99 protein-coding genes and 1 tRNA gene (1 of these 100 running past the window's edge) are annotated in these 115,343 nt (G+C 40.2%); 55 read left to right on the top strand and 45 right to left on the bottom strand.

The annotated features are described in order from the left end of the window. The 7 genes from aceF to C7Y70_RS06205 form a co-directional block, all read left to right on the top strand. Positions 1 to 403: the 3' end of a pyruvate dehydrogenase complex dihydrolipoyllysine-residue acetyltransferase gene (gene aceF, locus C7Y70_RS06235; RefSeq protein WP_135473783.1), read on the top strand. 1,502 nt of this gene lie to the left of the window's left edge; 403 of the gene's 1,905 nt are visible here — the last part of the coding sequence; its start codon lies off the left edge, out of view; it ends in the stop codon at positions 401 to 403. A gap of 199 nt (positions 404 to 602) precedes the next feature. Next, positions 603 to 2,030 (top strand): dihydrolipoyl dehydrogenase, encoded by a 1,428-nt coding sequence (lpdA, locus tag C7Y70_RS06230; RefSeq protein ID WP_099294698.1) that lies wholly within the window; start codon positions 603 to 605, stop codon positions 2,028 to 2,030. A 169-nt stretch (positions 2,031 to 2,199) separates the two neighbouring features. Continuing rightward, a complete protein-coding gene (locus tag C7Y70_RS06225; protein ID WP_135473782.1) occupies positions 2,200 to 2,889 on the top strand; it encodes a tRNA-uridine aminocarboxypropyltransferase in 690 nt (229 codons plus the stop codon). Positions 2,890 to 3,706: 817 nt separating this feature from the next. Next, the gene (locus tag C7Y70_RS06220) at positions 3,707 to 4,711 is read left to right on the top strand and encodes a Fe(3+) ABC transporter substrate-binding protein (protein ID WP_135473781.1); all 1,005 of its coding nucleotides are present in this window, start codon (positions 3,707 to 3,709) and stop codon (positions 4,709 to 4,711) included. Beyond that, positions 4,711 to 6,342, top strand: coding sequence for an iron ABC transporter permease (locus tag C7Y70_RS06215; RefSeq protein WP_135473780.1), 1,632 nt, complete (start codon positions 4,711 to 4,713; stop codon positions 6,340 to 6,342). The genes C7Y70_RS06220 and C7Y70_RS06215 overlap by 1 nt, the downstream gene beginning before the upstream one ends. After that, positions 6,343 to 7,386, top strand: coding sequence for an ABC transporter ATP-binding protein (locus C7Y70_RS06210; RefSeq protein ID WP_135473779.1), 1,044 nt, complete (start codon positions 6,343 to 6,345; stop codon positions 7,384 to 7,386). 46 nt (positions 7,387 to 7,432) lie between these two features. Beyond that, the gene (locus C7Y70_RS06205; protein WP_135473778.1) at positions 7,433 to 8,332 is read left to right on the top strand and encodes a Dyp-type peroxidase; all 900 of its coding nucleotides are present in this window, start codon (positions 7,433 to 7,435) and stop codon (positions 8,330 to 8,332) included. Positions 8,333 to 8,354: 22 nt separating this feature from the next. On the opposite strand, the gene argR is transcribed toward C7Y70_RS06205, so the two are convergent. After that, positions 8,355 to 8,822, bottom strand: a complete 468-nt coding sequence (gene argR, locus C7Y70_RS06200) for a transcriptional regulator ArgR (RefSeq protein ID WP_002957753.1) — start codon at positions 8,820 to 8,822, stop codon at positions 8,355 to 8,357. A gap of 250 nt (positions 8,823 to 9,072) precedes the next feature. On the opposite strand from argR, the gene mdh reads away from it, so the two are divergent. Next, positions 9,073 to 10,008: a malate dehydrogenase gene (mdh, locus tag C7Y70_RS06195; protein ID WP_099294685.1), complete on the top strand. Its 936-nt coding sequence runs from the start codon at positions 9,073 to 9,075 to the stop codon at positions 10,006 to 10,008. 85 nt (positions 10,009 to 10,093) lie between these two features. On the opposite strand, the gene ispB is transcribed toward mdh, so the two are convergent. Beyond that, a complete protein-coding gene (gene ispB / locus C7Y70_RS06190; RefSeq protein ID WP_135473777.1) occupies positions 10,094 to 11,065 on the bottom strand; it encodes an octaprenyl diphosphate synthase in 972 nt (323 codons plus the stop codon). A gap of 409 nt (positions 11,066 to 11,474) precedes the next feature. On the opposite strand from ispB, the gene rplU reads away from it, so the two are divergent. From rplU to C7Y70_RS06165, 5 genes are all read left to right on the top strand, one after another. Continuing rightward, positions 11,475 to 11,786: a 50S ribosomal protein L21 gene (rplU, locus tag C7Y70_RS06185; RefSeq protein WP_004587921.1), complete on the top strand. Its 312-nt coding sequence runs from the start codon at positions 11,475 to 11,477 to the stop codon at positions 11,784 to 11,786. 16 nt (positions 11,787 to 11,802) lie between these two features. Further along, a complete protein-coding gene (gene rpmA / locus C7Y70_RS06180; protein ID WP_058561666.1) occupies positions 11,803 to 12,060 on the top strand; it encodes a 50S ribosomal protein L27 in 258 nt (85 codons plus the stop codon). A 154-nt stretch (positions 12,061 to 12,214) separates the two neighbouring features. After that, on the top strand, positions 12,215 to 13,369 hold the full coding sequence (gene cgtA / locus C7Y70_RS06175) for an Obg family GTPase CgtA (RefSeq protein ID WP_099294680.1): 1,155 nt from the start codon (positions 12,215 to 12,217) through the stop codon (positions 13,367 to 13,369). Positions 13,370 to 13,439: 70 nt separating this feature from the next. Continuing rightward, positions 13,440 to 13,931: a type 3 dihydrofolate reductase gene (folA, locus tag C7Y70_RS06170; RefSeq protein WP_180270387.1), complete on the top strand. Its 492-nt coding sequence runs from the start codon at positions 13,440 to 13,442 to the stop codon at positions 13,929 to 13,931. A gap of 79 nt (positions 13,932 to 14,010) precedes the next feature. Continuing rightward, entirely contained in the window at positions 14,011 to 14,388 is a 378-nt protein-coding gene (locus C7Y70_RS06165) for a DUF3718 domain-containing protein (protein WP_135473776.1), read from the top strand. Between the two features lie 719 nt (positions 14,389 to 15,107). Here the strand turns inward: C7Y70_RS06165 and C7Y70_RS06160 are convergent. The 7 genes from C7Y70_RS06160 to lptD all read right to left on the bottom strand — a co-directional run bounded on the left by C7Y70_RS06160 (position 15,108) and on the right by lptD (position 23,811). Beyond that, positions 15,108 to 17,123: a methyl-accepting chemotaxis protein gene (locus C7Y70_RS06160; protein WP_099294669.1), complete on the bottom strand. Its 2,016-nt coding sequence runs from the start codon at positions 17,121 to 17,123 to the stop codon at positions 15,108 to 15,110. A 131-nt stretch (positions 17,124 to 17,254) separates the two neighbouring features. Next, positions 17,255 to 18,070: a symmetrical bis(5'-nucleosyl)-tetraphosphatase gene (locus C7Y70_RS06155; protein WP_135473775.1), complete on the bottom strand. Its 816-nt coding sequence runs from the start codon at positions 18,068 to 18,070 to the stop codon at positions 17,255 to 17,257. A gap of 5 nt (positions 18,071 to 18,075) precedes the next feature. Then, positions 18,076 to 18,465 carry a Co2+/Mg2+ efflux protein ApaG gene (gene apaG, locus C7Y70_RS06150; RefSeq protein WP_099294662.1) on the bottom strand — a complete coding sequence of 130 codons (390 nt, stop codon included), beginning with the start codon at positions 18,463 to 18,465 and terminating at the stop codon, positions 18,076 to 18,078. Continuing rightward, the gene (rsmA, locus tag C7Y70_RS06145; protein WP_099294660.1) at positions 18,449 to 19,255 is read right to left on the bottom strand and encodes a 16S rRNA (adenine(1518)-N(6)/adenine(1519)-N(6))-dimethyltransferase RsmA; all 807 of its coding nucleotides are present in this window, start codon (positions 19,253 to 19,255) and stop codon (positions 18,449 to 18,451) included. Before rsmA ends, apaG begins: the two co-directional genes overlap by 17 nt. Continuing rightward, positions 19,252 to 20,244, bottom strand: a complete 993-nt coding sequence (gene pdxA, locus C7Y70_RS06140; RefSeq protein WP_135473774.1) for a 4-hydroxythreonine-4-phosphate dehydrogenase PdxA — start codon at positions 20,242 to 20,244, stop codon at positions 19,252 to 19,254. Before pdxA ends, rsmA begins: the two co-directional genes overlap by 4 nt. Before the next feature lie 3 nt (positions 20,245 to 20,247). After that, a complete protein-coding gene (gene surA, locus C7Y70_RS06135; protein ID WP_305396047.1) occupies positions 20,248 to 21,555 on the bottom strand; it encodes a peptidylprolyl isomerase SurA in 1,308 nt (435 codons plus the stop codon). 12 nt (positions 21,556 to 21,567) lie between these two features. Then, on the bottom strand, positions 21,568 to 23,811 hold the full coding sequence (lptD, locus tag C7Y70_RS06130) for an LPS assembly protein LptD (protein ID WP_135473773.1): 2,244 nt from the start codon (positions 23,809 to 23,811) through the stop codon (positions 21,568 to 21,570). A 103-nt stretch (positions 23,812 to 23,914) separates the two neighbouring features. Here lptD and C7Y70_RS06125 point away from each other — a divergent pair, with 103 nt between their 5' ends. The 3 genes from C7Y70_RS06125 to djlA are packed head-to-tail and all read left to right on the top strand — an operon-like array spanning position 23,915 to position 26,457. Next, a complete protein-coding gene (locus C7Y70_RS06125; protein WP_135473772.1) occupies positions 23,915 to 24,919 on the top strand; it encodes a phosphotransferase in 1,005 nt (334 codons plus the stop codon). Position 24,920: 1 nt separating this feature from the next. Then, a complete protein-coding gene (gene murU, locus C7Y70_RS06120) occupies positions 24,921 to 25,592 on the top strand; it encodes an N-acetylmuramate alpha-1-phosphate uridylyltransferase MurU (RefSeq protein WP_135473771.1) in 672 nt (223 codons plus the stop codon). After that, on the top strand, positions 25,582 to 26,457 hold the full coding sequence (djlA, locus tag C7Y70_RS06115; protein WP_135473770.1) for a co-chaperone DjlA: 876 nt from the start codon (positions 25,582 to 25,584) through the stop codon (positions 26,455 to 26,457). Before murU ends, djlA begins: the two co-directional genes overlap by 11 nt. Here the strand turns inward: djlA and C7Y70_RS06110 are convergent. The 3 genes from C7Y70_RS06110 to rapA form a co-directional block, all read right to left on the bottom strand. After that, positions 26,440 to 27,402, bottom strand: a complete 963-nt coding sequence (locus C7Y70_RS06110; RefSeq protein WP_135473769.1) for a DUF3530 family protein — start codon at positions 27,400 to 27,402, stop codon at positions 26,440 to 26,442. The genes djlA and C7Y70_RS06110 overlap by 18 nt on opposite strands. Positions 27,403 to 27,478: 76 nt before the next feature. After that, positions 27,479 to 28,132 carry a bifunctional tRNA pseudouridine(32) synthase/23S rRNA pseudouridine(746) synthase RluA gene (gene rluA, locus C7Y70_RS06105; RefSeq protein ID WP_135473768.1) on the bottom strand — a complete coding sequence of 218 codons (654 nt, stop codon included), beginning with the start codon at positions 28,130 to 28,132 and terminating at the stop codon, positions 27,479 to 27,481. A gap of 415 nt (positions 28,133 to 28,547) precedes the next feature. After that, positions 28,548 to 31,442, bottom strand: a complete 2,895-nt coding sequence (gene rapA / locus C7Y70_RS06100) for an RNA polymerase-associated protein RapA (RefSeq protein ID WP_135473767.1) — start codon at positions 31,440 to 31,442, stop codon at positions 28,548 to 28,550. 296 nt (positions 31,443 to 31,738) lie between these two features. Between rapA and C7Y70_RS06095 the strand changes: the two genes are divergently transcribed. From C7Y70_RS06095 to C7Y70_RS06085, 3 genes are all read left to right on the top strand, one after another. Beyond that, on the top strand, positions 31,739 to 33,136 hold the full coding sequence (locus C7Y70_RS06095) for a PhoH family protein (protein ID WP_099294633.1): 1,398 nt from the start codon (positions 31,739 to 31,741) through the stop codon (positions 33,134 to 33,136). Between the two features lie 65 nt (positions 33,137 to 33,201). Beyond that, positions 33,202 to 36,966, top strand: a complete 3,765-nt coding sequence (locus C7Y70_RS06090; protein WP_135473766.1) for a response regulator — start codon at positions 33,202 to 33,204, stop codon at positions 36,964 to 36,966. A gap of 1 nt (position 36,967) precedes the next feature. Further along, on the top strand, positions 36,968 to 37,903 hold the full coding sequence (locus tag C7Y70_RS06085; RefSeq protein ID WP_099294629.1) for a diguanylate cyclase: 936 nt from the start codon (positions 36,968 to 36,970) through the stop codon (positions 37,901 to 37,903). A 12-nt stretch (positions 37,904 to 37,915) separates the two neighbouring features. On the opposite strand, the gene C7Y70_RS06080 is transcribed toward C7Y70_RS06085, so the two are convergent. Continuing rightward, the gene (locus C7Y70_RS06080) at positions 37,916 to 38,299 is read right to left on the bottom strand and encodes a DUF3192 domain-containing protein (RefSeq protein ID WP_099294627.1); all 384 of its coding nucleotides are present in this window, start codon (positions 38,297 to 38,299) and stop codon (positions 37,916 to 37,918) included. Positions 38,300 to 38,464: 165 nt separating this feature from the next. Further along, positions 38,465 to 39,409 carry a D-2-hydroxyacid dehydrogenase gene (locus tag C7Y70_RS06075; RefSeq protein WP_099294625.1) on the bottom strand — a complete coding sequence of 315 codons (945 nt, stop codon included), beginning with the start codon at positions 39,407 to 39,409 and terminating at the stop codon, positions 38,465 to 38,467. 361 nt (positions 39,410 to 39,770) lie between these two features. Here C7Y70_RS06075 and zntR point away from each other — a divergent pair, with 361 nt between their 5' ends. The 4 genes from zntR (at position 39,771) to C7Y70_RS06055 (ending at position 42,956) form a co-directional block, all read left to right on the top strand. Beyond that, positions 39,771 to 40,181, top strand: coding sequence for a Zn(2+)-responsive transcriptional regulator (zntR, locus tag C7Y70_RS06070; protein ID WP_180270389.1), 411 nt, complete (start codon positions 39,771 to 39,773; stop codon positions 40,179 to 40,181). Then, positions 40,168 to 41,322, top strand: a complete 1,155-nt coding sequence (locus tag C7Y70_RS06065; protein WP_099294621.1) for an SO_0444 family Cu/Zn efflux transporter — start codon at positions 40,168 to 40,170, stop codon at positions 41,320 to 41,322. Before zntR ends, C7Y70_RS06065 begins: the two co-directional genes overlap by 14 nt. 161 nt (positions 41,323 to 41,483) lie before the next feature. Then, positions 41,484 to 42,617 (top strand): 1-acyl-sn-glycerol-3-phosphate acyltransferase, encoded by a 1,134-nt coding sequence (locus C7Y70_RS06060; RefSeq protein ID WP_135473765.1) that lies wholly within the window; start codon positions 41,484 to 41,486, stop codon positions 42,615 to 42,617. Positions 42,618 to 42,713: 96 nt separating this feature from the next. Further along, positions 42,714 to 42,956 carry a DUF1289 domain-containing protein gene (locus C7Y70_RS06055; protein WP_099294617.1) on the top strand — a complete coding sequence of 81 codons (243 nt, stop codon included), beginning with the start codon at positions 42,714 to 42,716 and terminating at the stop codon, positions 42,954 to 42,956. On the opposite strand, the gene C7Y70_RS06050 is transcribed toward C7Y70_RS06055, so the two are convergent. Further along, entirely contained in the window at positions 42,953 to 43,648 is a 696-nt protein-coding gene (locus C7Y70_RS06050) for a transporter substrate-binding domain-containing protein (RefSeq protein WP_245321377.1), read from the bottom strand. The genes C7Y70_RS06055 and C7Y70_RS06050 overlap by 4 nt on opposite strands. Positions 43,649 to 43,963: 315 nt before the next feature. On the opposite strand from C7Y70_RS06050, the gene C7Y70_RS06045 reads away from it, so the two are divergent. From C7Y70_RS06045 to C7Y70_RS06035, 3 genes are read left to right on the top strand one after another with little or no spacing between them, the layout of a single operon-like run. Further along, positions 43,964 to 44,167 carry a DUF3283 family protein gene (locus C7Y70_RS06045; protein WP_099294615.1) on the top strand — a complete coding sequence of 68 codons (204 nt, stop codon included), beginning with the start codon at positions 43,964 to 43,966 and terminating at the stop codon, positions 44,165 to 44,167. A 2-nt stretch (positions 44,168 to 44,169) separates the two neighbouring features. Further along, on the top strand, positions 44,170 to 44,598 hold the full coding sequence (locus C7Y70_RS06040; protein WP_135473764.1) for a GNAT family N-acetyltransferase: 429 nt from the start codon (positions 44,170 to 44,172) through the stop codon (positions 44,596 to 44,598). A 57-nt stretch (positions 44,599 to 44,655) separates the two neighbouring features. Continuing rightward, a complete protein-coding gene (locus C7Y70_RS06035; RefSeq protein WP_245321391.1) occupies positions 44,656 to 49,110 on the top strand; it encodes an EAL domain-containing protein in 4,455 nt (1,484 codons plus the stop codon). 77 nt (positions 49,111 to 49,187) lie between these two features. On the opposite strand, the gene C7Y70_RS06030 is transcribed toward C7Y70_RS06035, so the two are convergent. Together C7Y70_RS06030 and C7Y70_RS06025 are read right to left on the bottom strand one after the other, a co-directional pair. Then, positions 49,188 to 50,135, bottom strand: coding sequence for an ion transporter (locus tag C7Y70_RS06030; RefSeq protein WP_135473762.1), 948 nt, complete (start codon positions 50,133 to 50,135; stop codon positions 49,188 to 49,190). A gap of 26 nt (positions 50,136 to 50,161) precedes the next feature. Beyond that, a complete protein-coding gene (locus C7Y70_RS06025) occupies positions 50,162 to 52,840 on the bottom strand; it encodes a bifunctional acetate--CoA ligase family protein/GNAT family N-acetyltransferase (protein ID WP_135473761.1) in 2,679 nt (892 codons plus the stop codon). 116 nt (positions 52,841 to 52,956) lie between these two features. On the opposite strand from C7Y70_RS06025, the gene C7Y70_RS06020 reads away from it, so the two are divergent. Beyond that, complete coding sequence (locus C7Y70_RS06020) at positions 52,957 to 53,673, top strand: SIMPL domain-containing protein (protein WP_135473760.1); 717 nt, start codon at positions 52,957 to 52,959, stop codon at positions 53,671 to 53,673. On the opposite strand, the gene C7Y70_RS06015 is transcribed toward C7Y70_RS06020, so the two are convergent. The 9 genes from C7Y70_RS06015 to C7Y70_RS05975 all read right to left on the bottom strand — a co-directional run bounded on the left by C7Y70_RS06015 (position 53,658) and on the right by C7Y70_RS05975 (position 62,476). Further along, on the bottom strand, positions 53,658 to 54,914 hold the full coding sequence (locus C7Y70_RS06015) for an oligosaccharide flippase family protein (RefSeq protein WP_167850795.1): 1,257 nt from the start codon (positions 54,912 to 54,914) through the stop codon (positions 53,658 to 53,660). The genes C7Y70_RS06020 and C7Y70_RS06015 overlap by 16 nt on opposite strands. 14 nt (positions 54,915 to 54,928) lie before the next feature. Then, positions 54,929 to 55,624, bottom strand: coding sequence for a hypothetical protein (locus C7Y70_RS06010; protein WP_135473758.1), 696 nt, complete (start codon positions 55,622 to 55,624; stop codon positions 54,929 to 54,931). A 325-nt stretch (positions 55,625 to 55,949) separates the two neighbouring features. Then, a complete protein-coding gene (locus tag C7Y70_RS06005; protein ID WP_135473757.1) occupies positions 55,950 to 57,782 on the bottom strand; it encodes a DUF885 domain-containing protein in 1,833 nt (610 codons plus the stop codon). Between the two features lie 82 nt (positions 57,783 to 57,864). Further along, entirely contained in the window at positions 57,865 to 59,001 is a 1,137-nt protein-coding gene (hemW, locus tag C7Y70_RS06000; protein WP_135473756.1) for a radical SAM family heme chaperone HemW, read from the bottom strand. Continuing rightward, the gene (locus tag C7Y70_RS05995) at positions 58,998 to 59,597 is read right to left on the bottom strand and encodes an XTP/dITP diphosphatase (protein WP_135473755.1); all 600 of its coding nucleotides are present in this window, start codon (positions 59,595 to 59,597) and stop codon (positions 58,998 to 59,000) included. The genes hemW and C7Y70_RS05995 overlap by 4 nt, the downstream gene beginning before the upstream one ends. A gap of 3 nt (positions 59,598 to 59,600) precedes the next feature. Continuing rightward, entirely contained in the window at positions 59,601 to 60,044 is a 444-nt protein-coding gene (locus tag C7Y70_RS05990; RefSeq protein WP_135473754.1) for a DUF4426 domain-containing protein, read from the bottom strand. Positions 60,045 to 60,093: 49 nt separating this feature from the next. Then, complete coding sequence (locus tag C7Y70_RS05985; RefSeq protein WP_099296265.1) at positions 60,094 to 60,627, bottom strand: YggT family protein; 534 nt, start codon at positions 60,625 to 60,627, stop codon at positions 60,094 to 60,096. A gap of 298 nt (positions 60,628 to 60,925) precedes the next feature. Next, complete coding sequence (gene proC, locus C7Y70_RS05980) at positions 60,926 to 61,747, bottom strand: pyrroline-5-carboxylate reductase (protein WP_135473753.1); 822 nt, start codon at positions 61,745 to 61,747, stop codon at positions 60,926 to 60,928. 15 nt (positions 61,748 to 61,762) lie between these two features. Then, entirely contained in the window at positions 61,763 to 62,476 is a 714-nt protein-coding gene (locus C7Y70_RS05975; protein WP_135473752.1) for a YggS family pyridoxal phosphate-dependent enzyme, read from the bottom strand. A 2-nt stretch (positions 62,477 to 62,478) separates the two neighbouring features. On the opposite strand from C7Y70_RS05975, the gene C7Y70_RS05970 reads away from it, so the two are divergent. From C7Y70_RS05970 to C7Y70_RS05960, 3 genes are read left to right on the top strand one after another with little or no spacing between them, the layout of a single operon-like run. Next, the gene (locus C7Y70_RS05970; protein WP_099296268.1) at positions 62,479 to 63,519 is read left to right on the top strand and encodes a type IV pilus twitching motility protein PilT; all 1,041 of its coding nucleotides are present in this window, start codon (positions 62,479 to 62,481) and stop codon (positions 63,517 to 63,519) included. Between the two features lie 27 nt (positions 63,520 to 63,546). Next, entirely contained in the window at positions 63,547 to 64,674 is a 1,128-nt protein-coding gene (locus C7Y70_RS05965; protein ID WP_099296269.1) for a PilT/PilU family type 4a pilus ATPase, read from the top strand. A gap of 4 nt (positions 64,675 to 64,678) precedes the next feature. Beyond that, a complete protein-coding gene (locus C7Y70_RS05960; RefSeq protein ID WP_237114022.1) occupies positions 64,679 to 65,590 on the top strand; it encodes a hypothetical protein in 912 nt (303 codons plus the stop codon). Here the strand turns inward: C7Y70_RS05960 and ruvX are convergent. From ruvX to C7Y70_RS05930, 6 genes are all read right to left on the bottom strand, one after another. After that, a complete protein-coding gene (ruvX, locus tag C7Y70_RS05955; protein WP_099296270.1) occupies positions 65,553 to 65,999 on the bottom strand; it encodes a Holliday junction resolvase RuvX in 447 nt (148 codons plus the stop codon). The two genes, C7Y70_RS05960 and ruvX, sit on opposite strands and share 38 nt — an antisense overlap. A gap of 35 nt (positions 66,000 to 66,034) precedes the next feature. Then, positions 66,035 to 66,592, bottom strand: a complete 558-nt coding sequence (locus tag C7Y70_RS05950) for a YqgE/AlgH family protein (protein ID WP_099296271.1) — start codon at positions 66,590 to 66,592, stop codon at positions 66,035 to 66,037. 234 nt (positions 66,593 to 66,826) lie between these two features. Next, positions 66,827 to 67,780, bottom strand: a complete 954-nt coding sequence (gene gshB / locus C7Y70_RS05945; RefSeq protein WP_135473751.1) for a glutathione synthase — start codon at positions 67,778 to 67,780, stop codon at positions 66,827 to 66,829. Between the two features lie 53 nt (positions 67,781 to 67,833). Further along, complete coding sequence (gene rsmE, locus C7Y70_RS05940; RefSeq protein WP_135473750.1) at positions 67,834 to 68,568, bottom strand: 16S rRNA (uracil(1498)-N(3))-methyltransferase; 735 nt, start codon at positions 68,566 to 68,568, stop codon at positions 67,834 to 67,836. 83 nt (positions 68,569 to 68,651) lie between these two features. Continuing rightward, entirely contained in the window at positions 68,652 to 69,116 is a 465-nt protein-coding gene (locus tag C7Y70_RS05935; RefSeq protein ID WP_135473749.1) for a hypothetical protein, read from the bottom strand. A gap of 30 nt (positions 69,117 to 69,146) precedes the next feature. Next, complete coding sequence (locus C7Y70_RS05930; RefSeq protein WP_135473748.1) at positions 69,147 to 70,040, bottom strand: hypothetical protein; 894 nt, start codon at positions 70,038 to 70,040, stop codon at positions 69,147 to 69,149. A 71-nt stretch (positions 70,041 to 70,111) separates the two neighbouring features. On the opposite strand from C7Y70_RS05930, the gene glnE reads away from it, so the two are divergent. After that, positions 70,112 to 72,910: a bifunctional [glutamate--ammonia ligase]-adenylyl-L-tyrosine phosphorylase/[glutamate--ammonia-ligase] adenylyltransferase gene (gene glnE, locus C7Y70_RS05925; RefSeq protein WP_135473747.1), complete on the top strand. Its 2,799-nt coding sequence runs from the start codon at positions 70,112 to 70,114 to the stop codon at positions 72,908 to 72,910. 12 nt (positions 72,911 to 72,922) lie between these two features. Here the strand turns inward: glnE and C7Y70_RS05920 are convergent, their stop codons facing one another. The 3 genes from C7Y70_RS05920 to tolC all read right to left on the bottom strand — a co-directional run bounded on the left by C7Y70_RS05920 (position 72,923) and on the right by tolC (position 75,923). Continuing rightward, positions 72,923 to 73,495, bottom strand: a complete 573-nt coding sequence (locus C7Y70_RS05920) for a TcpQ domain-containing protein (RefSeq protein ID WP_099296277.1) — start codon at positions 73,493 to 73,495, stop codon at positions 72,923 to 72,925. A 59-nt stretch (positions 73,496 to 73,554) separates the two neighbouring features. After that, positions 73,555 to 74,481 (bottom strand): LpxL/LpxP family Kdo(2)-lipid IV(A) lauroyl/palmitoleoyl acyltransferase, encoded by a 927-nt coding sequence (lpxL, locus tag C7Y70_RS05915; protein WP_135473746.1) that lies wholly within the window; start codon positions 74,479 to 74,481, stop codon positions 73,555 to 73,557. Between the two features lie 101 nt (positions 74,482 to 74,582). Beyond that, positions 74,583 to 75,923: an outer membrane channel protein TolC gene (tolC, locus tag C7Y70_RS05910; RefSeq protein ID WP_099296279.1), complete on the bottom strand. Its 1,341-nt coding sequence runs from the start codon at positions 75,921 to 75,923 to the stop codon at positions 74,583 to 74,585. Between the two features lie 156 nt (positions 75,924 to 76,079). Here tolC and C7Y70_RS05905 point away from each other — a divergent pair, with 156 nt between their 5' ends. The 12 genes from C7Y70_RS05905 (at position 76,080) to C7Y70_RS05850 (ending at position 89,339) form a co-directional block, all read left to right on the top strand. Continuing rightward, entirely contained in the window at positions 76,080 to 76,706 is a 627-nt protein-coding gene (locus tag C7Y70_RS05905; protein WP_135473745.1) for an NUDIX domain-containing protein, read from the top strand. 33 nt (positions 76,707 to 76,739) lie between these two features. Beyond that, positions 76,740 to 77,198 (top strand): DUF1249 domain-containing protein, encoded by a 459-nt coding sequence (locus tag C7Y70_RS05900; RefSeq protein ID WP_135473744.1) that lies wholly within the window; start codon positions 76,740 to 76,742, stop codon positions 77,196 to 77,198. Beyond that, positions 77,185 to 77,976 (top strand): metallophosphoesterase, encoded by a 792-nt coding sequence (locus tag C7Y70_RS05895; protein ID WP_135473743.1) that lies wholly within the window; start codon positions 77,185 to 77,187, stop codon positions 77,974 to 77,976. The genes C7Y70_RS05900 and C7Y70_RS05895 overlap by 14 nt, the downstream gene beginning before the upstream one ends. Further along, entirely contained in the window at positions 77,961 to 78,521 is a 561-nt protein-coding gene (locus C7Y70_RS05890; protein ID WP_135473742.1) for a YqiA/YcfP family alpha/beta fold hydrolase, read from the top strand. The genes C7Y70_RS05895 and C7Y70_RS05890 overlap by 16 nt, the downstream gene beginning before the upstream one ends. A 32-nt stretch (positions 78,522 to 78,553) precedes the next feature. Then, positions 78,554 to 80,443, top strand: coding sequence for a DNA topoisomerase IV subunit B (gene parE, locus C7Y70_RS05885; protein ID WP_099296284.1), 1,890 nt, complete (start codon positions 78,554 to 78,556; stop codon positions 80,441 to 80,443). Positions 80,444 to 80,458: 15 nt separating this feature from the next. After that, positions 80,459 to 82,384, top strand: a complete 1,926-nt coding sequence (locus tag C7Y70_RS05880) for a tetratricopeptide repeat-containing diguanylate cyclase (RefSeq protein ID WP_135473741.1) — start codon at positions 80,459 to 80,461, stop codon at positions 82,382 to 82,384. Beyond that, a complete protein-coding gene (locus tag C7Y70_RS05875) occupies positions 82,377 to 83,471 on the top strand; it encodes a PQQ-dependent sugar dehydrogenase (protein WP_135473740.1) in 1,095 nt (364 codons plus the stop codon). The genes C7Y70_RS05880 and C7Y70_RS05875 overlap by 8 nt, the downstream gene beginning before the upstream one ends. Before the next feature lie 10 nt (positions 83,472 to 83,481). Then, entirely contained in the window at positions 83,482 to 85,776 is a 2,295-nt protein-coding gene (gene parC / locus C7Y70_RS05870) for a DNA topoisomerase IV subunit A (protein ID WP_135473739.1), read from the top strand. A gap of 197 nt (positions 85,777 to 85,973) precedes the next feature. Beyond that, on the top strand, positions 85,974 to 86,765 hold the full coding sequence (locus C7Y70_RS05865) for a hypothetical protein (protein ID WP_135473738.1): 792 nt from the start codon (positions 85,974 to 85,976) through the stop codon (positions 86,763 to 86,765). 98 nt (positions 86,766 to 86,863) lie between these two features. Next, a complete protein-coding gene (locus C7Y70_RS05860) occupies positions 86,864 to 87,577 on the top strand; it encodes a 1-acylglycerol-3-phosphate O-acyltransferase (RefSeq protein ID WP_180270439.1) in 714 nt (237 codons plus the stop codon). Then, the gene (gene rraB / locus C7Y70_RS05855) at positions 87,577 to 87,912 is read left to right on the top strand and encodes a ribonuclease E inhibitor RraB (protein WP_099296289.1); all 336 of its coding nucleotides are present in this window, start codon (positions 87,577 to 87,579) and stop codon (positions 87,910 to 87,912) included. The genes C7Y70_RS05860 and rraB overlap by 1 nt, the downstream gene beginning before the upstream one ends. A gap of 203 nt (positions 87,913 to 88,115) precedes the next feature. Further along, complete coding sequence (locus C7Y70_RS05850) at positions 88,116 to 89,339, top strand: HD-GYP domain-containing protein (RefSeq protein WP_135473737.1); 1,224 nt, start codon at positions 88,116 to 88,118, stop codon at positions 89,337 to 89,339. On the opposite strand, the gene C7Y70_RS05845 is transcribed toward C7Y70_RS05850, so the two are convergent. After that, the gene (locus C7Y70_RS05845) at positions 89,299 to 89,622 is read right to left on the bottom strand and encodes a hypothetical protein (protein ID WP_135473736.1); all 324 of its coding nucleotides are present in this window, start codon (positions 89,620 to 89,622) and stop codon (positions 89,299 to 89,301) included. The two genes, C7Y70_RS05850 and C7Y70_RS05845, sit on opposite strands and share 41 nt — an antisense overlap. Before the next feature lie 305 nt (positions 89,623 to 89,927). Between C7Y70_RS05845 and C7Y70_RS05840 the strand changes: the two genes are divergently transcribed. Beyond that, positions 89,928 to 91,196, top strand: coding sequence for an outer membrane protein transport protein (locus C7Y70_RS05840; RefSeq protein WP_135473735.1), 1,269 nt, complete (start codon positions 89,928 to 89,930; stop codon positions 91,194 to 91,196). Between the two features lie 30 nt (positions 91,197 to 91,226). Here C7Y70_RS05840 and C7Y70_RS05835 read toward each other — a convergent pair whose 3' ends face one another. The 4 genes from C7Y70_RS05835 to pepA form a co-directional block, all read right to left on the bottom strand. Continuing rightward, positions 91,227 to 91,670 (bottom strand): hypothetical protein, encoded by a 444-nt coding sequence (locus C7Y70_RS05835; RefSeq protein ID WP_135473734.1) that lies wholly within the window; start codon positions 91,668 to 91,670, stop codon positions 91,227 to 91,229. 121 nt (positions 91,671 to 91,791) lie between these two features. Then, a complete protein-coding gene (locus C7Y70_RS05830; protein WP_135473733.1) occupies positions 91,792 to 94,647 on the bottom strand; it encodes a valine--tRNA ligase in 2,856 nt (951 codons plus the stop codon). A 54-nt stretch (positions 94,648 to 94,701) separates the two neighbouring features. Beyond that, positions 94,702 to 95,148, bottom strand: a complete 447-nt coding sequence (locus C7Y70_RS05825; RefSeq protein WP_099296364.1) for a DNA polymerase III subunit chi — start codon at positions 95,146 to 95,148, stop codon at positions 94,702 to 94,704. Positions 95,149 to 95,321: 173 nt separating this feature from the next. Beyond that, positions 95,322 to 96,833, bottom strand: coding sequence for a leucyl aminopeptidase (pepA, locus tag C7Y70_RS05820; protein ID WP_135473732.1), 1,512 nt, complete (start codon positions 96,831 to 96,833; stop codon positions 95,322 to 95,324). Positions 96,834 to 97,248: 415 nt separating this feature from the next. Between pepA and lptF the strand changes: the two genes are divergently transcribed. Then, positions 97,249 to 98,361 carry an LPS export ABC transporter permease LptF gene (gene lptF, locus C7Y70_RS05815; RefSeq protein WP_099296296.1) on the top strand — a complete coding sequence of 371 codons (1,113 nt, stop codon included), beginning with the start codon at positions 97,249 to 97,251 and terminating at the stop codon, positions 98,359 to 98,361. Next, positions 98,358 to 99,425, top strand: a complete 1,068-nt coding sequence (lptG, locus tag C7Y70_RS05810) for an LPS export ABC transporter permease LptG (RefSeq protein WP_099296297.1) — start codon at positions 98,358 to 98,360, stop codon at positions 99,423 to 99,425. Before lptF ends, lptG begins: the two co-directional genes overlap by 4 nt. A gap of 37 nt (positions 99,426 to 99,462) precedes the next feature. Here lptG and C7Y70_RS05805 read toward each other — a convergent pair whose 3' ends face one another. Further along, the gene (locus C7Y70_RS05805; protein ID WP_135473731.1) at positions 99,463 to 99,957 is read right to left on the bottom strand and encodes an RDD family protein; all 495 of its coding nucleotides are present in this window, start codon (positions 99,955 to 99,957) and stop codon (positions 99,463 to 99,465) included. A 251-nt stretch (positions 99,958 to 100,208) separates the two neighbouring features. Here C7Y70_RS05805 and C7Y70_RS05800 point away from each other — a divergent pair. From C7Y70_RS05800 to C7Y70_RS05770, 7 genes are all read left to right on the top strand, one after another. Continuing rightward, positions 100,209 to 100,293: transfer RNA gene (locus tag C7Y70_RS05800), tRNA-Leu, on the top strand. Between the two features lie 584 nt (positions 100,294 to 100,877). After that, the gene (locus C7Y70_RS05795) at positions 100,878 to 102,815 is read left to right on the top strand and encodes a BspA family leucine-rich repeat surface protein (protein ID WP_135473730.1); all 1,938 of its coding nucleotides are present in this window, start codon (positions 100,878 to 100,880) and stop codon (positions 102,813 to 102,815) included. A gap of 196 nt (positions 102,816 to 103,011) precedes the next feature. Continuing rightward, positions 103,012 to 103,485 carry a GNAT family N-acetyltransferase gene (locus C7Y70_RS05790; protein ID WP_135473729.1) on the top strand — a complete coding sequence of 158 codons (474 nt, stop codon included), beginning with the start codon at positions 103,012 to 103,014 and terminating at the stop codon, positions 103,483 to 103,485. A gap of 296 nt (positions 103,486 to 103,781) precedes the next feature. Beyond that, complete coding sequence (locus C7Y70_RS05785) at positions 103,782 to 104,777, top strand: fatty acid desaturase (RefSeq protein WP_135473728.1); 996 nt, start codon at positions 103,782 to 103,784, stop codon at positions 104,775 to 104,777. A 69-nt stretch (positions 104,778 to 104,846) separates the two neighbouring features. Continuing rightward, on the top strand, positions 104,847 to 105,227 hold the full coding sequence (locus C7Y70_RS05780; protein ID WP_135473727.1) for a VOC family protein: 381 nt from the start codon (positions 104,847 to 104,849) through the stop codon (positions 105,225 to 105,227). Between the two features lie 49 nt (positions 105,228 to 105,276). Then, positions 105,277 to 105,528 (top strand): TIGR03643 family protein, encoded by a 252-nt coding sequence (locus C7Y70_RS05775; RefSeq protein WP_099296304.1) that lies wholly within the window; start codon positions 105,277 to 105,279, stop codon positions 105,526 to 105,528. A 541-nt stretch (positions 105,529 to 106,069) separates the two neighbouring features. Beyond that, on the top strand, positions 106,070 to 107,209 hold the full coding sequence (locus C7Y70_RS05770) for a Na/Pi symporter (RefSeq protein WP_135473726.1): 1,140 nt from the start codon (positions 106,070 to 106,072) through the stop codon (positions 107,207 to 107,209). A gap of 59 nt (positions 107,210 to 107,268) precedes the next feature. Here C7Y70_RS05770 and C7Y70_RS05765 read toward each other — a convergent pair whose 3' ends face one another. The 4 genes from C7Y70_RS05765 to C7Y70_RS05750 all read right to left on the bottom strand — a co-directional run bounded on the left by C7Y70_RS05765 (position 107,269) and on the right by C7Y70_RS05750 (position 113,368). Beyond that, positions 107,269 to 108,486 carry an MFS transporter gene (locus C7Y70_RS05765; RefSeq protein WP_135473725.1) on the bottom strand — a complete coding sequence of 406 codons (1,218 nt, stop codon included), beginning with the start codon at positions 108,484 to 108,486 and terminating at the stop codon, positions 107,269 to 107,271. A gap of 263 nt (positions 108,487 to 108,749) precedes the next feature. After that, positions 108,750 to 110,804 (bottom strand): TonB-dependent receptor, encoded by a 2,055-nt coding sequence (locus C7Y70_RS05760; RefSeq protein WP_135473724.1) that lies wholly within the window; start codon positions 110,802 to 110,804, stop codon positions 108,750 to 108,752. A gap of 65 nt (positions 110,805 to 110,869) precedes the next feature. Next, a complete protein-coding gene (gene rhlP, locus C7Y70_RS05755) occupies positions 110,870 to 111,724 on the bottom strand; it encodes a rhombotarget lipoprotein (protein WP_135473723.1) in 855 nt (284 codons plus the stop codon). 66 nt (positions 111,725 to 111,790) lie between these two features. Further along, the gene (locus C7Y70_RS05750; protein WP_135473722.1) at positions 111,791 to 113,368 is read right to left on the bottom strand and encodes an ATP-binding cassette domain-containing protein; all 1,578 of its coding nucleotides are present in this window, start codon (positions 113,366 to 113,368) and stop codon (positions 111,791 to 111,793) included. Positions 113,369 to 113,833: 465 nt separating this feature from the next. Between C7Y70_RS05750 and C7Y70_RS05745 the strand changes: the two genes are divergently transcribed. Together C7Y70_RS05745 and C7Y70_RS05740 are read left to right on the top strand one after the other, a co-directional pair. Next, positions 113,834 to 114,154 carry a hypothetical protein gene (locus tag C7Y70_RS05745; protein ID WP_135473721.1) on the top strand — a complete coding sequence of 107 codons (321 nt, stop codon included), beginning with the start codon at positions 113,834 to 113,836 and terminating at the stop codon, positions 114,152 to 114,154. A 25-nt stretch (positions 114,155 to 114,179) separates the two neighbouring features. Next, positions 114,180 to 115,277, top strand: a complete 1,098-nt coding sequence (locus tag C7Y70_RS05740) for an endonuclease/exonuclease/phosphatase family protein (RefSeq protein ID WP_135473720.1) — start codon at positions 114,180 to 114,182, stop codon at positions 115,275 to 115,277. Positions 115,278 to 115,343 lie beyond the last annotated feature (66 nt).

Here is a 115,343-nt window from a genome sequence, read left to right as displayed (position 1 = left end):
TGTAGCGGTTGATACGCCAAATGGTTTAGTTGTTCCAGTATTTAAAGATGTTGATAAGAAAGGCATCATTGAATTATCACGCGAGCTGATGGATATCTCGGTTAAAGCGCGTGAAGGTAAGCTTACCTCTTCTGATATGCAAGGTGGTTGTTTTACTATTTCAAGCTTAGGTGGTATTGGCGGTACGGCGTTTACGCCAATCGTTAACGCACCAGAGGTTGCTATTTTAGGTGTTTCTAAATCTGAAATGAAACCAAAATGGAATGGTAAAGAATTTGAGCCTAAATTAATGGTTCCACTTTCAATGTCATACGACCATAGAGTGATTGACGGTGCACTAGCGGCACGCTTTACTGTGACCCTTGCAAGTTACATGAGCGATATTCGCCAACTAGTGATGTAATGCAGTAACTGATGCATCTAGTTAAATAAATAGAATCAAATCCCAGCCAGTTGTTTTTTGCTGGGATTTTTACCATTTGCAATGATACACTATTGGTATATTTGCATAAATTTTTGATCTGCTCTGGCTTTCTGCCCATGCAGAAACATGGCAGTTAAACTTTAGGGCAGTGTCCCGTTCAAACAATTAAGGTAATAGCATGAGCAATGAATTAAAAACTCAAGTTGTTGTACTAGGCGGTGGTCCTGGTGGTTATTCTGCGGCTTTCCGTGCTGCTGACTTGGGCTTAGAAGTAACATTAGTAGAATCTCGCGATACATTAGGCGGTGTATGTCTAAATGTTGGTTGTATCCCTTCAAAAGCATTATTACACGTAGCTAAAGTAATTGATGATGCTGCTGAAATGTCATCTCATGGTGTTACTTTTGGCGCACCACAAATTGACTTAGACAAAGTTCGCTCTTGGAAAGACTCTGTTATTGGTCAGTTAACTGGCGGCCTTGACGGCATGGCTAAGATGCGCAAAGTTAAAGTGGTTTACGGTTATGGTAAATTCACTGGCAGCAACACAATCGCAGTTGAAGGTGCTGATGGTGCAACAACGATTACGTTCGACAACGCTATTATTGCAGCCGGTTCACAACCAGTAAACTTACCTTTCATCCCTGAAGATGACCGTGTAATTGATTCAACTGGCGCACTAGAGCTTAAAGATGTACCTGAAAAACTACTTGTACTAGGTGGTGGTATCATCGGTCTTGAGATGGGTACTGTGTACCGTGCACTAGGTTCAAACATTGATGTTGTTGAGTTTGCTGACCAGCTTGTTCCTGCTGCTGATAAAGACATCATCAAAATTTACCAACGCTACGTTAAAGACAAGTTCAATGTAATGCTTTCTACCAAAGTAACTGGCGTTGAAGCAAAAGATGACGGTTTATATGTAACGTTTGAAGGCAAAAATGCACCAGCAGAGCCTGTACGTTACGACAAAGTACTTGTTGCTGTTGGTCGTACACCAAATGGTAAATTACTTGATGCAGATAAAGCGGGCGTTAACGTTGATGAGCGTGGCTTCATTAATGTTGATAAGCAACTTAAAACTAATGTTGATAACATTTTTGCAATTGGTGACATTGTTGGTCAACCTATGCTTGCGCATAAGGCTGTTCATGAAGGTCATGTTGCTGCAGAAGTTATTTCTGGTCAAAAACATTACTTTGATCCTAAGTGCATTCCTTCAATTGCCTATACTGACCCAGAAATCGCATGGGTAGGTGTTACTGAAAAAGAAGCTAAAGAGCAAGGTTTAAGCATCGAGACAGCTGTATTCCCATGGGCTGCTTCAGGTCGTGCAATTGCATCTGCTCGTACTGAAGGTTCAACTAAGCTTATCTTTGATAAAGACAGTGGCCGCGTAATCGGTGGTGCTATGATCGGTATCAATGCAGGCGAAATGCTTGGTGAAATCGGCCTAGCTGTTGAAATGGGCGCTGATGGTGAAGATTTAGCACTGACTATTCACGCTCACCCAACATTGAACGAGTCAATCGGCCTTGCTGCTGAAATCTTTGAAGGTTCAATTACTGACCTACCAAACAAAAAAGCAGTAAAAAAGAAGAAGTAAACTCTTTTAGTTAACTGTTTAAAAACCCAGGCCTCGGCTTGGGTTTTTTGTTTTTATAGCCGTCAGCCGTCAGCCGTCAGCCGTCAGTTTNNGATAGCTGATAGCTGATATCTATTCCCGCTTTTTTTAGCTACAATATGCGCCGAACATTTTTTAGGTATTAAATCACGTGACTAACCGCTCTTCTAATTCAGTACTTGCCTTACGAGCACAGCAAATTAGTGAATCTCGACGTGAGTTCAATGCTCGCGGCGGTAAAATGGACCGCTGTGAACAATGCTTAATTGCAAAACATTACTGTATTTGTGACGGAACAGAGCAAGCACAATGTGATGCCGCAGTATGTATGCTGATGTACCATAATGAGAGCTTTAAACCTTCTAATACAGGGCGTTTAATAGCTGAAATAGTGCCTGACAACTACGCCTTTCGTTGGGACAGAACAGAACCTGATGAAAAGTTATTAACGTTATTGAACGACCCACAATATCAGCCTATAGTGATTTTCCCTGCCTCTGATGTTGAAAATACCTCTCGCGTAATTACACAAGTGCAAGCGCAGCCAAATAAACGTCCTTTGTTTATCTTTTTAGATGGCACGTGGCGTGAAGCAAAAAAAATGATCCGTAAAAGTCCTTACCTTGATGACTTGCCAGTGCTATCAATCAGCGCTGAAAAACTCTCTGATTACCGCTTGCGTGTTGCACCGCATGATCACCAGTTAGGAACAGCTGAAGTGGCAATAATGGTGTTGGCATTAGCTGGTGAGAATGACGCGGCGACTAAGCTTGAAAAACACTTTATGAAGTTCCGTGACGCGTATTTATTAGGTAAAAGAAATAAGGGGCGGCCGCAGTAAAACTTGTATCGATAATGATAAAAGGTAGGCTTTTTGAGTAGTGAATTTTAGACAAAAGAAAAGCGCGTACTATCTCTAGTCGCGCTTGCGGAATCTTCTAATTTTCTGCATCCTGCAATTGAACTTAATCAACTCCTAAACTTTACTAATCCATGTTATTGCGCTGTTACTTATTCGTTCTGCACAATTTAGGCTATCCGGGCCTATATCCAATTGTATCCATACTCCATTTTGGTAATCTCTATTACCCGTCCTTTACGCATCGTCCTGACGCTATCCTTTAACTAAACAGTTCCCTTGCGTTGCCTTTAAGGCCTGTCCATGTTTCCGCTTTTTTTACATCCTGTATAACAACTCTCCTTAGAGCCCTGTTGTTAGTCCATTTCGCATCATCATGATGCTGTCCTTTTATACCAATCCCTTGTGTTACTCTTCCTGAGTCTGTCCGTGTATCCTAGTTCTCCAACTAAACCTTTAGTAACGATCGTTGAGTAATCATTCCTTGTTGCAAACTCACCAAAGCTGCCTGCTTAACCGATGAAGTAAGTATAGAGAGTTTATGCAAACAAAATAGGCTAAAAACAACATTAAAAACCTTGTTGCTTGTATTGAAATTTATTTTAATTAATATTAATCAGTCGTTTAGGTTTTTTTTAAGTCGTAATTCGTCATCTTTATACTCAATAGCTGTCAACAACGTAAGAGATATCTCACAACCAACTTCTGTATATGCCCTCAAGCTAGATTTTAGGTGCACTTTAAGTGGGGAAAAGGTATTATTGATTGATAATAATTACTATTTGTGCGAGCACGATTTATGAAAAAAACATTAGCAGTTTTGATTGGACTTACAGTAGCAGCTCCTGCTTTGGCTGATGATGCTGTAAACATTTATTCTTTTCGTCAGCCATTTCTGATCCAACCTATTCTGGATGATTTTACTAAGCAGACGGGCATTGAAACCAATGTCGTTTTCGCTAAAAAAGGGCTTATTGAACGAGTTAAGCGCGAAGGTAAACACAGTCGAGCAGATCTAGTTTTAACGTCCAATTTTAGTGACTTAGTTCAGTTAGATGAACTTAATTTAACACAAACAATTAACAGTGAAACGGTTAATGAAAATGTGCCTGCAAAGTTTCGTGATAATGAAGGCCAGTGGATTGCATTAACAAAGCGGGTGCGAAATGTTTATTCTTCTAAAGAACGAGTGGGGCAGTTGGCTGATTTAAGTTATGAAGATTTAGCCTTACCACAATATAAAGGAAAGCTGTGTACTCGTTCAGGTAAGCATCCATACAACTTAGGCCTTGTTGCTTCTATGATCGCGCATCATGGCGAAGCGCAAACAAAGCAATGGCTTGAAGGTGTTAAAGCGAATTTAGCCCGCAAGCCCCAAGGTAATGATCGTGCACAAGTGAAAGCTGTAAAAGAAGGATTATGTGACTTAGCTTTGGGCAATAGTTATTACTTTGGCAAGATGATTCAAGATCCAGCTCAAAAAACATGGGCTGATGCTGTAAATATAAACTTCCCAAATCAAGATAATCGCGGCTCACATATTAATGTATCTGGTGTGGTAATGACCAAATACGCTAAAAATCCAGAAAATGCCTTGAAACTCATTGAGTTTATGACCGACAATAAGGCGCAAAATATGTATGCCTCGGTCAATATGGAATATCCAGTTAAACCAGGTGTGGAATTATCAAGTTTAGTGGCATCTTGGGGTAACTTTAAGGAAGACAGTTTACCGCTGGATGAAATTAGCAAATATCGTCCGTTAGCGCTTAAGTTGATTGATGAGGTGAAGTTCGACCTTTAATGAGTTTAAAATTTTCACTGTCTCGATGGCAGTTATTTGCGTGGGTTATCGGTATAGTTCTGGTAACTCCGCTATGCTTTCTTTTATTTGAATCGCTGCAAGGCGATTCCGATGTTTTTAGCCACCTTTGGGATACCGTGTTGTGGGATTACGTACGCAATACTTTATTGCTGATCCTGGGTGTCTGTATTGTTAGTAGCGCAATCGCATTACCGCTTGGTTGGATCACCGCTTATTGTGACTTTCCCGGTAGAAAACAATTTGAGTGGGCGTTAATGCTGCCCCTTGCTATGCCAACCTATATAATTGCCTATGTATATACCGATTTATTTGATTATGCAGGGCCGATTCAAGTCTCGCTTCGAGATTGGTTTGGTTGGCAATCCCCGAATGATTATTGGTTCTTTGATATCCGAACGTTGCCCGGCGCGATTATTATGATTGCACTTGTGCTATACCCATATCTCTATTTAATTTTTAAAACCGCGTTGCGTGAGCAATCATTTAAGTTAGTACAAGCTAGCCAAATTATGGGGTTGTCACCGTTAAAAAGCTTTTACCGTGTCAGTATGCCGTTAGCACGAGGTGCTATCGTTGCAGGACTGGCGTTAATTAGTATGGAAACAATGGCTGACTTTGCCACTGTTAATTACTTTGCGGTGAGTACACTTACAACGGCTGTGTACGATACATGGCTTGGCTATTACTCCTTAACAGCGGCTGCTAAAATATCCGGTATTATGTTATTAATGCTATTTTTAGCGTTAATGTTAGAGCGCTTCAGTCGCCGTGAGCAAGCTGTTTATGAACGCCAATCAGGTGTTAATAGTGAAACACTGTATAGTCTAAAAGGGTTTTACGCTTGGCTAGCGACACTGTTTTGTTGTGCCGTGTTATTTTTTGCCTTTATATTACCTGTAGCTGTGCTGCTCAATTATGCTTTTGCGTATGCTGATCAAGCATGGAATGATGCGTTTTTCTTATATGCTTGGCAAAGTTTTAAAGTGGCTGCAATAGTGTGTGTTATCACTATTGTATTAAGTTTGCTGGTTGTGTTTTATCAACGCATTGCTAAACATCAATATCCATTGCTCCCAGGCCGCTTAGCCAGTACGGGCTACGCTTTACCCGGCACAGTTTTAGCTATTGCAGTGCTATTACCTTTAACACTGCTTGATGATCGTCTTAATGTTTGGCTGGAGCCATTTGGGGTTTCCCCTGGTTTACTACTAAGCGGTACTTTATTTGCGATAACCTTTGCATATGTTGTACGATTTTATGCCATAGCACATGGGGCTATCGAAGCGAGTTTTATGCGTATTAGTCCTTCGTTAGATATGGCGAGCCAATCAATGGGAAAAAGCCAAGGACAAACGTTAAGAAAGGTGCACATTCCTCTGCTGCGCCGTGGTATTCTAACCGCTGGTTTGCTGGTATTTATCGAGTGTATGAAAGAGCTCCCAGCAGCATTGTTACTCCGGCCTTTTAATTTTGAAACCCTCGCAACGCATGTGTTTCAATATGTCAGTGACGAGCAGTTAGAGCTTGCATCAATTTCAGCGCTTTCGATTGTTTTAGTGGGGCTTATCCCGCTGTATTTTGTTAATCGCTCAATGGAGCAACATAGTTAGATGAGTAGTTTAGTTTTAGAAAATTTATCGTACCAATATAACGGTACTTCAGTGATTAAACACTTAAACTTAACTGTTGCAAAGGATGAGATTGTTTGCCTGCTTGGTGCTAGTGGCTGTGGTAAAACGACCACACTAAAAGCGATTGCAGGTATTATTGAAGCGAAGCAGGGAAAAGTATTTATTGACTCAAAGTTAGTGTCGGATGAGCAATCATTTTTAGCACCAGAGCATCGCAATATTGGCATGATGTTTCAAGATTATGCGTTATTTCCGCATTTAACCGTTGCTGATAATATCGCATTTGGCTTAACGAACATGAGCAAAATACAAAAAAAAGAACGTGTGACTGAAATGCTAGAACTAGTTCATTTAGCTGGGTGTGCAACACGTTTTCCTCACCAACTATCTGGTGGGCAGCAGCAGCGCGTAGCCATTGCTAGGGCACTCGCTTACAAGCCTAGTTTACTGTTACTCGATGAGCCATTTTCCAATATCGATACGCAGGTACGCTTTGAGTTAATCGCAGATATTCGCCGCATTATAAAAAATCAGCAAGTCTCTGCAGTATTTGTAACTCATTCAAAAGAAGAGGCGTTTGCATTTTCAGATAGCTTGGCCATCATGCACGAAGGTAAAATTGCGCAACAGGGCCCGCCAGAGCAGCTTTTTAGTATGCCAAACTCAAAGGTAGTTGCGGAGTTTCTTGGTCAGGGCATATACTTAGATGCGAAAGCAATTTCAGCTACAGAGTATTCAACCTGTTATGGGCAGGTTAAATCCTTGCAAGCACATAACCATAAACTGGATGAAGGGCAACTATATATTCGCCCACATCATTTAGTTTTATCTGCTGTCTCACAATCTGATAGCCATTCAGTGACCATACTAAGTCAGCGCTTCATTGGCTCTTCAAATGTATTTAAGGTGGCATTATGTGGTCAAGAGATAGAAGTTGCTGCCGAGCTAAGCCAGCCATTTAATGTAAATGAGCAGGTAACAATAAAAATAAAACCACACACGGTAAATTTTTTCGCTGATTAGTTATTAAAGTGTAATGCTGTGTACAACCGAGAGTTAAGGAACCACCATGGCGCAAGCGCAATCAGGGATTTGTGCTGAAGCAAACTTACACGGTTTGCATTTATTTTTTAATGTATTTGATGGTCATGACGAGTCACTACGTAAAAAGCTAAAGCGTGTTAGCATTATTCAAGATGAGTTTTCAGATCAGTTTTCAGAGTCAATGCTCTCAAGCTTTGTAGCTGTAGGCGCGCAATACTGGCCCCACATACTCCCTGAGTTTATTCCTAGTCAATTACAAAGCTTCCCTAATATTACTCACAATGATCATGTTATGGCAGCGCAGCCATTTGATCTGTTTGTTCAGATCCGCTCAGACAGAGAGGATGTAAATCACTTATTTGCGTTACAGATTCTAAAGTTATTTTCACCCGATGTTGAGTTAGTTGAGCAAGTTCGTAATTTTAGATTTTTAGATGGCCGTGATTTTAATGGTTTTATACTCGGTGGTGACACACCCCATGGAAGGCAAAAGCGGGCCACTGCATTAGTTGATAAAACAAATCACTTTGAAGATCAGGGAAGCTACATACATGTGCAACGATATAAGCATGATTTAACTGTTTGGCAGCATTTATCATTACATGAACAAGAGCAAATAATGGGGCGGACCCGCCTCGATAATACGCCATTGAACCCAGAGGTTCAAACTAGCCATGCTGTACGAACAGAGCTCAAAGATGAACAAGGGCATCCATTATTGCTTAATCAAAGTATGCCATATGGGGATGTTTACGAGCAGGGAGTGTTAGCAATACACTGTGCTGCAAAGGGAAGTGTATTTGAGAAAGTGCTGCAAAGTCGTTTGGGGCAAGGGGAATGTTATGACCACTGGCTTGATTTTACCCAAGCGGACATGGGATCCGCATTTTTTGCCCCATCGATTAATTTTTTAAAGCAGTTATAACTTAACCTGAAGTTTGGGTTAGTTATACAGTATCAAATAAGATTCGCACGCGTTCCAATGTTACGTCAATTTCAGATATTTTGGCTGGTGCTATAAAGATGGTGTCGTCACCTGCAATCGTTCCTAACACGCCATCAGCTTTACCTAATGAGTCTAATAAGCGGGCAATTAATTGCGCAGCACCTGGGCTTGTACGAATGATAATCATCATTTCATTATGCATGATATCAATGACTAATTGACGAAGTGGACTTTTTGCTGTCGGCACGCCCATCTCAGCTGGTAAGCAATAAACCATCTCTTGTTTAGCGTTACGAGTTCGTACGGCGCCAAATTTACTTAACATGCGTGACACTTTACTTTGGCTTATGTTATCAAAACCTTGGTCTTTTAATGCGTCAACAATTTCACCTTGGGACCCAAAATTTTCTTCTTTTAAAAGTGATTTAAAAGCTTTAACTAGCGCTTCTTGTTTATCTTGTGGTTGCATGTTGTTGTCTGCTTTGTTATTTGATGCTCTAAATTCTACACAAAAATGCATACTTATGCAGTAGTTGTTTTTATTACTGAATAAAAGGCATAAATAGCTGCTTGAGATTGATTTATTATCCCTTGCTCAAGTTATTTACAACTATGGTCGAAATTATATGCAAAATAAGCAGGATAAATTTGTCTTTAGGCGTTAATTTCTTTATCTTAGTGCCACAAATATTTTCTACCTTAAATTACGGAGAATTCCAATGAAAGTTGCTGTATTAGGTGCTGCAGGCGGTATCGGTCAAGCGTTGTCTTTATTACTAAAAACAGGTTTACCAGCAGGTTCTGAGTTATCACTTTATGATGTTGCCCCAGTTGTTCCTGGTGTTGCTGTTGACCTTTCTCACATCCCGACTGATGTTAAAGTAGCTGGTTTTGGTGCTGATGCGCTAGACCAAGCATTAACTGGTTGTGACATTGTACTTATTCCAGCTGGTATGCCACGTAAGCCAGGTATGGACCGTGCTGATTTATTCAACGTAAATGCTGGTATCATTAAAACATTAGCCGAAGGCATTGTTGCTAACTGTCCTAAAGCATTAGTAGGCATTATCACTAACCCAGTAAATGGTACAGTGCCAATTGTTGCTGAAGTATTCAAAAAAGCGGGTACTTACGATGCTAACCGTGTTTTCGGTATTACAACACTTGACGTAATTCGTTCAGAAGCATTCATTGCTGAGCTTAAAGGTGTTGATGTTGCTTCAGTTAAAGTACCTGTTATTGGTGGTCACTCAGGCACAACAATTCTTCCATTACTTTCTCAAGTTGAAGGTGTTACTTTCACTGATGAAGAAGTTGCGGCACTGACTCCACGTATCCAAAATGCGGGTACTGAAGTAGTAAATGCTAAAGCGGGTGGTGGCTCAGCTACATTATCAATGGGTGCAGCAGCAGCACGTTTTTGTATGTCTTTAGTAAAAGGCCTACAAGGTGAAGACGTGGTAGATTATGCATACGTAGCTGTTGAAGATGGTGATGCAGAATACTTTGCTCACCCAGTACGTTTAGGTAAAAATGGCGTAGAAGAAATCCTTTCTTACGGTGAGCTAAGTGCGTTTGAGCAACAAGCTAAAAACGACATGTTAGACACACTGAAAAAAGACATTCAAGAAGGTGTTGATTTCATCAACGCATAATCTTGCCATTATCGCCAAGCAGTTGGCGATAATAAAAAAGCCTGCAATTGCAGGCTTTTTTATGCTCGAAATCAAATCGTTAATTTTAGTGACTACGATCAACAGCAATACGGGCTAGGCTAACTAAGGCTTCTTTGTAAGGCGAATCAGCTAACACAGATAAACAAGAAATGGCTTTATCTGCTTCTTCGTCTGCTTTATTCATTGTAAACTCAAGCGCATTTGTTTCACGCAGAGCGCATAGAATTGCTTCTAAGTGATCCATTCCGTTACTGTGCTCTATAGCGTCGCGGATTAACTGAACCTGCTCAGCATTACCCTGTTGCATTGCATAAATTAAAGGCAGGGTAGGTTTACCTTCTGCGAGATCATCCCCAATATTTTTGCCTAACTGTTCGGCATCGGCATTGTAATCAAGTACATCATCTACTAATTGAAATGCGGTGCCTAAATGCATGCCATAAAGGTTAAGTGCTTTTAGCGTGGCTTCGTCTTGTTCAGTAATAACTGCTGCAAGTCCGGTCGCTGCTTCAAATAGCTTCGCTGTTTTTGAGTAGATAACCTGCATATAGCTGTCTTCAGTCGTGTCAGGGTCATTGCAGTTCATTAACTGTAGGACTTCGCCTTCAGCAATGACATTTGTTGCATCAGCAAGTATTTGCATTACTTGCATTTTGCCAATACCAACCATGAGTTGAAAAGAACGAGTGTAGATAAAGTCACCAACAAGAACACTTGCAGCATTACCAAATTCAGCATTTGCTGTTGGTGTACCACGGCGTAAGTTAGATTCATCAACAACGTCATCATGAAGCAAGGTTGCGGTATGAATAAACTCCACAATCGTTGCCAGCGTAATATGATCACACCCTTTATAGCCAAGTGCTTTAGCGGCTAAAATAGCCAACATAGGGCGAACTCGCTTGCCACCGCTATTAACTATATATAAGCCAAGTTGATTGACTAATGCCACATCAGAGCGCATTTGTGCGTGAATAAGTTGATTGACGTCATTCATATCGTTTTCGATTAACGCCTGGATAGCTTTTATATCCATTGATCTCCGAGCCAATTTTAATGGGTATACGGTGCTGATTGTACAACAAAAAACGCGCTTGCTCGATATTTTGTGACAATTCGCTGAAAAAATAGGTTTAAAATACTAAATTTAGCCTTTATTACACAAGATAACTTAAAAGTGGTGATAATTTGCGTGGTTGTTTTTTGCTCATTAGGTGATATTTAGTTGCTGTAATTTATTTGTCATCATGTACAAAAAAGCACTTGGCATAATGCTAATTTAATATAAAATAGGTGAAAATATTGAATTGCTCTCAAAGCAGCTATTTTTTATTCATTTAATTAAAAAACGGGCTTGCTAGTTTTTGCACATTAGCGTAAACTTCGCGCCCTATTGAAGAATATTTTAGTTGCGTCGATTTGAGGGCGCACAGACGGAGTTAATTATGTACGCGGTTTTCCAAAGTGGTGGTAAACAGCACCGTGTGACTGAAGGTCAAACAATTCGTCTTGAGAAATTAGACGTTGAGACTGGTGCAGCAGTTGAATTTGATTCAGTACTTTTAGTTGCTGATGGTGAGAAAATCGAGATCGGTGTACCGTTCGTAAACGGTGGTAAAGTAACAGCTGAGGTTGTTTCACATGGTCGCGGTGAGAAAATTAAGGTTGTTAAATTTAGACGCCGTAAGCATTCTCGTAAGCAAATGGGCCATCGTCAATGGTTCACAGAAGTTAAAATCACTGGCATTAGCGCTTAATTAGAGGTACTTAGAAATGGCACATAAAAAAGCAGCTGGTAGTACTCGTAACGGTCGCGATTCAGAAAGCAAACGCCTAGGTGTTAAGCGTTTTGGTGGCGAATCAGTTCTAGCGGGTAGCATCATTGTACGTCAACGTGGAACTCGTTTTCACGCTGGCTCAAACGTAGGTATCGGTAAAGACCACACTATCTTCGCAAAAGCAGATGGTAAAGTTCAGTTTGAACAAAAAGGTCCTTTAAACCGTAAATACGTAAGCATCGTATCTGAGTAATCAGAGCCGGTTCTTAAAAAACCCCGCCTTTGCGGGGTTTTTTGTTTTAAGCTCATCAAACTATATACCCAAGTGTTTTTATGCAGAGTGTGCTCAATAGGCCACTTAGGTATATAATAGAGTTATTAACAAGCCAATCCTAAAGTGAGTAATCATGAAGTTTGTAGATGAAGTAGAAATTCGCGCAGAAGCTGGTGACGGTGGCAGCGGTATCGTGTCTTTCCGTCGTGAAAAATATGTGCCGGACGGTGGTCCTGATGGCGGCGATGGCGGTGACGGTGGCAGTGTTTATCTACAAGCAGATGAAAACTTAAATACCTTAATTGATTACCAGTTCGAGCGCTTTCATCGTGCTGAGCGTGGTACGAATGGTCAAAGCCGTAATTGTACTGGTAAAAAAGGTGAAGATCTTTATATCAAAGTGCCTGTGGGCACGCGTGTAACTGATGTTGATACACAAGAGTCATTAGGCGACCTTACTCAAGATGGTCAGCGTTTAGTGGTTGCTAAAGGTGGTTTTCATGGCTTAGGAAACGCACGTTTTAAATCAAGTACTAACCGTGCACCGCGCCAAAAAACGTTAGGCACGCCAGGTGAAGTGCGCATGCTTAAGCTTGAGCTAATGCTATTAGCTGATGTGGGCTTGCTAGGGTTACCAAATGCAGGTAAGTCTACTTTTATCCGCAGTGTATCTGCTGCAAAGCCGAAAGTTGCTGATTACCCGTTTACAACACTTATCCCGAATTTAGGGGTTGTTAGACCTGATGCAAATAAGTCTTTTGTAATTGCTGATATACCGGGTCTAATAGAAGGTGCTTCAGACGGAGCTGGTTTAGGAATTCGATTCTTAAAACACCTTGAACGTTGCCGTGTGTTATTACACATTATTGATATTATGCCTGTAGATGGCTCGAGCCCAGTTGAGAATGCGTTTGCTATTATCAATGAGTTGCATCAGTACAGCCCGAAGCTTGCTGAAAAGCCACGTTGGTTAGTATTTAATAAGATTGATCTACTCCCAGAAGATGAAGCACACGCATTGTGTGAGCAAATTGCAGAAGAGTTGGGTGAAGAGACAAATATCTACCGTATTTCTGCAGTTAATAAGCAAAATACACAAACGCTTTGTCATGAGATCATGGCACTGCTTGATAGCATGCCAAAAGAGAAGTTTGTTCCAATCGAAGATGAAGAGGTTGAGTTTAAGTGGGATACGTACCACAAAGATGCAACCAAAAATACCGATGACGATGATTGGGAAGATTGGGATGAAGACGATTACGATGTAGAAGTTGTCTACGAGCGTTAATACATAATAAATTTTAAAAGGAGCTTACGCTCCTTTTTTCTTGGATAGTAAAAAAGCATTAGGTGGTTTTGTGAAAATTTCAATGATTGCAGCAATGGCTAATAATCGTGTTATTGGTAATGACAATAAAATGCCATGGCATTTACCTGCTGACTTACAGCACTTTAAACGTGTGACGATGAGTAAGCCGGTGATCATGGGGCGAAAAACATTCGAGTCAATTGGGCGCCCACTTCCTGGAAGGCAAAATATCATCATTAGCCGTAATGAAGCGTATAGTGCACCTGGTATTGAGGTAGTGACATCACCAGATGAGGCATTAGCATTAGTTACAAATACTGATGAGGTTATGATTATTGGTGGTGGAAATATTTACCAGCAATTTTTAGAGAAAGCGACTACACTTTATTTAACGTTTATTGAGCTGGATGTAGCTGGCGACACTCAATTTCCCGATTATGAAAAAGTAGCCAATTGGCAGGTTGTTGAAGAGCAAGTAAACGCACCCGATGATAAGAATTTACATCAGTATAAATTCGTAACTTTAGATAAAGTTGAGTAACATTATTGCGATTAATCTTATAGATTGGTACAATATTAAGCAATCGATATAGGTAAAAAGTATTACTTAAGGGTCTTTCATGGTTAAATTATCAACATTACTAGTTGTTACTGCGGTGGTTTCTGGGTCTTTTGCTTTTAGTGCACCAGCTAAAGCCAATGATCAGTTAGCTGTGTCTATTTGTGAGTATATAGCTGCAGATGATAAAAATCGCCTTCGTAGCAAGTTAAAAAGCTCTCGTGTGAAAATTCGTAACGTATACGATGCAATCCAATGTAATGGAAATAACTTAGTACGTCATGCAATTGCGAGCAATGCAGTTGATGCTGGTGAGTTTGTTGTAAAGAACCTTTCTAAAAGCTCTTTAGCAGATGGCGCGGATATAGCGTGGGCTGAATCTAATGGCCATGGCGGTTCAGCGCTCATCGCAGCAATTAAAGACCGTGCTGGCTTATAATAACCTTATAGGTTACTAGTAAAAACCGCGTTTATCGCGGTTTTTTTGTGTCTATTACTTATATACTTTAATCTATTTATATAACTTTGAGTGAAATCTTTTAAGGATCTAGCCCATTGATTACATGCTGGCTAGTTAGTAGGTCATGAGTACTATTCTTTTTCTGCATCTATATTTTAATCTAACGTTACGCTAAAGTGGGATATGTATAGAGTAAGGGAAGGCTATAAATGCTTAATCGATTAAAGGGATGTGCTACCAAGGGGCTGTGGCAGTCATTAGCAATTTTAATTGTAATGTTTACTGCTGGGCCAGAGGTAGTAATTAGTATGGAGCTAATGGCCTTAGTAGAGATAATGGGTGCTTCCAGTTTTGTATTAATGTATTTTTCGGGGCTAAGATTAGCATGTAAAAACACGGCTAACAGACTCAGCAAGTTTGAATGCTACTCTCTCTTCTTTATTCCAAGCTTTGCGAACCTAAAGCAAATGCCTGGGCTTTTATACCACACCATTCCACACCGGCTTTGCGCCATCAGTTTTTTAACCTTAATAACAGCTGTAGTGTTACTTAGCTATTTTCAACTATTTTATGCTGTGTAAATTAGTTATTAAAAAACCGCATTTGATTTCTCAAATGCGGCTTTTAACAATTTTATTTAACGAGGGTCTGTTGATCTTTGCAAATTTAACCTTGCAAGGTTAACAAACCCGAGTAAATTACACTTTAAATTCATCAACAGATAAACGTAGCTCTTCAGCTAGTTTAGCAACTTCTGAACTTGATATATTAGTTTGATTTGCACCCTCAGCGGTTTGTTCTGCAATAGCAACAATCGATTCAAGTCGCTCACTAATTTCTTGAGATACTTGTTGTTGCTCCTGTGCTGCTGTTGAAATCTCTTCACTGACATCATGGGCTTGTGCCACTGCTGCAGTAATTGAGTCTAGGGCTGTATTTGCTAAATCAGATTGCTCAACACATGACTCAGCTTGTTGCTTGCCTTTTGACATTGCAGAAACAGCAGCCTCAGCACCGCTTTGTAACGACTCAATCATAGCTTGAATCTCTTGAGTCGACTCTTGTGTCTTGCTAGCAAGAGAGCGTACCTCATCAGCTACAACGGCAAAGCCACGACCTTGCTCACCTGCACGAGCAGCCTCTATAGCAGCATTAAGTGCGAGTAAGTTGGTTTGATCAGCAATCCCACGTATAACATCAAGAATACTACCAATTGATGCACTGTCTTGGTGAAGCTTATTAATAACTTGCGAAGCATCGTCTACCTCGCGTGCAAGCTGTTCGATTGTTGCTTTGTTTTGGCTTGAAATACCTTTGACGCGGTCAGCTTCTTTATCTGCATTTTTTATTTCTTTAAGTGCTTGTTGAGCACTGCTGCTTACAGTTTGAGATGTACTACTCATTTCGGTAGTTGCAGTTGCAGCCTGTTCAACCTGCGCTTGTTGATTACGAATTGCTTGGCTAGATTCGCCAGTAATCGCTGATGTTTCTTCTGAAGCTGCTGCAAGCTGAGTTGAACGCGAAATAATACCTCTGATCAAGCTTCTCAAGCTGTCAATAAGCGTGTTACAGCTGCGAGATAGTTCACCAAACTCATCCTGTGCTGAATCGTCAAGGCGTTGCGTCATATCGCCGCTCGCTACAATATCAAGTACACGGTTAACTTCCGCCAATGGTTTGGTGATTCGGCTAACCGTAATATACGCAACAATGATAGCAAGTAGGGTGGCGCTTATCATACCTACCCATGTCCATAAATTTGCTGAGGTTACATCACTACTAACGCCTTTTTGCAATTCAAAAGCAACGTTACTCGCTTGACTCACTAATTCATTAAGTTGTTTAAGCGCCTTCGTTGTTGCTGTTTCAGCATCTGCCAGCTCCGATTTAGTCAGTGCTATTGTATCAATTAAGCGTTTTTTGTTAGCCGATAAGCTGTTATTACCTTTTACATTATCTTTAATTGATACAAAGTAATTATTTAAATCATCAAACAGGTCTGGGTCATTTGCTTCAACCGCAGGCTTTAGTAGGTTAATACTTCTTTCTATTTCTTCAAGGAAGTAAATTTGTTCATTTTTTACTATATCAAGCGTATTTTGTGTTTTTACCGTGAGCATATCCGTGCTGGTTGTTACTAAAGATAAAAAGTTGTTCTCAAGCATATTTGCAGCTTGATATGCACGAGAGTCACTTTCTTCAAGGCCATCAATATCAATGATATCTAGCACAACAGAGTTGGCATCCTCAGCCGCTAGTTCAATAGTTTCCAACTGCATTTTCAGCTCTTTATTAAGCCTTAGTTCAGATGCTTTATCGTTTAATAAGCTCTCGACTGATGCGATAAACCCATTGTAGGTTAACTCTACATCACGACTGCTTTGACTTAGTTGAGCATTGTTAGCAACCACTTGCTTGAGTTGAGACTGAGAACGGTCGAATCGTACTTTACGCTCTTGTAGCGATTTTTTTATTGGTTCCAACTCTGCGGTAGATGTAGTGTAAAAACTAGCCTGTGCAGCCTTACTCATAAGGATGAACTCAACCTGGAGCTCTGAGCTTTCTTCTAAAGCAGGCAAAGATAACTGGTTGACCTGTTGCGCAGAGTTATTAATGTTTGCAATTCTGAACAGAGAGTTCCCACCAATTAAGAGAAGCAATAAGGTGATACAGATAAATCCACCCCAGATGCGTTGGCTAACAGTTAAGTTCATATGAATTTCCATAAAAGAGTAATGATTAGACTTTATCGGCTTAATTGCAGATAAGTTAAGTAATTAAATTTAATTACTTTTAACATTTATTATACTAAATCTAACAGAGAATGGCTTTTTTTTCAGTTAATTTAGATGAATTGATTAGAATTAACACTAAAGGATTGTTTATTTTTAAGTTCCATTAGTGTCATTTCCCCACCCCAGACACAGCCTGTGTCTAGTGCATGTAAATTTGGTAAGGGGGTTTTCCCTTCAAGTGCGGCCCAATGACCAAAAACAATATCACAATTCAATGATTGAAAACGTGGATGAGAAAACCAGGGGACTATTGTGTTTTTGTCATCAATTGCGCCTTTGGATTTTAATTCTAACTGCCCATCTAGGGTTAAAAAGCGCATTCGTGTAAAGTAGTTAACAATAAAACGAAACCGTTCAATGTCTGTTAGTTGTTTACTCATGTGTGGCGGGTGCTGTGCGTACATCCCCATTAAAAAAGAGTTTACTTCATCGCTTTGGTAGCATTGTGTGGCAAACTGAGCATGTTTAAGTGCTTTAGATATTGACCAGTCGGGGTTTAAACCAGCATGAGAAATGAACGTTTTGTATTTTTTTAACCATATCGCGAGTGGTTGCTGGCGTAAAAAATGAATATAGTGAGAAAGTTTCGGTGAGCTAAAAACAGCATCTAGGTTATCTTTAGGGTTAATAGACTTGCCTAATAAGTAACATGCAATCATATGTAAATCATGATTACCTAATGTAATTGTCACGCTGTCTTGGTTTTTGTAAAGATACTCTAGGCAGGCAAGGGATTTTGGGCCCCTTGCTACAATATCGCCGACCAAGTATAGATGATCTTTAGCTGGGTTAAAGTTTACCAACGTTAACAAAGCTTGAAATTCATCATAGCAGCCTTGTAGATCGCCTATAGCATAGTCAGCCATATAGCTCAGTGCAGAATATTAGGTTGGGCTAATCTAAACACATTGATTGGCGCATCAAATTCAGTGCCGAACTCATTCTTTAATGTGTAATAACCTTGCATGGTCCCGACAGGGGTTTCAATGACAGCACCACTGGTGTATTTGTAGCTTTCACCAGGAGCTATAGTTGGTTTTTCGCCAACTACACCTTCACCTTGGACTTCTATTTCTTTGCCGTTGGCGTCAGTTATCAACCAATAGCGGCTTACTAATTTTGCACTGCATAAACTATGGTTTTTAATGGTTACCGAGTAGGCAAAAACGTATTTATCAAGCTCAGGTTGAGATTGTCCTTCGACATAAAAAGTTTCAACTGTCACTTTTATGGGTGACCCCAAATTACTGCTTGTTGTCATAAATCCAGTTAGCTATATCAATAAATTGTTGTAATGAAAGGTTTTCAGCGCGAAGAGTGATATCAATGCCAATACTTGTCAGCTCATCGGCAGTTAATAAATTACCCAAGCTATTACGAAGCGTTTTTCGGCGTTGGTTAAACGCTTCCAAGCATACAGTATTGAGTATTTTTACACTTTTAGCTGTGCGTTGTTCTGGTTTTTTCGGGATGAGACGAATTACTGCAGAGTCAACTTTTGGTGCAGGCTTAAAGCACTCAGGTGGCACCTCAACAACTGGCATTGCATTACAGTAATATTGTGTCATAACACTTAGACGACCAAACGTTTTACTGCCAGGGCCTGCAACCATGCGTTTTACGACTTCTTTTTGAAGCATAAAGTGCATATGTTCAACGTTGTCTGCAAATTCAAATAAATGAAACAGCAATGGTGTTGAAATATTGTAAGGCAGGTTGCCAAAGACTTTTAATTTTTTGTCGTCACGAACCAAGCTTGAAAAATCAAACTTCATCGCATCACCTTGATGCACGGTTAATTTAGGGCCCAAAAAAGGGTGCTCTGTTAAACGTTGTGCAAGGTCTTTATCGAGTTCTACAACAGTTAAGTGACCACTTAACTCGCTGACAGGTTCAGTGATAGCGCCCAAACCAGGGCCGATTTCAACAAGGTTGTCTTCAGGTTTCGGATCGATTGCAGTAACTATTTTATCGATGATTGATTCATCAAATAAAAAGTTTTGCCCAAAACGTTTACGGGCGCGGTGACCTAAGTGTACTTTATCTGTCATTGATTCTGTGCTTTTTCATGGGCGAGCTTAATTGCTTCGCGGATCGCTAATTCAAAACTACCAACATCAGCATCACCTGTACCAGCTAAATCTAGCGCTGTACCGTGATCAACTGACGTGCGAATAAAAGGTAAACCTAAAGTAATATTCACTGACTTACCAAATCCTTTGTATTTTAGCACAGGTAAGCCTTGATCGTGATACATTGCAAGCACGGCATCTGCTTGTGATAAATATTTATCTTGAAACAGTGTATCAGCAGGAAGAGGACCTATTAGGTTCATACCTTGGTTATTTAACAACTGTAGAGTCGGCGTGATTGTTTCAATCTCTTCGCGGCCTAAATGACCATCTTCACCTGCATGCGGGTTTAACCCACAGACTAAAATTCGTGGCTTTTCGATACCAAACTTTGTTGTTAGGTCGTGGTGCAAGATACCTGCAACTTTAGATAACCGTTCGACAGTGATAGCGCGTGACACATAAGCAAGGGGAATGTGCGTGGTGACTAAAGCAACACGCAGGCCTTCTGTAGCCAACATCATGACAACATCAGGGGTATTTGATTGCTGAGCAAAATACTCAGTATGGCCGCTAAATGAGATACCAGCTTTGTTAATAATACCTTTATGTACAGGGCCAGTTACAACAGCATCAAATGTCCCATCCATATTTTTTTCTGATGCTATACGCAAAGTATCAAGCACGTATTGGCCATTTAGATCATCAAGCACACCTAGCTGAACTTCAGATCCTAAATCGACTTGGTGTAAAAATACACTGCCGGCAGGGGCGAGTGATGCAGGTGCTGATTCATCAAAGGGAATTAGATTAATGGTTAACCCAAGTTGTTTCGCTCTCTGTTTCAGCATGTGACCATCAGCAATCACTACAAGCTGAGCTGGCCAATCATGTTGAGCTAGCTTAAGTAATAAATCAGGGCCGATCCCGGCGGGTTCGCCGGGGGTAATCGCAATACGTAAAGTCATTGGTTAGTCTTCAATTGGGAAAATATCAACATGGGCTTGTTCGCGCATTTCTTGCTGCCAGTTAAAGCTTTCTTCTTTAAATTTACGGTTAAATAACATGCCGTGAGCACGGTTGCGCTTAGCAAGTTCTGTCTTATCAGCTACGCGCTTATCTAGCAGCTGCACTATATGCCAACCAAATGTAGTTCTAAATGGGTCACTAATTTCATTTTGATCAAGTGAAAGTAATGTATCTCTAAAAGCAGGAACGTATGTTGTTGGATCTGTCCAATCGTACTCACCGCCTTTAAGTGCAGAGCCTGGATCTTCAGAGTACTCTTTAGCTAACTCACCAAAGTCGGCCGTACCTTCACGTAATTCTTTGGCAAAACCATTAAGCATTGAGCGCGCTTTCTCTTCACTTAAAATAATTGATGGTTTGATTAATATATGACGTGAGCGAACTTCTGTTGTTTCAACAACCTGACGTCCACGGATATCTTGAACTTTAACAATGTGAAAACCTGCACCGGAGCGAAGAGGCCCAATGATTGCGTCTTTTTTAGTGCCTTTAACTGCTTCTGCAAACAAAGATGGCATTTCATTGATACTCATCCAACCTAGCTGGCCGCCTTCAAGCGCCTTTGAACCGCTTGATGAAGAGATAGCAATACGCTTAAATTCTTTACCGTCTTGTAAGAACTCAATGACTTTATCTGCACGTGTTTTTGCGCTGCTGATTTCATCGGCAGTAGCATTGTTTGGAATATCAATTAAGATATGACCAATATCAAACTCTTCAGTATTTTGACCTTGGCTTTCCATTATTTTTAATAAGTTATCTACTTCTTGTGGGCTTATGTAGATACGACGATCTACATTTGCACGCATTACTTGTTGTGTCGTAATCTCTTTGCGTATCTCTTCTCGATACGATTGAAAGCTTTCGCCTGATTCTTCAATCGTGCGGCGCAAATCAGCAATAGAACCACCTTGCTCTTTTGCCATGCCAACTAATGTTTGATCAAGTTGACTATCTGAAATTTCAAGGCCCATACGCTCAGCAAGTTGCATCATAAGCGTTTGGTTAACTAAGCGCTCCATCGCTTGAATACGTAATGTTTCATCTGATGGAAGTTGCTGGCCTTGCTCTTTAGCCTGCATTTTTACTCGGTTAACAATAGTGTCTACTTCACTTTGTAAAATGACACCTTGATTAACAATGCCGACTACTTTGTCAATTTCTACAGGTGCTGCGATAACGTTCTGGCATAAACCAAAACCTAATAATGCTGATGCTAATAATTTTTTTAAATTCATACTTTTTCTAATACTCTGCTAATACTAGTTATTAAGAAAATACGGTCTACGATAGCCAAAAATACCTTGTTGTAATAATTTTTGTGCATCATAACGGCTTTTACTACCTAATCCTTTCAAGACAATATTAAATCCAATGCTTGAGTCAAATGTAGCTTGTTCTTGGCCTATCGACTGATTTAAATCAGTTTCGATTTGGCGACGGGCTGTGAGTTGAAAAGCCCAACAGCACGATTCATATTGCAATCCACTGAATATCTCAATGCTACGTCCGGTATCAAGGTCGCGGTGGTAGCTATTCACAAATTGCCATTGTTCACTAATTGGGAAGCTAGTAAATAGGCCAACTTGTTCGATTGTATTGCCTGAGACATCATTTGCATAGCGATGGTTCAATTGGACTAACTGATTATTATCGCCTTTGTAGTCTAAAGTTACATTAGACTGAATAATTTGCTTACCATCGGCGTCATATTGAACCCCACCTGATAAATACCAACGTCGGTGCCAATGTACCATGGTTTGTGCTGCAAACAAGGCATTATAGTTAGTATTAGGGTTAATCCCTTGCGCCGAAGGTTTGGCTGAATCATTCAAATAAAATATTTGGCCGGCGCTGAAGTTGAATAACTCTTCATTACTCTCACTAAACAACCGAGTGGTTGCACCGAGCGTAAATTGATTGGCAGATGCAATACGGTCTACGCTCGAAAAACGTTTATCACGAAATAAACCAAAAAAGTCATCTTGGAGTTTTGTTGTATCGTACAGGCCGATATCGGATTGATCTTTATCTGGCGTGTACAGATATTGCATCTGGGGTTCAAGAGTTTGAATCCCATTCTTAACGAGAGAGGTGTCACGCTCAAAATTTAACTGACTATACAAGCGCACCTTAGGTAATGTTCTCGATACTGAATCGGCATAGTCACTGCCCGCTAAGTCACCTTCTTGCTTATAATTGGTGTGTAATAAACTAAATTCAGATAAGAATGACCATGCGTATTCTTGATAACCATAGCTCGCCTTTGGTTCTAGGTGAAGCCGGGTGGCTTTATCAATAACTGCATCACTATTTGTGAAATGACTGATTTCGCCATCAAGCGTAAATTCAACGCTACTTAATTTATATGGTTCTGTTTGCGAAAAGCCAATTTGTGGCCACGCAGCATAGGAATCAGAATGGTTACCTAGCACTTCAAAGTTTTGCACTTTTATATCTGTGCGCCAACGCTCGCCTAAATAAGATAAAGACCCTGTACGATATAGTTGAGTGTCAGTACGCGTTGCATAATCTGAACCTAAATCAGTCAAATAGTTATCATCGCTGACGTTTGTTATATCAATATTGGCGCGCCATTTGTCACCAAAATAGCTTTGTTGTTGCCAATGAAATAAGAAACGCTCTTTTAGTTGTGGCTCCGAATCGTCCTTTTGTAAAAACTCCAGCCCTAACAAGCCGTTACTATTTTCAGTTAAGTAACGGAATTCATTGATAAGCTGAACCCCTTTTTTAGACATGTAACGTGGTGTAATTGTGGCATCAAAATTAGGGGCTATATTCCAATAATAAGGGGTTATGGTTTCAACACCGTAGCGGTCTGAACTGGAAATATTAGGAGTTAACAACCCTGATTTACGGCGATCATCAATTGGGAAAGTAAAGTAGGGTAGATAAAGTACAGGCGTATCCATTATACGCAACACCATATCATGTGTTTCCCCCCAGCCACTTTCACTGGATAATAAAATCTCTTCGGCTTGAATTGCCCATAAAGGAGTGTCGTTTGGGCAGGTAGTAAAGCTTGCATTCAGTAAGTTTAAGCCAGACTGATTAATAGTTAGCTTCTCAGCGCCACCGTGACCTTGTTGCTCTGTTAATTTGTAATCAGCACCAAGCAAACTAATCTCTGAGTTGTTTAAATCGGCATTGAGCCCTGCACTATTAACTTCACTAATTGCATCGCGATAGATAATCGGTCCCGTAGCATTTAGTAAGCCACGTTGTTTGTCAATTAATGCACTTTGTGCGGACAAACTCATATTAAGGGTGTTAATATCAACGTCGCCAGTAAATTCAGCGCTTTGTGTACCAAGCAGCTCTATATCATCTGAACGGATATCGACCATGCCAAGGTCAAGGCCAATAAGCGGTTGCCAAGCACTGGTTTGCATTGAATTGCCACAAAAGTTGTGTGTCAGTTCAGTTTCGGCAAGCGATGGTGCGCTCAGTACGCTTAGCATCATAATGCCCCAGGTTTTGCTCATTTAATAACCTTAATATGGTGTCTTTGAATACAGGACTGACATAATAAAGGAAATTAATGGCAAATACAGTATTTGACTTAGTGAAAAATAGATATCGTGTCCAATGAATCGTTATAAATGTTTACAACAATTTCTAAACTTGCACTTCAATAATGAACCTTACACGCTTTCGTTGATTACAGGAGATGCGAGTTTTCGCCGTTATTATCGTGTAAGTTGCGAAGCTAAAAACTACATAGTAATGGACTCGGATCCTCAAGTCGTTAACAACACACCGTATGTTGAACTAAATCACGCGTTTTCAAAACATGGTTTTATACTTCCCAAAATAATAAATTTAGATGCTCAGCAAGGTTTTTTTATCTTAAATGATTTGGGCAATATACACCTAGCAGATTTACTCCAAGACACTGAGCGAAAAGCGTATTACCAGCAACTGATTAGCTTAAGTTCAGAGTGGGCAAAAGTGCCTGCTACCGAACACATGAAAGACTATGATGCTGAATTTATCCAATTTGAACTAAATATATTTATCGAGTGGTTAGTTGAAGGGGTTTTACAGCAGCCACTCGATGAACGGGTAAAAACACTGTGGCAAACCAGCTGCGCTGTGCTTGTTGATAGTTTTTTGATGCAGCCCAAAGTGACAGTGCATCGTGATTTTCACAGCAGGAATATTATGCGCAGTGATAACCAATGGGCGATTATTGATTACCAAGATGCTGTCACAGGACCGGTATGTTATGACCTAGTGTCATTATTGCGTGATTGCTACTTTAAGTTACCAGAAGATGAGTTAGACAGTTTACTAAACTACGCTTTTACTGAATTTTCTAAACAAGGGTTAATCGAAACACATGATTATGCTCAATTTACTCGCTGGTTTGACTTAACTGGTATTCAGCGCCACCTTAAGGCCGCGGGAATATTTTGCCGTCTTAATCTGCGAGATGGAAAGTCTGGATACGTAAAAAATATCTTACCAACTCTCAATTATGTTGTAGAAATAGCTAAAAAATATAACGAGCTAAATGAATTAGGTCATTGGGTTGAGTTTGATGTCATACCAGCTATGACACATGCTATAAACGAACATCTAGGTGATTAATATGAAAGCACTAATATTAGCCGCAGGTCGTGGGCAACGAATGATGCCATTGACCGCGTCAATGCCTAAACCTATGTTAAAAGTAATGGATAAACCGTTAATTGAACATCACATTGAACGCTTAAAAACAGCGGGTATTACAGAAATAGTTATTAACCTTGCATGGCAAGGTAATAAGATCAAAGAGTACTTTGCAGATGGCCAAGCATTGGGTGTTCAAATTCATTATAGTCAAGAGCCCGAACAAGGCCTTGAAACTGCCGGTGGTATTATTCGTGCGTTACCACTTTTAGGTGATGACTTTATTGTTATTAATGGTGATGTATTTACCGATTATGATGTGAGTGCATTAAAATCACTACATTTAGATAATGGCGAAGGCCATATCGTGCTTGTTGAAAATCCAGCACATAACCCAAATGGTGACTTCACGTTGCGTCACCTTGGGCCACAAAGTCAAAAATATACGTTTTCTGGTATTAGTCGGTTTAAAGCATCTTTTTTCCAAGGCATACCGGATGGCGTATTACCGCTGGGGCCTTTATTACGCGAGCGCTTAGCAACGGCTGATGTGTCAACAGAGCTTTATATAGGGACGTGGAACGATATCGGTACGCCTGAACGACTATCACAATTAAATGAAACGCTAAAAGGAGTACCGCATGTGGGGTAAAATCTTAGGTGCCTGTTTTGGTTTTATGTTTGGGCGCATTATTGGCTTGTTCATTGGCCTGTATTTAGGCCATATGTTTGATAAAAGCTTGAAGCAAAACTTTGACAAAGCAGGTGGCTTTTCAAGTTTATTTAATGGTGATGATGATATTGATCAGCGCCAAGCATTATTTTTTACCAGCTGTTTTGCGGTAATGGGGCATATTGCAAAATCAAATGGCCGTGTGAGTGAAACTCATATACGCGCTGCTAGTTTGTTTATGGATGAGATGGGGTTAACGGGTGAAAACCGTAAAGAAGCCCAAGATGCTTTTAAAGCAGGTAAAGAAGCCGATTTTTCTCTAAAAGAAACGGTGTACGATTTTAAAGAGCGGTTTGCTCGTCGTCATGATTTAATCCAGTTATTTTTAGAAATTCAGATTCAGATGGCCTTTTCTGATGGCGTGCTAGCGGCTCAAGAAAAAGAGCTGCTACAATTGGTGAGTAAGCAACTAGGTATATCAAAAACGCATTTTTCTTTTGTATTAAAACGCTATCAGGCTGAGTTCAATTTTCGCCAGCAACAACAACGCTTTAATCAACAACAGCAACGCCAGCAAGGCCATAGTAGCAGTTACCGTGAAGGCTCAGGTCACCATGTACCACCGAACAACAATGGTATGAATCGCACACAGGCATTGGCATTATTAGGGCTGAATAATGAAGCTAGTGCACGCGATATAAAAGTGGCATACAGAAAACTGATGGCTCAGCATCACCCTGATAAACTAGTGTCGCAAGGTTTACCTAAGCACATGATGGAGTTAGCAGTTAAAAAAAGCCAAGATATTCAATCTGCTTACGAGTTTTTAAAAAAGGCGGCGTAAAAAGCCGTCTATTTCCTTAGTCAAACGCGCGTGTTGTTCAGGTTCTGAACTAAGACCAAATAACTCCCTCTGACGATAGTCATACTTGCTGTGGCGCTTAACCCAGCGCTTTCTGTCAGTTATGCTCATCAATAAATCAGGATTATCATTGCTATAAAAAACATCTAAAAGAGGTGGGCTGATAGTTGATACAAGGGTATTTAACTGTTGGTTACGCTCATTATTTGGCAAGTAGCTACTTAAGCTGATAAATGCCTCTAAATCATCATTAGGGAAGCTGGCATAGTGCTCTAACAGCACTCCAGCACTGGCACCTTGAGCAATCAGAACAATTTTACTTCCATCATTAAGCGCTGTTTGATAAAGCACTTCAAAACGAGCAATTAAGTTTTCTTTATAGTCATCAATCACATCATCACTGACATACTCAATCGCATCAACATGTTTTACTGTGTCTTCTGCGCTTTCACTAGCTTGGTCAGCTGGTGAATTTGTTTCATTCGTATTTTCGTTTTGTTGGCTATCTGCTGTTGCAGTGTCAGTACTCTCAGTTTGGCTGGCTTTTTTACTTGCTTGCCAATCAATATCGGGCACTGTCATTGCTAGTGTTGTATAACCTAAGTCATTTAGGTGAGTACGTAAAAAGTTTATACCCGCGTTGTTGGTGGGTAAATTTTGCCAATCAGGAATAATTAAAACCACCGCACGTTGCTCAGCGCTCATGTACTCACGGTGCAAACTAATAAATTCAGTCTCACCGGCTTTTAATGGCCTCACCTCGCTTTTGGGCATTAACCGCGATAAGTCACTACTAACAATACTTGACCAAGAAGTGGGGGCAATGTGTTCTGCTGCACTGATAGAGTGACTTATAATGCAAATGCTTACCGCGCAAGTAATTACACCCGCACGAAGAAATTGCAAAAGAGAAGTTGCTGAACACATATATCATCATGGCCTATTAAAACAGATAAATACATATCGGCAATAAGGCGCAAAAGTTTAACGGATTTTAAGTCGTCTAAAAGTCTGGCTGTGCTTCAAAGGTCATTAGCTGTTCAGTAATAGGGTGAGTAAGCTGCAACATTTGTGCATGTAACTGCAACCGCGGAGCTGCTACTAATGCATCAGGATGAGCATAAAGGCGATCACCTAAAATAGGGTGGTCTAATGACAACATATGGACTCTTAGCTGATGAGAGCGCCCAGTAATGGGGGTAAGTTCAACTCGTGTAGCGAACTCTTCATATTCAAGTACGTTGAAATGAGTTAGAGAAGGTTTGCCGTTTTCGTGATCAACCATTTGTTTTGGGCGATTAGGCCAATCACAAATAAGCGGTAAATCAACAGAGCCTGTTGTTTGCGCTACTTTACCAAAAACCCGTGCAATATAGCGCTTTGCGGTTTGACGCTCTTGAAACTGCATACTCAAATGACGGTGTGCAGCTTTATTCATGGCTAAGCAAAGTATCCCTGAGGTTGCCATGTCTAATCGATGGACAATTTTAGCCGTAGGAAATACGCGGTTCACACGAGATATTAAACAATCTGCGTGTTTTGGATCTTTGCCGGGAACGGTTAATAATTCACTGGGCTTATTTACAATCAGTAAATCGTCATCTTGATATAAAATAGTCAAATACGGATCGAGCGGGGGATTGTAATTAATTAACACGGTTAGCCTCAGCAATTGGTAAGGGGTTATTTTAAAGAAGTCACTGGCATTACACAATCACCAAACTTCATTCCTTATTTGCTGTATTTTATGTTGAGCGATAATAAAGAAATATTAAGGATTTTGATGTTACAGCCAATACAGAGTGAGCCGTGCCCACGTTGCGGTTTAGAGGTGAATGTTCGCCAATCCTATTGCCATCACTGCAAAGACGTCTCTAACTTAGAATCTGTGTTTTTAAGAAAAAATTATAAAAGACAAATTTATAAACAAAATAGAAGGTTAAGGCGAATATTTATGATATTGACACTGCTAATTGGGGCAATCGTTGTTTGGCTATTTATAGGATAAAAAGCGCGGTGTTATACCGCGCTTTTTGAAGTGGTTTAATAATATCTAACTAACGGCTACACCCCTAGTGTGATACCACAATCAAGCGAATCGCATCGAGTTTTAGCTGGGCTTTTTCAATATGCGTGGTTAATTCACTGCGTTGCTTATCGTAAAAGGTCAGTTCTTCTTCACGAATATTTGGGTTGATTTGCTTCAGGGCTGCTAAGCGGGCTTGCTCTTGTGCTAATGATTGTTGCATTTGCTCAAGGGCTTCGGTGCGAATAACTTCTAATTTAGCTTGCGCCATTTCTTGAGCTGACTTAATCATTGGGTGAATTGCGCTTTGCAGTGCACCCGCGAGTTTGCTGGCTGTTTGACGACCCACCGCTGAAAGTTGCTGATTAAAGCCATCAAAACCAACATTATCACCTAAGTTATTACTCGCTTTATCAAGCAAGATGCGGATCGGTGTAGGAGGTAAGAAGCGGCCAATCTGTAAAGATTTAGGCGCCATGGCTTCACCCACAAAAATAAGCTCAACAAAGAAAGTACCTGCAGGTAGTTTTTTGTTTTTCAACAGTGCCACAGAGGCGGTACCAAAGTCATCATCGCAAATCATGTCGAGCGTGCCTTGAACCATTGGATGATCCCAGCTGATAAAGTGCACGTCTTCTTGTGAAAGTGCGGTGTCACGGTCAAAAGTAACGGTGATGCCATCATCTTTTAAGCTTGGGAACGATGGGTTTAGCATGTGCTCCGTAGGCTTCAAAATAATGGTGTTTTCGCCTTTATCTTCTTGGCTTACGCCGAACGTATCGAATACGTTGATCATGTAACTTGGTAATTCAAACTGATTATCAAGCTTTTCAATATCAGTGACTAATGAATCCGCTGCGCCTTGACCTGATGAATGAAGCTCTAATAAACGGTCACGACCGCTTTCCATTTGCTTACGCAACGTCGTATTTTGGCTGGCCACTTGCTCAAGAAGTGGGTCTAACTCGTCTTCATCGCAGTTATGGGCGGCAATAAATTCAAGCAAGTCTTCGCTAAATTCTTTATACAGCAATTGCCCTGTGGTCGAGGTTGTTTCAAATGCGTCTAGGCCTTCGTTGTACCAACGAAGCAATACTTCTTGTGCTGTGTTTTCAAAGTATGGCACATGAATGTTCACATCTTGCGTTTGACCAATACGATCTAAACGACCGATACGCTGCTCTAATAAATCAGGGTTAAGTGGTAAATCAAATAACACTAAATGATGTGCAAACTGGAAGTTACGTCCTTCTGAACCAATTTCAGAGCAAAGTAGAATTTGAGCGTTATCGTACTCATCGGCAAAGAATGCCGCTGCGCGGTCACGTTCTATAATCGACATACCTTCGTGGAATACCGAGGCTTTAATCGCTTCACGCTCACGCAGGATTTGTTCAAGGCTAATCGCGGTTTCTGCTTTTGCACAAATGAGTAGTACTTTTTCGTGCTTAAGTGTTTTAAGTGTGTCAATTAACCAATCTACACGCGGGTCAAATGCACCCCAGCTAGCACTTTCGCCTTCGAACTCTTGGAATATTTTCTCAGGGAATAAAGCGCGTTGTGCACTTAATTCAGCACTTTGAATACCGCTCATATTACCCAGTACTGAGATAGCCGTTTTGTACTGCTTAGGCATTGTCATCGGGTAGGCGTGTAATTTTCGGCTAGGGTAACCATCAATACCGCTGCGGCTGTTTCTAAATAAAATACGGCCTGTGCCATGGCGATCCAGTAGCATAGATAAAATTTCTTTGCGGGCTGCGTCATCACCACTTTGAGCTTGCTCTAACACCGAGGTGATATCGGTTTCTTTTAGCAATTCAATAAGGGTTGCTTTGGCGCTATCGTCAAGTGCTTGGTGTTGCAGCAACTGGTTAGCGGCCTCTGCAACATGCTTATAATTACTTTCTTCTTCAACAAATGCATCGTAATCATAAAAACGGTCTGGGTCGAGTAATTGTAAGCGAGCAAAGTGGCTACGATGCCCCAGTTGATCTGGTGTAGCGGTTAATAAAATCAGCCCTGGAATATCTTGGCTTAGTTCAGCCATGCGTTGGTATTCAGTACTTGGTTTGCCATTGTTAATACTTAAATGGTGAGCTTCATCAACAATCAGTAGATCCCAATCAGCTAATGTTGCTTGCTCAAACCAGCGCTTTTTCTTGGTGATGAATTCAAGGCTAGTAAGTACTAACTGTTCTGTTTCAAATACATTTGGCGAGTCGGCAAAGGCTTCATCACAACGTTCTTCATCAAAAATAGAAAAATGTAAGTTAAAACGGCGTAGCATTTCAACAAGCCATTGATGCTGCAAGTTTTCAGGCACCACAATTAAAACACGGCTAGCGCGGCCACTGATAATTTGCTGGTGTAATATCATACCTGCTTCAATGGTTTTACCTAGGCCGACTTCATCAGAAAGTAATACGCGAGGGGCAAAGCGTTTACCCACTTCTTGAGCAATGTATAACTGATGAGGAATAAGGCTTGCACGTTGACCAATTAAACCTTTAATAGGCGATTGCTGGCGTTCAAACTGATGTTGCCACGTTTGGTAACGTAATGTGTAACGATCAAAACGGTCTACTTGACCGGCAAAAAGGCGGTCTTGTGGTTTATTAAACTTGATAAAGTGATCAAGAAAGGTTTCTTTTAATTGTGCTTGTTCACCGTTATCAACTCGGGTGCCGTGATAACACAGTAGTTCACCTTGAACTTCAATAGATTCGACTTCAAGTTCCCATTCTTCAACGCTTTTGATTACATCGCCAGGATTAAATGCCACGCGAGTAACCGGCGCTTCTGTCATCGAATAAACGCGGTTTTCGCCACTGGCGGGAAATAATATGCTGACCTGACGGCCTTCAAGGGCAACGACTGTGCCTAATCCTAAATCTGACTCTGTATCACTGATCCAACGCTGACCTAAGGAAAAATTCATGTATGTCTCGTCTATGAAGAAAAAGGCGGCTATGTTACCTGTTACCTAACACCACTGCAAGGCGCTAACTAGCTCACTTTTAATTAATTTTATAACTGTGAATTATTCTTGTATCAGTGATTACTGAGAAGACTAATTCAAAACAAAAAAAGGTTTGTCATAAAACAGACTTTTATGACATCTAAGCTAAACTTAGAATATACCTTAGCAATTAAGTTTTACAGGGCGAAGAGTCAGCCCGTTAAACCTGATTAGTTGGGTATAGCATAAAAATCATAAAACGTAAGGAAAGTGCTATGGAAAAAGCTTCGAACCTTGATAGTAAAATGTATGTGCTAGATACCAACGTACTACTTCACGAACCTCTCGCCTATTTATCTTTTCAAGAGCATGATGTTGTTATTCCTATGACGGTATTGGAAGAACTAGATCACATCAAAGATCGCAAGCATGATGTTAGCCGTGATGCGCGGGTTGCGATTCGCGGACTCGATGACGTGTTAAGAGATGCAACACCAGAGCAAATGCTAAAAGGGGTTGCACTGCCAACGAACAAAAAAGCTAAGGTGTCTTCCTCTGGTACCTTGATTATTGTTAATGATCACCTCTTTGCGGATTCAATCTCAGGATTACCCGGCAACGAAAACGACCACCGCATAATTAATTGTGCCGTTCACCTACAAAAACAGCACAGTGATGCCAAAGTTGTGCTTGTGACCAAAGACATAAATATGCGCTTAAAAGCAAAAGGCGCGGGTCTAAAGTTTGTTGAAGATTACCGAACTGATCAACTTATTGATGATATAGAGTTATTAAGCACTGGCTATAAAAAAGTTGAAGGCGATTTTTGGCAACATGTGGGTGAATGTGAAACACAGCAACAAGGTCGAGATACGTTTCATAAAGTCGCTAAAAGCTTAATACCTGACGTATTTTGTAATGAATACTTGCTGGATGACAGTGGTCATTTTGCTGCGCGTGTTAAATCTTATGATGATGACAATATCATGCTCAAAGACATGGGAGTCGAGCGTTTAATGCATCAATCAGCCTGGGGGGTTAAGCCTAAAAATATATACCAAGGCATGGCGTTGGATGCATTATTAGATCCCAATATTGAACTCGTTATATTAACCGGTCCTGCGGGGTGTGGTAAAACCTTACTCGCGCTTGCCAGTGCCCTTGAGATGATTATCGAAAAAGGCATTTACGATAAAGTTATTGTGACTCGTAATACGCCTGAGATAGCAGAATCTATAGGCTTTTTACCAGGCACCGAAGAAGAAAAAATGGCGCCGTGGCTTGCTGCAATAACAGATACTTTAGAGGTGTTACATAAAGGGGACGAAAACCCAGTATCAAGTCGTAATTACATTATGGAAAAAGCAAATGTGCAGTTTAAATCAGTCAACTTCATGCGTGGGCGAAGCATTCAAAACGCAGTGGTGATCCTTGATGAAAGCCAAAACTTAACAGCATCACAGCTCAAAACCATCATTACTCGCTGTGGTGAAGGTACCAAGCTTATTTGTTCAGGTAACCTTGCGCAAATAGACAGCAATTATTTAACCCCTGTAACATCGGGTTTAACCTATATTGTGGAGCGTTTTAAAGACTTTGAAGGCAGTGCAACGGTGAACTTAAATGGGGTCGTGCGCAGTCGTCTTGCATCATTTGCAGAAGAGAATTTATAACTTGCGTCCGAGTGCTTGGCTCGATAGTCTAGAAAAGACTATTGGGCCATACAACGGATTTTAGGTTGGACTTTTTACCCTTAAAACATTATTACCGCTCACTTGCCGTTGCTTTGGTTGTACCTTTACTTGTTGCCTTTCTTCTTTGCCTGCACCTTTATAACATCAAATTTGACCGAGCAATCGCACAGCGCCAAGCTGAATTTAATAATTTATCCGCTCAATTGGCGTATCGAATGGATGCAGCCGCAAATTTGGTGTCCACCTTGTTAGCACAATACGAGCAACCGCTTTTTTATCGGTTTGATCGTCAATGGCTAAATGATGTTAATCAATTTAATGACTACTACTACCGCAAAATACCCGAACAAGGTGGAGAAATTGTTGGACAAGGACGTTTTTCATCAAGTCCACGCGCTATAGCCCAGTGGCAACAAGTTACTGCACTTGGGCCTGCATTTAATACCACTTTGTCACTTATTCAGTCGTTATCGGCGGTCGCATATGTTAATGAGCAAGGTTTTGCTTATGTGAAGCGACGTAACGATAACGGGAGTTTTTTCCTTACACAGATACTGGATAACCAATTTAGACCTCAGTTTAGAGATAATATGCTCGCATCCAGCAAAATTATTCAACTAGATGATAAAGCATACTTTGCTTTGGGGCAGCGACGAAGCTCGAATAGCAATGATTATGTTATTTTAATTTATGATTTGCAGGCGGTATCTGCTTGGTTAGATAAAATCTCTTCGGATAGAGGGGAGTATATTTTTCTCACAGAGTCACGCCACGTTATTGCCAGTTCTACACAGACAATACAATCAACACAACTTCTTGAACGTTATTGGTCTGAGGTTTTATTGACCGGTAGCGCTTTACAAGAGCAAAGTAATGACAGTCAATTACTTCTTTTTCAACAACCACATACGCAACCAGTCACTTTAGGCTTTTATGAATCAAATGATCAATTAACAGCGCCTATTCGATATGAAGTATTGATTGAATTTGTTTTTCTTAGTTTATTTTTAGTGTCTATGTTCAGTGCTGTTTTTTGGTTAAGTCAACGTATATTTGTTAAACCCATTACCCATTTGATGGCGTATCTTGAGCACAATGAAACGCAAAGCTCTGAGCCGTCACATTATCAAATACCTAAAAATTGGCAGCCTTGGTTTAGCAGGATAAAAAAAGTATTCAATAAGAACGTGCAGTTGGTAGATTCATTGCAGCAAGCAAATACCGAGTTAGATTCGCAAGTAAAAATAAAAACGCGAGAACTTGCAAGAAGTTATGAAGCAAAAGAGCGTCACCTTGCTTTATTAAACACCATGTTAAACAGTGTGCCAGATCTAATTTACTTTAAGAATATTGATGGCTCATTTTTGGGTTGTAATCGCGCGTACGAAAAATACATTGGTGTTGAACAAGGGCAATTGGTTGGCCTACAACTTTGTGATATTAGCGATGACAGTGGAAAAATTAGCGAATTAGAGCAAGAGGTCCTTAATAATAAAAGTCGTGCAGAGCAGCGTGTTGAAAACGATAGTCATGTTTATCAACTGACCATATCGCCTTTTTATAATGAGCAAAATCAATTATTAGGTTCGATGGCAATTGGTCGAGATATTACTGCGCAAGAATATGCGCTCAACGCCTTAAAAAGCTCTGAGTCAAAATTTAGAAGTGCTATAGAATACGCCGCTAATGGCGTGGTATTACTTTCTTTAGAGTACACAATTCTTCAGTTAAATAGGGCCGCTAGAAAGTTATTTAATATTGATAAAAATGACTCTAAGCTACTTTTTAGTACGCTCTTTGCCAAGTCGCAGTGGCAACAAATAAACGCAACGCTAGCGCGCTTGCTGACAGAAAAACAGAAAGTTTATCACCTCACTCTTGAACAAGAAGCAAAGCAGAGGTGGTGGCAGTTAAGTATTTCGTTAGTGTGGGATGCGCAGCTAGCACCCTACTATTATACTATTCATATTCAAGATATTAGCGCACTGACACAAGCTAAACAGGATGCAGAGCGCGCGACTCAAGCGAAAAGTCGATTTATTGCAAATTTGAGCCATGAAATACGCACGCCATTAAATGCTGTTACGGGCTTAATTGATATGGTGATGCAACAAGGCTTATCTGTACAACAGGTGCAGCATGCGAATCAGGCTAAAGATGCAGCGCAGAACTTATTGGTTATGCTTAATCGTATGTTGGACTTTGCCCGAGTGGAAAGTAATCAAGCACAGTTGCAGCTAAAACCATTTAACTTAGTAGAATTAGTGGATAGTTGTGAAAGTCTGCTGTTAGGTTTATGCCAAAATACACCGATAGCAGTTAATGTAGAGGTTGACCCCGCAATTGCTACCGAGTTGGTGGGGGATTATATTCTTTTACAACATGTACTTGGTAACTTAATAACGAATGCAGCTAAATTTACACATCAAGGGTCTATTACGTTAAAAATAGATAAAGTTGAAGAGCAAGGAGGCTTACAGACTCTTGCTTTTAACGTAATAGATACCGGCGTTGGAATTGATGATGCGGATCAAAAGCGGTTGTTTGATGCGTTTACACAGGGAGATGAATCGTTAACCCGCCAGCACCAAGGTGTAGGTCTGGGACTGGCTATCGTTAAACATGAGCTTGCCCTCATGGGCGCTCAGATAGTGGTTAATAGTAGTAAAAACAATGGCAGTGAATTTTCTTTTAACGTTACTTTTAATAGCCTTGAAAATAACCAAGCAAGTAAGATTGATTGGTGTAATGCTTTAGTTATAGCTGATGCTGAAAAAAACAATGAGTTTAGTCAAGCCTGTAAACTATTATCATCAGGTATTCAGTTCAAAACGTTAACTCAAGTTAAGGCGAGCAGTGCAGTTTTAGATTACGAATACATCATTATTAATGATTATGATTTAGCGCATTTATTAGCAATCCCATCCATTAAAGTGCAATTAAAAACATCGAAAACCCTTATTTATTCAATAAAAAACAACCAGCAGATAACCACCGCAGAGGATGAGTCAATTTGCATTATCAGTATAAAGCGCTCAGCCTTTATCCAGCGATTGGCCTCTCAACATGTTTTAACTAAAAGCAAATCAGTTGAGCACGCCTCGCAAATAGAGCTTAGTGGTCTACTTGTTCTCGCTGTCGATGATAATCCGCTTAATCTCGATATTATTAGCAATATACTTTCTCAAGCAGGAATTAACGTATTACTTGCTACTAGTGCTAAAGAGGGGATTGAACTGGTTACAAAAGTAAAACCAGATCTGATCCTAATGGACGTACAAATGCCAGAGTTAGATGGTTTACAAGCAACACAGATTTTACGACAAAACTATACCTCACAGCAGTTACCTATTTTTGCGTTAACCGCTCATTGTGAAGCGGAGGATGAAGCCCGAGCAATTGCGGCTGGTATGAATAAGCATTTGACCAAACCTATAGTTGCCAATACGTTACTAGAGGCTATAAGTGCTGTAAAGATTGGCAAGCCAGCATTTTTTGACGTGTCTTTTGCGCTATCTCAATTTGCTGGCGATAGCGAATTGTTACAAGTTATGTTGAATAAATTAGCTGATTTATGTGAAAGTCATTTAGCAAACTTAGACAGTGAAAGGCCACCGGCAGACATAGAAAAAATTGTACATAATATTAAAGGTGTTACTGGAAATTTAGGCTTTGTTCGGTTATCTAAATTGGCACAGCGGTTAGAAATCACACTGAGAAAAACGTCAGAAGTTGACTATAATCTTTATAATGAGCTTATAATAGAGCTACAACAGGTCTATGCGTTTATTCAAGTAAGGAATATATAACATGTTGAAAAAAGCGAAAATACTCATCGTTGATGATGCTCCGCTTAATCGGTTAATATTAGAAAGAACGCTGGCCAATGAATACGACGTATTTTCTCAAGAGAATGGTGAAAAGGCGCTTAACTTTTTAAAATCCAATACTGTTGATCTGATTATACTTGATATTGTCATGCCGGGTTTAAATGGGTATGAAGTGTTGGGTCGATTAAAAGAAGATCAAGCCACGCAAGCTATTCCTGTTATTTTTATTTCTGCTAATACCAGTCATGATGATGAAGCAAAAGGGTTTGAGTTAGGTGCGATGGACTACATAACAAAACCTTTTAGTACCGTTGTTGTGAAAGCCAGAGTAAAGAACCAATTGTTGATTAAGCAAAAAAACGATTTGTTAGAAATGCTGGTTGCTATTGATGGCTTAACGGAGATCCCAAATAGGCGGTTTTTAGACGAAACACTTAGCAGTGAGTGGCGTCGCAGTGTCAGAAATCATACACCATTGTCAGTTATTATAGCCGACATAGATCACTTTAAACGTTATAACGACCACTATGGACATAGGGCTGGTGATGAATGCCTTAAAAAAGTGGCGCAAACATTAGCCAACCAGTGCCAACGTGGTGGGGAGTTTGTTGCACGCTACGGCGGAGAAGAATTTGCTGCTGTTTTGCCTGGTGTTAATAAAGAACAAGCTTTAGCATTTGCTAATAAACTTCGTGATGCTATTAAATTGCTTAACATTGCTCACAACGAGTCGCTTAACGCTGATCACGTCACTATAAGCTTAGGGGTTGCAACAACACAGATTGAAAATCCTCAAGCCGACACATTATTAGTAAAAAATATTGAAAAACAACTTCTTGAGGAAGCCGATTCAGGTTTGTATGAAGCAAAAAATTGCGGGAGAGATAAAATCATCGCCCGCAGTTTTGTCCGTTAATTGAGAGTGAACTTAGTTATGACTTAATGATTTATATAGTGTATCGCCTACACCGATTAGTTTGTCATTTTTAAACACCAAAGGGGTGCACTCATCTTTAGTCATTTTTCCATCAGAATGAATACTGTGTGTAGCATAGAATAACACTTGGTACACATCGTCATCTTTTTTTAATAGCTCGGTAAAGTTCGGTGTTTTAAGGCGGTTTAGCACCATTTGGTAGCTGCTATCGAGTGCTAAGTTAGCGATAGTTTCACGATTGTTTTTATGGTGTTTTTCCCAGCTGCTCGATGAATCACCAGCCCAGTGGGTTTCGGCTTCGCCGTCTGATACAGCGATAACACAACCTGTAAGAAATGGAGCGCTCAAAGCGGCAATTAACATTAACTTTTTCATTTTTAAAATCCTGAGTTTAACTACGTTTTTCTTTAATTTGATTAGTTATAGCAAATAATCGGCCAACTTTAAAATTCCTTTAAAATTAATATCTTAAAATTTAAAGGAATGATGGGTGAGTATTCACACTATTCACTTTGGTATAAAAAGCTAAAGTTTGGTCAATTAGACTAGCCTGTTTCTATGTTTATCTTCGCGGTATGCGTTAATGTTTAAACAGATTTCATTCACTAGGCGGATAATAGACTCCTTGCTCGCCCAAGCAATGTGCGGGGTAAGAATCAGGTTATCTTTTTTGTAATTTGCTAATGGGTTAGTTGACTGTGCAGGCTCATTAGTTAATACATCAAAACCAGCTCCTGCTATTACATTGTTATCAAGCGCCTCACAAAGCTGTGCCTCGTTTACAATACCGCCTCGAGCTGTATTTATTAAGAGTGCATTAGGCTTCATCATCATTAGCTCTTCAGTACCAATTAGGTTGAGAGTGTCATCATTCAAAGGGCAATGAATACTAATAATGTCAGCCGATTTGATTGCTTGGTAAAATTCGACTCTTCCTTCTCGTGGTGAGCGATTCTTACGTTCACTCACAATTACATTGGCGCCAAACGCTTTGGCAACGTTTGCAACACCTTCACCTAAAGCACCATGACCAATGATTGCCAGCGTTTTACCTGCAATTTCATTGATGTTGTAATCAAGCCTGCAAAACATTTGGCTTTTTTGCCACAGTCCTTGTTTACAGTCAGCGGAATAGCGATGTGTTTGTCCTAGTAAGTTGGTGATGAGCGTGAATGTATGTTGTATGACTGAGGGGGTAGAATAACCAGCCACGTTTGTCACAGCGATCCCTAGCTCTTTTGCTGCGATGAGATCTATATTATTAGTGCCAGTTGCTGCTACGCAAATTAATTTTAGATCAGGCAACATACGCATTGATTCACGATTCAATTTTACTTTATTGGTGATTAATACATTTGCGCCAGCGCTGTGTTGTAAAACTTGCTCGGGTGTTGTTAAAGGATGATGAGTGAAATTCCCAAGTGATTCAAAAGGCGTTAGAGGAGTTTGTGCCAGTGTGGCTGAGTCAAGTAATGTTATATTCATATATTTTCCTTTTAATCAATTTAAATGCTTGACCTTAGTGTGTACTCTAAGGTTTATAGTATACCCAATCCACCTCAAGATGCAGAATTCAGCGTTTCACAGGGGCTTAATATCAAGGCGTTACTTTGCAACAATGGCAACCCCTTTTAAAAAGTAATAACGATGAGAGTAAGCGCCTGTGAAACGCCCAGCGGGTTGGTTTAAAAGCGATTTATACTGCGTTATTGATTTTACCAGTAGAACCACTATTACTTGCAATCAATGCCTTGCCTAAATCGCTTTTAATTCCAACTGAAACTCGCATCTTGAGGTGGTTTGGGTATATATCTAGCCAGCCCACTACTTATTTGTGGAGACAATGATGAAAATAGGCGAATTTGCAAGTCAGCTTGGTATAAGTACAGATACGTTAAGGTACTATGAAAAACATAAGTTGTTAATGCCTGCTAGGCGAACCAGTACAGGCTATCGAGTCTATTCTCATTCGCAGCTGAGGCAAATGAGATTTATATTAAGGGCTAAAAATGTTGGCTTTAGTTTGGCTGAAATAAAAGAGTTATTGCAAATAAAGTTTCACAAGCAGCAACATTCGTGTAGCGAAGTGAAAGAGTTAACGGTGCAAAAACGTGATTTAGTTGCTGCACGGATTGAGGAACTTAATCGTTTTCATCAATCGTTGACAATATTGGCTGAGACGTGTTGCGGGGGAGAAGAGCCTGCAGATAATTGCTCAATCTTATCGACTTTGGAGGATTTAGATGGACTTAATTAATAATTTTTGGCAACTATTTCTTTTGTCAGCGCCTTGGCTCATGTTGGGGTTATTTATCGCTGGCGTATTAAATGTTTACTTACCGGCTAATTTTTTAAATAAACACCTTGGTAAAGAAGGCTTTTGGACCACAGTAAAAGCTGCCTTAATAGGTGCGCCTATGCCTTTATGTTCGTGTGGAGTGATACCTGCCGCTATTGGGTTGCGTCGAGCTGGTGGGTCAAAAAGTGCGACCACTGCATTTTTAGTGTCTACGCCTGAAACTGGCGTTGACTCAGTATCCGTATCGTATGTGCTATTGGGTCCATTTATGGCAATTATACGGCCTATAGCGGCTATCACGAGTGCTATTGTTGCGGGGGTTTTAGTTGGGCGTGATGCTACAAGAAGTAATAATACAGTTGGTAACGTCAGTGTAGAGCCAAATTCACAAGCAAGTTGCTGTGCAAGCAAGAATAAGCCTAAACCTAAACCAGAAAGTACATCTTGTTGTTCATCAGCACCACCGCCTTCAGCGAAACCTAAGCAGTCTAGTTGTTGTTCAAGTAAACAAGTTACCAAGACAACACAATGGCAGAAAATTCAGCAAGCTATAAAGTTTAGTTGTAATAAACTACTGTCAGACACAATGACATGGTTAATGATTGGGTTGTTTTTTGCCGCTTTAGTACAAACGTTTGTTCCCGAGTCGTTTTTAACTCAATGGGGAAGTGGGCTTTTAGCCATGCTCATCGTGATCTTAATTAGTATTCCTATGTATATCTGTGCAACAGCTTCTACGCCGATAGCAGCAGGTTTATTGCTTAGTGGGGTTGCACCAGGTGCAGTATTGGTTTTTATGTTAGCAGGACCTGCAACCAATGTGGCGACCTTGGGAGTGGTAGCAAGTGAGCTTGGTAAACGAGCTGTGGCTGCGTATCTAATTGGGGTAATCGGTGTTGCAATCGCTTTTGGTTTCTTAACCGACTACCTAGTGGCACAGTATGGTTTTGTGGTAAGCCCTATGTTAGGACATGAGCATGAAATTTTGCCTTATTGGTTTAGCTTGGTTTGTGGCCTGATCTTAATGGTGTTAATGTTACGTTTGATGGTAAAAGCAACGATATCCAGATTCACAGCAACTGGTAAGAGGATTGCTTAATTATTTGTTCTAAATATACTTTTATGGATAACTTATCGAGCAACTTCTCGTGTGGCATATTGAGTTGGTTCGCATTTTCGTTAGCCTGAGTTATAATCCAGATCTGATTTAAACTGTGCGTATTTTTACGCGCAGTTTTTTTAATTTTATATGATGCAGTAATGAGTGAATTAGTGGACAAGTACGCCGATATTAGACCTTATAATGACGATGAAGTAGCTGCTTCAGTAGAGCGCTTAATTAATGATAATGCATTTTTAGATGTGTTAGCTAAATACAACCTACCGCGATTTTTATCTACGATTCCATTAGTTGCTCGCTTTTTAGTAAAACGTCAATTACAAAAAAAGTGGGGAGATGTAAGGTCTGTAGAGCAAGTTCAGCAAGAAGTTGCTTATTACTTAGAAATGTTGGTAAAGCGCACAACGTCTGAAGTAACTTTTTCAGGTTTAGATCAACTTGATCCTAATCAATCCTATCTGTTTATATCGAACCATCGAGACATTGTGCTCGATCCTGCGTTAGTGAATTGGGGGCTTTTTAGTCACAACATGAAAACGGTTCGCATTGCTATCGGTGATAATTTATTACAAATACCTTATATCACAGAGCTAATGCGACTCAATAAAAGCTTTATAGTTAAACGCTCTGCAAAAGCCCCCAAAGAAATGCTTAAGGCACTCTCTCAGCTTTCAGCCTATATTTATGACTCGTTGAATGAAGGCCACTCTATTTGGATTGCTCAAAAAGAAGGGCGTGCAAAAGATGGGTTTGATCAAACAGATCCTGCTTTATTGAAAATGCTACAGCTGCAAGGGCGAAAGCAAAAGAAAGAGTTTGCAGAATATATACGCGAGTTAAAAATAGTTCCTGTATCTATTTCGTACCAATATGAGCCCTGTGCAATCGCCAAAGCGAAAGAGCTCTACCATAAACAGCATCATGGTAAGTATGTAAAATCGGCTGGTGAAGATATTGCAAGTATTGTAGAAGGGTTTAGTACTGCAAAAGGACATGTACATTTAGCCTTTGGACAACCTGTAACACAAGAGTGTGATTCGCCAGAGCAATTAGCTAAAACTATCGATAAACAAATTGTCGATTCATTCTTTTTACACCCAGGCAATTACATCGCTGGTGGGTGCAAGCAAGCCGTGATAGATAAACAAGATGTGCAAGCGTTTGAACAACGTCTGGCGCGTGTTCCTGAAGAACTAAGATCGCTTGTATCAGCTATGTACGCAAAACCTTTTCATCGAAAAACTGAAATTAATAATGATGAGCTCTGCAAATAAATAAATTACTTAAGAAAGGCCGCATTTAAGCGGCTTTTTTTTTGGTTGAAAAACGGGCTATACTGAACTTAGTATTGAATTAATAGTGTATTGCGAATGCAACAAATTGAAATATTTGAAATTCCCAGCCCTTGCAAAGGAATATGTGAGGTCAATAACAGGGGATATTGTAAGGGATGTTATCGCAGCCGAGATGAGCGCTTTTCTTGGAACTCATTCTCCAATACACAAAAAAAGAAAGTGATAGAGTTATGCCAGCAACGTTATAAACGTTATTTACAAAAGCAACGGGCTAGCACTGAAACGACAAAATCTGAACAAAAGGGGTTTGATTTTTAGTGGCTTAGGTGCTTTTTTCTTAACTGGCTGACCGTACCATCTTGTTCAAGCAATATTAGTTGCTGTTCTAGTAAAGGGATTAGATTTTTATGTTGCTTATGCAAAAAGTGAAAACTATAAATAGGCATTAATGCTTCGGTTGAAAACCTTGATAAGTCAAATCTAGGGTGTTTACTGTTTAAAAGAAAATCCAACAGCAGCACACCTTCAACCTTCTTTTGAGCTAATAAATTAAGCTGTGCAGTGACACTTTTTACTCTGATAACTTCGCCAATATATGGGTTGTTATCTAAATAGCTTTTTGCTGCAGGATAACCCGCTTGTATTGCAATGTTTTTTAGTTGCTCAAAGCTGCATTCATCGCAATTTTTTAACAGGATCAAATTGAATTCAAATAACGGGAAATTAACTAAATTTAAGTTTTTATATTGATGAGAAATTGAGCTGATTCGGCCTAGCTGTCCATCCAGAATTCCGTTATTTGCAGCAGCTAAAGCGCTCTGATGGTTAAAGTCGATTATCTGAAGTTCATAACCGAGATTGCCATAAGCGATAGACATTAATTCAATAACATAGCGTGCTTGAGGGGTGTCCGCTGGGCGATTAAATTGTAATGCGCGAACAGCTGCTGAACTTACTGCAGTGAAAAGCATGCAGCACGCAATTATTGCAGTAATATAAAACTTTAACAATATGTTTCCAATATGGGGCGAAAAATCGACATTAATTTACGTTTAAATTAACGTAAGTGCAAGGTTGATAGTGACTCTTTCTACTTATTTATTATAGTTTGATACACCCAAACCACCTCAAGATGCAGAATCCAGCGTTTCACAGGGGGTTGGTTTAAAAGTGATTTATACTGCGTTATTGATTTTAGCAATAGAACCACTATTGTTACAATCAATGCCTTGTCTAAATCGCTTTTAATTCCAACGACGCTCGTATCTTGGGGTGGCTTGGGTATATACTTAAGGCCAATAAAGGTTTTAATGTAGTGGACAATCATGGCATATAATTTGTGTTCTTTACCTCGTGAACAAAAGTATCAAATTCAACTCGATTATGAGGCCTCCTTTTGGGCGTACCAAATTAAAAGAGGTAAGAAGACTCGTGAGAATGTTTATTCAACTATAAACAGTCGACCTAATGCCGAGCAGGCATTTTTAAAACAAAAGTTCGAACAATATTTAGCATTAATGCATAACTAACAATGCCAAGATTTGAGCGATTAACTTCGATAAAAACCCCTCTTGTAAATAAATTTTATGCTCAACATAACGCAAGAGGGCGAGCAAACAGGCAGGATGCGGTTTGGGTTGCTTATGATGGTTTTGACATTATAGCAGCATGTCGTATGCAAAATCGCGGCGGCTATTTATTTTTATCCACTGTATTGGTTGCACCACACTGGCGTAAACAAGGTGTCGCATCTGCGTTAATAAAGCAGGCAACCTTTGCACAACAAGGTGTTGTGTATACATTTGCTTATGAAAATTTAATTCATTTCTATCAGTCAATTGGCTTTAACTTTGTGTTAACATTACCTGCGTCATTAAAGGTTCTTTTCAAGGCGTATGAGCAACGCAATATTGTCCCTTTGCAGTGCTCAATAGATGAAAATTTAGAATATGTGAGTTAGTGAATGGGTAACTGGTTAAAAGTATGTCTCTTTACAGTGTTCGCTATTGGCGTTGGAATGGCCTTTGATGTGGGCGCTAAAGTAAAACGTTTATCGCCGAGTGAAGGGTTATCACAAAGCTACGTAAGCAAAATGCTGATAGACAATAATGGATACCTTTGGCTGGCGACAGAAGGGGGATTGAATCGATATGATGGCTACCAAGTTATTCATATTGCGGGCCCTAATGGTGAGCTGGACGAAGTCATTATTGATCGTATTTACCAAGACCCTGACGGCTATATTTGGATTGCCTCTTTATTAGCTGGATTATTTCGTTATGATCCAGTCACCGATAGTTATCAGCAGTTTTTATCAAAGCCTGTCAGTGAGGAGCAGTTTTTAAGCCAATCCGTTTTCAGTATGCTCGCCACCGATGATAAATCGTTATGGATAGGGCGTGGTTGGGACTTTGCCCGATTAGACTTAGCAACAAGCAAGATTGAAACGATATTTGAACTGCCTGAACGAACTCGCAGTACCGTCATTCGTGATTTATTTCATTACCAAGATTATATTTTCATCGCAACAAGTGATGGTGCCTACGTTTACAAAATCAGTACAGGTCAATACCGTTCTTTGGAGCACCTAAGTGCCGAGCCTGATCATATTTATCAAAATTACGTTAAGTCATTTGCTTTAGCTGAGAATAATAAACTGTTAGTAGGAGCTGTTCGCGGTTTATATGAAGTAGATATTAGTGACTTACCAGGCATGTTTGAGCGCCCAGACACCCCGTTTAAAAATAGAACATTATTGCCAAACCTGAATATTTGGAAAATCATTAGCCACCAAGGTATGTATGATCTAGGCACAGATAAAGGGCTATTTAAATATAATGCAAAGACCGGTGAACTTGAAAAGAATAACCGTATTCAACAAAGTAATTACGCCTTATCCGACACCAGTATCATTGATATTGTAAAAAATGAAAACGGCTCCATGTGGGTAGCAACCAAAAGTGATGGTGCCTTTTACTTGCCATTTGATAGCTATACCTTTGAAAACTTAGACGCCAGCAAAATCAAAGGTGATGGATTGTCGCACCCATCCATTTGGGGCATTGCTGAGTATGGCGAGCGTGTTTGGTTGGCTACCCATAACGGTTTGACTGCTGTAGATTTAACGACGATGCAAAGTGAGGTGTTTTTAAAAGATTATCAAGTCGATTTATTTACAACTGAATTTAGCGTTTACAAAATAAAAGCGCACAAAGATAAGCTCTGGTTACACACTAACCGCGGAGTCTTCAGTTTTGACCCCAATAGTTATGAAATTTTACCTGCCAAAACAAACGATCCCAGCCAACAACACTTGATCCAAGGTTGGGTGCATGGGACAGTACTTATGCCCAATGGTGAGTTGTTTTATGTACACCCTGAACACGGGGTATTTATGTACAATGTGGAGAGTCAGCTTATTACACCTTTAAAAGGTGAGTTTGAGAATTTTGAACCATTTTTAGCGTATGGCTTTTTACCACCACTATCTACCAAGCCAGACTCTCCTTTATTTTATAATGCAGGCGTTTTGTACCATGTAGACCCTCAAACGTACGCGCTTTCAAAAATATATACGGTTCCCGAGCAGCATGAAAATGTAGCTGTTAATGTGATGTCCTATATTGTTGATAAAAATAATGTACTGTGGATTTCGCTTTCAAACTTTGGTTTGATAGCCCTTGATGCTAGTAATTACAAGCTTTTATACACAATTGATTTAGATAAAAACCAATTGGGTACTTTGTTGTACGATATGGTGCTTGATGAATCAGGTATGATTTGGATGAGTAGCCATAAAGGTATATGGCGTTTGAACCCTGAGAATAAACACTTTCAACAGTTTACAGCGTCTGAAGGGGTCGTTTCTACCGAATTTAATAGTGGCGCATTTACCCGATTAAAAACGGGGCAAATTGTATATGGCACTTTAAAAGGCATCACATATTTTTTTCCTGACGACAATAGTCCAAAACATGGCTTAATTGATCGTGTTAATGTGACTAGTATTGACATTATGTCACGTGAATTATCTGTCGATTTAAAGCAGCCCATTAAAAAGGTTACGTTAGAGCACGATGACATAGGATTAGAAATTGCGTTTTCTGCTATGGCGTTTAATTATCAAGAACGAATTGTGTATGAATACCAACTCTCAGATGGGCAAAAGTCTTATACCCGTAACAACAACCGCGTATTGTTTCCAAAATTAAACCCCGGTAATTACCAACTAAAAATTTGGGCTAAAGACCCATTAACAGGTGATTTTACTCGCCCCGCCACATTAGATATTGAAGTTAAATACCCATTATGGCGGTCGCCACTGTTTATGGCTCTCTATGCTATTTCTTTTTTCGCGATTATTGCAGGCTGGGTGATGCGTAGAAATCGTATTCAGCATATATTGATGGCCGCTCATAGGGAAAGCCAAGAAAGTGAGGCTAGGTTAAAACTAGCACTAGAGGGAAGCCACTCAGGCGTATGGGATTGGCAATCATCGAACCCCACTATCTATCAACCGAGATTGAAAAACGAACTAGGCTATGAGTTTGACACAGTTAATTTAGATGAGTATTTAGCTAAAATTCACCCACAAGATAAACAAAAATTTAGGTTAGAGTGGCTAGAGTTCTTATCAACTGAAAAAGGCTACTTCAACTGCACGTATCGGCTTCGTCACAAGGCTGGAAACTGGCGCTGGTATAAAGATTTTGGCAAAGTAGTGGCGTGGCAAAGTGGTACTCCTGAGAAGGTGGCTGGTACTTATACCAATATGACAAGAGAACTTGTTTTTGAAGAGCATGCGCGCTTATTTGGTGCTGCGTTTGAGCAAACCCGCGATTGGGTATTTATTTTAGATAAGAACCTGCGCATTTTAGCAACGAATCAAGCATTACAAAGTGCCTTCGATTTTCCTACTGATTTTAACTCTAGCCGAAGTTTACATTTAGGTATGAGCCGTTCAGAGCGAATGAACTACATACGGATAATGAAAGATCAACACGTCGGTGAGCATTACAGTGCTGAGGATACGGTAAGGTTAGCAAGTGGCGAGTTACGTCATGTATTAATTAAAATAAGCGCAGTGGCGGGTAATGATAATCGCATTGAGAGTTATGTTGTGATCTTAACCGACATACATGCCCAAAAGCTGGCCGAAAATGAATTGTTCTTGTTAGCAAACTATGACGGCCTTACTGGATTACCTAATAAAACACTTTTTAATGACCGCGTAGAGCATGCTCTTGAGCAAGCTCAATCACACCAAAGAAAAGTTGCCGTTCTTAATGTTAATATTAAGAGATTTAAGCATTTTAATGACTCTTTAGGCCATGAGGCAGCAGACACTATAATTAAATTAGTGGCGCAACGCATTAAGTCGAGATTGCGCAATAATGACAGTATAGCCCGCTTCAATGGTGATGAATTTATGCTCTTAGTCGAAGATATAGAGCATGTTGAAGAAGTGGTTTTGTTATGCGCTAAGATTATGAATAGCGTCAACGATGGTATATTAATTAACGAGCAAGTTGTGAATGTTAGCTTAAGTATTGGTGTTGCTATCTACCCAGATGATGCTAACTGTAGTAAAAGTTTACTTAAAGCCAGTGATGTTGCACTTTATCATGCAAAAAAAAGCGCGGAAGGAAGCTACCAATTTTATAAGCAGGAGATGAATGTACATGTTCAAAGAGCATTACATTTAGAATCACAATTAAATAAAGCCTATAAAGAGCACGAGTTTTGCAATCATTATCAGCCTATCGTAAATGCTAACAAGCAGCAGGTTGAAGGGTTAGAGGTACTATTGCGTTGGCCTGATAATGAGGTGTATGAAACGCAAGAATTTGCGCTGGTGGCTGAAAGCATAGGCTTGATAACGAAGATTATGTTACAAACATTATCTCGGGCACTTATTGAATTAAAACAATGGCAGTTGATTAACCCAGATTTATACGTATCGATTAATTTATCCGCACTCGACTTTGAATATAAAGGACTTGTGGATGAGATTAACGCAGCCCTAAAAAGCGCAAATATTAAGCCTGATACCGTAGTGTTTGAAATAACAGAGTCGGTATTAATGGATGACTCAGAAGATGCGTTAAAGAGCATGCTTAAATTAAAAGACATCGGGTGTCGTTTATATATGGATGATTTTGGCACTGGGTATGCGTCACTCACTTATCTAAAACGCTTTCCCATTGATGTGCTAAAAATCGACCGTAGTTTCGTGACAGACATTGGAATAGATAACGGCGATGAGGCGATTATTGAATCTACCATGGCATTGGCAAAAAGCTTAGGTAAGCAATGTGTTGCTGAAGGGGTAGAGACAAAACAGCAGTTAGACTTTTTACGTGCACTTGGCTGTAATATGTTCCAAGGCTACCTGTTTAGTAAACCTATTCCAGGTGATGATGTTGCAGCATTACTGAATAAAGACTGGGGCGGTATATTAGATAAAAGCTAAATCTACTATTTGAAAAACACTCACAGCACTTTTATTCACTTGCTGACTTTTGTGTACATATTATGCGTTCATTAGGGTCAATCTTGTCTTGCGCCACATTGACGACAATATAAGTGTTGGTTTCGCACATTGAGTTGTTCTTTTATGACTTTATTAGCCTCTTGTTTACTCAACCCCAGTTTAATGCGTAGGGTTTCTAAGTATTCAAGTTGCTCATCGTCGAGCTTACCGTCATGAAGGTTCTCGTGCACAGCATCACTAAAATCTAAACGGCGCTTTCGTAATTGCTCAGAAAAGCTAGAGGCAAGTAACCCTGTTGGAATAGCGACCATGCCCATGCTTACTAAAGTGATCATGCCACCAAAAAAGCGACCCAAAGGAGTGACTGGAACAACATCACCGTAGCCTACCGTTGTTAACGTGGCCATTGCCCACCACATCGCTGCTGGTATTGAACCAAATTTATCAGGCTGAATGTCGTGCTCTATCAGGTATATTCCACATGATGCTAAAATAAGCACCACCGACATGATAAAAAATGCAGCTAAAAGCGAGCTGCTTTCATCACGAAATGATTGCAAGAGTAGCTGCATAGCACGCGAATAACGGGTGAGCTTAAAAACACGTAGCAGTCTGAGCACTCTTAAAAAACGTAAATCAAAGGTGATAAACATCATTAAAAGAGAGGGGAGGATTGCTACGAGATCAATTAAGGCTAAAGGAGAGAGTAAATATTTTAAACGGCGTTGGAAATTACCACATTCTAGAGTTTTGTACTGAGCACGCTCGACGCATGACCAAAGGCGAAGTAAATACTCGATAGCAAAAATACTCACAGAGATTAGCTCAAGTAGTAAAAACTCATGTTTATATTGTTGAGCCAAACTGTCAACGGATTCAAGTACAATGGCAATTACATTAATCATAATTAGCGATATGAGAAATATATCAATGTAATGCCCCGCCTTACGGTATGCCCCATTACCTTCAAAAAATAGCGCTGTGCGTTTACGTAAAGTAGTCAAATTAAGTTCCGTGTGTATCTATTTAGTTACTGCTGTGTATTTAATTCAAGTACCATATTGATACTACCTTCTTCAAAATCACGACTGATTTTAAAGCCAAGCTTACGAGCAAGCTCTATCATACCGGTATTTTCAGGCAGCGTGATTCCTTCAATAACTTGCACTCCTTGGCTCTTGCAATGCTCAATTGCGGCTTGCATTAACATACCGCCTAGCCCTAACCCTTGGCAGTTTGAGCGCACGACAATCGCAAATTCGGCTCTAATTTTATCAGGATCCATTAATACTCGCGATACACCTAAAGTCAGGTTTTGGCCTGCTTGTTCTTGTGTGATGATAAAAGCCATTTCACGGTCATAATCAATTTGTGTCATTTTTGCTAGTTGATCATGGTTAAACTGTGGCAATTCACCAAAAAAGCGTTTGTAACGATCTTCTTTGCTTAGGGATTGATCAAATGCCTGATGTGCTTGCTCATCTTCTGGTTTTATAGGGCGTAGCACTGCCTTTGTATCGTTTTTTAACGTGACATTTTTAACCAGCTCAATTGGGTAAGGGCGGATAGATAAGCGCTTACGATTCGATTGTACTTGGTAGTGGCTCAGTGTAATGGTGGCATCAAGTACCAAAAACTGTCCATTACTCGCTAAAATAGGGTTTAACTCAACCGAAGTAATATCGGGCTGGTCAATGACCAGTTGTGATATTCGCGTAAGTAAAGCACACAGGCGGTACTTATCAACTTTTTCAGGCAAAATACGATCTTTCAGTACGCCTTTATCATGTGCGGCAGCAATTAAGTATTTTGCTAAATTCATGTTCAATGGTGGCAGCGCAACAGCAGCCTGAGCAAACTCAAGCCCTGTGCCGGCTTCTCCAAGGAGTATAACAGGGCCAAAATTAGGTTCAGTTTTTACCGCAATACGTAGTTCATTAGCACCCGCACGTGGTGCCATTTTTTGCAATGAATAGCCTTCAATAATAGCATCAGGGTAAGTGTTTTTAATTCGCAATAACATAGCAAAAGCGGTCTGTTCAACTTCTTGTGCATCATTAAGGTTTAGTACTACTCCCCCGACTTCTGATTTAGAAGGAATGCTTGGACTGATCAGCTTTAAGGCAACCGGAAAGCCTAAATCGATAGCCTGTTCTTTTGCTTCTGTTGGCGTGTAAGCGACTTCAGTTTGAATGCACTCAATACCATAGTGAGCAAGGATTTGGCTTGATTGATGGGTAGATAAGTAACTTTGTTGGTCGGCTAAAAATTGATGCACTAACTCTTTCGCAGCGCTTTTATTTATTTTCGCATTGTCGGTATTTGACTCCGGGGTTTGCGTTAGGTGCTTTTGATTTCGTCGGTAAATAACAAGGTGCATATATGCCCTTACCGCGCCTTCAGGGGTTCGGTATGTGGGAATTGCGTGAGTGCTACACAGTTTTCTAGCTGGGTAAGCAGCATCTTCGCCCATAAAGTTGGTGATAACATAGGGCCGTGCCATTTTAGGTAATGTATTTAAGGTTTGTGCGATAATTTGTGCGTATTCTTCGCTTGGGGCAATCGCCGAAGGAGTATGAATAATTAAAAGGTTTTTAACTTCTTTTGCGTGCAATAAAATTTCAAGTGCTTGCTTATAGCGGGCGGGAGAAGAGTCGCCAAAAATATCAACAGGGTTAGAGGTCATATCTGATTGCGGAATGACTTTATTAAGTGCTGCGCGAGTTTCTTCGCTTAGCTGAGTAAGCTTCCCTGAGCTTTGTAATAAGCTATCAACCGCCATTACTCCAGGCCCGCCGCCATTTGTTAAAATGGTGAGTTGTTCTATTTGTAGTAGTTTAGGGTGCATTGCAAGCGTTTGAGTTGCTGCAAAAAGCTCTGTTAAATCACTTACCCTTAACATACCAGCCCGTTGAAATAACGCATCATAAACGGCGTCTGAGCTTTGTTTTCCACCAGTATGAATTTCAGCAGCGAGTGCGCCAGCGGCCGTTTTACCTGTTTTAATTGCAATGACTGGTTTACTAAATGCAGCTGCACGCGCAGCTGAAATAAAGCTTCTGATATTCTCTATGTTATCTATGTACAGTAATATCGCTTTGGTTTTTGCGTCTCGACCCAGAAAGTCCAATAGCTCAGCAAAGTCGATATCTAAACAGTCTCCCACAGATACAAAGTACGAAAAACCAATCTCTTTATTTTTTGCCCAATCTAAAATTGTTGAACAAACAGCTGCAGATTGGGAAATGAAGGCAATTTTACCCGGTGAAGTGACCGTGTGGGAAAAGCTCGCATTAAGGCCTATGTGTGGAATAAGCAATCCTAAACAATTGGGTCCAAGCAGTGATACATTGGCTGCTTTAGCCGCAGTTTTCAGCGACTCTTTTTGTTCTATACTCATTCCTGCTGCAATGACTACGGCGTTTTTGCAACCGAACTCACCCAGCTCAACTATAATGTCTGTTACTGTGTGTTTGTTGGTACAAATAACTGCCAGATCAGGCACCATGGGTAATTTAGTGATAGAGGGGTAGGCCAATACACCATGCACGGCTTTGTGTGTCGGGCTGACAGGCATTATGGGACCTTTAAACCCACCCTGGAGCAAATTACGCATCACTATAAAGCCTGCACGGGATGCATTATTTGATGCCCCAATCACGGCGACTGAGGTAGGGTTAAAAAATTGGCTAATGCGCTTAACACTCATGGCTTTTCCTTTGCTGTAAAGTGGCGGTTAAGGTTAATCACATAAACTCTAGCATTTAAATTTTAATGAAACACGTTTTAGTGCTATTTTTCGCGATCTATATCAAGGAGTTATAAATGATTAAAACACAAAGCACTCATGTTGCCATTGCAGCCGTTGCATTTGTAATTGGTCTTCTAGGGTTAGGGGTTATTTTAAAAAGTGCGGCAATCGATGTAAAAAGCATGGAGCGTACAGTCACGGTTAAAGGCCTTGCAGAGATGGAGGTTGAGGCTGATACAGTGATATGGCCATTACAATTTAGTGATGCGGATAACGACCTTGAAAAGCTAGTTGAGCGAATTGAACAAAAAAATGATGCCGTTATCGCATTTTTAAAATTACATGGTTTTGATGACAACGAAATAAGTCGTGGGGCTCAATCTATTGTAGATAAACAAGCGCGGGAATATGGCGTTGAAAACCAACAGTTTAGATACATAGCCCGTGCCAATATTACAGTTTATTCATCGCAGCCCTCAAAAGTACAAAATGCTTTAGCAAAAGTAAGCCAATTAGCCAAGCAGGGCATTGCCATAGTTCAAGATAGTTACGAAACCCGTATTGAGTATTTGTTTACGGGGCTTAATGATGTAAAACCTGCGATGGTGCAAGAAGCAACAGAAAAAGCGCGTGAGGTGGCAATCAAGTTTGCTAAAGATTCACAATCTCAGCTGGGTAAAATAAAAACAGCACGTCAGGGGCAGTTTAGTATTTCGAACAGAGATTCAAATACGCCACAACTTAAAAAAGTGCGTGTCGTGACGAGTGTAGAATACTACTTGTCAGATTGAATATTGTTACCGAGTAAAAGGGCAACAGGCGTATTCATTTTAAACAGCACTAAGCTGATTCTACTTAGTGCGCCTAATGCAAAACCGATACTAAATGCAACAGCAACACCGGTAATACCGTAATCGTTTTTAAGCCAGCTCGCCAAGAGCAGTGTGATACTGGTTGCTGCTAATAAAATATATAGGTTATGCAGAGGATTACCCCTGAGCTTTATAATATTACTTGCCAATACTCTGGCGGGTAATAGCAATTGACCAATGAGTAAAATAATTAATAAATGATGGCCTTCTTCAAGCTGCTTTTCACCGTACAAATAAAGTAGAGGGTGAGCCAGCAGTAATAAGAAAATTATTGCAATAGTATTTACTCGCCATAATAACCTCATAAGTTCAACTATCTGCTGATCGTTAGCTTGTTCACTAAGTAAAATAGGTTTTAAGTATTGGCTTGCTGCATTGGCAAGAATGGTTAATAAGCCTACGATCACAATTGCAGGAAAAAATACGCTCACTCCAGTGGCACCAAACCAATGATGCACTAAAAGCACGTCTAATTTTGCTACTATTACAGTGCCAGCCCCACTTGCAAGCATAATTAGCGAGTATTTACACCAGCTTTTAGTTTTATAGCTTGCAGGTGTAGCTAAAAGAAGCGGTTTTATTAACCAGTATTGATAAACAACAACACAGAGTAAAGCGGCAACAAGTAGTTGGCATATCACTTCAAGTGACAGTTCTTTAAAAAATAATACAACAAGTAAACAATAAGCCGTAGTGAGCAATTCAAACAGGCATTGCTGAGTTAACAACCCAATTTTAGTTTTATTTAAGGCAATTAAAAATGCTGCTTGGCTTTGCATTACAGCACCAATTGGAACAATTAATAATAAATAGAATACATGCTCTTTGGCACTTTGATGGGGTGATATATGCGTAAAAACAGTCACTACGCAGGCAACAAATAATACGCCGAATAAGCATGATGCAGCTAGGTAAGTATGTTTTAAACCTTGAAGTAAATCATGTTGCTGATTTTTAAAAAGAGGGTGGCTCAAACGCATTAAAGATGATGAAAACCCCATGCTTGCTGGTAGTAGTAAAATTTCACATAAGGCCAGCAATGCCGCAAAAGTACCAAATTGTTCTGTTGATATTAATCGCGCTAAAAATAAAGTCAGTATAATGCGGCTAAAATGATTCAGAGCAGTAAAGGCACTCAACGAGAAGAAATGTTTATACATTACACTGTTAGCCATTAAGCGTGTTGTTGTAAGTAGTTTTCAATTTTTTCTGTCTTACAACGCAGGTAAGCGCTTGCCAATAGTACTGTGTACTCATTAAGGCTTTGACTTTTTAGAGTGTTTTTTAGCATGATCAGCGCCTTTAAAAATGCAGCCGTATTGATGTCTTCATGCTGTTTAAACTGCGCTTCCATTAGCGCGAGCAGTGCGGAAAATTCGTGCTTAGGTAAACTGGCTTGTTCAACATTGCACGTGATGTAACATGCAACAGGCGTTAATCCTGCATTATTTGCTTGTGTAAGTGCGAGTAAGAGGCTTTCATTGCTTTCAAATAACAATAATGAACGAACATAATTAAAGGGAAGTTTATTAGTTGCACAGTGGCTAAATAATGTGTGAATCACATTGTTTTTTTGCTCATTTTGCAGCGCAAAGCCATTGTTAAATTTAAGCCCCGGGGTGAAGAAACTTAATAAATCAGTGCTTTTAAATTCACTAATCAAATCTTTAGGAAATGGATGCTCTGTAAGTATTCGGGTCGCTACATTTTGCAAATAGCTGTACTTAACATCCATCCGTTGTGCACTTTGGTATAAATGTACCAGTTGCATGCTCTGTTGCTGTGACGATAATGTAGGGAAGTCATCCACAACAGCTTGTAGCTGGTGGTGCTGTAACTGGTGTGTTAGTTGTTTTATACATGTATCCATTGGTATTCCCTCATTATCGTTTATTCTATCCTAGCTGAAACCATTTACAGGTCAAGCTGTTAACTAACCTGAATTCTGGTTAAGAGATATACTAATGTATTGATATTAAATCACAAATATATTCATTAGTCTCCAGCCGGAAACTTTTAGCGATAACAAGGCGAATTTGCGCGTCAATAGCTGGTCTATTGCAAGTAAATTCAACGCAGTTAATGTTGAAAGTAGCCGCTGGAGATAGATTTATTATCCAAAGTACAGGTTAGCGGGGTTTACAAACAGCAAAAAGGCCGCAATTGCGGCCTTTAATATACGTATACAGGTGTTGTTAAGCAGCTAATTTACTTGCAACCCATTGGTCAACAAATGTTTCTAGTACGTTTAATGGTACTGCACCATTTTTTAGTACAACGTCATGGAATTCACGAATATCAAACTTGTCACCAAGTTTCACTTTCGCAGCTTCACGTAGCTCTAAAATCTTAAGCATACCTACTTTGTAGGCCGTTGCTTGTGAAGGCATTACAACGTGACGTTCAACCATTTTTACGCCATCTGAGGTCGCGTTTGGTGTGTTATTCACGTAATAGTCGATACCTTGTTGGCGAGTCCACTTCATTTCGTGGATACCGGTATCTACAACTAATCGACATGCACGCCATAGTTCCATAGCAAGACGGCCGAAATCTGAATATGGGTCTTCATACAGGCCCATTTCTTTTGGTACTAATTCAGAGTATAAACCCCAGCCTTCAATGTACGCTGTGTAGCCACCGAATTTACGGAATTTAGGCACACCCTCTAGCTCTTGTGAAATAGCTATTTGCATGTGATGGCCAGGCATACCTTCATGATAAGCAAGTGCTTCCATTTGGTACGTTGGCATTGCTTCCATATCATAGAGGTTTGCGTAGTAGATACCAGGGCGTGAACCATCTGGTGCAGGTTGCTGATAGAATGCTTTACCTGCAGCTTTTTCACGGAATGCTTCAACTGCTTTTACTTTTAAATCAGCTTTTGGCTTAACAATGAAAAGCTCGTCTAAACGCGTCTTCATGTTATCTATCATTGCCGTTGCTTCATCAAGGTAGCGTTGCTTACCTTCAGCTGTATTCGGGTAATAAAATTGTTTGTCAGTTTTCATAAACTGCATAAACGCTTTTAAATCACCTTTAAAACCGACTTTGTCTTTGATTTCACGCATTTCATCATGAATACGAGACACTTCAGCTAGGCCTATAGTGTGGATTTCTTTTGCTGTTAGGTCAGTCGTTGTTGTACGTGCTAATGCGTTGTTGTAGAACGCTTCACCATCAGGGAATTTCCATGCACCATCGCGGTCGTCAGCACGTTTTTCAAGCTGCGCTAAGTAATTAATAAGCTTAGAGTAAGATGGCTTTATAGCTGACTTAAGTGCTGCTTCAGCATCGCTGATCAGGCTATCTTTCTCTGCTTGATCGATTTCTAGTGCGTCTACTTTACGCTTAAAGTCAGCAAGTAACGTCGAATCTTCGCCTTTTTCAAATGGCGCGCCAACAATGATATTTTTGCTTGAGTCAATCACATGTGGAAACACAAACTTAGGCGCAATAATGCCTTTGTCAGCGCGTGTTTCTAAATCTTTAATTAACTGATCGATAACGGTTGTTACGCCGTTCAGGCGCGAGATATACGCTTTAGCATCTGATAAGTCAGACACTTGATGCTGGTTTATCATAAACGCAGGGATCATCGAGTGAACACCAAACATTTGGTTCACTGGGTAATTATGGTAGCGCCACTTAAAATCAGCGATGCTGTTTTCAAGGTCTTGTTTTTTAAGGTCGTAGCTTACTTTCGTATTTTCATCGAGTAGGTCACGGTTAATCGCATTTAATGCTACTAAGTCGTCTTTAGTTTGCTGAAGATCTTTAAGTGCTTTTTCTTCGCTGCCATCATCCCATTTATCGTAATCTTTTTTGATACCCATGTAGGTTTGATAAATAGGACTGCTCATCACATCACGGTTAAATGTATCTTCAAAAAACGCATTGGCTTTGTCAATTTCGCTTTGAACAGGTTGCACTTGAACTGTTTGAGTGCTTTTTTGCTCAGTCATTTGCTGGCAGCCACCTAGCAGTGCAATACTCACTGCGGCAGCGATAAAGGTAAGTTTACGCATGTTTTCCCTTTTGTTGTTAGAAACCAATAAAGGTTATAAATTAATTATTATTAGTATGAGGCGACAAGCTCTACGCTCGCCACTACACAAACAATTCTAGCAGGTCATTTAAAAAACGGTGACCTTTTTGGCTTATTTGCCAGTGGTTGTCCATATCAATAAGTAAGCCCTTATTTATCGCTTTGTTCAAGGCTTGCGACTGACTTTGTAGCGATAAATTTGTAAGTGCATGTAAATCACTTTTAGGGCAGGCTTCGAAAAGTCTAAAACGATTCATAAAGTATTCAAAAGGTAAGTCGTCTTTTTCAACCGTCCACTGCTTAAATAAATAAGGTTTTGCCAAGTCCATGTAGCCACGTGGATGTTTTACTTTCATCGTACGTGTGATTTTCCCTGAGGCTGTATCAGTAACTTTACCATGTGCGCCGCAGCCTATTCCTAAATAGTCGCCAAAGCGCCAATAATTCAAGTTATGTTGGCATTGATAACCCGGTTTTGCATAGCCTGAAATTTCATATTGTTGGTAACCTGCATCAGCTAGTAAAGCTTGGCCCTGCTCTTGGATATCCCACAATGTGTCGTCAGGTGGAAGAGTGGGGGGTTTTGAAGCAAATTGGGTATTGGCTTCAATAGTCAATTGATACCATGATATGTGGGGAGGATTTAATGCAATGACTTTTTTTAAGTCGCTAAGCGCATCGTCTAAGGATTGTCCTGGAAGGCCATGCATAAGGTCGAGGTTAAAACTATTTAAACCAGCTTCATGGGCTTGCTGTGCAGCATAAACGGCTTCATCAGCACCATGAATTCGACCCAGCGCTTTGAGCTTGTCGTTTTGCATGCTTTGCACACCAATCGAGATACGATTAATTCCTGCCGCGACGTATTCTTTAAAGCGGCCTGTTTCAACGGTACCCGGGTTTGCTTCTAAGGTGATTTCACAGTTGTCTGCTAAACCAATTAACGAGTCAACAGCATTTAATAAGCTCACATACGCGTTACCCGTTAGTAAGCTGGGTGTGCCACCGCCGATAAAGATAGAATGAATTTTACGCCCCTGCACTAAATGCAAATCGGTCTTCAGATCGTCAATTAAATGCTGAACATATTCTGTTTCAGGAATATCACCTTTTTGGCCATGGCTATTAAAGTCACAATATGGGCACTTTTGCACGCACCAAGGTACGTGCACGTATAAACTTAAAGGGGGTAATTTCACAGGCCGCCTTTAAGTTTAAGCTCTGATAATAGAGAGTTTAATGCTTGGCCACGGTGACTGATGGCATTTTTTTGCTCTTTGGTTAGTTGTGCGCTGGTACAATCAAGTTCAAAGACATAAAAAATGGGGTCGTAGCCAAAGCCACCTTGACCATCTTGGGCTTGTGTTATTTGACCTTCCCAACTTGCACTGCAAATAAGAGGTGTAGGGTCATCGCTATGGCGCATTAGTACCAATACACACCAAAAGCGAGCGCTACGAATAGGGTTATCACCTAACTCAATTAAAAGCTTGTCGATATTGTCTTGGTCAGTGGCATCGTCCCCGGCGAAGCGAGCAGAATATACGCCCGGAGCACCGTTTAGTGCATCTACTTCTAAACCTGAATCATCAGCAATAGCGGGTAATCCGGTTACTTTTGCTGCATGACGGGCTTTAATTATGGCATTTTCAACAAACGTCGTGCCGGTTTCTGGCACGCTAGAAACGTTAAAGTCACTTTGCGGGACTACGTTAATATCGAGTGGGCTGAGCATCTGTGCTAGTTCTTTAACCTTTCCTTGGTTACCTGTGGCTAAAACTAAGGTTTTTGTCATGATTTAATCTACATAAAATTTTTGTTGAAACTGTAACTTTTGAAATTGATTGTTCTGTTTTATCTCGATATCGAAACGTAAAATCTCTTCATTAGTAAACTTCACTTGGGCAAGGTAGTAAATAGACTCGCCTTCAATCACTTCTTTAAACGTGAGGGTTTGTTTATTGCCAAGTAAGTTTTTAGCTGTACCACTAAGAATAGCGGTTTGTGCGGTTTTATCGGCATTGTTTTTTAAAATCGAAATATTAACAATACCTTTGTAGTCACTGCGCTCTAAGCCGTACGCTTTCGCTATTTGCGGTTGGATAAATGTTGAAGGAAATGCAATGTAATGCACTTGCCAAGGCCCAAGTTCTTTATATTGGCCACCTTGTTGCTGCTCACTATGCGCACTAAACGTGATACCTGCGAATGCAAAAAATAAAATACTAACTAGCTTTTTCATATTTAACCTTTAAAAAAAGAGGCCTAATGGCCTCAATCATGAAAATGTTTTAACCAATTAAATCCATAAAGAGGATTTGACCAAATTGCAGAGCAATTATGAGTACAACTATCGATAGGTCAAAGCCACCCAATGGCGGTATTATTCTACGGATTGGTTTCAACATTGGCTCAGTTAACTGATGGAAAACAGCCTCGATAGGGTTGTAACCTTGGCTTACCCAGCTTAATAAAGCACGAATAATTAGGACCCAAAACATCAGGTTAAGTGCTTCTTTTATTACCGTTACAAAAGCTGATACGAAAACCGTTTGTGCAGCCCAGCCACCATAAAACAAAAGCATTAAGGTTGAAATTTTTGCCACCGCAACAATAAATGCCAACAACAGCGAGGCTAAGTCTAAGCCACCAAAACCGGGAATAATTTTGCGTAGTGGGTTAACAGCAAATGAGGTTGCTTTAACAACAAACTGACTCAATGGATTGTAAAAGTCAGCTTTGGCTGTTTGGAGCCAAAAGCGAAGCAGCACCACCATCAAAAACAGATCAAATACAATCCCGACTAAAAATTGCATGGCATTCATAATTTACCTCGAAAAATGAGCGTTATCGCTTAGGGTCAGTTGACCTTCACGGATTAAAATTTGTTCAAGCTAAGGGCGGTTCAATCGCGGCGCCAAGTTTGTAACTTAGTGGACTAAGTAAAAACCGAGCTACAAAGAGTAAATCGCCCCGAGGCAGAACCTTTCGGGCAGCGTCTGTTTGGCATTAATACTGCGTTTCATCTATTTATGATGAACAACCACACAACATAGGCGCGGCCTTATCTAAATACCAAATAAACTGGTGTAAATTCAACCTAAAAAAGTCAATAGGTCCTGGTTAAAGTTCTTGTTCCATTTGTTCTGCGCGAGCAATACAAGCATCCATTGCATCTGCAACGGTACCTGTTAGACCTTGCTCTTTTAAGTGCTCAACAGCAGCATGCGTTGTGCCACCTTTCGAAGTAACATTGGCACGCAGTTGCGAAATACTGATATCAGGCTGCGATAAAGCCATTTCTGCGGCACCTAATGCGGTTTGTTGCACTAAACGGCGCGCGTCGTCATCACTAAAGCCTAAGGCTTTTGCTTTTTCTTCGATGGCTTCCATGAATAAAAAGAAGTAAGCAGGCGATGAACCGGTTACGGCAATGATATTGTTTATTTCAGACTCTTGATCAACCCAAACCGCAATACCTGTGCACTCAAAGACCTGTTGTACAAAGTCATGTTCGTCAGCTGTTTCATCTGCGCCGAACAAACCAGATACACCACGACCAAGTAAAGAAGGGGTGTTAGGCATACAGCGGACCATTTTCACTTTTTGGCCAAGCATTTCACGTAATCGATTAACTGTTAAGCCTGCTGCAACAGAGATAAACAGTTTATCACTAAAGTCCACACCCGAATCTTGGAAAGATTGGCATAAGTCGCCCATCATTTGTGGCTTAACGGATAACACAATTACATCGGCATCACGCAGTGCTGCGTTGTTGTCGGCGGTGGTTTTAACCCCGAAGTCTGCTGCTACCTTAGCGAGTTTTTCTTGGTTTCTGTTTGTCGCAATGATATTCGATGCTGCAAACCCATTTTTAACCATGCCACCAATAATGGCATAGCTCATATTACCTGTGCCTATGAACGCAATTGTTTTATCTGTCATACTTTAGTTATCACCTTAGCTTCGTTGGCCAAAAATATCCGTGCCGATCCGTACCATGGTCGAGCCTGCAGCAATTGCTGCTTCTACATCACCACTCATACCCATCGACAAGGTGTCTATTTGAGGATATAAGGCCTTAAGTCTATCAAAGCAAGTCGCTAATTGCTCAAAATATTGTGTTTGTTGCTGTAAATCGTCAGTTTTTGCGGGGATAGCCATGATTCCACGTAACGTTAAATTTGCGCAATCATCAACATATTCTGCTAAATCCATAAGCTCGTCAGGGTGACAGCCCGATTTAGCTGGTTCTAAACTTATATTTACTTGAATTAATACGTTCAGTGGTGGTCTATTTTCTGGGCGTTGATCATTTAAGCGTTTAGCAATTTTTTCACGCTCAATGCTTTGCACCCAATCAAAATGTTTAGCGACCAACGCTGTTTTATTCGATTGAATAGGGCCGATGAAATGCCAAGTTATATCGCTATATTCTTCAAGTTGAATGGCTTTATCAACGGCTTCTTGAACATAAGATTCACCAAATTCTCTGTGCCCTTGCTGATAAGCGGCTAAAATGTATTCAGCAGGTTTTGTTTTTGATACCGCAAGTAAGCTGATATCGTGTTCATTACGGTGGCTTTTTTTTGCCGCATTTACAATTCTTGCATAGGCGGCGTTAAGTCGTTCTGGTATTGTAACCATATAATTATCAGTTGGTTGTGGAGTCATAAATGGATATTACCGAATTATTGGCCTTTAGTGTTCAACATAAAGCATCGGATCTGCACTTATCATCAGGTGTTGCCCCTATGATCCGTGTCGATGGCGATGTGCGTCGTATAAACATTCCAGCACTGGAAGATAAAGATGTAAACAGCTTAGTTTACGACATTATGAATGATAATCAACGAAAGGATTACGAACAAAACCTGGAAGTTGATTTCTCTTTTGAGGTGCCTAATTTAGCGCGTTTTCGTGTTAATGCTTTTAATTCTAACCGCGGGCCTGCTGCTGTATTTCGTACCATCCCAAGTGAAGTACTGACATTAGACGACTTGGGTGCCCCTGATATATTTAAAACGATTTCAGATAACCCTCGAGGTTTGGTGCTTGTCACGGGACCAACGGGCTCGGGTAAATCAACGACTCTGGCAGCTATGGTCGATTATATTAATCAAAATAAGCACCACCACATCTTAACGATTGAAGATCCAATTGAATTTGTCCACGACAATAAACTATCCCTGATCAACCAACGTGAAGTTCATCGCGATACACACAGTTTCTCCAATGCACTGAGAAGTTCGTTACGTGAAGACCCTGATGTTATTTTGGTAGGGGAATTACGTGACTTAGAAACCATTCGTCTGGCAATGACTGCAGCTGAAACCGGTCACTTAGTGTTTGGTACTTTGCATACTACTTCTGCGCCAAAAACCATTGACCGTATTATCGATGTGTTCCCAGGTGAAGAAAAAGACATGGTGAGATCCATGCTTTCTGAATCATTAAGAGCTGTTATATCACAAACCTTACTTAAAAAAGTGGGGGGAGGGCGAGTTGCAGCACACGAGATTATGATAGGCGTACCAGCAATAAGAAACTTAATCCGAGAGGATAAAATTGCACAAATGTATTCATCAATCCAAACAGGGTCATCTCATGGTATGCAAACCATGGATCAATGTTTAATCAATCTTGTCAATCATGGTGTTGTTTCCAACGCTGAAGCACGCGCTAAAGCGCAAGATAAAGCTAACTTTGGCGGTTAACCCTTTGCCCATGCAATAAGGAAAAGTATGTCTCACTCTCTAAATTACTTTTTACAGTTGATGATAGATAAGGAAGGGTCTGATTTATTTGTATCAAGCCAACTACCTGTCAGTGCTAAAATAAATGGTGAGTTGATCGCCTTAGGTGATGATAAACTTACTGATGAGGAGTCGCTCGCGTTTGTTGAATCAGCGATGAGCGAAAAACAAAAAGCAGAGTTTCATAACTCGAAAGAGTGTAATTTTGCCATTGCGACGGATGAAGGCCGATTTAGGGTTTCAGCTTTTTGGCAGCGCGATCGTGCAGGCATGGTCATTCGCCGTATCGTAACCCAAATACCGGACGTGAACGACCTAGGGCTGCCTTCAACATTGACTGATGTGATCATGGCTAAGCGGGGGTTGGTACTCTTTGTTGGTGGAACTGGAACAGGTAAATCAACGTCACTAGCTGCGCTACTCGGTTATCGTAATCGCAATCAGCGGGGACATATTCTAACAATAGAAGATCCGATCGAATTTGTGCATGAGCACCGTAAGAGTATTATTACTCAACGTGAGGTCGGTCTTGATACAGATAGCTTTGAATCTGCTTTAAAAAGCTCATTACGCCAAGCTCCTGACGTTATTTTAATCGGTGAAATTCGCTCACAAGAGACTATGGAATATGCACTTAGTTTTGCGGAGACAGGCCACCTTTGTGTAGCAACGCTGCATGCAAATAACGCCAACCAAGCTATTGACCGCATTATGCACTTGGTACCAAAAGAAAAACACGACAAACTCAAATATGATCTATCATTAAATTTAAGAGCAATTATTGCACAGCAATTGATACCAACCTCTGATGGCAATGGCCGTGTTGCTGCCATTGAAGTTTTGCTTAATTCTCCGATTGTAGGTGAGCTAATTAAAAAAGGAGATATTGGCGGAATTAAAGAAGCCATGGCAAAAGCCAAAGATATGGGCATGCAAACGTTCGATCAGGCTTTGTTTGAGCTTTATAAGCAACAACGTATTAATTACGCAGATGCGCTTCATCACGCTGATTCACCAAACGACTTACGTTTGATGATTAAACTTAGAAACAATGAACAGCAAGGAGCTGGCTTTTTACAAGGTGTAACCATTGATGGCTTAGACAACAAAGGTTAGCCGTATGCAGTTTGGCAAAAAATGGTTTTGTACTTTCTTTTTATTTTATTGCGTGTGCACGCCATTTTTTGTTGCCTCCCAGTCTGAACCCATTGCTATTTACCTTCGAGATGATGTTTATAATGACTATAAGCGTTTTTTAGGTGGTAAAGAGCCCATCCAAGTTAAAGATTTTAATACTAAGTTTATCCGTCGTGATGTGGTCGATATGATTATCGCCCAACAAGCGTTACACTTAGGTGGATTTACAAAAACCTTTGATTACCAAGTTGGAAAAATAAACTTTCGCAATACCCGCCTATTGGAAAAAGGAGATCTGTTAATCAGCTTTGATAGCTATTGGTATGAAGATACTAAGGCTTTTAATGGTGAAGTGTTTATCAGTGATCCGGTGATCCGTAAAGGGGAGTATTTTGCTGGTATTTTTGCCTCGCCTGACAACAAAGCTGTCTTTAATATAAAAAATCTGTCTGATTTTAATACTCTCACGAGTGTATCAACACCTCGCTGGCGAACCGATTGGCATACACTGTCGCAATTACCTCTTAAAGAGTTGATTAGGGAAGATGAGTGGTTAAGTCAAGTAAGAATGGTGTCTATGCAGTGGGTCGACTTTATGTTGATGCCATTAATGCCTGAAATGAATAATGAGTATGTACTTGAGGGAATTAAACTCAGTGCCGTCCCTAATATGCTTGTGTTATTAGATGACAGTCGTCACTTTGTTGTATCTAAATTACACCCTGATGGCTTGCGGGCTTTTAAAGCATTGCAAAAAGGGTTGAAAATTTTACGCGAAAAAGGCGCCATAGAAAAAGCATATCGCCAAGCTGGGTTCATACCACAGCTTAACGATCAGGTTATTATCAACTTACCACTTACCCGTAAGCTTGTTCAAAATAGCTTTCCAAAATAATGACAGCAGACATATTATCTACATTGCCTTTGCCTAAGCGCTTGTAGCCACCTTGTTCAAATAAACGCGCCTTGGCATCTGCCGTGGTTAAACGCTCGTCCTGAGTCTCCACAGGTAGGCCAAAATTGTTGTGAAGGCGGTTTGCAAACTTTTTAGCTTTAAAAGTAACTTCTTGATTAGTGCCATCCATATTTAATGGTAAGCCAACAACCAGCAAATCGGGTTGCCATTCATCAATATGTTTCTTTATAAAATCCCAATTTGGAATGCCGTCTTTTGCTTTCACAGCACTGAGACTTGATGCAGTGCCTGTTAATTCTTGGCCAATGGCAACACCAATACTGGTTGTGCCAAAGTCAAAGCCCATCACAGTACGTTCACCTTTGGGCTTGAGTTGTCTTTTGGTCATTGTATCTTCTGTTTTATCCAATAAAGCTTGAGCATTTAGGCGTGTCCAGCCTCAGTACAGAGTTGGCCAATGTCAAAACCGAGAGTTTCGACCGCTTTTTCCCAACGTTTTTCCACGGGAGTGTTAAAAATAATATCAGGGTCTGCTTTGATTATAAGCCAAGAGTTTTCTAGTAGCTCTTGTTCAAGCTGGCCTTGCTCCCATCCTGCATAGCCTAAAGTAATTATAAATTGCTCAGGTGCTTGTGTGGTTGTAAGGCTGGCTAATACATCTTTAGATGTGGTAATCATTATGTCACTGCTAAGCTCTTGGCTGGCAGCATAGCCGGGCTTGGGTGAGTGTAAAACAAATCCGCGGTCGGTTTTTACTGGTCCACCGGCGTACACTGCTACTTGTGCAGATTGATTTGATTTGTCGTTATCGATCTCAATTTTATCAAGTAAGTCACCAACGGTGATATTAATGGGTTGGTTAATCACCAAGCCCATAGCCCCATCTTCATTGTGCTCACAAATGTATGTAACAGCACGTTTAAAAAAAGGGTCTTGCATTGATGGCATTGCGATTAAAAAGTGATTTTCTAATGATTGCATAACGATACCCCTTATTTTGCCCCATTGCAGGGGGAGTCACTTTAATTAAGTAGCACGTTAACATGTGCTGCATTTATTTCAGTTAAATAGGAAAGCTTTGGTGCATCAAGATTTTTGTGATGTCGAAAGCTCTGGATTAAATTCACAAGCAAATAGAATGAAATATTAAGCTGTTAGAAATAACTCTAACACCAGAGCTCACATTTTTAGTAATTGAAGTATGGCATAGTTTGTTTAACTGCGACCTAATTTTTCTTCAATTGCATCAAATAAAATCCCAGTAATAGAAATATCAAACGCTGCTTCAATTTCTTTTACACACGTTGGTGCGGTAACATTTATTTCTGTAAGTTTGTCACCAATTATGTCCAAACCAACAAAAACGAGCCCTTTAGCTTTGAGTGTTGGTGCCACAGCTTGAGCGATCTTAAGGTCTGCGTCACTAATAGGACGAGCTTCACCGCGCCCTCCTGCAGCTAGATTTCCGCGTGTTTCACCATTTTGCGGTATGCGTGCTAAACAATACGGAATAACTTCACCATTAACGACTAATACGCGCTTGTCACCTTGTTTGATCTCTGGAATAAAGTTTTGTGCCATCGCAAAGCGTGTACCATGCTCTGTTAAAGTTTCACAGATCACGCCAAAATTGGCATCATTTTCAGTCACGCGGAAAATAGATGCGCCACCCATACCATCTAAAGGTTTGAGAATAATGTCTTTATGCTCCTTGAGGAACTCACGAATTTGATTTTTATCGCGTGTCACCAAAGTATCTGGCGTGTGCTCGCTAAACCAAGCTGTGAATAGCTTTTCGTTGGCGTCGCGCAAGCTTTGCGGTTTGTTGATAATTAACGTGCCTTCAAGCTCTGCGCGTTCAAGAATATAGGTTGCATAAATATATTCGGTATCAAATGGCGGATCTTTACGCATTAAAATGACGTCTAAATCGGCCAATGCAATTGTGCTCTTTTGTTCTAACTCGTACCAGTGATTTTCATCATCAAATACAGTTGCTTTAGCGGCTGTTGCATATGCCTTACCTTTACGCAGCGATAGGTCATCCATTTCCATGTAGTAGATTTCGTAACCACGGCTTTGAGCTTGCATCATCATTGCAAAGCCCGTGTCTTTTTTAATATTAAACCCGTTAATAGGGTCTGAAATGATACCTAATTTAATCGCCATGTTGTTACCTTACTAAATAAAGTGTTATTGATATGAGGGTAGTTTTAGTAATTTCAATTCGCTAAGTCACCAAACTGCAGTTGTAATGCACTTAAGACCGTTAAAGCGGCAGTTTCAGTTCGCAGAACACGTGGTCCAATACGGATATCGACAAATTCTTGCTCTTTAGTTTGCGTAATTTCTTCATCAGTAAAACCGCCTTCAGGGCCGACTAAAAAGCGCACACCGCTATCGGGCACGGTAATTGTTTTTATTGAATGCTCTGCTCTTGGGTGCAAAGTTAATTTTATTTCATCGCTTTTTTGGCGGAGCCAGTCACTGATATCAATCGGGGGGTGAATGGTTGTAATACGATTTCGGCCAGACTGTTCAGCCGCAGCAATCGCTATTTTTTTCCATTGTTGGTGCTTTTTGGCTAAGCGTTCTGCAGTTAACTTAACACCACATCGTTTGCTAAAAATAGGTGTTATCTCTGTAATTCCTAATTCTACAGACTTTTGAATGGTGAAATCCATTTTATCACCGCGAGAAATACCTTGGCCGAGGTGAATGCGTAGTGGTGACTCTACATCTATGTCATTGAATACAATTGGCATCGCAACCACAGACTTTTTGCCAACCTCTATCAATTCACATAAATATTCGCCACCTTGGCCATTAAATAGAGAAACTTGCTCACCAACTTTCATTCGAAGAACGCGACCGATATGGCCTGCAGCATCATCATCAAGTTGAACTGGGGTTGATAAAACAATATCGCTTGCTTGGTAAATATGAGGAACGCGCATGATGACCTTAAGATAAATAGCTAATATGGCTATGGTATGAAAGGCTGGGCTTGGGTGCAAATACTATTGTTACTGGAACAGAGCTAACTGTTGAGCTTTTCACTTAACGCGTCTAAATCTTGAGGGGTTTCTGCAATGTCACTTTGGCATGATAAGTGGTTGTTTTGTGCTTCATCTGCGACAGGCGTAAATTGAAAACCTTGCTCGCTTTCACTGACTAAAAAGCGCACGCTATGAAGCGAGTTATAAATAAAGCGTTGATTGTCATCAGCTAAAAGATAATCCGTTTGGTTGAATAAAACACCGTCAATTTCGTGATGCTCATGTAAGTAGGTTGCCAGCTCAGAGACGCTAATTTCATTCGCGAAGTCACAGTAACAATAATCTTTGATAAGTTGATCAAACATCAGCCTAACTAATTGGCGAGTATTTGCACCCGCTGATACTAGTGTGCTGTTTTTTGAGGCGCCAAAATAGTGCTCAGTAAATCGTCTACTAAACTCACTGTCATTATCAATCAATAAAAAGTTACTTACTTGAAACGGCATAAGGCCCCGCATTTTGGGTATTTTCAATAATTAAATTGAAAACATACTTATTAGTAAATAGCCTATAGCGCAAAAAACTGCAAACTCAATGCAGGCTATCCCAATGTTATCTTGATGATCAATCTCAAGCGCAGTATCAATATTAGGTAAAGAGATGTACTTGATGATGGACGTTAATATATACAGTAATAACCACATCGAGCCGCAATGTAAAGCTAATGTGAATAAGTTTTCGACCATTTTACCATTGTGGAAGGTAGCGCTGGCTAAACCAGCGTACATTGCTAATGCGAGGCCTATTGATTTTCCCGCATAACGAATGCCAATAGAGGTATTTTCTAGGTTAAAGTTGCTTTGTAATGAAGCACCTTGGTTTGCTTTTGCAAAACGGTATTCTCGTATTTTGCTGTCTAAGGCAAAAAAACCTTGTAGTAAAAAGAAGCTAACAAAAGCAATCAATAAACTACTAAACCCTTGGGTGTGGGACCAATTATATAATCCTAATGAAATTATGCAGTTAGCTATTAACATGCCAGAATCAACCATGGCTGCACATACATTTTGTTTTAAAATAGCGGCTTCTTCGTTAAAACGGTACAAAATCCATTTTCGATGAATTAGGTGACCAACTTTAATAAACGCGAACAACAGCACGATTAGAATCATAATTTTTAATGGGTTCGATTGTGCGGCGCTAAGGCTTATTTCATCAAATAAATAGGCAATGGTTGCAATGACTACAGTAATCTCTGAGGCAAAACTGATCCCCATTGCAAAGTTATCATGCTGCGCAAGCTCTTCTTTTAAAGCTTGTTTTGCCTTTAAGTGGTTTAATCCACGCAAACTAAAGACTGCGATACAAATAACTGTAAAACAAATAGCAATAGCCACTAAACTAGTGTTAGATAAAGACAAATATGACATGGTTAACCTAATTGGTTTTAGTATGTTAGTTATTCTAGTATGGATATGCTTGATATAAAAGAGAGTTTTTAATGAGTAAAAGTGCAATATTCCCCCAGCAATTACAAAAACTTGGCGAAGAACGATTTTCAGCGCTTTATGGGCAGCGGACGATTAATAAAAAAATAGTCCAATTATTGGGGTTAAGTGACTTTGCATGGCGCTGTCTCGACGCTCAGCCTGAACTCATTGATATGTTACTCTGTGAGCATGAAATGTCTCTTCGCGACTGCCCATGTCCATTTTTAGATTTTGACTTAACAGAATTAGAAGAAGCCGCAGGGTATAAGATTTTGCGCCAGTATCGTCAACGTTATTGGCTTAAAGTTGCCTTTCTCGATCTATGCTGTGGCAATGAAATTGCCGATAGTATTAACTATATTTCGCAATTGGCTGACAGCCTCATAAACGGCGCTAACCAATGGGCATTTTCACAGGTAGCTAAAGTGAATGGGCAGCCTGTAGATGAACAGGGCAATCCAATCCCTATGCTCGTTTTAGGTATGGGTAAACTCGGTGGACGAGAACTCAACTACTCTTCAGATATCGATTTGATTTTTGCTTACCCTCATACAGGCAAGACACAAGGTGGTAGGCGCTCTTTAGAAGCCCAAGTTTTTTACACCAAGGTCGCTCAAAAATTAATTGCAGCACTTAATCAAAATACAGCTGATGGCCAAGTGTTTCGTGTGGATATGCGATTACGCCCCTTTGGTGAAAGTGGCCCTTTAGTGATGAGTTTTAATGCCATTGAAGATTATTACCAAGAGCAAGGTCGAGAGTGGGAACGATATGCCATGCTCAAAGGGCGTTTAATTGGAGCACCTACTAACTACACTAACGAGTTTTATCAATTGTTAAAACCGTTCGTATACCGAAGATATATTGATTTTTCCGTCATTGAATCATTACGAAAAATGAAGCAAATGATAGCCCAAGAAGTTCGCCGTAAAGGCCTTACAAATAATATAAAGCTAGGGGCTGGAGGGATCCGCGAAGTTGAATTTGTCGTTCAAGCGCTGCAAATGGTACGTGGTGGCCGAGAAGCAAATTTACAAACGCAATCATTAATAAAAGCGTTGGCTCAACTAAGTAAAAACCAAGTTATTGCTCAAAGTGAAGCGCAGCTATTAGAACAAAATTATTTATATTTGCGAAAGATAGAGCAGTACTTACAGATTTTTGATGATCAGCAAACTCAGACTTTGCCTGATGATGAACTCAATCAACAGCGCTTAAATTATTTAACAGGCTACAGCGATTTTGAGCAAACGCTCGCAGATATAAATGTCAAAATGACCGCCATCCATGGTGAGTTCGAATTAGTTATAGGCTATGAGAATGAACCTGACGACCCTTGTGAAAGTGCTTTTGTTAGTGCCTGGGAGCATGGTGATATAAGTCTGCTCACGGAGCCAAATGATGCATGGCAGCAACCACTAAATGACTTTAAAGGGCGCTTAGCTAAGGCAAAAATAGGGCTGCGCGGCCGTGACATTCTCGACAAACTGATGCCACTGTTGTTAAAGCAGCTTTCGCAGTGCAATGCTTCAGGTGATGTTTTTAGAATGATTAGCCAAGTGCTTAATAAAATTATTTCGCGTACTGCATACCTTGAGCTGCTTTTTGAAAACCCAGGAGCATTGAAACAGCTTGTGTCTTTATGCTGTCACAGCAAATGGATTGGAGAACACATTTCTCGCTATCCTATTCTACTCGATGAACTTATCGATCCTGCAGTGCTTTATAAACCTACATCGCTTAGCGCTTATAAAGATGAAATTCGTCAATACTTTTTACGTATCGATAACGAAGATTTAGAGCAGCAAATGGAAGCGCTACGTCAATTTAAGCAAACTCATCAATTGCGGATTGCTGCGGCTGATGCTACTGGCGTGCTTGATGTTATGAAAGTGAGCGATCACCTGACAGCACTTGCAGAAGCGATTGTAGAACAAGCGATTAATATAGCGTGGCAGCAAATGGCTTTACGGTTTGGCACACCGCCTAAAACAAACGACGAAAACAAAGGGTTTGGAGTGATTGCGTATGGTAAAACTGGCGGCTTTGAAGTTGGCTATGATTCCGATTTAGATCTTGTTTTTGTTCATAATCACGATGGCACAAGTCACACGAATGGCGATAAAGGAATTTCTTCTAGACAATACTATTTAAAGCTAGCTCAGCGTTTAATGCACTTATTCAACACTCGCACAGCATCGGGTATCCTTTATGAACTCGACACAAGGCTCAGACCCGAAGGCGCATCAGGGTTAATGGCTATAAACCTAGAAAGCTTTAATCATTACCAACAAACTCAAGCATGGACATGGGAGCATCAAGCGTTGGTTCGTTCACGCATGATTTTCGGCCAAGTTGAGCTGGTGGAGCGATTTGCACAAATTCGTCTTGCAATATTATGCCAAGCCCGTGATCAACAACTGTTGCGTGATGACGTTATTAAAATGCGGGAAAAAATGCGTGGTCACTTAGCCAAGGGCAGTAGTCTGTTATTTGATTTAAAGCAGGATGCAGGTGCAATGACTGATATTGAATTCATAACACAATATTTAGTACTTAAAAATGCGCATACATTTGAGCAGCTAACGACTTACTCGGACAACGTTAGAATTTTAACCGATGCGGCAAAATTAGGATGTATCAGTCAAAAAGTTAAAGAAGGGCTGATAGCGGCCTATATTGATTATCGCTCGCACTATCATGTCCTAAGTCTTGATCAAAAAGGACGTTGTATTGAACGTGAGCGTGTTAAGCAACATATTGATTTAGTGGTTAATGCTTGGCGCAGCATTTTTGCATTAGACAAATAGGGTCAACAGACCCTAACTTTTTAAACGGCGGCAGTTTTCACGTACATATTCAGAGGGTAGTTCGGTAATAACGGCTGCTCTTTGTTTATAACAAAAAAACGTGTACACCTCATTTTCAAAGTCATCGTTGATTGCACGGCCAACTTGATACAAGGTGGAGTTAAAATTACTGTCGACGCGAAAATGATCTTTAACAACATAATCTTTACTTAGATACCAATACAAAACAATGTCTTCTTCGCGAGCGTAATTAGAAAGCACTTTTTTTAATGTAGATCCATTTTCAAAACGTCTTGGCATTAACTCTCCAGACCAATTGGGCGTTGATGGCTCAACAACTTTGGCTCGCTCAATCAATGCAGCATCAATATTTACGTCAGGCGCAGAGAGTTTTAATACATATTTATCACGCTCATTACTTTTGTTTATTTGGTTGCGTAAAGACGCATAAAAACGAGACAGCCCTTGCGCAGCGGCATTGGTCGATTCTTTTACGTTAACGACAGGGCCGTGGCCAAATAAAAAATAAAGAGCAGCCAATATGAGAATAACAGCTAATGATAAATGCTTAACCCAAAACCACATAATTAATACTCTTGTTTATTTTTGTTTATAAAATCATATTCAAAACGCAAAGTCACCTGCTACTTGTAATAAGACGGTGCATTTTCATCAGGACGAGTTTTAAAACGCCTGTGTAACCACATATACTGCTCAGGTGCGATGTTGACTGCTTGCTCCATACGTTGATTAACCCGTGTTACATCGGTTTTATCATCGCCGCTAGGGAAGTTATTGAGCACGGGTAATACTTCCAAATGATATTTCCCCTGTTCATCACGGCGACTTGTAAGACTGACAACTTCGCAATGTTTACTTGCAGAAAAAAGTAAGGTACCAGTCGTGCTTGCTGCATCGGGTACTGCAAAAAATGGCACAAATTCACAGCGTTTACGGCCATAATCTTGGTCCGGTAAATAATAACAAACCTTTTTATTTTTAAGCGCTTGTAATAGACCTTTTACATCTCGCTTGCCCACGAGGTACTCATTGGAGCGTAAACGGCCTTTTGTAGTAAAGTATTCCATTAATGGGTTGTTATGGGGGCGGTAAAAGCCAACACCTTGGCACTTGATACCCATTACACGGCCAGTCATTTCCAAATGCAGCATGTGAGGCACCAAAAGCAGCGCGCCCTTTTTTGAGCGCTGAATGCTCTCTAGGTGCTCAATGCCTTTAAATGAACCGCATACTTTGTTTATTCGCCATTGTGGCCACCACCATGCCATACCGGTTTCCATCATTGCAATGCCAGTATTTTCCATATTCTTTAAAACGAGCTGTTGCTGTTCTTGGGCCGATAATTCTGGAAAGCATAGTTTGACGTTTACTTCAGCAATATGACGGCGCTTTTTCATAAAGCGGTGAACTAATCGGCCTAAATACTTGCCCATGGCTAACTGTAATTTTTGCGGAAGCCAAGAGATTACATAAAGGAAAAACACACCTACCCACGTAAGCCAATAACGGGGACCTAAAAAAGACAACTTAAAAGCAGAAGAGTTAACCACAAAAACATCTCAAACGTTAAAAAAGGCAGTTTAACTGTAAGCGATAAAAAATACAAAAAAGCCAGCATAAAGCTGGCTTTTAAAAGAAATTTTAAAGTTGTTTAAATTTCCTTTAAACCTTGGTTAATGGCAACTAAGTCTTCGCTCGTTAATGTGCCAGCAGCTTGTTTTAAGCGCAATGTAGAAACAACATAACGATAACGAACATTCGCTAAGTTACTTTTTGCGTTAAATAGATTCTGTGTGCTGATGAGTACGTCAACAATAGTACGTGTGCCAACTTCAAAGCCTGCTTCAGTCGCTTTTAGCGCACTTTCAGCTGAAACAACAGCTTGTTCAAGCGCTTTGAAAGTTGCAATGTCTGATACAACTTGATTATAAGATGTAATTACAGAGCGGGTAACACCACGAAGTGAAGACTCTAAATCTTCACTCGCTGCAACATAAAACGCACGTGCTTGGTCTGTCGCAGCCGTTGTTGCTCCACCAGAGTAGATTGGTACACTAAAGTTAAGGCCTACTGTTGTGCTATCACCACGAGGCTTCATATTATTACGCGCAGTGTCAGTTAATGAATCGCCATAAGTTGCGCTAAGAGTTAATTTTGGATAATGCCCTGCTTGAGCCAAATCGATTTGATCTTTCGCGATATCAACAGTGACTTTCGCAACTTGAAGGTTCAAATTGTTTTGTTCGGCTATTTTTACGAAATCAACCGATTGTTTGTTAGGTTTAACCGTTGAAAATGTCTCGGTGTTTAAAGTATCGAGTTTTGCATGATATTTACCGGTTATTTCACGCAGTAACTCACGTGCTGTTTCAACTCCATTTTTAGCAACAATTTCTTGTGCGACTGAGTTATCGTACTGCGCTTGTGCTTCGTGTACATCAGTTATCGCTGTTAGGCCAACGGCATAGCGCTGCTTTGTTTGCTCGAGTTGACGTTCAATAGCACGTTTTTCAGATTGCACAAATTCAAGCTTATCGATAGCACTCAATACGTTAAAGTAACCATCTGCTACGCGTACAATCAAATCTTGTTGTGCAAAGTCATATTGTGCTGTTGCTTGTAAAGCTTGTTTATCTGCAATACCAAGAGAATTCCATGCACCTAAGTCAAAAAGAGTTTGGTTTAAAGTTAAACCACGGCTGAAGGTGTCAGATTCACTCTCTATTTTTGCATAACCAAGGGCATCGGTGCCATCATATGAGGTGCCATCTCTTTTTTCATAACCCATCGAGAAACCGATTTGAGGAAGTAAGGCACTTAAAGCACGGTCACTGTTATAAGATTGCGCATCGGCTTGAGCCTTTGCTTTTAAAACAGTGGGATCATTTGCAGTGGCGATTTCGTATACTTGTAATAGATCTTCAGCATTTGATGCTGTAGCAGTCAATGCACATGATAAACCGATCAGCGCAGATAAAATGTTCTTTTTCATTGGTCGTTCAGTCCTTAGACAATTTGCGTACTAAAAGCATGTTAACCTGTTTTGTAAAATAACAACAAAAAAATTGTGTAAAACAGCGCAAACAAGTGTAACAGAATATAATAGCTCACAAACATTTTGAGTTAAGCAACAAATAATGGAGCTGTAATGGCAAACAAAATAATCAATCAATTTAACAATGATGATGTCAAATTGGAGCCAATTGAAAATTTATATGATGGCTTTTTTAAAATTAACTTATACCAGTTTAAACACGCGTTGTTTGCAGGTGGAGAGTCACAGACCATCAAACGCGAAATTTTAGAGCGCGGAGATGCGGTGGCTGTATTGCCCTATGATCCTAAAACAGATCAACTATTACTCATTGAGCAAATTCGCATTGGCGCTATACGTAGTAAGGACTCGCCTTGGTTGCTTGAATGTATAGCTGGAATGACAGACCAAAGCACCGATTATGAAGCAGTGGTCAAACGCGAAGCACTTGAAGAAGCGGGGCTTGAATTACAGCACCTAGAGTATATGTTATCTTATTTATCTAGCCCGGGTGGAACGACAGAGCGGTTATATTTGTACTTAGCGCTTGCGGATTTGAGTAATTTGCAAAGTGGTGTTTTTGGTCTTGAAACTGAAGGCGAAGATATTAAGACTCACATCATAAGTTTTAACGATGCCATTGCGCGTTTAAATAATGGTGAAATAGACAATGCAGCCACTGTGATTTCATTACAGTGGCTGGCGCTAAATCGTGAGCGTGTACTAAATCAATCTAAATAAGCTACCTTTAACCATTAACTTTAGGGCGCAAATTTGACATCAATAGCAGTGAAACAACGATATATTCAAAGTCTACCTAAGTACCTTACTTTATGTGAGCACAACTATTTGCGCGCATTAAAGTTATTGCCAGCTAAAAAAGAGATAGCAGAAAAACGCCAAGTACAATTAGGGGGACATCAATTTGAAATTAAAATAGATGGTTGTGCCAAATACACCATGGATATCTCAATTACTCAACTATCGGGCACGATTAAGCGGATGAGCCCTCTTTTTTTGACGGTCAGACTTTATCACGACGCTAAGGTAGCTGAAATTATCCATCATGATTATCATCAAAGAATTAAGCCTTCTTATGGTTACCCCAATCCACTAATGCATCAAAAAGATGAAAAATATCAACTTAATGCATTTTTATATGATTGGTTAGTGGCATGCGTTGAAAGTGGCCGCTCTGTACTGAATTGGGATGTAAACAATGGCTTGGTTTGATGATAGCTTAAAGCTTGATACAAAGACGTTAAAACTTGCGCACATTACCGACAGCCACTTATTTGCACAATCTGATGGTGAATATTTTGGTGTTAATACGGCCCAACACTTCGCTGCATGTTTGTCGCACATGGCAACACAAAATTTCGATTGTGTGATTTTTGGTGGTGATTTAACACAAGATCATAGCCAAGAGTCGTATACGTTATTTGCTCAATTAATTGAGCAATCGCCATTAAGCTGCCCAGTTGTTTGGCTGCCAGGTAATCATGACGAGATTGAGTTACTGACACAGTTAAGTAACAAGCAGATTTCAAATGCCAAGCTCATTAATGCAGATGGTTTTGATATTTTACTTCTTAATTCAAAAGGCATTACACCTGCTGGGTGGGTTACACAATCACATTTGGATGATATTACTAACTATTTAGCCTCATCACAGCGCCAAAGCATTGCTTTTTGCCATCATAACCCTTTGCCTATTAACGGGTATTTAGATAAACACATGTTGGAAAATGGTCCGCAATTACTCAATGTATTGAATAACAGTAATCAAGTTAATTGGCTTTTTCATGGACATGTTCATAATGACTATGACTTTCACTTTCGAAATGTGAATGTAGTTGCCACTCCAGCAAGTTCGGTACAATTTACCAAAAATACATCACAATGGTTGCAGCAAAACCTCGGGCCTACGTATCGAATGATGACTGTATTTAAAAATCATGAAACACAGAGCTTATGCTGTGAAACGGATGTAATATGGCTAAAAGAGTAATCTATATTCACGGTTTTAATAGCAGTGAAAAGTCATATAAAGCTGTGCGCTTTGGTGAGTATATGGCACACTACAATGTAGAATATTGTGTACCGCGCTTAAGTCACGAACCATTGCATGCAATAATTCAACTGGAGCAATTATTAACGCCAAACTCGGTTTTGATAGGTAGCTCACTAGGTGGGTTTTATGCCACTTATTTATCACAAAGGTATCAGCTTCCTGCAGTGCTAATAAACCCTGCGGTTAAGCCGTTTTTATTATTAAGTTCATTTTTAGGGTCGAATTATAACCCGTATCAAGATACCCATTACGAACTAAATAAAAGCCATATTAATGCGTTAAAAGCACTTTTTGTAACACAGTTGAAGCAGCCCTCGCTACTGTATTTATTACAACAAACTGGCGATGAAGTACTCGGATTTGAGCAAGCAGTAAAATATTATTCGCAATGCAAACAGCATGTTGAATTTGGAGGTGATCATAGTTTTAAAAACTTTGAGAGCACCTTTGAAAGCATTGTGGACTTTCTTAAAATCACGTAAAACATAGCTAAGCACATAAAAAGATAAAAACTATGAGTCAGCAAAATTATAACGCCGAAGCCATTGAAGTATTAAATGGCTTAGAACCAGTTAAACGTCGTCCTGGTATGTACACTGATACCACACGGCCCAATCATTTAGGCCAAGAAGTCATCGACAATAGTGTGGATGAAGCGATGGCTGGGCACGCGAGCAAAATAGATGTCATTCTGCATGAAGATAACTCGTTAGAAGTTTCAGATGATGGTCGTGGTATGCCTATTGATATTCACCCTGAAGAAGGTATTCCGGGTGTTGAACTGATTTTTACCAAACTACATGCTGGTGGTAAGTTTTCAAATAAAAACTACCAGTTTTCAGGCGGTCTCCATGGTGTAGGTATTTCAGTTGTAAATGCATTATCAACGCGAGTTGAAGTGATTGTTCGTCGCGATGCCCAGCAATTTATGATGGCATTTGAAAATGGCGATAAAGTTGAAGACCTCAACGTTATTGGTACAGTGGGTAAACGCAATACGGGCACTACTGTTAGGTTTTGGCCTGATGCAAGCTATTTTGACTCGGCAAATTTTTCTCTGACGAAGCTGCATCATTTATTAAAAGCTAAAGCGGTTTTATGCCCAGGTTTACGAATTAAGCTAATCAATAAGCAAACCAAAGAAACCCAAGAATGGTATTACGAAACGGGCTTGCGAGATTATTTAAATGAAGCAGTGAAAGGCTATGAGGTCATCCCTAAAGATCCGTTTACTGGCGAATTTTCAAGCTCGACAGAAGGCGCTGATTGGGCGGTTGTTTGGTTGCCAGAAGGCGGCGAGTCGATTGCTGAAAGTTATGTAAACTTAATCCCAACAGCGCAAGGCGGTACGCATGTTAATGGCCTTCGCCAAGGTTTGCTAGAAGCAATGCGTGAGTTTTGTGAGTTTAGAAACTTGCTTCCTAGAGGGGTAAAACTAACGCCAGATGATATTTGGGAGCGTTGTAGCTATGTTTTATCCGTTAAAATGCAGGACCCACAGTTTGCCGGTCAAACTAAAGAAAAATTATCCTCTCGGTCTTGTTCAGCATTTGTATCGGGGATAGTTAAAGATGCATTTAGCCTTTGGCTAAATGAACATACAGATATTGCAGAGCTGTTATCTGAACTGTGTATCTCTAATGCGCAACGCCGACTACGCGCGGCGAAAAAAGTAGTGCGTAAACGTGTAACAGCAGGACCTGCATTACCAGGTAAATTAACCGATTGTAGTGCCGCTGATAATGACCGTACTGAACTTTTCTTAGTGGAGGGTGATTCAGCAGGCGGGTCAGCTAAACAGGCGCGAGATCGTGAGTTTCAAGCGATAATGCCCTTGCGTGGTAAAATCCTAAATACATGGGAAGTTGAGTCTGGACAAATATTAGCCTCACAAGAGGTGCATGATATTTCGGTTGCATTAGGAATTGATCCTGATTCAAATGACATTTCAGGCTTACGCTACAATAAAATATGTATATTGGCTGATGCTGATTCGGATGGGCTGCATATTGCGACGCTTTTATGTGCATTATTTGTTCGTCACTTCCCTACCTTAATTAAGGAAGGACATGTGTATGTAGCTATGCCGCCACTATTTAGAATCGACATCGGTAAAGATGTGTATTATGCACTAGATGAAGATGAAAAAACGGGCATATTAGCGCGAATCGAAGCAGAGAAAAAACGCGGTAAAGTGAACGTACAACGATTTAAAGGATTGGGTGAGATGAACCCATTGCAACTTCGCGAAACAACGATGGATCCCAATACACGCAGGTTGGTGCAATTGACACTGGACGAAGAAGAGCAGACCTTAGAAATGATGGACATGTTGTTGGCTAAAAAACGCTCATCTGATCGCCGTCAATGGCTAGAAGATCATGGAAATCGTGCGCAAGTATAAACTCGAAGGTATCTTATGTATCGACAACAAAATAGCAGTTTACTATTAGCTAGTTTACACCGCTTAACAATAAGCTGCTTTTTTGTTTATTGTTTGTTTGTATCAGCCGCTAGTTCAGGCGCGATACAAGAAGATAAATGGTTAGAGGAAAAAATATCAACTGCTGAAAAAAACAGTATCAAACACCCAAGTTTAGCCATTGATTACCTACTGGATTTACTTCGCAATAATGGCGGGAAATTAACCGATTTACAACATTCGAAGTTACAAATAGAGCTTGCAAGAAACTACCTTTTTAATGGTCAGTTGAGCGAAGCTCAAGCTTTAGAACAACAAATTAGTGAGCACTTGGATGAGCTGGATGTAACAACTCAGATTCATTATTGGATGATAAAGTCAGATATAAATATGTATTTGGGAAGTGCCGAACTTGCCTTAGCAAATTTAAATAAAGCGAAAGAGCTGGTTGAACCTCTTAATGATAGCGTTTTACTTGCAGATGTTTACTCGGATTTAGGCGATTTTTATTTAAATAACCATGATGAAGTCAATGCGATAGATTACTTTTATAAGGCTTACGCATTGGTTCGCTCAAGTGGGAATAGACTAAAGCTAGCGTATCTTGATGGCAGCATTGCACGAACGTATGAAGCGTTATTTGATTATGAAAAAGCCATTGAACTACAAGAAAAGGCGCTTAAATACTTTTTAGAAAACGATCTTAAGTTTGACACTATGGTGTCATATTATTATTTAGCTAAAACGTATTTAGATGTTGGCCGTGCTGGCGATGCAAATGAATTAGCCAATAGAATCTTAACAATAAATGATAAGTTAAATACCCCCAGTTTTGATTACTATGCTTATATTTTACTGACTCAAGGTTATTTAGCATTGGATAACTTGGTAAAAGCCGAGCATTTTTTGAGTTTAAGTGCCTCTTGGTTATCAGAAATCGAAGATATTAAAAGTATTATTAGATACCAATTAATTCAGGCTCAGATAGAGATTGAAAAAGGTGAGTTGGATTTAGCTTTACGAACTTTTGACAGCGTTGAAGAAAAAATTAAAACCATTCCAGTCCAAAATAGTATTACTTTTAGACTCCAGCTCATTGAACTAAAAAGTAGACATGCCATTTTAACTGAACAGTACCAGCAAGCTGTCGCTTTTCAGCAGGCTTATATTAACCTCAATAAGCAGTATTTTAATAAAGTGAGGGAGCTATCTCGCTCTCGCTATAAAGTGCAATTTGAATTGAAAAAAACCGAACTTGAAAACCAACTTCTAGAAAAAGATAAAGAGCTAAAAGACGCCAGATTAACAGAGTTTGAGCAACAGGAAGTACTCCAAAAAACAATCATGGTAAGTGTATTATTGCTATCAGTGGTGTTTTTACTTTTTGCATGGCGCCAATACAGACTTAAACGAAAGTTTAGCGTACTTGCCAATACTGACTATTTAACGGGTGTTGCAAATCGTAGAAAAATAATGGATCTAGCAGAGCTGCAATGGCAGGAACTATCGAAAACTGACAGTCGCTTCTCTCTTATTAGTTTTGACTTGGACCACTTTAAAAGAATTAACGACGAATATGGGCATCCTGTGGGGGATCTTGTATTAAAAAGAGTGGTGATATTAGCTCAACAAGCTATTCGTAATATTGATTGTTTAGGCAGGATTGGCGGCGAAGAGTTTTTAGTTGTGTTAAATAATACAAATCAAACCGAAGCAACTGAAATTGCATATCGCATCAAAAGTGCAATAGAAAAAGAGACTATAGATTGTGAAAATGGGCAAACAGCAAAAGTCACTGTCAGTTTGGGGGTTACTCAAAAAAGCAGCCAAACTGACACATTCAAAGACTTACTGAAGCAAGCAGATAAAGCCTTGTATTCAGCTAAAACGAAGGGTCGAAATAGGGTGGAAGTTTATGAATAAATTACGCATGTTATTCGTTTTACTTGGGTGTTTAAGTATGCCAGCTTTTGCAGTGGACATACTCAAAGAGCTGAGTGTGGCTGACGGGTTCAAAATTAGTTTATTCGCAGATGATGTAGATAATGCAAGGCAGCTGGCAGTATCAAAAAAAGGGATTGTTTACGCCGGCTCTCGTAAAGCTGGTAAGGTGTATGCGCTGATTGATCACAACAGTGATGGCGTTGCAGATAAAAAAATAGTGATTGCGAAAGATTTGAATATGCCCTCGGGCTTGGCAATGAAAAACGGTGACTTGTACGTTGCAGAAGTTGAGCGAATTATTCGTTTTAAAGATATCGATAAACACTTAAAAAAACCAACGTATGAAGTAGTTTATGATCAATTTCCTACCGATCGCCATCATGGTTGGAAGTTTATTCGCTTTTCACCGACGGGTGAGTTAATAGTGCCTGTTGGTGTACCATGTAATGTGTGTGCTGAAAACGAAAAATACGGGCGTATATTCTCATTAAATATAGACACAAAAGAAATTCAAACCATTGCCAAAGGGGTGCGAAACTCAGTTGGGTTTGATTATCACCCTAGTACGCAAGCATTCTGGTTCAGCGATAATGGCCGCGATATGATGGGCGATGACCTGCCACCTTGTGAAATTAACCGTGTTAGCGAAGAGGGGGATCATTTTGGCTTTCCTTATGTCCATGCGGGTTCAATTTTAGATCCCGAGTTCGGCATAGGCAAAAACATTACTGATTACAAAGCACCCGCTTTAGCGCTTGGAGCCCATGTTGCTCCATTAGGTGTGCATTTTTATAAGTCAAAACAATTTCCAGTAAACTATCAGCAGCAGTTATTTGTGGCTGAACATGGTTCATGGAATCGCAGTAAAAAATCAGGATATAAAGTGGCTGTTGCCACTATTGAGCAAGGACGTGTGATAAAATACACGCCGTTTATAACGGGCTTTATGAAAAACGAAGAAACGTTGGGTCGTCCGGTTGCGTTTGCAGAACTTGCCGATGGCAGCTTATTGATCTCAGATGATTATGCCAATGTGATCTACCGTGTAAGCTATAAAAAAAATTAGGTAGGCTTTGATGAGTGATACAGATACCTTGCTGATGCAAGGAATTGAGCAACAAACAATGGGGCGTTTTACTGAAGACGCTTATTTGAATTATTCCATGTATGTGATCATGGATAGAGCATTGCCACATATTGGTGATGGCTTAAAACCAGTTCAGCGTCGTATTATTTATGCTATGAGTGAGCTGGGTTTATCAGCTGCGGCTAAATATAAAAAATCAGCGCGTACCGTTGGTGATGTACTTGGTAAATATCATCCCCATGGTGACAGTGCCTGTTACGAAGCTATGGTGTTAATGGCGCAACCATTTTCATACCGATATCCGCTCGTGGATGGACAAGGCAACTGGGGTGCTGCAGATGACCCTAAATCATTTGCTGCAATGCGTTATACGGAAGCGCGTTTATCTAAGTTTTCAGAAGTATTACTAAAAGAGCTAGGCCAAGGCACTGTTGATTGGACCCCAAACTTTGACGGTACAATGAATGAGCCGCAGGTGCTACCAGCTCGTCTGCCGCATATACTCCTTAACGGTATTACAGGTATTGCAGTCGGCATGGCCACCGACATTCCACCTCACAATGTACGTGAAGTGGCTAGTGCGTGCTGCTTACTGCTTGATAAACCTAAAACAGAACTTAACGAGATTTTAGAACTCGTTTACGCGCCTGACTACCCAACAGACGCTGAAATAATCACGCCAAAAGCTGATATTCAAAAAATTTATCAAACAGGGCGTGGTTCTATAAAAATGCGCGCTGTGTATACCCAGGAGCAAGGTGATATTGTGATCACTGCGTTGCCGCATCAGTGTTCTGGTAGTAAGGTACTTGAGCAAATTGCAGCTCAGATGAACGCAAAAAAATTACCAATGGTGGCTGATTTACGTGATGAATCAGATCACGAAAACCCAACACGCATCGTTATTATCCCGCGGTCAAATCGAATAAAAGCAGAGCCACTAATGGCGCACTTATTTGCTACTACCGATCTTGAAAAAAATTACCGTGTTAACTTAAACATGCTAGGCCTTGATGGTCGTCCACAAGTAAAAGACTTACGCAGTATTTTAACTGAATGGCTGGTATTTAGACGTGAAACAGTACGTCGTCGCTTGCAGCATCGTTTGGATAAAGTTCTCGCTCGTTTACATATTTTAGAAGGTTTATTAGCGGCCTTTTTAAATATTGACGAAGTGATTGAAATAATTCGTACTGAAGATAAGCCAAAACCTGTTTTGATGGAGCGTTTCGACATCTCTGAAATTCAGGCTGAAGCGATTTTAGAGTTAAAGTTACGTCACTTAGCAAAACTTGAAGAGTTTAAAATTCGTGGTGAACAAGACGAGTTAGCAAAAGAACGTGACAAGCTTGAACTTACTTTAGGCTCAGATCGTCGTATGTCGACATTACTGAAAAAAGAAATTCAAGAAGCCGCTGAGCTCTATGGTGATGACCGCCGCTCACCAGTTGTTGAACGTATTGAAGCAAAAGCATTGAGCGAAAAAGACCTTATCCCGTCAGAGTCAGTCACCGTAGTGCTTTCTGAAAAAGGCTGGGCACGTGTTGGTAAAGGCCATGATATAGATGTTGAAGGTCTTAACTACCGAGCGGGTGATGAGTACAAAGCGTCGGCACGGGGTAAGAGCAATCAACCCGCAGTATTTTTAGACTCTGCAGGGCGAGCATTTGCCACTGATGCGCACGGTTTGCCTTCAGCACGCAGTCAAGGTGAGCCAATGACAGGGCGCTTTAATCTAACTACAGGTGCTAATTTTGAGCACGTTGTAATGGGAGAAGATAAGCAAGTCTTACTAATGGCTTCAGACGCTGGCTATGGTTTTATTACTGATTTTATCGATTTAGTGAGTAAGAATAAAAACGGTAAAGCGCTAGTTAGTGTGCCAAAAGGTGGACAGTTATTAGCACCTATTCGGGTTAATGATGTAGCGACAGATTACTGTATGGCGATCTCAAACGAAGGCCGGATGTTACTGTTTCCACTTCGTGATTTGCCAAAACTAGGTAAAGGTAAAGGCAATAAAATAATTTCTATCCCAAGTGCAAAAGTACAAGCCCGTGAAGAGTTTGTAAAAGTACTCGCTGTTGTGCCGCAAGGTTCGAGCGTTACATTGCACGCAGGTAAGCGAAAGTTAACGCTTAAACCCAGCGATCTTGAACATTATCATGGCGAGCGCGGGCGCAGAGGTAATAAATTACCCAGAGGCTTGCAGCGCGTAGATGAAGCTGAAGTTGAACTTACTATCTCCAATGATGCTGAAGCTGAACAAAGCAGTTTAGAGTAATTTTACGCTAAAGCTAGCTTATCATTACACTCATTAAGAGACCTGCATTTGCAGGTTTTTTTATGTTTGTAACTTTTTCGTTCCTAAAAAGTTTACATTTTGTACCTAATAGTTTTAACTATTGGCGGTCTTCAGTTATGTGATTAAATAGCAGTAGTTAACATGGAGTTGTAAGTTTTTTATAAGGAATAAAGTATATGTATTTTAAAATTTTAGCTTTTACATTGTGCGCAGTGAGTTTGGTTGGTTGCTCAGAACACGATGAGGAATATTACGCAGGTAACCTTGAAGCAGCTCAAACAAAAGTAAAAGAGTGCGAAGAGCGCACAAAGCAAGCTTTTATCGAAAAAGACAAAGATAAACTACAGTCAATATCAGAGGATAAAGAATGTATAGCGGCAGATAAGATCTATCGAATTCACAAAAGTAAATTAAGAAAGATTGAATATGAGCAACAGCAGGAAAGGCTAAAAAAAGAGCAAGAGGAGAAATCTAAAAAGTTCGACGCTGAGTACAAAAAACATATTACCGAGCTTGAAACCTTATCCTATACTGATTTTTTAGTTGTTCAAGAGCAACACTGTAAACGCCTTACCTTTGAAAAAGTAAAACCTATTTGTAAAGCTTTTAATGAGTTAAAACCAATTAAAGAAAATGAACAAATTAATATTTTAAAGCAAAAGTATAAAGATAAGGAGCTAGAGGATTATAAAGACGGAGTCTGTAAGGGTCTTTCTTTTGATAAAATTCAATGCAGCTTGAGTAAGCAAGCAGTTCGTGAACAGCGAGAAGAAATAAAAACTTATTACCTTGATAATAGGGATGCCCTAAAAAAAGATTTTAATGAGTGCTCTAATAGATATTCAGCATTTAGAAAAGCCGGCAAACATCGCGAGGCAACGCAATCTCTAAAAGAATACAAATGCCAAATGGTAGGTAAAGCCGCTAGAGAGCTCAAAGTATACAGCTTTAAAAAACCAATTAGTTAGTATCAAGATAAATTTTAAGCGTACATGTGTGCGCTTAACTCTCGTTATACAGCCTAAATAACGCTATAATGCGTTTTAGAACGTAGAGGAGAATTCTGTTGTTAGCTTTTATCCGTATTTTAATCATGGCTTTGTTTATATTAGTAAGTTGTTTTTGTGGCTTATTACTGTGTGTAGTTAAACCCTTTCATAAGAACAATGTGCATGTAATTTCAAGTTGGTTTGGCTCAATGGCTAAAATGTTGGGTGTAAAGGTTGTTATTACTCGCCACCCTGATGCGCAAAATTCTGGCCCAGCTGTGTATGTTGCAAATCATCAAAACAATTATGACTTATTTACAATACCCGCTGCAGTGCCGCAAAGCTGCGTTAGCTTGGGTAAAAAAAGTTTGAAGTGGATCCCATTTTTTGGGCAGCTTTATTGGCTATCAGGTAACATACTCATTGATAGAGGTAATCGTTCGAAAGCCGCAGGAACTATTTCTAAAACAGCTGAAAAAATTAAACAAAAAGGATTGTCTATTTGGATGTTTCCAGAGGGCACTCGAAGCTATGGGCGCGGCTTACTGCCATTTAAAACAGGGGCATTTCATACTGCTATGAATGCAAGTGTACCTGTTGTACCTGTTTGTATGAGCACAACAGACAAAACCATTAAGCTAAATCGTTGGGACAATGGTACAATCTATATTGACATGTTAGCACCTCAGCACCTTGATAAAGAAATCGGTGCGCGTGAACACGCAAGTCGTATTCATACTATGATGGCTGCTAGAATAACCGAATTAGATGCCCAAGTGAGAGAAAAGTAATGGAAAATTGGCGTGAAATTAGTGAAGACATCGTCTCTTCTTTATTGGAAGATGGTTCTGATCCTGAAATTCTTTACGAAGTAGAGCACCACTTTGTTTGTGAAGACTTTGTAAAGCTTGAACAAGCAGCGCTAGCGGCATTTAAACTTGGCTATGACGTTGAAGAGCCAGCTGAGCTAGAGCTTGAAGATGGTGCAAAAATCTGGGGTTTTGACATTGTTGTTGAAGCCGAACTTGATGTTGAAGTAATCATGGAAGATGTTGATAAGCTTGCACAGCTTGCTATCGATACAGGCGTTGAGTACGACGGCTGGGGCACTTACTTCCAAGAATAAATTGTGATTCCGCCTAGGTTCTGGAACGAGAGCCTAGGTACGATTTATTACCAACCTGCTTAATCCACTCCAACTAACTTTATGCTCGTCGCGTGATTAAAAAACTAATCCATAATTCGTATTCGGTGTTTTACCTGTAGACATTTATTGTCATTAGTTGATAATAATATATTCGATTCTATAAAAGTAACGCAACCACATTTATGCTTATTTCCCTTCCTATTTCTGAGCTTGTGCCGGGTATGTTTGTAGACAGTGTCAGCAAGCAATATGAAGGTGTTGATAGCATAAAGATAAAAACACGTGGTTTAGTTCGTGATAAGTCGATTATTAAACGACTAGTCGCTGAAGGTGTTGCTGAGCTGGTTATAGATTTCACCCAAAGCGATGTCAAGATCCCGGCTAAGTACCAACCTAAGCCACAAGCGTCCCCCGAAAAAAAACCAGCGGTAAAAGCGAAGCCAGCAAAAGCAAAAAAAGCAATCAGTGTTGAGCAAGAATTTACAAAGGCAAGTGTGTCGTACGAGCAACACAATCGAAAATTACAGAGCTTATATGGTGATGTGACCTCAGGCTTAAAAATGAACCTTGCGTTGTTAGATGATATTGCCAAAGATATTGTGGCATCAGTTTTTCGCAATCACAATGCCATGGCAATACTAACGCGTATCAAAGATAAAGATATGTATAATTGGCGTCATATGACCAACTGCGCCATTTTAGTTACTGTTTTTGCCAAATATTTAGGTTACAAAGAAGCGATTGTACAAGAGCTTGCGATGGGGGCATTACTGCATGATTTGGGTCAAGCAAAGTTGCCTCAAGGTATTTTCTCAAAAACAGAAGAAGTGAATGACCTTGAAATGCAAGCAATCAAAAAGCATGTTGTGCAGAGCTTGGGGCTTGTTAAGGGCGAAAAAGGCATAACGCCATTGATGCTTGATATGATAGTTAATCATCATGAACGACTTGATGGCAGTGGTTACCCACGAGGGATCAGCGCAGATAAATTAAGTCGTCCAGCACGGATCATGGCAATTGTTGATGTGTATGATGCAATGAGCTCCGATAGGCCTCACCAACTTGGTACTGAGCCAATCAATGTGTTACGTTATTTACTCAGTAATAAAGATCTTTTTGATAGTGAGTTAGTACAACGTTTTATAAAGTGTTTAGGTGTTCACCCCGTTGGTACGGTTGTAAAATTGACTAATGAACGGTTAGGTCTAGTTACCCAAGGGAATCAGAAAAACCCAATCAAACCCAGTGTTAAAGTGTTTTATAATGCAAAGCATAACCATCACATAACACCAAAAGACGTCGATTTATCGGCAGAAGGCCATGACTTAAAAATTATCGCAAGTATCAAGCCGCTGGATTATCAGCTTAATTTGGCTCGTTTGTTAAAAGAGCACTTGCTTGCTTAGTTTTTTGGCAGCTTTTTTTGGCTGAATGCTTGGCTGAGAGTAATGCGCCGCCAAAACAACTCACCATTAATACCAGCCACAGCAATGTGCCTTGCTCTGAGTGAAGAGCTGCACAGCAACAAATTAATGCGACACATGCAGCTGCAATCGCACCTAGCCAATAATGATTTACGGGATTGTCGCATTCGCCAGCTCTGGTGCATGCACAATAATTTGCTTTGCAAAAACAATAAACGCTAGCACCGCAAAGAATAAGTGCCACAGCAATAAACCCAATCTCCATTGCTTTTCCATCCAGAATAAAACATTGCAAATAGTCTAATTGGCTACCAACAGCAAGTCAACGCAAATGATAATTAATTGCATCTGATTTTTTTGCTATCTCATCCGATGAGTTTTAAAAAACTGTTACTTTGATGTTAAAAAACGGTTTTTATGTGGTTTTTTAACGAATTGTTACAGTTTTTCGATAAAAATTAAGGTAGTGTAGCAAGGTTTTGAATATAGTAACTTGATCCTAAATAACCTGTACGCAGGTTAAAAATAACACACATGGGTATCCAAACTTTGTTTGGTTAAGGAAACACAATGAAATTTACTAAAACTCTTATCGCAGCATCGCTTGCTGTTATATCTGCTGACAGCTTTGCCGCTGCCTTTCAGTTAGCAGAGCAAAATGCATCAGGCCTTGGACGCGCATACGCAGGTGAAGCATCTGTTGCCGATGATGCTTCGGTCGTAGCACGTAACCCTGCGTTAATGTCAGTTTTTAAAGAAAAGCAACTCAGTGTCGCAGGTATTGCGGTAATTCCTGATGTCAGTTTGCGTGGCACAGAAGCGAGCAATGCATCAACAAATCCAAATCAATTAAATGATAGCAGCATTGCGCCTTCAGCAGTTATTCCGGCGGGCTACTTTGTTATGCCTGTAGATGACAAATTTTCAATCGGTTTTGGCGCTTTTTCTAACTTTGGTTTAGCTACCGAGTTCGATGCGGATTACCCTGCAGGTCAATTAGCGGGTGAAACGGAAATTGTTACTGTTAATATGAACGTCAGTGGTTCATATAAAATCAACGAACAGTTTAGCGTTGGTTTAGGCCTAAATTATATTTATGCTGATGCAAAAATTATTCGTAACTTTGGTGCAAACCCGTTCGGTGTTCCAGCTCAAACAGAAGCAGTTCATTTAGAAGGTGACGATACAGGCTTTGGTTGGAACGTGGGTGCAATGTACCAGCTAGATCAAAATAGCCGTTTTGGGTTTAACTACCGCAGTGAAACTGATATTACCTTTGACGGTCAATATTCAAATCAACTGCCTGCGTCAGCGCCATTTAATGGTCTTGCTGGTGCAAGTATTCCAGGCAGTGTGGAAATCACTTTACCAGCAATTGCTGAGTTTTCTGGCTCTCATCAGTTAGATGGTAAAACAGGTCTGCATTACAGTGTAATGTGGACTGGTTGGGAAAGCTTTGACAAGCTAGAAGCACAAGTTGAAGGCCTTAATAAGCCTGTATTCTCAAAAGAAGAGAACTTCTCTGACGCAATGCGTTACTCAATCGGTGCTGATTACCAGTTCAACGATGCTGTATTATTGCGTGCCGGTATTGCCTATGATGAGTCACCTGCAGATAAGAACCACATGTCTATCTCTATTCCAGATACAGACCGTTTTTGGTACTCGTTTGGTGTTAACTACACAATGAGCGAGCAATCAAACTTAGATATCGGTATGAGTATTTTACGTGGTAAAACGCAAAAGTTCACTGAGCCTGATAACTTAGGGCAACAGTGGGGGTTTGAGTCAAATGGCCACGCATATTTATTTGGTGCGCAGTATAACTACACGTTTTAAGTGAGTTAAAGGCAGCTTTCGCTGCCTTTTTTAAAATTGATAACCCACATGTATACCTACGGTGCCTTCTATTTGTTCAGTGTCTTTCTTTTCACAAAACACTAAACAGTCTCCATCTTCTTCTTTTACACCTGCGCTTAAGCCTAGTATCCAGCTCGTATTATCAATACCCTGGAAATAGTAATTTAACTTAGCAACAACATAGCCATCTTCAGCGACGGCAACCTGTTGACCAGCACTTAGACCGACAGTGGTATGTGCTGATAAAGAGTACTCGTAAGCGAGTGAATAGCCAATAACACCTACGGCAGCAGAAATCGCCTGTGAATCGTCAATTGAATATTTGTATTTAATCCCAGCATGACCGCCAAACTCATAAAACCCAGCGCCAGCAGAGAATGTATTTTTTGCCATAACTGAAGTACAGCAAAATGATATAGCCAATAGTGCTGATATAAAGAGTGTATTTTTCACTGTTAAATGATTCCTGTGATTTATAATTATCACGGAAAGTATAAGTGGGTGGACTTTAAATAGAAACAAAAAAGCGAGCTATAAAGCTCGCTTTTTCAGAAAAGTAAATAAGCGTCAGTGCTTATAAGCTTTCAATTTTCGCTTTTTGCTCAAGTAACTTGGCTTTAGCATCTGAATACTCAGCCAATTTTTCATGTTCTTTAGCAAGAACGGCCTCAGGTGCATTATTTACAAACTTTTCGTTGGCAAGTTTATTTTGCACTTGTGCTAGGCCTTTTTCAGCTTTTTCAAGCTGCTTAGCGATACGAGCAAGTTCAGCATCAACATCAATTAGACCTGCCATTGGGATCATGATCTCAAGGTTGCCTACGTATGATGTCGCACAAGCTGGCGCATCATCTTTGTTCTCTAGCAATGTGAATGCTTCAATTTTTGCAAGTGACGCTAAGAAGCTCTTGTTCTCTTCAATACGACGCTTGTCTTCCTCTGATGCATTAGCAAGTAACACTGAAAGTGGTTTGCTTGGGCTGATGTCCATTTCACCACGAATGTTACGAATAGCGACAATGAATTGCTTAACCCACTCTAAGTCTTCCATCGCTTTGGCATCAACACTGGCTGCATTATAAACAGGGAAGGCTTGAACCATGATGCTGGTGCTTTCTGTTTTAAGGCCTGCTAGAGGTGCAACGCGCTGCCAAATTGTTTCTGTGATGTATGGCATCATTGGGTGCATTAAGCGTAATAAGCTTTCAAGTACAGTGATTAGCGTGTGACGCGTACCACGTTGTTGTGCTTCATTACCTTTGAATAATACTGGCTTAGTGAGCTCTAAGTACCAGTCGCAGAACTGGTTCCATGTGAATTCATAAAGTGTATTAGCGGCAAGGTCAAAACGGTAGCTATCTAAGTGCTCAGTATACGTTTTAACGGTCGCTTCATACTGGCCTAAAATCCAGCGATCAGCTAGCGAGTACTCTTTAGCTGCATCGCTTGTAAAACCACAATCTTGTTCTTCGGTATTCATAAGTACGTAACGGCTAGCGTTCCATAACTTATTACAGAAGTTGCGGTAACCTTCTAGGCGGTTCATATCCCAGTTGATATCGCGACCTGTTGACGCCATTGCTGCTAATGTAAAGCGCAGGGCATCGGTACCGTGTGCTTCAATGCCGTTATCGAAGGTTTTACGGGTGTTCTTTTCAATCTTTTTCGCAAGCTGCGGCTGCATCATGTTGCCAGTACGCTTAGTCACTAAGCTCTCAAGATCGATACCGTCAATCATGTCGATTGGGTCTAGTACGTTACCTTTTGACTTAGACATCTTATCGCCATTTTCATCACGAATTAGACCGGTAACGTAAACTGTTTTAAATGGCACTTGTGGCTTGCCGTTGTCATCTTTGATGAAGTGCATGGTCATCATGATCATACGCGCCACCCAGAAGAAGATAATATCAAAACCAGTTACCAGCACGTCAGACGGGTGGAAGGTTTTTAAATCATCTGTATTTTCAGGCCAACCTTGGGTTGAGAAGGTCCACAGAGCAGACGAGAACCAAGTATCAAGTACGTCTTCGTCTTGGCTTAGTGCTACATCATCGGCGATGTTGTTTTCACGGCGTACTTCAGCTTCGTCACGACCAACAAATACATTGCCTTCGTTGTCGTACCAAGCTGGAATACGGTGACCCCACCAAAGCTGGCGTGAAATACACCAATCTTGTACGTCGTTCATCCACGAGAAGTACATGTTTTCATACTGCTGTGGCACAAACTGAATATCGCCATTTTTAACCGCGTCTTTTGCAGGCTCAGCAAGCGGAGCAACACGTACATACCATTGGTCGGTAAGAAGTGGCTCAATGACCACACCAGAGCGGTCGCCATAAGGCACTGTTAACGCATGGTCTTCTATTTTTTCAAGTAATCCAAGTTCTTCAAACTCAGCGATAATTACTTTTCGCGCATCAAAGCGGTCAAGGCCGTGTAAGCGCTCAGGAATTGGCGCATCAAACTCAAGCTCTTTACCATCAAAGGTGTAAGTTTCACCTTGGCTTAATACCGCAGCATCTTTATCAAAGATATTGATCATTGGCATTTGATGGCGTTTACCCACTTCGTTATCGTTAAAGTCATGGGCAGGGGTGATTTTTACGCAGCCCGTGCCTTTGTCTTTATCGGCGTGCTCATCGGCAACAATTTTAATACGGCGGTTAACAATTGGCAGTAAAATATCTTTACCAATCAAATCTTGATAGCGTTCGTCATCTGGGTTTACTGCAACCCCTGAGTCACCTAACATGGTTTCTGGGCGAGTCGTTGCAACAACAATGTAGTCTTTACCGTCTTGCGTTTTTACGCCATCTGCCAATGGGTAACGTAGGTTCCACATGTGGCCTTGTTTGTCTTTGTTTTCAACTTCAAGGTCTGAAATGGCGGTGTGTAATTTCGGATCCCAGTTTACTAGGCGTTTACCACGGTAGATTAAGTCTTCTTTATGAAGGCGAACAAAGACTTCTTTAACCGCTTCAGATAAGCCGTCATCCATCGTAAAGCGTTCACGATCCCAATCAACTGATGCGCCAAGACGACGAAGTTGCTTGGTGATAGTACCGCCAGATTGGTTTTTCCAATCCCAAATTTTATCGATAAAAGCTTCACGGCCTAGATCATGACGTGTTTTACCTTCTTCAGCAGAGAGTTTACGCTCTACCAACATTTGCGTTGCAATACCTGCGTGGTCTGTACCTACTTGCCATAATGTGTTGTTACCTTGCATACGTTTGAAGCGCGTTAAGGTATCCATAATGGTGTCTTGGAAGGCATGGCCCATGTGTAAGCTACCCGTGACATTCGGTGGTGGGATCATAATCGAATATGCTTCACCTTGACCTGATGGTTTAAAGTAGCCTTTTTCTTCCCAGTCTTGATATAGCGACTGTTCAATATCTTGCGGATTGTAGGTTTTATCCATTACACAGAACCTTAAATAAGTACTTAAATGAGTTAGCTAAATAACTTAAAGTAGTTAGCTATTAATATCTTGCGTGGTGATATTGGCACCGAGTTGACGTAGCTTTTTAAAGCGCTCACGGGCGGCTTGTTTAGCTGATGCTTCTACGGGTACAAAATCAAAAACTTGGTTAAAGCGACGAATAAAATCCGGCAACTGATCAGCCAAGTTTATTAAAACTTTACGATTACCAACTGGTGGGGTCGTGCCTATTTCAACAGGGGCGCCGCCTTTAGGGCCTTCGCCTTGGAGGTTATGGGGCACAAAACTGTCAGGATCAAAAGACCAAATCGTTTCATCAATAGCATGGGCGGTGTCTGTGTTATCAACAAAAACGAAAACACGATGGCCAAGACGATACTGTTCTGCAGCAATTTGTGCCGCTAAGCTAAAATGATCATCCGCGTTAGCTTGAGATTCATCTTGTTGCTTTAGAACAAAAAATTGTGCGTTGATGCTCATTGTATCGGGGCTTCCCATAGCATTGTATATGGTACTTAGAAGTACGCATAAATTAGAGCATGGATTTTGCCATAAAAGCCCGATTGCTTCAATGAATACACTGCTATAGGTATTATAAATCACGCAATAAAAAAGGCGCTAAAAGCGCCTTTTAAAATGTAAAAACAATAATCTTAATCTTGTGCGGCTTCGCTTACACCTGCACGATTAAGTAAGTACTGCGTTAACATTGGAACAGGTCGGCCCGTAGCGCCTTTATTTTTGCCGCTACGCCATGCTGTACCAGCCACATCTAAATGTGCCCAGTTATATTTCTTAGTAAATTTAGACAAGAAGCAGGCTGCAGTGATTGTGCCAGCTGCGCGTCCGCCTAAGTTAGTAAAATCAGCAAATGGGCTTTCTAGTTGATCTTGATAATCATCCCACAGTGGTAGCTGCCATGCACGGTCGCCACTTTGCTCAGAGGCTTTTAATAAATCATGAGCAAGTGGATTATGGTTTGATAATAAACCGGTTGCATGTGCGCCAAGTGCAACAATACATGCACCTGTTAGAGTGGCAACATCAATTACTGTTTCTGGCTCAAAACGCTCAACATACGTAAGAGCGTCGCATAGCACTAAACGTCCTTCTGCATCGGTATTAAGCACTTCAACTGTTTGCCCTGACATGGTAGTTAAAATATCACCTGGACGATAAGCGTTTGAGCTGGGCATGTTTTCACAGCCTGCTAAAATACCAATCACATTGATAGGTAGTTGCATTTGTGCAAGAGAGCGCATTGCACCAATAACACCCGCTGCACCACCCATGTCGTATTTCATTTCGTCCATACCTTCGCCTGGCTTAAGAGAAATACCGCCAGAGTCAAAGGTAAGGCCTTTACCAACTAGAACGATAGGGGCTTGCTCTTTTGCGCCGCCTTGGTAGTTGATAACTGACATAACCGATTCGTTGTCACTACCACGGCCAACGGCTAAGTATGAGTTCATACCAAGTTCAGCCATCTTTTCTTCGCCAATAAGCTCAACACTTACGTTTTCGAAATTGGCTGCCAGTTCTTGGGCTTGCTCGCCTAAATACGCAGGGTTACAAATATTTGGTGGCATATTGGCTACGTCTTTACACAATTTACTACCAGCTGCAATTGCTAAACCGTGTTCAATGGCACTTTCACCAATGGTAAGCTCGCGACGCGTTGGCACGTTAAATACAATCTTACGCAGTGGACGACGTGGGTCGCTCTTTTTACTTTTTAATTGGTTAAATGTGTATAAACAGTCTTGCGTTGTTTCAACTGCCTGGCGAACTTTCCAATAAGTATCGCGGCTTTTAACATGTTGCTCAGTTAAAAAGCATACTGCTTCCATCGAACCCGTTTCGTTTAGGGTGTTGATGGTTTTTGAAATAATTTGTTTGTATTGCTTGTCGTCAAGCTCACGCTCTTTACCACATCCAACTAATAAAATTCGTTCACTCAGTACATTTGGCACATGGTGTAATAACAGCACTTGCCCTGGTTTGCCTTCAAGGTCACCACGACGAAGTAAATTAGAGATATAACCATCACTGATTTTATCGAGTTGTTCACCAATGGGGGATAAACGACGTGGCTCATAAACGCCAACTACAATACATGCGCTACGCTGCTTTTCAGGACTACCACTTTTTACGCTAAATTCCATTGTCACTCCTAATTTTGAGTCATAGAACCCTTAATATGGGTAATTAAATAAATTTCTAGTGCTAAGTAATTTAATTGGTTTAATCTTAGTCTAAAAACCTTAACTCATTATGTGTTTTTGAACTTTATACCTTTGACTCGATTAATACCACTAAAGCAGCAATATATCGTGTTGTTAGGTAGGATAAATATACCCAAGCCACCTCAAGGTGCAGAATTCAGCGTTTCACAGGGGCTTAATATCAAGGCGTTACTTTGCAACAATGGCACTCCCTTTTAAGAAGTAACAACGACGCTCGCATCTTGAGGTGGTTTGGGTATAATGCTGATGACATATAATAAACAGAGTAAAACGCTAAGTTTACTTAGTTTTTCCCGCTATTGAAGTGAAACACGATGTTTAACAGGGGCAAGCATTGCTAATTTTCCGTTATTTGACCACTGAAGTTTTAAAGTCTCAGGTCGCTGTATTTTTAACCCTAATGACCATCTTTTTGTCACAAAAGTTTGTGGTTATTTTAGGGGATGCGTCCGAAGGTGGTATTCCCGCTAAGCTAGTGCTGTCGATGATTGCACTTAAACTTCCACAATTAGCCTCATTAATTTTACCGCTAAGTATTTTTCTTGGGATCATACTTGCTTATAGCCGTATTTACGCTGATAGCGAAATGACCGTACTTAAAGCCTGTGGAGTCAGTGAATGGTATGTTGTTCGTGTTACTCTTATTTCAAGCATTGGTTTGGCAATAATGGCTGGATTTTTAACACTCTATGTAGCTCCTTGGGCCAGCGAACTCGAATACCAATTAAAAGAGCAGGCCAAAGCTGATGCGGGATTGTCTGCACTAAGAGCAGGTCGATTTCAACAAACTGGCAATGAAAAAGCGGTTGTATTTATTCATAATATTGATAACGGCGGGAAAGAACTTAATAAAGTTTTTGTTGCACAATTACCAGACAGTGAAAAAGATAACTTAGCTCGTTTGGTTTATGCACAGCGTGGTGTCGTCGTTGAGCAAGAAAATGGTGAGCAGCAGCTCGTGCTTAGCGAAGGTAAACGTTATGAAACTGATGGCCAAACACCAGCGCTTAACCTAACAGAGTTCGATGGTTACAGTGTACAAATACGCGAGCAAGAAGTAGAGCATCAGCGTCGTAAGTTAGAAGCTGTGCCAACGATGAATTTAATCTCGATGAATACGCCTGAGGCCGTAGCGCAATGGCAATGGCGTTTAGCAATTCCGCTCTCAATACCATTACTTACATTGCTGGCAGTTCCTTTAAGCGTTGTTAATCCACGACAAGGTAAGTTTGCAAAATTAGTGCCCGCCATCAGTCTGTATTTAGGGTATTTTATACTACTTAATGCTGCAAAGTTTGCGGTTGAAGATGGCAAAATACCACCGTCAATTGGTTTATGGTGGATTCATATTACAGCCCTATTTATTGGTGGGTTTTTAATTATAAAAGGGCGGCCAGTGGGTGCTTGGCTCAAAGCGATTGTTACTAAGCGGGAGTTAGGCGCATGATGAAAACTCTCGATTTATATTTGGGTAGAAGCATTATTCAGACTACCGGTTTTGCGCTTATGGTTTTGGTGGGCATAAGCACCTTAATTAAGTTTATTGAGCAACTTAAATCGGTTGGCCGTGGTAGTTATGATATTGCAACTGCGCTGCTTTACACTGTGTACAGTCTACCCGGTGATTTAGTGGTTTTTTTCCCAATGGCTGCTTTAATAGGTGGTCTCACCGGTTTGGGAGCGCTTGCTTCTAATAGTGAGCTGGTCGTAATGCAGGCGGCGGGTATGTCGCGTTTGCAAATCATCATATCAGTAATGAAGACTGCCGTGTTTATGGCAATTTGCATGATGGCTCTTGGCGAATGGGGCGCACCTGAGGCACAGCAAAAAGCCAAAGAAATACGCAACCAAGCAATTTACGGTGGTGATGTATTTAACGCACAAAAAGGCGTTTGGGCTAAAGATGGTAATAACTTCATCAATATTGAAGATGTTGATCAAAATGGTGTTTTGCACAGTGTTAATATGTATCACTTTGATAATTCATTACAACTGACTGAGATAACCAAAGTACGAGAAGCTGTGAGCAGGAACGATGGCTGGTTATTACGTGACGTAAGTAAGGTGCAAATAGGTGAAGAGCAAATTATTACCCAACAGCTCGATGAAGAATTTTATGAGTCACAACTTACAGCAGAAAAGCTCGGGGTCGTGTCTGTAAAGCCAGAGTCACTGTCTTTTACAGGGCTCTGGTCATACTTAGATTATCTTGAACAGAATGAGCAAGATGTGAGTACGTATGAGCTCGCGCTATGGCGTAAGATTATGCAGCCAGTGTCAATTGCCGTTATGTTATTGGTTGCTTTATCATTTATATTTGGCCCCCTTAGGACTGTGACTATGGGCGCACGTATAGTGATGGGGGTTGTAACCGGAATTGTATTTCACTTAACTAATGAAATCTTTGGTCCAGTAGTGATGGTGTATCAAATACCTGCGATTATAGGCGCAACACTACCGAGTATTATATTTATTGGTTTTGCGACTTATCTGCTAAATAAACGAAATTAAAAAAAGGAGCTAGGTACTAGCTCCTTAAAATACACTGTTAATCTAATGAACGATAAATTCGTTTGTTCTCTTCTTTTGATAATGTCACTACTTCTGTTTTAGCAATATAGTCTTGCAACGCACGTTTATTTTTGAAATCCACTAACACCACCAGGTTACCCAGCCCTAATAATGCGCTTAGGCTACGAATAATAGCTTGTGGCCAACTGATCAGATTACCGTCGCGTGTTTGCACTTTTAAGCGCCATGCGCGCATACCAATTGTTTGACCGCTCTTTGTCCAAAAGTAAGCAAAAAATACAATGTTAACAGCAACAAATAATGCACTGCGTAGACCGTACAGCAGTGGAGAGTCTTGAATTAAAGCGGCAGGGTCTTCGGTTGGCGCGATAACACCCAAAGCAATAAAGCTTTGTATTGCTGCAAAGTATAAAATAGCCGTTAGCATAGACAATGAAATAACGACTAATGAGTCGTAAATTAATGAAGCAAAGCGGCGCCAAAAGCCCGCACTTGGAAAGTCACCAGACATAAATATACTCACAAAGTTGATATGCGCGCTAGTTTAGCAAATAGGGTGACAAATACTAGGACTGCAAAACCGCACAATGTTAATGGTTGCTCAATTGTTAAGCGGTTGTTCACGCTTTTGTAAAAAAGGCTTGCCGCTAAGGCCATTGTTTGTATAATGCTTGGCATAGAGACGAAGACAGCTTTATAAGTCCTAGCTCTAAAGTGGTTTTTCTTTATCTTCTCGTGTTTAGAAGGTTAAAGAAAAATGATGCCAGCGTGATGAAATTGGTAGACATGGGGGATTCAAAATCCCCTTCCGAAAGGAGTGGCGGTTCGAGTCCGCCCGCTGGTACCACTTTTAATAGCCCTGACCAAATTGGTCGGGGTTTTTTTATGCCTATAGGAAAGTGAAATGCGGACTAGAGCGCCACTTAGAGTGGCACTGTTATGAGTTAAAGTCCGCCCGCTGGTACCACTTTTGATAGCCCTTGCTTTTTAGCAAGGGTTTTTTTATGCCTAGAGGAAAGTGAAATGCGGACTCGAGCGCCACTTAGAGTGGCACTGTTATGAGTTAAAATCCGCCCGCTGGGTGAGAGTAAACCGAAACGAAGTTTCGCAGTTGCTCGAAGTGAGTTCATGGATGAACGATGGATGCAGCTTCATGGATGAATTATGGTTTCAGGTTTAAAAGTGAAATGCGGACTCGAGCGCCACTTAAAGCAATATTATTAAGACCCAGCATCGTTTTAGCCAGTCTGTATTTTTTTAACTTTCTTTGATATTGGTTTAAAACATTTATCAGCAAAAGCCTTTTGGTAAATAAATACAGATTACCTATTGTGGGTATAGTAGAATGCGCGACCTAACTCTATTTTTAATTTAATAACTTACTTACCCTTACTCAAGACTCGTACATTGGGGCATTTTAAAGGAAAGAAAATGACAACGAATCGCTTATTTAGCTTTAAGCATATTTTTATTTTATGCATTCTGTTTACATTATCTGCTTGTGGCGGTGGCTCTGGTGGTGCTGAAAAGGCTGACACGAAAACTAATTCAAACCTAGATATAACAGCGCCTGTTATTACTTTAAACGGTTCGCAGGCTATTACACTAAATATAGGCAATAGCTACCAGGAGTATGGTGCGTCTGCCTCAGACGATAAGGATGGTAGCGTAAGTGTTAGCGTGTCAGGCTCTTTGAACCTTAATCAAGCTGGTGTATATACGTTTACATACACTGCGACTGACAGTGCGGGAAACTCTTCAAGTGTTATTAGAACAATTACAGTGGTTGCACCCGATGATACACAAGCGCCGAATATAACGTTGAATGGTGAAAAGTCTATCTCTCTTGAGCTGGGCGAATCATACCAAGAGCTAGGGGCGCAAGCTCAAGATAATGTGGATGGAACAGTCAGTGTCGCTATTTCAGGCATTGTGGATGAAAGTACACCTGGCGACTATATAATCACATATACTGCAGTCGATTCAGCTAGTAATACGAGTTCAATTACCCGAAAAGTGACGGTACTTGACGCTAAAGACACTGCACCACCGATGCTTAATCTTATAGGTAAAGGGTATATTAAATTATTTTTAAATGAGGAATACACTGAACAAGGGGCGTCGGCATTTGATGACTTTGACGGTGCAATCAGTACAACAGTATTTGGTGAAGTTGACGTTAATAAAGCAGGTGTATACACAGTTACCTACACAGCAACGGATAAAGCAGGAAACACGGCAAGTATTGAGCGCACTGTTGAGGTGATTATACCTCGTGAATTTATCACAACATGGAAAACGGATAATACACAACTGTTCTCGACAGATGCTAATACAATTAAAATTACAACGAAAGGTGAGGGTTATAATTTCCAGATAGAGTGGGGCGATGGCAATATCGACCGAAATGTTGTCAATACAATTACCCACACATACGACACCAGCGGAACTTATACCATTAAAATAAGTGGTGACTTTCCACGTTTTTACTTTGATGAAACACAAGCTGATTGGAACAAATTATTAACTGTCGAGCAGTGGGGTGATATTCGTTGGTCGTCGATGGAGCGTGCATTTATAAACTGCTCTAAGCTTGTTATTAATGCCTTAGATACACCTGACTTATCAAACGTAACAAATCTGTCTTATATGTTTTCGTATGCGCAATCGTTTAACCAAGACATAAACGATTGGGATGTTTCTACCATTACAGATATGACCGGTATGTTTCAAGGAGCTATTTTATTTGATCAACCTCTTGAAAGCTGGGATGTGTCTCGTGTCGTAAGAATGGGGCATATGTTTGATGGTGCAACGCGCTTTAATCAAGATATTAGCAATTGGGATACATCGAGCTTAAAAGACATGATACGTATGTTTAATAATGCCAGCCAATTCAACCAACCAATTGGCAGATGGACAGTTGGCGGTGTTTATAGGATGACAGGGCTATTTGCTAATGCAGTGTCGTTTAACCAAGATTTAGGTGATTGGAAAGTTGGGTTTGTATTTTATATGGGCAATATGTTTGATGGTGCATCAGCATTTAATCAAGACATTGGCCGCTGGAATGTGTCCGACGTCGCCTATATGAACAGTATGTTTCGCAATGCGGTTTCATTTGATCAAAACTTAAGTGATTGGGATATTTCTAACCTCAGTGATATGCGTAGCATGTTCGAAGGGATTGCATTGTCAGTTGAAAACTACGATGCCCTACTCAATGGCTGGAGTAAATTATCGGCTCCACCGCTAAAAATTGGTTTTCATGCTGGTAATAGCCAGTATTCTGAAGCTGGAAAGATTGGACGCGACATCTTAACTGATATTCACGAATGGAATATTGCTGATGGGGGATTGCTACAATAGCATTTCACTGGCAAGCTGCGTTGTTTTCAAGTTTAGAACACCGCAGCGCTAGCTTCATGCTGAACACACTTTTGTGCGCTGTTATTTTATGAGCGTATTATACAGCCTGCTGTCTCCCTCAAATAGAAAGCCTTTATAAAAACGTAATACGCTGATAAATTAAACTATATAATTACATGATGCAGAGCTTATTCGGTTGGTTAACAAATTAAATAATGCGAACGCTTTAGTCGCTGAGCAAATCCACACTACCTTTCAACGTTCATATAAAATTGAAGCTGAACTAATAGGTACGCTTAACTTTCCACCTTTGTTACGCACAGCTAATAATATAAAAAATTCAATCTCACACTTTTATGGCCTGTATGTAGGTGACTCAATCGCAGGTGTTATTGAACTAGAAGTTAAAAATAGTCAATTAGAAATAAATAGCTTAGTGGTTGACCCTGATCACTTTCGCAAAGGTATTGCGAATAGGTTAATGCATTTTGTACTTAATGACTTTTCGAGTACCGCACCAATAAAGCCACCGACTATTGTTGTTGAAACTGCCGTAGTTAACGAACCGGCGATTCAACTATATAAAAAGCATGGCTTTGTTGAGTTTAAACGATGGACCCCTGAGCACGGTATTGAAAAGCTAGCGCTGATTAAAAGTATGACTGCTTAATAATAAGAGGCATAACGTAAGTTAAGCAACGTACAAACTTTTACTTTGTTATGCCATGCATCTACTTCTTGTTCTCTAAAAGCGCAGAGTCTCTTTCTCTTTGTGAATAATTCACTTAATTTTTTGCACAAAGAGAAAGGAATGAGAAGTAAATGAGGATGAACTTGAAGATTAATACCCATTGAAAACACCTTGGGTAAACTAACTACACTTTTATTTTGCTTCTTCCTCTCGCTATAGCAGCTTTTTATTTATTCGGGTATCATTTGGCCAACGTTGATTTTTAGTTGCTATTTATGACCCCGTTGAGTGCCAAAGAAAATATTCAAGCTATTGTTAGAGTGATTAAAGCGGAAGAAGCCAAACTTCGTCAAAAACATCCGCTACTAGCTCATCAAAATACCTTAGGTATGGCAATTTTATTGCTCTCACTTAGTGCCTTAATAGGTGTTGGCACACTGTATTACCTTGCTATTATACCTGCTTGGTTATGTATTATTTTAGCTGCGATTGCCACCTCAATTTCTCATGAGTTAGAACACGACCTTATCCATAAGCAATACTTTAGTAATAAACCATTTTTGCATAATTTTATGATGTTGACTGTGTGGCTGATGCGGCCTAATACAATCAGCCCGTGGTATCGCCGTAAAATGCATTTACATCATCATAAGGTATCAGGCACTGAGCAAGATTTAGAAGAGCGTTTAGTCGGTAATGGTATTAAAAATCCATTCTTACGCGTATTAGTGATTGTTGATGGGTTACTTGGATTATTAATTAACGCTAAGCGCTTTAGTAAAGAAATCAAAGGCTTTAGCTTTTTGAAAGTGTTTAATGCTGGTTTTCCGATAACAACAGCTTACTTTGCCATTTTATACAGCGTTATTGTATTTCATTTAGTGAACTTATTTATGCCACTTGAAGCTAACTCACCGGTTTTATTGTTAGATGTGATGGCGCTGTTTGAGTTTTTAATGGTGGTGTTGATTGTGCCAAACATCGTGCGCTCAAGTTCGCTGAACTTTGTTACGTCATCAATGCATTATTATGGCGGCGTTAATAACATGCTGGAGCAAACGCATGTAATAACCAGCCGTTTATTTGCCCCGTTTAACTTGTTCTGTTTTAACTTTGGACACACTCATACTATTCATCATTTTGTGCCAAATCAGCCGTTCTATTTACGCCAAATGATCAGTAAAAAGGTTCTTGAGGTTATGAAGAAACACGGTGTGCGGTTTAATGACTTTGCCAGTATCAAGCAGGCGAATCGTTATCAATCTTCTTAATACCTAGTTGACCTCAAGTTTTGTTGAGGTTTTAAAGTCGTTACTTAACTTTATATTTAGGTAGCGACTATGAATCTTAATCAAATCACTTTACCTGTCACTGACATCGAAAAAGCCAACGCTTTTTACCTGACTTTGGGCTTTACGCAAATTGTAAAAACACCCCATTACTCGCGCTTTGAATGCGCTAATCACGCTACATTTTCCTTAGTATTAACAAATGGTGTGTTTAGTCATGGGGCAACAATATACTTTGAAAGTAACACACTCACTGAGTGGGTTGAGTCACTAAAAGCGAAAGGTATTAAATTTGATACCGAGATTATTGAACAGCGTTACTTATGGCGAGAGGCTAAACTGACAGATCCATCAGGAAACCTAATTAAGCTGTATTGGGCCGGAGACAATCGCTTAAATCCACCATGGCGAGTTGATATAAGTGTTCAATAAGGTGAGCTAAAGTAGAAATGACTGCGTATGAACGTAATTTGGGGAAATTATGCAATTTAGTGACAGTGAAACTTCTCGAATTATTGAAATGGCGTGGGAAGATCGTACGCCGTTTGAAGCTATTGAAGACCTTTTTGGTTTAAACCACTCGCAGCTTGTTTCTTTTATGCGCAGCAATGTTTCTAGCGGTTCATTTAAAGTATGGCGCAAGCGACATAGTGGCCGTACAACAAAGCATTTAAAGTTACGTGATCCAGCCATCATGCGCAGCCATTGTAAAACACAATACAAACACCGTTAGTACACTGTACCAATGGCATTTTTGTTTCGCGCTTCTCAATGACCAAAGAGTAATGCTCTTTCATTGAAGGCGCGTTCTAGTGCGTTATTGCTTTTAACAATAGCGCCACTATTACTAGCGCCTAAATCGCGTTTAATTCCAACGACGCTCGTACCTTCAGGTGGCTTGGGGATATTACCCCTTCTTTTTCCCTGTCTGTTGTTTCTATTCTTATATATGGCATTAAACTGCCGACCAATTACAAAGCCTCTTAGATAAAAAATACAATTTATTTGATAAATAGAATAAAGCGTTGTCAGTTGCTCTGTAAATCAATGTAAAGTTCAATGCTGGTGTTAACTTATTGATAATTAAATTTAAAGTTTAATTGGTTAGCGCTGTTTGATCTTGGTTTAGTGTTCTCACTTCATGAATGTTTGTTTTACGAGCGCTTGTTAATTTGAATGAAATATTTCTGTAATATTGGAGTGTTCTAATGCGCCCTGAAACAAAAACGTCATCAAAATGCCACAATCGGCAAGACAACAATTGAGATTTAATCATGAGTGAATCAAAGCAGAACACGCTATTAATTAAAACACTTAACTGGGCAGCCATTGCCTTTTTAGTTTATTTAGTACTGGTTGCCGTAGGTACAGTCAGTGGTGGTTTTAAGTTAGCGTCAGGTGGTACTCAAGGCGCACAAGAAATTTTTGCGTTTGCAACTAACCCGTTTATCGCTTTATTACTAGGTGCTTTAGCAACCGCTTTAGTACAATCGTCTTCTACTGTAACGTCAGTCATCGTTGGACTTGTGGCAGGTGGTTTACCTTTAAGTATTGCTATCCCAATGATAATGGGTGCAAACATTGGTACAACCATAACAAATACTTTGGTATCAATTGGTCATATTCGCTCAAAAGATGAATTTCAGCGTGCATTTGCAGCATCAACAGTTCATGACTTTTTTAACTTGTTCGCGGTTGCTATCTTCTTACCGCTTGAAATCATGTTTGGTTTATTACAAAAGCTTTCAGCCATGTTGTCGCATTTGTTTGTAGGTGACGCTGACTTATCATTAAAGAGTTATAACTTTGTAAAACCTTTAGTGAAACCTGCTGTGGGTGTAATAAAAGACGCATTTAGCTTCTTAGATACAAAAATGTTAGGCGCAGCAATGGTCATTGCGGGTATCTGTTTAATCTTATTTGCAGTAACAACGTTAGGTAAGCTTCTTAAAAAGGCACTTGTTGGTAAGGCAAAAGATATATTACATGGCGCGATAGGTCGTGGCCCAGTTGCGGGTATTACATCAGGTGCGGCTGTAACGGTTATGGTGCAATCGTCATCAACAACAACAAGCTTGATGATTCCACTTGCAGGGAGTGGTGTATTTACTACGCGCCAAATTTATCCGTTCACCTTGGGTGCAAATATTGGTACAACTATTACTGCTTTATTAGCTGCAACATCTATAACTGGCCCAATGGCTGAAGTGGCGCTAACTATTGCACTTGTGCATGTTATGTTTAATGTGTTTGCTGTAGCGCTTATTTACGGTATTCCAGTATTGCGTGAGATTCCAATTAAACTAGCTGAGAAACTGGCTGAGGTAGGCACTAAGAATAAATCGGCAGCACTGGGCTATGTGTTGGGTTCGTTCTTTGTAGTACCTGGTTTAATTGTGCTAGCAGTGCGTTAGACAAATCATATAAATGATAAGAATGCGCTATATGGTTATTCATATAGCGCATTTTTTATTTAAGGGTTTTGTAGTGTGTGCTTCATCGTAATATTACGGCCCCCGAGATAGCCAAAGATAGCGCAGAGTGCACTTGCTAAAGCACACAACCATAAGGTGGTTGCCCAATTGCCAAAATAACTATGTAATGACCCAGCAATAAGAGGGCCTGCAGCGGCAAGCAAGTAGCCTAAACATTGCGCCATGCCAGACAGTGAAGTTGCTTGATCTGTATCGTGGGTTCGTAAACTAATAAACGACAACCCGAGAATGAAGCAAGCACCTGAGCAAAACCCTAATGTAATAGTCCACAGCGCAGCAAACTCTGGAAAATAAAGTAGTCCAAGTGAGCATGTTGCGGCTATTGATGCTAATAAGCTAGTTAAAATACGTTGATCGTTTAGCTTTGCCAGTAGTGGGATTAATATAATACCAGGGATTGCGGAAGCTATCTGAAATGACCCCTGTAGAGCACCTGCATACTGGTTTGAGTGGCCTGCTTCAAGCAAAATACTTGGTAACCAGCCAATCATAATGTAGGTAAAAAATGAGTTTAAGCCCAGTAGTAAAGTAATCTGCCACGCGAGCGCCTCTTGCCATACTTTGTTGTTATGAACACTTGCCAATAAATCTTTTGTGGGCTTAGTGTGAGACTTTAATTGGGGTAACCAAATAATAATGCTAATTAGAGTGAGTAGCCCATAACAGGCTAGTGCAATTTGCCAACCAATATTTTTATATTCAGCTAAGGGAATAATTAATGCTGAGTAACAGCCACCAAAAATCCCCATTGCCAATACGTAAGTAGATGTCATCACTGCCACTTTATGCGGGAAATCGCGTTTAATTAAGCTCGGTAGCAGCACATTACCTATCGCAATACCAACTCCAATAATAGCAGTACCTAAATACAGCATTGTGACAGAGTCAATTAACCGTGATGCCAGGCCAAAACCGATTAGAATGAGCGCAATAAATAATGAGCTTTCTAAGCCTTGTTTTTTAGCGAGGTTTGCAGCCACAGGGCTGGCCAGTGCGAAAGCAATTAACGGTAGCGTTGTTAGCATACCGGCTTGTGAGGGGGTTAAGCTAAAGCTAAAAATAATATGTTCAAGTACAGGAGCAAGCCCAGTAACAGGAGCACGTAGGTTGGCGGCAATAAAAATAATGCCTAAAATTAAAATAGCAGAAGAAAAAGCACTACGTTTAATGAGAGTCGAATTCAAAATCAAAGTCATCAATAACAAATAGGGGAGGCTATTATAACCACACGGCTTTAGGCTGAGTAATTTAATTGATTAAACGTGACCAATCATTAATAGTAGCTTTAACCGTATCGACCTTGGCTATCATGGCCCAATAAGGTGCTAAATGTGGCTTGAATTATGGATTATAAAAAGTCAGCTCGCGTGCTGTTCAAAAGTGCACCTATACTTTAAGTGCACTTGAAAGAGCAATATAAAACCAGTGCTAAAACACGCAAACTAAAAAGATGTATTTATTACCATGCGTAACTTGCTGAAAACATAAAGTTACGTTCTCTGCCTGGAAAGTAACGGTCTCCACTGAAGCCAGTGTAGTCGGCACGTTCTGCGTAGTCGGTGTTGGTTAGGTTGTTAATTCGCGCGGTAAGTTTTAATTGTTTAGAGAGCTGCCATGCACTGCGTAAATTAAGTAAATTATGGCCATCATAGCTGTGAAGATTTTCAGGGTCGGTAAAATAGTCACTAACATGATGCCATTCAATCGAAGCTAATGTGTTACCAGTGATTTGCCAGCTTGCTTGGATGTTGGCAATATTACGTGGTGCTGTGTCTACGTCATTTCCATTAATGTTTACACCGGATAAAACACGGTCATAGTCATATGTGTGCTGTGCATGGCTTGCTGCAAGGCTAAGCTGTATAGATTGAGTAAGCTGATAGTCTAGCTCTAATTCAATACCGCGGTGCTGGGTTTGCCCATCATTAATTGTAAAAAAGTCACTGTCGCGGAAAATGACGTTTTCTTTATCCATAGCGTAGGCAGACACTACATAGTGTAATTGTTGATATTGTCCTTTGAGGCCTAGCTCAAGGTTGTTTGCTGTTTCAGATTTTAAATCAGCAACTTGTTGCTCACGCTGTAACTGATAAAGCTCGGCTGCTTGTGGGGCTCGATAGCCGCGCGAGAGGTTTGCGTAAAAATAGTTATCTTCACTCAGTTGGTAACTCAAGCCCAATTTGGGTGATGTATTGGTGAAGGTATTTTCATCACTGGGTGGGCGAGAGTAACGACATCCCCCAAACCCACATTCGCTGCCATCTTCGGCGGTACGTCCAGTAAACATGTTATTAGTGTAGTCGTAATTGAGTCGTTCAAAGCGAGCACCTAGGCTGACATTAAGTTGTTGCCATTGCCAATCAAGGCTAATAAATGGCGCAATCAGCGTGCTATTTACGTCGTAATCGTAATGTTTGCCTTGCGGTACTGTCGCAACTAAAAATGCAGAGCCTTGGGTTGGCTTATCTTGATATTGTAGATAGTCAGCGCGAGTATATTCGCTGTCTAATCCTAAATTAACAGTCAGTTCATTCGAGTAGGCATGTTGCCAAAGTGACTGTACGCCAAAGCCATTTTGGCTATTTTCTTCAAGCGGTGTACCTGGTAAAAAGTGCTTGAAAAAGGTCATGCTTTGCCTGCGCATATAGGGGGTCAGGGTGATCCTATCTTTTTCGGTTTGCCACTGTGCTTTTGACCAAACTCGAAAAGAACGCGCTTTTCTGAATGCATCAGGGTTAAAGTTTTGCTGAGCTATTTGGTCATCTTTATAGCTTTCAAAGCCAGTTATAAAGCCCGCTGTTTGCTGGTCTAAATGGGTATAACTCAACCCTGTATTAATCGAAAAATCTTCATTTAGATAACGGTGACGTAGGTTGAGTTTTTCTTGATCTACACTTTCATCATCACGGTAACCGGTATCGCGCGTTACACTGGCGTTGATCCCAACCCCTTGATCACCAAGGTCCTTCCCGCTTCGCAGTTTTAAACGGCTGTAACCGTAAGAGCCTAAATCAACCCCCAGTAACTGCTCATCGTAAGTGGTATCTGGCGTGATGACATTGATAACACCATGCACAGCATTTGAACCATAAAGGGCTGAACCTGGACCTTTTAAAACCTCAATATGATCTGCCATTTCCGTGTGGGCTTCAAATAACTCGTTAATATTACAAAAACCAGCCGCACGCAGTGGAATGCCATCTTCAGCCGTTAAAATACCGCCACAGGCGCCCGCACCAGACAGCACTGGAGAGCGAAGCGCAGGTAAATATTCTTGGCCATTACCATGCTGTAAATTTGCGCCAGCGATTTGTTTTAATACTTGTTCAATGTGGGTGGGGGCAATTAAATCCAGTTCTGCTTGGGTGATGCTGCTGACAACTAAAGGGAGAGGATCGGCATTTACTTGCGAGCGAGATGCTGTTGTCGTGATGCGTTCAATATCGTTTTGGTTTGCAAAAGAATCACATACTGTTGTAAAAGCTAGCGTTAAACCTAGTACTCGAAAAAGCATATAAGCCCTTTATCTAATCTGATTCAAAAGGGCAGAATATAGCCTTTTAGAAGAATGCTAAAACTTTAGCGATGAACGACGTTTGATGCATTTTTGCAAAAGCGGGTTTGTTGGCGGTATTTTAAAATTAAACCACCAGCAAGAAGCGCTAATAGCCAAAAAACACTGCCTGAACTCGTGCCATTTTTATGGTTTACGTTTGCTATTTTCTCTTCTTTTACTCGGCTTTTAAATGAGCCAAGTTCAGCATCTAAATTTACTATCATGTCATCCACGGCTAAATTAAAGCTGCTGTTTGATTGATTGTTTAAGGTATCGTCAATACCGACGGCCGTACTACGCTGATCAACCTTATTAATACCCGGTGCGCGAAACAGCATTTTTTTACTCTTCACATCAAAAACAGCGGTATCGACAAAAGTTTGAACCGTATTTTCATTACCAGGAATAACATACAAGCCAACAATGGTCAGGTACAAAAAGGCGGCATTGTTTTCCAGTGTTTGCGATACTTGGTCGTATGAAACCAGTGCCATTATATCTACATCATATAATCGGGATACTTGATCAAGGGTTGTGAACCCCTGACCTCCTTTTAAATAACTACTCGGAATAACCTCAATGCGGTCGATATAGTCGTATTGTAAAAACTGTTTTTTAACTTTCTCAAGTAACGCAACTTCTTCATTACTACGGATACCTGCATCGTTTTGATTGGGAATAAATGCAATACCGACAGTGGCAGGTAAGTTAAGCGTTGGTAAACTTGGTTGATGAGCTTGACGACTTTGTTCATTAGGATATAGAAAATCCACTAAACTACTAGAGCGTGTTTCTTGATTCGCATTTTGGCTGAGCATAGTACTGCAGCCTGCCAAAGATACGATAACGAATACTAAAATCAGTTTGAGCGTTTTCATATTATTCTCTATTATTATGTGATCCGATGAGTTTGAACAGCAAATGACCAAAAAGTTCTGTCATGGTTACTTAAATGTCAGTGTTGCTGTTATTGTCGTTTGTTTTACAAACACTTCATCATGGCTAACTAAAATAACACTACCAATAAAATCGGCAAGGCTTTTAGCAAGGTGTCGCTTATTATCTAGATCCAAATGGTTGTCGGGTTCATCAAGGAGCAATAAATGACTGCTGGCATTTTGTTTAGCTATCAGCATCGCTAATTGCATTTTTTCACCCCCGCTTAACTGAGCGACCTGACGATAAACATCGTCCTCTTTGAATCCTTGGTTTGCCAGTACGTTTCGTATTACTTGCTGCTCAAGGCCGCAATGCAGCTGAACTGCATCCATTAAACTTTGTGAGGGAATTAAAAAAGAACATTGTTGATCAATATAAAGTACCTGACTGTTCAGATGAATAGCTGGATTAATACGCGTTTGCGCTGAATCATTTATAGCCTTTAATAGCGTTGATTTGCCAGAGCCATTAGGGCCATCTATATGTAGTTTGTTGCCACTGAGTACCTGTAATGTTATGGGGGTGTTGCGGTTTATTTGTGCTGAGCATAGTTTGTCAATGAACAGTAGGCGTTTATTACTGGTCGATTGAGTGAATGTTAGGTTGCTTTCAATCTTGTGGGGTTGTTGTTGCCTAAGGGTTTGGTGCTGCTGGGCGAGGGCATTGAGCTTTGTCGATGCTAAGCGCTCATTAGCGCCTTTACGTGCTTGTGCTTTATTTTTATTAAAATCGAGCATAACTTTAGCTTGGCTAGCACTACGGCGGTGCTTATTGCCTTGTGCGGCTCGTTGTTGTGCTTTTTCATAGTTAATTTGAGTTTGTTGTTGATGTTTTTTTTGCTCTTTTGCTAAGTGATTTATTTGTTTTTTCAGCGCGGTTTGCTGTAATTCTTTTTGCTGGCAAAAATGGGTAAAGTTGCCTGTTTCGTAGTGGTAGCCTCGACTGTTCAATTCAATAATAGCATCACTGTGTTCAAGTAACTGGCTGTCATGGCTAACAATAATTACTTGCCCTCTAAATGTATGTAACTGTGGTATTAACCACAGCTTTGCTACGCGGTCTAAATGATTGCTAGGTTCATCTAAAATTAAAAGATCTGGCTTAGCAGCTAATGCGCAATAGAGTGTTAAGCAACGTTGTTGCCCTAGGCTTAATTGAGTAATTGGGGTGTTGATGGGAGCATTAATACCTATGCTAGATAGCTGTTGCTGGTAATATTGATCACATAACCAATCGTCGCCTACTAACGCAAAGTCCGCTTCAGCAATACTTCCATGTGTAATACGTGTAAGAGCTGCTAGTTTTTTATCTATTCCTAACTGTTTAGCAATGGTGTTTGAGGAGCCTTGTAAATAGTGATCACTTAATTGCTGTGATACAAGTAAACGTGTGCCACTAAACTCAACATGTCCCGCACTAGGTTGTAGTTGGTTTGCTAAAATATTTACCAAAATGGATTTTCCACTGCCATTAGCACCAATAATCGCGGTGATTTTTTTATTAATTGAAAAGTTAAGCTGTTTAAATTGTACATGGCCATCAGGGTGTTGATAGCTTAAATTATGGATTTGTAATGACTGCATAATGCCTCTGATATGAGCAGGGCATGGCGCGCAAAGCTATGAAACTAACTATGGATCGTTAAGTCGATAACGAGAAATATGACGAATTTTGCGCCCACTAACCCTGTAAATTCAAATAAATAAAACGAATTTCAACAGGTGTTAGTTATTCATCGTAGCGCAAACTCCAATAAGGTAAGTGAGTTAATAATATACAATTATGCTGTGGTTTGTAAGGCTGTTTTTACTATTTTTTGTTTTATGCCAATAAGTTTAAAAGTGAGGTATAACTTGTTACTTCAAGTGTATGTGAGCGCACACTATCATTAAAAGCTTTGTAATTTATTTTATCTTTGGTTCAGGCTTACTTGTTAGTCTTCATTAAATAGTCTCTGTTATAGTCAATTGATGGATTATTTACATTACTTCATAACGTATTCATTAATTATTGCTATTGTTTAAATGAACTAAGTAGGGAGTAAAATTATGAAAGCACTTTTAGCTATGACCATAGTTGGGTTAGCATTAATCAGCAGCCCTGTTTTTGCAAAAAATGATCATCAAAACAAAGGCAAGAGTAAAGACAAAGGAAGCTTACCACCGGGGTTGCAAAAGAAAGTTGATAATGGTGGTCAATTGCCTCCTGGCTGGCAGAAAAAGCTTCACAAAGGTGATATATTAGATGACTCTATTTATCGTCATGGTCGTGTATTAAAGCCGATAGACCGTGATGGTCGTATTACTATTGAGGTTGACGATTCCATTATTCATATGGTTCACGATACTCGAGAGATTTTATCAATTTAAGTCGTTATTAATGAGGGATCATTGAATGCTAATTGCATTAGTATGTGTACTGAGTGTGTTCTTGATAGTGACACTTTTACCTATGTCATACAGCCAGCACTATTTAATTCGTAGTTGCGATTTTATTCGGTTACAGGTTTTTTATTTTGCATTAGCTGGGCTATTTTTAGCTGGGTATTTTGCTTTTAGCGAGCTATCGCCTTTGGTTTTGTTGTCCTTAATAATGGCGAGTGTTATTTTGCTTATTCAAGGTAAGTGGATATTCCCGTACACATGGCTCGCAAAAAAAGAGGTGGCTCATAGCCCCTCAGGAAGTGAACATAGTGTTCGTATTATGTCGGCGAATGTGTTGATGTCGAACACTCGCTATCAAGATTTAATCGATTTAGTGAACGAGAACCAACCAGATTTACTGATCACGCTTGAGTCGGATAGTAAATGGCAACAACATTTATCAGTACTTGAAAAAGACTACCCTCATACAATATTTTGTCCAAAAGATAATCGCTACGGCATGCATCTATACAGTAAATATAAAATAAAAAAACAACAAGTATGTGAGTTAGTAGAGAGTGATATTCCCTCAATTCATATTTTATTTGAGACTGCTGAAGGTCTTGAAGTGCAAGGTCATTTTATTCATCCTGCCCCACCGAGTCCTACAGAAGAAGATACTTCTAGGCCTCGAGATACCGAACTTATTTTACTGGCCAAAGCTTTAAAGAATAACAAACGTCCAACTATTGTTGCTGGCGATTTGAATGATGTTGCTTGGTCAAGAAGTACCCGTTTGTTTATGGAGATCAGTGACTTTTTAGACCCACGTAAAGGGAGAGGTTTTTTTAATACTTTTCATGCTGGGTATTTCTTTATGCGCTGGCCGCTTGATCATTTATTTCATAGTCATGGTTTTACGGTTAAGCGGATTAAACGATTGGCAAAGTATGGCTCAGATCATTTTGCACTACTAACTGAGTTAGTGCATGAACCCGCTAATAGTAATCAGCAGTTAGATGATGAAATGAACATTCAACAAGCTGTGGATGAACTGCAAATGGATAATACGTCATATAAGTCAGTTCCAACATTTGATGACGACATAAATAAAGCCCAGCTTAAATAACCTGAACTCTGGATAATAAATCTATCTCCAGCGGCTACTTTCAACGCAAACTGCGTTGAATTTACT

Origin of the sequence: Pseudoalteromonas sp. KS88 (assembly GCF_004766475.1) — a bacterium.
Classification (GTDB): domain Bacteria; phylum Pseudomonadota; class Gammaproteobacteria; order Enterobacterales; family Alteromonadaceae; genus Pseudoalteromonas.
The sequence above is the reverse complement of the archived record's forward strand: the minus strand, read 5'-3'. Positions and strand labels throughout refer to the sequence as shown.

What these genes read in the sequence shown, in the direction of transcription:
- C7Y70_RS05845 (WP_135473736.1), bottom strand. Translation starts at nt 89,622, where the DNA reads ATGGAGATTGGGTTTATTGCTGTGGCACTTATTCTTTGCGGTGCTAGC.
- C7Y70_RS06215 (WP_135473780.1), top strand. Translation starts at nt 4,711, where the DNA reads ATGAGTTTAAAATTTTCACTGTCTCGATGGCAGTTATTTGCGTGGGTT.
- proC (WP_135473753.1), bottom strand. Translation starts at nt 61,747, where the DNA reads ATGACAGATAAAACAATTGCGTTCATAGGCACAGGTAATATGAGCTAT.
- C7Y70_RS05960 (WP_237114022.1), top strand. Translation starts at nt 64,679, where the DNA reads ATGCAGTTTGGCAAAAAATGGTTTTGTACTTTCTTTTTATTTTATTGC.
- C7Y70_RS06080 (WP_099294627.1), bottom strand. Translation starts at nt 38,299, where the DNA reads ATGAAAAAGTTAATGTTAATTGCCGCTTTGAGCGCTCCATTTCTTACA.
- C7Y70_RS05905 (WP_135473745.1), top strand. Translation starts at nt 76,080, where the DNA reads ATGGCAAACAAAATAATCAATCAATTTAACAATGATGATGTCAAATTG.
- C7Y70_RS05770 (WP_135473726.1), top strand. Translation starts at nt 106,070, where the DNA reads ATGAGTGAATCAAAGCAGAACACGCTATTAATTAAAACACTTAACTGG.
- C7Y70_RS06020 (WP_135473760.1), top strand. Translation starts at nt 52,957, where the DNA reads ATGATTAAAACACAAAGCACTCATGTTGCCATTGCAGCCGTTGCATTT.
- C7Y70_RS05745 (WP_135473721.1), top strand. Translation starts at nt 113,834, where the DNA reads ATGAAAGCACTTTTAGCTATGACCATAGTTGGGTTAGCATTAATCAGC.
- C7Y70_RS06110 (WP_135473769.1), bottom strand. Translation starts at nt 27,402, where the DNA reads ATGTGTTCAGCAACTTCTCTTTTGCAATTTCTTCGTGCGGGTGTAATT.
- C7Y70_RS05830 (WP_135473733.1), bottom strand. Translation starts at nt 94,647, where the DNA reads ATGGATAAAACCTACAATCCGCAAGATATTGAACAGTCGCTATATCAA.
- rplU (WP_004587921.1), top strand. Translation starts at nt 11,475, where the DNA reads ATGTACGCGGTTTTCCAAAGTGGTGGTAAACAGCACCGTGTGACTGAA.
- C7Y70_RS06015 (WP_167850795.1), bottom strand. Translation starts at nt 54,914, where the DNA reads ATGTATAAACATTTCTTCTCGTTGAGTGCCTTTACTGCTCTGAATCAT.
- parE (WP_099296284.1), top strand. Translation starts at nt 78,554, where the DNA reads ATGAGTCAGCAAAATTATAACGCCGAAGCCATTGAAGTATTAAATGGC.
- ruvX (WP_099296270.1), bottom strand. Translation starts at nt 65,999, where the DNA reads ATGACCAAAAGACAACTCAAGCCCAAAGGTGAACGTACTGTGATGGGC.
- C7Y70_RS06085 (WP_099294629.1), top strand. Translation starts at nt 36,968, where the DNA reads ATGTTGAAAAAAGCGAAAATACTCATCGTTGATGATGCTCCGCTTAAT.
- C7Y70_RS05840 (WP_135473735.1), top strand. Translation starts at nt 89,928, where the DNA reads ATGAAATTTACTAAAACTCTTATCGCAGCATCGCTTGCTGTTATATCT.
- C7Y70_RS06220 (WP_135473781.1), top strand. Translation starts at nt 3,707, where the DNA reads ATGAAAAAAACATTAGCAGTTTTGATTGGACTTACAGTAGCAGCTCCT.
- C7Y70_RS05935 (WP_135473749.1), bottom strand. Translation starts at nt 69,116, where the DNA reads ATGCCGTTTCAAGTAAGTAACTTTTTATTGATTGATAATGACAGTGAG.
- argR (WP_002957753.1), bottom strand. Translation starts at nt 8,822, where the DNA reads ATGCAACCACAAGATAAACAAGAAGCGCTAGTTAAAGCTTTTAAATCA.
- djlA (WP_135473770.1), top strand. Translation starts at nt 25,582, where the DNA reads ATGTGGGGTAAAATCTTAGGTGCCTGTTTTGGTTTTATGTTTGGGCGC.
- C7Y70_RS06205 (WP_135473778.1), top strand. Translation starts at nt 7,433, where the DNA reads ATGGCGCAAGCGCAATCAGGGATTTGTGCTGAAGCAAACTTACACGGT.
- gshB (WP_135473751.1), bottom strand. Translation starts at nt 67,780, where the DNA reads ATGGCGATTAAATTAGGTATCATTTCAGACCCTATTAACGGGTTTAAT.
- C7Y70_RS05850 (WP_135473737.1), top strand. Translation starts at nt 88,116, where the DNA reads ATGCTTATTTCCCTTCCTATTTCTGAGCTTGTGCCGGGTATGTTTGTA.
- rraB (WP_099296289.1), top strand. Translation starts at nt 87,577, where the DNA reads ATGGAAAATTGGCGTGAAATTAGTGAAGACATCGTCTCTTCTTTATTG.
- C7Y70_RS05785 (WP_135473728.1), top strand. Translation starts at nt 103,782, where the DNA reads ATGACCCCGTTGAGTGCCAAAGAAAATATTCAAGCTATTGTTAGAGTG.
- zntR (WP_180270389.1), top strand. Translation starts at nt 39,771, where the DNA reads ATGAAAATAGGCGAATTTGCAAGTCAGCTTGGTATAAGTACAGATACG.
- lptG (WP_099296297.1), top strand. Translation starts at nt 98,358, where the DNA reads ATGATGAAAACTCTCGATTTATATTTGGGTAGAAGCATTATTCAGACT.
- rsmE (WP_135473750.1), bottom strand. Translation starts at nt 68,568, where the DNA reads ATGCGCGTTCCTCATATTTACCAAGCAAGCGATATTGTTTTATCAACC.
- C7Y70_RS05780 (WP_135473727.1), top strand. Translation starts at nt 104,847, where the DNA reads ATGAATCTTAATCAAATCACTTTACCTGTCACTGACATCGAAAAAGCC.
- murU (WP_135473771.1), top strand. Translation starts at nt 24,921, where the DNA reads ATGAAAGCACTAATATTAGCCGCAGGTCGTGGGCAACGAATGATGCCA.
- C7Y70_RS06165 (WP_135473776.1), top strand. Translation starts at nt 14,011, where the DNA reads ATGGTTAAATTATCAACATTACTAGTTGTTACTGCGGTGGTTTCTGGG.
- C7Y70_RS05805 (WP_135473731.1), bottom strand. Translation starts at nt 99,957, where the DNA reads ATGTCTGGTGACTTTCCAAGTGCGGGCTTTTGGCGCCGCTTTGCTTCA.
- C7Y70_RS05920 (WP_099296277.1), bottom strand. Translation starts at nt 73,495, where the DNA reads ATGTGGTTTTGGGTTAAGCATTTATCATTAGCTGTTATTCTCATATTG.
- C7Y70_RS06095 (WP_099294633.1), top strand. Translation starts at nt 31,739, where the DNA reads ATGGAAAAAGCTTCGAACCTTGATAGTAAAATGTATGTGCTAGATACC.
- C7Y70_RS06045 (WP_099294615.1), top strand. Translation starts at nt 43,964, where the DNA reads ATGGCATATAATTTGTGTTCTTTACCTCGTGAACAAAAGTATCAAATT.
- C7Y70_RS05950 (WP_099296271.1), bottom strand. Translation starts at nt 66,592, where the DNA reads ATGCAATCATTAGAAAATCACTTTTTAATCGCAATGCCATCAATGCAA.
- C7Y70_RS05975 (WP_135473752.1), bottom strand. Translation starts at nt 62,476, where the DNA reads ATGACTCCACAACCAACTGATAATTATATGGTTACAATACCAGAACGA.
- C7Y70_RS05765 (WP_135473725.1), bottom strand. Translation starts at nt 108,486, where the DNA reads ATGACTTTGATTTTGAATTCGACTCTCATTAAACGTAGTGCTTTTTCT.
- C7Y70_RS05865 (WP_135473738.1), top strand. Translation starts at nt 85,974, where the DNA reads ATGTATTTTAAAATTTTAGCTTTTACATTGTGCGCAGTGAGTTTGGTT.
- C7Y70_RS05880 (WP_135473741.1), top strand. Translation starts at nt 80,459, where the DNA reads ATGTATCGACAACAAAATAGCAGTTTACTATTAGCTAGTTTACACCGC.
- C7Y70_RS06060 (WP_135473765.1), top strand. Translation starts at nt 41,484, where the DNA reads ATGAGTGAATTAGTGGACAAGTACGCCGATATTAGACCTTATAATGAC.
- C7Y70_RS06010 (WP_135473758.1), bottom strand. Translation starts at nt 55,624, where the DNA reads ATGGATACATGTATAAAACAACTAACACACCAGTTACAGCACCACCAG.
- C7Y70_RS05995 (WP_135473755.1), bottom strand. Translation starts at nt 59,597, where the DNA reads ATGACAAAAACCTTAGTTTTAGCCACAGGTAACCAAGGAAAGGTTAAA.
- rapA (WP_135473767.1), bottom strand. Translation starts at nt 31,442, where the DNA reads ATGAATTTTTCCTTAGGTCAGCGTTGGATCAGTGATACAGAGTCAGAT.
- C7Y70_RS05970 (WP_099296268.1), top strand. Translation starts at nt 62,479, where the DNA reads ATGGATATTACCGAATTATTGGCCTTTAGTGTTCAACATAAAGCATCG.
- tolC (WP_099296279.1), bottom strand. Translation starts at nt 75,923, where the DNA reads ATGAAAAAGAACATTTTATCTGCGCTGATCGGTTTATCATGTGCATTG.
- C7Y70_RS05890 (WP_135473742.1), top strand. Translation starts at nt 77,961, where the DNA reads ATGGCTAAAAGAGTAATCTATATTCACGGTTTTAATAGCAGTGAAAAG.
- C7Y70_RS06025 (WP_135473761.1), bottom strand. Translation starts at nt 52,840, where the DNA reads ATGAGTGTTAAGCGCATTAGCCAATTTTTTAACCCTACCTCAGTCGCC.
- C7Y70_RS05795 (WP_135473730.1), top strand. Translation starts at nt 100,878, where the DNA reads ATGACAACGAATCGCTTATTTAGCTTTAAGCATATTTTTATTTTATGC.
- pepA (WP_135473732.1), bottom strand. Translation starts at nt 96,833, where the DNA reads ATGGAATTTAGCGTAAAAAGTGGTAGTCCTGAAAAGCAGCGTAGCGCA.
- ispB (WP_135473777.1), bottom strand. Translation starts at nt 11,065, where the DNA reads ATGGATATAAAAGCTATCCAGGCGTTAATCGAAAACGATATGAATGAC.
- C7Y70_RS06005 (WP_135473757.1), bottom strand. Translation starts at nt 57,782, where the DNA reads ATGCGTAAACTTACCTTTATCGCTGCCGCAGTGAGTATTGCACTGCTA.
- C7Y70_RS05965 (WP_099296269.1), top strand. Translation starts at nt 63,547, where the DNA reads ATGTCTCACTCTCTAAATTACTTTTTACAGTTGATGATAGATAAGGAA.
- C7Y70_RS05875 (WP_135473740.1), top strand. Translation starts at nt 82,377, where the DNA reads ATGAATAAATTACGCATGTTATTCGTTTTACTTGGGTGTTTAAGTATG.
- C7Y70_RS05930 (WP_135473748.1), bottom strand. Translation starts at nt 70,040, where the DNA reads ATGTCATATTTGTCTTTATCTAACACTAGTTTAGTGGCTATTGCTATT.
- C7Y70_RS05775 (WP_099296304.1), top strand. Translation starts at nt 105,277, where the DNA reads ATGCAATTTAGTGACAGTGAAACTTCTCGAATTATTGAAATGGCGTGG.
- C7Y70_RS05985 (WP_099296265.1), bottom strand. Translation starts at nt 60,627, where the DNA reads ATGAATGCCATGCAATTTTTAGTCGGGATTGTATTTGATCTGTTTTTG.
- C7Y70_RS05990 (WP_135473754.1), bottom strand. Translation starts at nt 60,044, where the DNA reads ATGAAAAAGCTAGTTAGTATTTTATTTTTTGCATTCGCAGGTATCACG.
- rsmA (WP_099294660.1), bottom strand. Translation starts at nt 19,255, where the DNA reads ATGACAGATAAAGTACACTTAGGTCACCGCGCCCGTAAACGTTTTGGG.
- C7Y70_RS05895 (WP_135473743.1), top strand. Translation starts at nt 77,185, where the DNA reads ATGGCTTGGTTTGATGATAGCTTAAAGCTTGATACAAAGACGTTAAAA.
- C7Y70_RS05750 (WP_135473722.1), bottom strand. Translation starts at nt 113,368, where the DNA reads ATGCAGTCATTACAAATCCATAATTTAAGCTATCAACACCCTGATGGC.
- C7Y70_RS06075 (WP_099294625.1), bottom strand. Translation starts at nt 39,409, where the DNA reads ATGAATATAACATTACTTGACTCAGCCACACTGGCACAAACTCCTCTA.
- C7Y70_RS05740 (WP_135473720.1), top strand. Translation starts at nt 114,180, where the DNA reads ATGCTAATTGCATTAGTATGTGTACTGAGTGTGTTCTTGATAGTGACA.
- C7Y70_RS05760 (WP_135473724.1), bottom strand. Translation starts at nt 110,804, where the DNA reads ATGCTTTTTCGAGTACTAGGTTTAACGCTAGCTTTTACAACAGTATGT.
- C7Y70_RS05825 (WP_099296364.1), bottom strand. Translation starts at nt 95,148, where the DNA reads ATGAGCATCAACGCACAATTTTTTGTTCTAAAGCAACAAGATGAATCT.
- C7Y70_RS06065 (WP_099294621.1), top strand. Translation starts at nt 40,168, where the DNA reads ATGGACTTAATTAATAATTTTTGGCAACTATTTCTTTTGTCAGCGCCT.
- C7Y70_RS06055 (WP_099294617.1), top strand. Translation starts at nt 42,714, where the DNA reads ATGCAACAAATTGAAATATTTGAAATTCCCAGCCCTTGCAAAGGAATA.
- C7Y70_RS06035 (WP_245321391.1), top strand. Translation starts at nt 44,656, where the DNA reads ATGGCCTTTGATGTGGGCGCTAAAGTAAAACGTTTATCGCCGAGTGAA.
- C7Y70_RS06210 (WP_135473779.1), top strand. Translation starts at nt 6,343, where the DNA reads ATGAGTAGTTTAGTTTTAGAAAATTTATCGTACCAATATAACGGTACT.
- pdxA (WP_135473774.1), bottom strand. Translation starts at nt 20,244, where the DNA reads ATGACTTTACGTATTGCGATTACCCCCGGCGAACCCGCCGGGATCGGC.
- parC (WP_135473739.1), top strand. Translation starts at nt 83,482, where the DNA reads ATGAGTGATACAGATACCTTGCTGATGCAAGGAATTGAGCAACAAACA.
- C7Y70_RS06040 (WP_135473764.1), top strand. Translation starts at nt 44,170, where the DNA reads ATGCCAAGATTTGAGCGATTAACTTCGATAAAAACCCCTCTTGTAAAT.
- C7Y70_RS06125 (WP_135473772.1), top strand. Translation starts at nt 23,915, where the DNA reads ATGAATCGTTATAAATGTTTACAACAATTTCTAAACTTGCACTTCAAT.
- apaG (WP_099294662.1), bottom strand. Translation starts at nt 18,465, where the DNA reads ATGACAACAAGCAGTAATTTGGGGTCACCCATAAAAGTGACAGTTGAA.
- rhlP (WP_135473723.1), bottom strand. Translation starts at nt 111,724, where the DNA reads ATGAAAACGCTCAAACTGATTTTAGTATTCGTTATCGTATCTTTGGCA.
- mdh (WP_099294685.1), top strand. Translation starts at nt 9,073, where the DNA reads ATGAAAGTTGCTGTATTAGGTGCTGCAGGCGGTATCGGTCAAGCGTTG.
- lptD (WP_135473773.1), bottom strand. Translation starts at nt 23,811, where the DNA reads ATGAGCAAAACCTGGGGCATTATGATGCTAAGCGTACTGAGCGCACCA.
- C7Y70_RS06155 (WP_135473775.1), bottom strand. Translation starts at nt 18,070, where the DNA reads ATGGCTGACTATGCTATAGGCGATCTACAAGGCTGCTATGATGAATTT.
- rpmA (WP_058561666.1), top strand. Translation starts at nt 11,803, where the DNA reads ATGGCACATAAAAAAGCAGCTGGTAGTACTCGTAACGGTCGCGATTCA.
- lpdA (WP_099294698.1), top strand. Translation starts at nt 603, where the DNA reads ATGAGCAATGAATTAAAAACTCAAGTTGTTGTACTAGGCGGTGGTCCT.
- C7Y70_RS06160 (WP_099294669.1), bottom strand. Translation starts at nt 17,123, where the DNA reads ATGAACTTAACTGTTAGCCAACGCATCTGGGGTGGATTTATCTGTATC.
- glnE (WP_135473747.1), top strand. Translation starts at nt 70,112, where the DNA reads ATGAGTAAAAGTGCAATATTCCCCCAGCAATTACAAAAACTTGGCGAA.
- cgtA (WP_099294680.1), top strand. Translation starts at nt 12,215, where the DNA reads ATGAAGTTTGTAGATGAAGTAGAAATTCGCGCAGAAGCTGGTGACGGT.